At 72.1% G+C, this 113212-nt stretch carries 106 protein-coding genes, 2 pseudogenes and 1 riboswitch (1 of these 109 cut by a window edge); of the genes and pseudogenes, 53 read left to right on the top strand and 55 right to left on the bottom strand.

Features of this window, described 5'->3' with window-relative positions; all coding sequences use genetic code 11:
* The 5 genes from ACFYO9_RS31695 to ACFYO9_RS31675 all read right to left on the bottom strand — a co-directional run.
* A protein-coding gene (locus ACFYO9_RS31695) for a replication initiator (RefSeq protein WP_358777513.1) crosses the window boundary here: on the bottom strand, nucleotides 1-560 show its 5' portion. The gene continues 901 nt to the left of window position 1, outside the view; 560 of the gene's 1461 nt are visible here — the first part of the coding sequence; its start codon is at nucleotides 558-560; its stop codon lies beyond the left edge, outside the window.
* 109 nt (nucleotides 561-669) lie between these two features.
* Nucleotides 670-861: a hypothetical protein gene (locus ACFYO9_RS31690; protein WP_358777512.1), complete on the bottom strand. Its 192-nt coding sequence runs from the start codon at nucleotides 859-861 to the stop codon at nucleotides 670-672.
* Complete coding sequence (locus tag ACFYO9_RS31685; RefSeq protein WP_358777511.1) at nucleotides 858-2195, bottom strand: FtsK/SpoIIIE domain-containing protein; 1338 nt, start codon at nucleotides 2193-2195, stop codon at nucleotides 858-860. Before ACFYO9_RS31685 ends, ACFYO9_RS31690 begins: the two co-directional genes overlap by 4 nt.
* The gene (locus ACFYO9_RS31680; protein WP_358777510.1) at nucleotides 2195-2473 is read right to left on the bottom strand and encodes a hypothetical protein; all 279 of its coding nucleotides are present in this window, start codon (nucleotides 2471-2473) and stop codon (nucleotides 2195-2197) included. Before ACFYO9_RS31680 ends, ACFYO9_RS31685 begins: the two co-directional genes overlap by 1 nt.
* A gap of 155 nt (nucleotides 2474-2628) precedes the next feature.
* Complete coding sequence (locus tag ACFYO9_RS31675) at nucleotides 2629-3018, bottom strand: hypothetical protein (RefSeq protein ID WP_358777509.1); 390 nt, start codon at nucleotides 3016-3018, stop codon at nucleotides 2629-2631.
* 191 nt (nucleotides 3019-3209) lie between these two features.
* On the opposite strand from ACFYO9_RS31675, the gene ACFYO9_RS31670 reads away from it, so the two are divergent.
* From ACFYO9_RS31670 to ACFYO9_RS31660, 3 genes are all read left to right on the top strand, one after another.
* On the top strand, nucleotides 3210-4016 hold the full coding sequence (locus tag ACFYO9_RS31670) for a GntR family transcriptional regulator (protein ID WP_358777508.1): 807 nt from the start codon (nucleotides 3210-3212) through the stop codon (nucleotides 4014-4016).
* A 1217-nt stretch (nucleotides 4017-5233) separates the two neighbouring features.
* On the top strand, nucleotides 5234-5791 hold the full coding sequence (locus ACFYO9_RS31665; RefSeq protein ID WP_358777507.1) for a hypothetical protein: 558 nt from the start codon (nucleotides 5234-5236) through the stop codon (nucleotides 5789-5791).
* Nucleotides 5792-6154: 363 nt separating this feature from the next.
* Nucleotides 6155-6289: a hypothetical protein gene (locus tag ACFYO9_RS31660; protein ID WP_358777506.1), complete on the top strand. Its 135-nt coding sequence runs from the start codon at nucleotides 6155-6157 to the stop codon at nucleotides 6287-6289.
* Nucleotides 6290-7344: 1055 nt separating this feature from the next.
* Here the strand turns inward: ACFYO9_RS31660 and ACFYO9_RS31655 are convergent.
* Nucleotides 7345-7764, bottom strand: a complete 420-nt coding sequence (locus ACFYO9_RS31655; RefSeq protein WP_358777505.1) for an SH3 domain-containing protein — start codon at nucleotides 7762-7764, stop codon at nucleotides 7345-7347.
* 1051 nt (nucleotides 7765-8815) lie between these two features.
* Nucleotides 8816-9331 carry a hypothetical protein gene (locus tag ACFYO9_RS31650; protein ID WP_358777504.1) on the bottom strand — a complete coding sequence of 172 codons (516 nt, stop codon included), beginning with the start codon at nucleotides 9329-9331 and terminating at the stop codon, nucleotides 8816-8818.
* Between the two features lie 147 nt (nucleotides 9332-9478).
* On the opposite strand from ACFYO9_RS31650, the gene ACFYO9_RS31645 reads away from it, so the two are divergent.
* Together ACFYO9_RS31645 and ACFYO9_RS31640 are read left to right on the top strand one after the other, a co-directional pair.
* On the top strand, nucleotides 9479-10612 hold the full coding sequence (locus tag ACFYO9_RS31645; protein ID WP_358777503.1) for a helix-turn-helix transcriptional regulator: 1134 nt from the start codon (nucleotides 9479-9481) through the stop codon (nucleotides 10610-10612).
* 276 nt (nucleotides 10613-10888) lie between these two features.
* Nucleotides 10889-11158, top strand: a pseudogene (locus tag ACFYO9_RS31640) (metallopeptidase TldD-related protein); the annotation flags it as partial.
* 32 nt (nucleotides 11159-11190) lie between these two features.
* Here ACFYO9_RS31640 and ACFYO9_RS31635 read toward each other — a convergent pair.
* Together ACFYO9_RS31635 and ACFYO9_RS31630 are read right to left on the bottom strand one after the other, a co-directional pair.
* Nucleotides 11191-11721: a DUF1648 domain-containing protein gene (locus tag ACFYO9_RS31635; RefSeq protein WP_358777534.1), complete on the bottom strand. Its 531-nt coding sequence runs from the start codon at nucleotides 11719-11721 to the stop codon at nucleotides 11191-11193.
* Between the two features lie 259 nt (nucleotides 11722-11980).
* On the bottom strand, nucleotides 11981-12625 hold the full coding sequence (locus tag ACFYO9_RS31630; RefSeq protein WP_355818781.1) for a hypothetical protein: 645 nt from the start codon (nucleotides 12623-12625) through the stop codon (nucleotides 11981-11983).
* Nucleotides 12626-13217: 592 nt separating this feature from the next.
* On the opposite strand from ACFYO9_RS31630, the gene ACFYO9_RS31625 reads away from it, so the two are divergent.
* From ACFYO9_RS31625 to tyrS, 3 genes are all read left to right on the top strand, one after another.
* Entirely contained in the window at nucleotides 13218-14129 is a 912-nt protein-coding gene (locus ACFYO9_RS31625; RefSeq protein ID WP_358777502.1) for a DUF2637 domain-containing protein, read from the top strand.
* A gap of 329 nt (nucleotides 14130-14458) precedes the next feature.
* On the top strand, nucleotides 14459-15853 hold the full coding sequence (locus tag ACFYO9_RS31620) for a TldD/PmbA family protein (RefSeq protein WP_358777501.1): 1395 nt from the start codon (nucleotides 14459-14461) through the stop codon (nucleotides 15851-15853).
* 56 nt (nucleotides 15854-15909) lie between these two features.
* Nucleotides 15910-17178, top strand: a complete 1269-nt coding sequence (gene tyrS, locus ACFYO9_RS31615; RefSeq protein ID WP_358712774.1) for a tyrosine--tRNA ligase — start codon at nucleotides 15910-15912, stop codon at nucleotides 17176-17178.
* 67 nt (nucleotides 17179-17245) lie between these two features.
* Here tyrS and ACFYO9_RS31610 read toward each other — a convergent pair whose 3' ends face one another.
* Nucleotides 17246-17524, bottom strand: coding sequence for a GlsB/YeaQ/YmgE family stress response membrane protein (locus ACFYO9_RS31610; RefSeq protein ID WP_355818868.1), 279 nt, complete (start codon nucleotides 17522-17524; stop codon nucleotides 17246-17248).
* 223 nt (nucleotides 17525-17747) lie between these two features.
* Between ACFYO9_RS31610 and ACFYO9_RS31605 the strand changes: the two genes are divergently transcribed.
* Both ACFYO9_RS31605 and ACFYO9_RS31600 read left to right on the top strand, forming a co-directional pair.
* Nucleotides 17748-18134 carry a DUF3099 domain-containing protein gene (locus tag ACFYO9_RS31605; protein WP_358777500.1) on the top strand — a complete coding sequence of 129 codons (387 nt, stop codon included), beginning with the start codon at nucleotides 17748-17750 and terminating at the stop codon, nucleotides 18132-18134.
* A gap of 209 nt (nucleotides 18135-18343) precedes the next feature.
* Complete coding sequence (locus ACFYO9_RS31600; protein ID WP_355818769.1) at nucleotides 18344-18562, top strand: hypothetical protein; 219 nt, start codon at nucleotides 18344-18346, stop codon at nucleotides 18560-18562.
* On the opposite strand, the gene moaA is transcribed toward ACFYO9_RS31600, so the two are convergent.
* The 3 genes from moaA to ACFYO9_RS31585 all read right to left on the bottom strand — a co-directional run bounded on the left by moaA (nucleotide 18563) and on the right by ACFYO9_RS31585 (nucleotide 21773).
* Nucleotides 18563-19570, bottom strand: a complete 1008-nt coding sequence (gene moaA, locus ACFYO9_RS31595; RefSeq protein WP_358777499.1) for a GTP 3',8-cyclase MoaA — start codon at nucleotides 19568-19570, stop codon at nucleotides 18563-18565.
* Between the two features lie 158 nt (nucleotides 19571-19728).
* Nucleotides 19729-21366: a cation acetate symporter gene (locus ACFYO9_RS31590; RefSeq protein ID WP_355818764.1), complete on the bottom strand. Its 1638-nt coding sequence runs from the start codon at nucleotides 21364-21366 to the stop codon at nucleotides 19729-19731.
* A complete protein-coding gene (locus ACFYO9_RS31585) occupies nucleotides 21363-21773 on the bottom strand; it encodes a DUF485 domain-containing protein (RefSeq protein WP_358712768.1) in 411 nt (136 codons plus the stop codon). Before ACFYO9_RS31585 ends, ACFYO9_RS31590 begins: the two co-directional genes overlap by 4 nt.
* Before the next feature lie 355 nt (nucleotides 21774-22128).
* Between ACFYO9_RS31585 and ACFYO9_RS31580 the strand changes: the two genes are divergently transcribed.
* The 5 genes from ACFYO9_RS31580 (at nucleotide 22129) to ACFYO9_RS31560 (ending at nucleotide 28621) form a co-directional block, all read left to right on the top strand.
* A complete protein-coding gene (locus ACFYO9_RS31580) occupies nucleotides 22129-23676 on the top strand; it encodes a S8 family serine peptidase (RefSeq protein WP_358777498.1) in 1548 nt (515 codons plus the stop codon).
* An 86-nt stretch (nucleotides 23677-23762) separates the two neighbouring features.
* Nucleotides 23763-25271 (top strand): S8 family serine peptidase, encoded by a 1509-nt coding sequence (locus ACFYO9_RS31575; RefSeq protein WP_358777533.1) that lies wholly within the window; start codon nucleotides 23763-23765, stop codon nucleotides 25269-25271.
* A 113-nt stretch (nucleotides 25272-25384) separates the two neighbouring features.
* Nucleotides 25385-25951 (top strand): hypothetical protein, encoded by a 567-nt coding sequence (locus tag ACFYO9_RS31570; protein ID WP_358777497.1) that lies wholly within the window; start codon nucleotides 25385-25387, stop codon nucleotides 25949-25951.
* Nucleotides 25952-25995: 44 nt separating this feature from the next.
* Nucleotides 25996-27408 carry a CoA transferase gene (locus tag ACFYO9_RS31565; protein ID WP_358777532.1) on the top strand — a complete coding sequence of 471 codons (1413 nt, stop codon included), beginning with the start codon at nucleotides 25996-25998 and terminating at the stop codon, nucleotides 27406-27408.
* A gap of 196 nt (nucleotides 27409-27604) precedes the next feature.
* On the top strand, nucleotides 27605-28621 hold the full coding sequence (locus ACFYO9_RS31560; RefSeq protein ID WP_355818863.1) for a CopD family protein: 1017 nt from the start codon (nucleotides 27605-27607) through the stop codon (nucleotides 28619-28621).
* A 27-nt stretch (nucleotides 28622-28648) separates the two neighbouring features.
* Here ACFYO9_RS31560 and ACFYO9_RS31555 read toward each other — a convergent pair whose 3' ends face one another.
* The 11 genes from ACFYO9_RS31555 to ACFYO9_RS31505 all read right to left on the bottom strand — a co-directional run bounded on the left by ACFYO9_RS31555 (nucleotide 28649) and on the right by ACFYO9_RS31505 (nucleotide 43304).
* Nucleotides 28649-29692, bottom strand: coding sequence for a zinc-binding dehydrogenase (locus ACFYO9_RS31555; RefSeq protein WP_355818753.1), 1044 nt, complete (start codon nucleotides 29690-29692; stop codon nucleotides 28649-28651).
* A 58-nt stretch (nucleotides 29693-29750) separates the two neighbouring features.
* Nucleotides 29751-30476, bottom strand: a complete 726-nt coding sequence (locus ACFYO9_RS31550) for a lysoplasmalogenase (protein WP_355818751.1) — start codon at nucleotides 30474-30476, stop codon at nucleotides 29751-29753.
* A complete protein-coding gene (locus ACFYO9_RS31545) occupies nucleotides 30473-31444 on the bottom strand; it encodes a sterol desaturase family protein (protein ID WP_358777496.1) in 972 nt (323 codons plus the stop codon). Before ACFYO9_RS31545 ends, ACFYO9_RS31550 begins: the two co-directional genes overlap by 4 nt.
* 138 nt (nucleotides 31445-31582) lie before the next feature.
* The gene (locus tag ACFYO9_RS31540) at nucleotides 31583-32413 is read right to left on the bottom strand and encodes a VIT family protein (RefSeq protein ID WP_355818745.1); all 831 of its coding nucleotides are present in this window, start codon (nucleotides 32411-32413) and stop codon (nucleotides 31583-31585) included.
* 73 nt (nucleotides 32414-32486) lie between these two features.
* Nucleotides 32487-33170 carry a hypothetical protein gene (locus tag ACFYO9_RS31535; protein ID WP_358777495.1) on the bottom strand — a complete coding sequence of 228 codons (684 nt, stop codon included), beginning with the start codon at nucleotides 33168-33170 and terminating at the stop codon, nucleotides 32487-32489.
* The gene (locus ACFYO9_RS31530; RefSeq protein ID WP_355818740.1) at nucleotides 33167-33505 is read right to left on the bottom strand and encodes a hypothetical protein; all 339 of its coding nucleotides are present in this window, start codon (nucleotides 33503-33505) and stop codon (nucleotides 33167-33169) included. The genes ACFYO9_RS31535 and ACFYO9_RS31530 overlap by 4 nt, the downstream gene beginning before the upstream one ends.
* The gene (locus ACFYO9_RS31525) at nucleotides 33492-38783 is read right to left on the bottom strand and encodes a caspase family protein (protein ID WP_358777494.1); all 5292 of its coding nucleotides are present in this window, start codon (nucleotides 38781-38783) and stop codon (nucleotides 33492-33494) included. The genes ACFYO9_RS31530 and ACFYO9_RS31525 overlap by 14 nt, the downstream gene beginning before the upstream one ends.
* Nucleotides 38784-39069: 286 nt before the next feature.
* Entirely contained in the window at nucleotides 39070-40323 is a 1254-nt protein-coding gene (locus ACFYO9_RS31520) for an amidohydrolase family protein (protein ID WP_358777493.1), read from the bottom strand.
* Nucleotides 40320-41612, bottom strand: coding sequence for an amidohydrolase family protein (locus ACFYO9_RS31515; RefSeq protein WP_358777492.1), 1293 nt, complete (start codon nucleotides 41610-41612; stop codon nucleotides 40320-40322). Before ACFYO9_RS31515 ends, ACFYO9_RS31520 begins: the two co-directional genes overlap by 4 nt.
* A 10-nt stretch (nucleotides 41613-41622) precedes the next feature.
* The gene (locus ACFYO9_RS31510; RefSeq protein WP_355818731.1) at nucleotides 41623-42507 is read right to left on the bottom strand and encodes an SDR family NAD(P)-dependent oxidoreductase; all 885 of its coding nucleotides are present in this window, start codon (nucleotides 42505-42507) and stop codon (nucleotides 41623-41625) included.
* Complete coding sequence (locus tag ACFYO9_RS31505; protein ID WP_355818728.1) at nucleotides 42507-43304, bottom strand: acetoacetate decarboxylase family protein; 798 nt, start codon at nucleotides 43302-43304, stop codon at nucleotides 42507-42509. The genes ACFYO9_RS31510 and ACFYO9_RS31505 overlap by 1 nt, the downstream gene beginning before the upstream one ends.
* A gap of 82 nt (nucleotides 43305-43386) precedes the next feature.
* Between ACFYO9_RS31505 and ACFYO9_RS31500 the strand changes: the two genes are divergently transcribed.
* The 6 genes from ACFYO9_RS31500 (at nucleotide 43387) to ACFYO9_RS31475 (ending at nucleotide 48937) form a co-directional block, all read left to right on the top strand.
* Nucleotides 43387-44046, top strand: coding sequence for a TetR family transcriptional regulator (locus tag ACFYO9_RS31500; protein WP_358777491.1), 660 nt, complete (start codon nucleotides 43387-43389; stop codon nucleotides 44044-44046).
* 31 nt (nucleotides 44047-44077) lie between these two features.
* Entirely contained in the window at nucleotides 44078-45073 is a 996-nt protein-coding gene (locus ACFYO9_RS31495) for a DEDDh family exonuclease (protein ID WP_355818722.1), read from the top strand.
* A gap of 125 nt (nucleotides 45074-45198) precedes the next feature.
* Nucleotides 45199-45432: a hypothetical protein gene (locus ACFYO9_RS31490; RefSeq protein ID WP_150166323.1), complete on the top strand. Its 234-nt coding sequence runs from the start codon at nucleotides 45199-45201 to the stop codon at nucleotides 45430-45432.
* Between the two features lie 94 nt (nucleotides 45433-45526).
* Nucleotides 45527-46315 (top strand): SURF1 family protein, encoded by a 789-nt coding sequence (locus ACFYO9_RS31485; RefSeq protein WP_358777490.1) that lies wholly within the window; start codon nucleotides 45527-45529, stop codon nucleotides 46313-46315.
* 76 nt (nucleotides 46316-46391) lie between these two features.
* Nucleotides 46392-48176: a glycoside hydrolase family 15 protein gene (locus ACFYO9_RS31480; RefSeq protein WP_358777489.1), complete on the top strand. Its 1785-nt coding sequence runs from the start codon at nucleotides 46392-46394 to the stop codon at nucleotides 48174-48176.
* Between the two features lie 5 nt (nucleotides 48177-48181).
* Nucleotides 48182-48937, top strand: coding sequence for an SDR family oxidoreductase (locus ACFYO9_RS31475; RefSeq protein ID WP_358777488.1), 756 nt, complete (start codon nucleotides 48182-48184; stop codon nucleotides 48935-48937).
* A 58-nt stretch (nucleotides 48938-48995) separates the two neighbouring features.
* On the opposite strand, the gene amaP is transcribed toward ACFYO9_RS31475, so the two are convergent.
* From amaP to ACFYO9_RS31450, 5 genes and pseudogenes are all read right to left on the bottom strand, one after another.
* Complete coding sequence (amaP, locus tag ACFYO9_RS31470; RefSeq protein WP_355818708.1) at nucleotides 48996-49583, bottom strand: alkaline shock response membrane anchor protein AmaP; 588 nt, start codon at nucleotides 49581-49583, stop codon at nucleotides 48996-48998.
* Nucleotides 49580-50185, bottom strand: a pseudogene (locus ACFYO9_RS31465) (DUF6286 domain-containing protein); the annotation flags it as partial. The gene amaP and the pseudogene ACFYO9_RS31465, both read right to left, overlap by 4 nt.
* Nucleotides 50186-50574: 389 nt before the next feature.
* Entirely contained in the window at nucleotides 50575-50922 is a 348-nt protein-coding gene (locus tag ACFYO9_RS31460; protein ID WP_355818705.1) for a hypothetical protein, read from the bottom strand.
* A 3-nt stretch (nucleotides 50923-50925) separates the two neighbouring features.
* Entirely contained in the window at nucleotides 50926-51111 is a 186-nt protein-coding gene (locus ACFYO9_RS31455) for a hypothetical protein (RefSeq protein WP_355818703.1), read from the bottom strand.
* 23 nt (nucleotides 51112-51134) lie between these two features.
* The gene (locus ACFYO9_RS31450) at nucleotides 51135-51623 is read right to left on the bottom strand and encodes an Asp23/Gls24 family envelope stress response protein (RefSeq protein ID WP_355818700.1); all 489 of its coding nucleotides are present in this window, start codon (nucleotides 51621-51623) and stop codon (nucleotides 51135-51137) included.
* A gap of 112 nt (nucleotides 51624-51735) precedes the next feature.
* Here ACFYO9_RS31450 and ACFYO9_RS31445 point away from each other — a divergent pair, with 112 nt between their 5' ends.
* Nucleotides 51736-52467 (top strand): nucleopolyhedrovirus P10 family protein, encoded by a 732-nt coding sequence (locus ACFYO9_RS31445; RefSeq protein WP_355818698.1) that lies wholly within the window; start codon nucleotides 51736-51738, stop codon nucleotides 52465-52467.
* A 367-nt stretch (nucleotides 52468-52834) separates the two neighbouring features.
* Here ACFYO9_RS31445 and ACFYO9_RS31440 read toward each other — a convergent pair whose 3' ends face one another.
* The 4 genes from ACFYO9_RS31440 to ACFYO9_RS31425 all read right to left on the bottom strand — a co-directional run bounded on the left by ACFYO9_RS31440 (nucleotide 52835) and on the right by ACFYO9_RS31425 (nucleotide 56883).
* On the bottom strand, nucleotides 52835-53638 hold the full coding sequence (locus ACFYO9_RS31440) for an enoyl-CoA hydratase/isomerase family protein (protein ID WP_355818695.1): 804 nt from the start codon (nucleotides 53636-53638) through the stop codon (nucleotides 52835-52837).
* Between the two features lie 133 nt (nucleotides 53639-53771).
* Complete coding sequence (locus ACFYO9_RS31435) at nucleotides 53772-53993, bottom strand: helix-turn-helix domain-containing protein (RefSeq protein WP_055550175.1); 222 nt, start codon at nucleotides 53991-53993, stop codon at nucleotides 53772-53774.
* Nucleotides 53994-54377: 384 nt separating this feature from the next.
* Nucleotides 54378-55976 carry an ABC-F family ATP-binding cassette domain-containing protein gene (locus ACFYO9_RS31430; protein WP_355818691.1) on the bottom strand — a complete coding sequence of 533 codons (1599 nt, stop codon included), beginning with the start codon at nucleotides 55974-55976 and terminating at the stop codon, nucleotides 54378-54380.
* Nucleotides 55977-56097: 121 nt separating this feature from the next.
* Nucleotides 56098-56883: a hypothetical protein gene (locus ACFYO9_RS31425; RefSeq protein ID WP_358777487.1), complete on the bottom strand. Its 786-nt coding sequence runs from the start codon at nucleotides 56881-56883 to the stop codon at nucleotides 56098-56100.
* Nucleotides 56884-57109: 226 nt separating this feature from the next.
* On the opposite strand from ACFYO9_RS31425, the gene ACFYO9_RS31420 reads away from it, so the two are divergent.
* Both ACFYO9_RS31420 and ACFYO9_RS31415 read left to right on the top strand, forming a co-directional pair.
* Nucleotides 57110-58000 (top strand): neutral zinc metallopeptidase, encoded by an 891-nt coding sequence (locus ACFYO9_RS31420; RefSeq protein ID WP_358777486.1) that lies wholly within the window; start codon nucleotides 57110-57112, stop codon nucleotides 57998-58000.
* Nucleotides 58001-58069: 69 nt separating this feature from the next.
* A complete protein-coding gene (locus tag ACFYO9_RS31415; protein WP_355818682.1) occupies nucleotides 58070-58483 on the top strand; it encodes a VOC family protein in 414 nt (137 codons plus the stop codon).
* A 7-nt stretch (nucleotides 58484-58490) separates the two neighbouring features.
* On the opposite strand, the gene ACFYO9_RS31410 is transcribed toward ACFYO9_RS31415, so the two are convergent.
* From ACFYO9_RS31410 to ACFYO9_RS31400, 3 genes are all read right to left on the bottom strand, one after another.
* A complete protein-coding gene (locus ACFYO9_RS31410; protein WP_358777485.1) occupies nucleotides 58491-59960 on the bottom strand; it encodes a hypothetical protein in 1470 nt (489 codons plus the stop codon).
* Between the two features lie 56 nt (nucleotides 59961-60016).
* The gene (locus ACFYO9_RS31405; RefSeq protein ID WP_355818677.1) at nucleotides 60017-61153 is read right to left on the bottom strand and encodes a hypothetical protein; all 1137 of its coding nucleotides are present in this window, start codon (nucleotides 61151-61153) and stop codon (nucleotides 60017-60019) included.
* 66 nt (nucleotides 61154-61219) lie between these two features.
* Nucleotides 61220-61957, bottom strand: coding sequence for a class II aldolase/adducin family protein (locus ACFYO9_RS31400; protein ID WP_358777484.1), 738 nt, complete (start codon nucleotides 61955-61957; stop codon nucleotides 61220-61222).
* Nucleotides 61958-62259: 302 nt separating this feature from the next.
* On the opposite strand from ACFYO9_RS31400, the gene ACFYO9_RS31395 reads away from it, so the two are divergent.
* From ACFYO9_RS31395 to ACFYO9_RS31365, 7 genes are all read left to right on the top strand, one after another.
* Nucleotides 62260-63555 carry an inorganic phosphate transporter gene (locus ACFYO9_RS31395; protein ID WP_355818672.1) on the top strand — a complete coding sequence of 432 codons (1296 nt, stop codon included), beginning with the start codon at nucleotides 62260-62262 and terminating at the stop codon, nucleotides 63553-63555.
* 12 nt (nucleotides 63556-63567) lie between these two features.
* The gene (locus tag ACFYO9_RS31390; RefSeq protein ID WP_355818669.1) at nucleotides 63568-63792 is read left to right on the top strand and encodes a hypothetical protein; all 225 of its coding nucleotides are present in this window, start codon (nucleotides 63568-63570) and stop codon (nucleotides 63790-63792) included.
* Nucleotides 63793-63994: 202 nt separating this feature from the next.
* A riboswitch (cobalamin riboswitch) is annotated at nucleotides 63995-64069 on the top strand.
* A 129-nt stretch (nucleotides 64070-64198) separates the two neighbouring features.
* On the top strand, nucleotides 64199-65191 hold the full coding sequence (locus ACFYO9_RS31385; protein WP_355818666.1) for a cobalamin biosynthesis protein: 993 nt from the start codon (nucleotides 64199-64201) through the stop codon (nucleotides 65189-65191).
* Nucleotides 65188-66696: a cobyric acid synthase gene (locus ACFYO9_RS31380; RefSeq protein ID WP_358777483.1), complete on the top strand. Its 1509-nt coding sequence runs from the start codon at nucleotides 65188-65190 to the stop codon at nucleotides 66694-66696. The genes ACFYO9_RS31385 and ACFYO9_RS31380 overlap by 4 nt, the downstream gene beginning before the upstream one ends.
* A 70-nt stretch (nucleotides 66697-66766) precedes the next feature.
* Nucleotides 66767-68836, top strand: a complete 2070-nt coding sequence (locus ACFYO9_RS31375; RefSeq protein WP_355818660.1) for a putative cobaltochelatase — start codon at nucleotides 66767-66769, stop codon at nucleotides 68834-68836.
* Nucleotides 68836-69444: a cob(I)yrinic acid a,c-diamide adenosyltransferase gene (gene cobO / locus ACFYO9_RS31370; protein WP_358777482.1), complete on the top strand. Its 609-nt coding sequence runs from the start codon at nucleotides 68836-68838 to the stop codon at nucleotides 69442-69444. The genes ACFYO9_RS31375 and cobO overlap by 1 nt, the downstream gene beginning before the upstream one ends.
* Entirely contained in the window at nucleotides 69438-70838 is a 1401-nt protein-coding gene (locus tag ACFYO9_RS31365; protein WP_358777481.1) for a cobyrinate a,c-diamide synthase, read from the top strand. The genes cobO and ACFYO9_RS31365 overlap by 7 nt, the downstream gene beginning before the upstream one ends.
* Nucleotides 70839-70861: 23 nt before the next feature.
* On the opposite strand, the gene ACFYO9_RS31360 is transcribed toward ACFYO9_RS31365, so the two are convergent.
* Nucleotides 70862-71593, bottom strand: coding sequence for a ZIP family metal transporter (locus tag ACFYO9_RS31360; RefSeq protein WP_358712711.1), 732 nt, complete (start codon nucleotides 71591-71593; stop codon nucleotides 70862-70864).
* Nucleotides 71594-71703: 110 nt separating this feature from the next.
* Here ACFYO9_RS31360 and cobC point away from each other — a divergent pair, with 110 nt between their 5' ends.
* Nucleotides 71704-73155, top strand: coding sequence for an Rv2231c family pyridoxal phosphate-dependent protein CobC (gene cobC / locus ACFYO9_RS31355; protein ID WP_358777531.1), 1452 nt, complete (start codon nucleotides 71704-71706; stop codon nucleotides 73153-73155).
* A 689-nt stretch (nucleotides 73156-73844) separates the two neighbouring features.
* Here the strand turns inward: cobC and ACFYO9_RS31350 are convergent.
* Both ACFYO9_RS31350 and ACFYO9_RS31345 read right to left on the bottom strand, forming a co-directional pair.
* Complete coding sequence (locus tag ACFYO9_RS31350) at nucleotides 73845-74783, bottom strand: SCO1860 family LAETG-anchored protein (protein WP_358777530.1); 939 nt, start codon at nucleotides 74781-74783, stop codon at nucleotides 73845-73847.
* 420 nt (nucleotides 74784-75203) lie between these two features.
* The gene (locus ACFYO9_RS31345) at nucleotides 75204-76301 is read right to left on the bottom strand and encodes an amidohydrolase family protein (protein WP_355818648.1); all 1098 of its coding nucleotides are present in this window, start codon (nucleotides 76299-76301) and stop codon (nucleotides 75204-75206) included.
* 110 nt (nucleotides 76302-76411) lie between these two features.
* On the opposite strand from ACFYO9_RS31345, the gene ACFYO9_RS31340 reads away from it, so the two are divergent.
* The 6 genes from ACFYO9_RS31340 (at nucleotide 76412) to thpD (ending at nucleotide 81954) form a co-directional block, all read left to right on the top strand.
* Complete coding sequence (locus ACFYO9_RS31340; RefSeq protein ID WP_358777529.1) at nucleotides 76412-77512, top strand: aminotransferase class V-fold PLP-dependent enzyme; 1101 nt, start codon at nucleotides 76412-76414, stop codon at nucleotides 77510-77512.
* Nucleotides 77513-77715: 203 nt separating this feature from the next.
* Nucleotides 77716-78243, top strand: coding sequence for a DinB family protein (locus ACFYO9_RS31335; RefSeq protein ID WP_358777480.1), 528 nt, complete (start codon nucleotides 77716-77718; stop codon nucleotides 78241-78243).
* 394 nt (nucleotides 78244-78637) lie between these two features.
* The gene (ectA, locus tag ACFYO9_RS31330; RefSeq protein ID WP_358777479.1) at nucleotides 78638-79189 is read left to right on the top strand and encodes a diaminobutyrate acetyltransferase; all 552 of its coding nucleotides are present in this window, start codon (nucleotides 78638-78640) and stop codon (nucleotides 79187-79189) included.
* Nucleotides 79190-79272: 83 nt separating this feature from the next.
* Nucleotides 79273-80544, top strand: a complete 1272-nt coding sequence (gene ectB, locus ACFYO9_RS31325) for a diaminobutyrate--2-oxoglutarate transaminase (RefSeq protein WP_358777478.1) — start codon at nucleotides 79273-79275, stop codon at nucleotides 80542-80544.
* Nucleotides 80545-80597: 53 nt separating this feature from the next.
* Nucleotides 80598-81002, top strand: a complete 405-nt coding sequence (locus ACFYO9_RS31320; RefSeq protein WP_355818633.1) for an ectoine synthase — start codon at nucleotides 80598-80600, stop codon at nucleotides 81000-81002.
* 52 nt (nucleotides 81003-81054) lie between these two features.
* Nucleotides 81055-81954, top strand: coding sequence for an ectoine hydroxylase (gene thpD / locus ACFYO9_RS31315; RefSeq protein ID WP_355818630.1), 900 nt, complete (start codon nucleotides 81055-81057; stop codon nucleotides 81952-81954).
* 77 nt (nucleotides 81955-82031) lie between these two features.
* Here the strand turns inward: thpD and ACFYO9_RS31310 are convergent, their stop codons facing one another.
* The gene (locus tag ACFYO9_RS31310; protein WP_358777477.1) at nucleotides 82032-83093 is read right to left on the bottom strand and encodes an alkene reductase; all 1062 of its coding nucleotides are present in this window, start codon (nucleotides 83091-83093) and stop codon (nucleotides 82032-82034) included.
* A 161-nt stretch (nucleotides 83094-83254) separates the two neighbouring features.
* On the opposite strand from ACFYO9_RS31310, the gene ACFYO9_RS31305 reads away from it, so the two are divergent.
* Nucleotides 83255-83776, top strand: coding sequence for a MarR family winged helix-turn-helix transcriptional regulator (locus tag ACFYO9_RS31305; protein ID WP_355818624.1), 522 nt, complete (start codon nucleotides 83255-83257; stop codon nucleotides 83774-83776).
* Nucleotides 83777-84031: 255 nt separating this feature from the next.
* Here the strand turns inward: ACFYO9_RS31305 and ACFYO9_RS31300 are convergent, their stop codons facing one another.
* The 6 genes from ACFYO9_RS31300 to ACFYO9_RS31275 form a co-directional block, all read right to left on the bottom strand.
* Nucleotides 84032-85057, bottom strand: coding sequence for a hypothetical protein (locus tag ACFYO9_RS31300; RefSeq protein ID WP_358777476.1), 1026 nt, complete (start codon nucleotides 85055-85057; stop codon nucleotides 84032-84034).
* Nucleotides 85054-85722, bottom strand: coding sequence for an RNA polymerase sigma factor (locus tag ACFYO9_RS31295; RefSeq protein WP_388666765.1), 669 nt, complete (start codon nucleotides 85720-85722; stop codon nucleotides 85054-85056). The genes ACFYO9_RS31300 and ACFYO9_RS31295 overlap by 4 nt, the downstream gene beginning before the upstream one ends.
* A 124-nt stretch (nucleotides 85723-85846) precedes the next feature.
* Entirely contained in the window at nucleotides 85847-86920 is a 1074-nt protein-coding gene (locus tag ACFYO9_RS31290) for an aminotransferase class V-fold PLP-dependent enzyme (protein WP_358777475.1), read from the bottom strand.
* Between the two features lie 22 nt (nucleotides 86921-86942).
* Entirely contained in the window at nucleotides 86943-87668 is a 726-nt protein-coding gene (locus ACFYO9_RS31285; RefSeq protein ID WP_358777527.1) for a DsbA family oxidoreductase, read from the bottom strand.
* A 106-nt stretch (nucleotides 87669-87774) separates the two neighbouring features.
* A complete protein-coding gene (locus ACFYO9_RS31280; RefSeq protein WP_355818610.1) occupies nucleotides 87775-88383 on the bottom strand; it encodes a DUF1349 domain-containing protein in 609 nt (202 codons plus the stop codon).
* A 4-nt stretch (nucleotides 88384-88387) separates the two neighbouring features.
* The gene (locus ACFYO9_RS31275; RefSeq protein WP_358777474.1) at nucleotides 88388-89920 is read right to left on the bottom strand and encodes an aldehyde dehydrogenase (NADP(+)); all 1533 of its coding nucleotides are present in this window, start codon (nucleotides 89918-89920) and stop codon (nucleotides 88388-88390) included.
* Nucleotides 89921-90115: 195 nt separating this feature from the next.
* On the opposite strand from ACFYO9_RS31275, the gene ACFYO9_RS31270 reads away from it, so the two are divergent.
* The 6 genes from ACFYO9_RS31270 (at nucleotide 90116) to ACFYO9_RS31245 (ending at nucleotide 95127) form a co-directional block, all read left to right on the top strand.
* Nucleotides 90116-90889, top strand: coding sequence for an IclR family transcriptional regulator (locus ACFYO9_RS31270; protein WP_355818604.1), 774 nt, complete (start codon nucleotides 90116-90118; stop codon nucleotides 90887-90889).
* Nucleotides 90890-90892: 3 nt separating this feature from the next.
* Nucleotides 90893-91369, top strand: a complete 477-nt coding sequence (locus ACFYO9_RS31265; RefSeq protein WP_358777473.1) for a GNAT family N-acetyltransferase — start codon at nucleotides 90893-90895, stop codon at nucleotides 91367-91369.
* Nucleotides 91370-91444: 75 nt separating this feature from the next.
* Complete coding sequence (locus tag ACFYO9_RS31260) at nucleotides 91445-91663, top strand: hypothetical protein (protein ID WP_358777472.1); 219 nt, start codon at nucleotides 91445-91447, stop codon at nucleotides 91661-91663.
* Nucleotides 91660-92928: a sensor histidine kinase gene (locus ACFYO9_RS31255; RefSeq protein WP_388666777.1), complete on the top strand. Its 1269-nt coding sequence runs from the start codon at nucleotides 91660-91662 to the stop codon at nucleotides 92926-92928. The genes ACFYO9_RS31260 and ACFYO9_RS31255 overlap by 4 nt, the downstream gene beginning before the upstream one ends.
* A gap of 31 nt (nucleotides 92929-92959) precedes the next feature.
* Nucleotides 92960-93604 carry a response regulator gene (locus ACFYO9_RS31250; protein WP_388666774.1) on the top strand — a complete coding sequence of 215 codons (645 nt, stop codon included), beginning with the start codon at nucleotides 92960-92962 and terminating at the stop codon, nucleotides 93602-93604.
* A 74-nt stretch (nucleotides 93605-93678) separates the two neighbouring features.
* On the top strand, nucleotides 93679-95127 hold the full coding sequence (locus tag ACFYO9_RS31245; RefSeq protein ID WP_358777469.1) for a penicillin-binding transpeptidase domain-containing protein: 1449 nt from the start codon (nucleotides 93679-93681) through the stop codon (nucleotides 95125-95127).
* A gap of 51 nt (nucleotides 95128-95178) precedes the next feature.
* Here the strand turns inward: ACFYO9_RS31245 and ACFYO9_RS31240 are convergent, their stop codons facing one another.
* The 6 genes from ACFYO9_RS31240 to ACFYO9_RS31215 form a co-directional block, all read right to left on the bottom strand.
* Complete coding sequence (locus ACFYO9_RS31240; RefSeq protein ID WP_358777468.1) at nucleotides 95179-95949, bottom strand: hypothetical protein; 771 nt, start codon at nucleotides 95947-95949, stop codon at nucleotides 95179-95181.
* Between the two features lie 17 nt (nucleotides 95950-95966).
* On the bottom strand, nucleotides 95967-96308 hold the full coding sequence (locus ACFYO9_RS31235) for a PadR family transcriptional regulator (RefSeq protein ID WP_355818587.1): 342 nt from the start codon (nucleotides 96306-96308) through the stop codon (nucleotides 95967-95969).
* Between the two features lie 13 nt (nucleotides 96309-96321).
* Nucleotides 96322-97074: a CPBP family intramembrane glutamic endopeptidase gene (locus ACFYO9_RS31230; protein ID WP_358777467.1), complete on the bottom strand. Its 753-nt coding sequence runs from the start codon at nucleotides 97072-97074 to the stop codon at nucleotides 96322-96324.
* Between the two features lie 173 nt (nucleotides 97075-97247).
* Nucleotides 97248-98042 carry an HAD family acid phosphatase gene (locus ACFYO9_RS31225; protein ID WP_358777466.1) on the bottom strand — a complete coding sequence of 265 codons (795 nt, stop codon included), beginning with the start codon at nucleotides 98040-98042 and terminating at the stop codon, nucleotides 97248-97250.
* Nucleotides 98043-98206: 164 nt separating this feature from the next.
* Complete coding sequence (locus tag ACFYO9_RS31220; protein ID WP_358777465.1) at nucleotides 98207-99541, bottom strand: peptide ligase PGM1-related protein; 1335 nt, start codon at nucleotides 99539-99541, stop codon at nucleotides 98207-98209.
* 156 nt (nucleotides 99542-99697) lie between these two features.
* Nucleotides 99698-100375: a TIGR03086 family metal-binding protein gene (locus ACFYO9_RS31215; protein ID WP_358777464.1), complete on the bottom strand. Its 678-nt coding sequence runs from the start codon at nucleotides 100373-100375 to the stop codon at nucleotides 99698-99700.
* A gap of 147 nt (nucleotides 100376-100522) precedes the next feature.
* Between ACFYO9_RS31215 and ACFYO9_RS31210 the strand changes: the two genes are divergently transcribed.
* On the top strand, nucleotides 100523-101728 hold the full coding sequence (locus ACFYO9_RS31210; RefSeq protein WP_358777463.1) for an MFS transporter: 1206 nt from the start codon (nucleotides 100523-100525) through the stop codon (nucleotides 101726-101728).
* Here ACFYO9_RS31210 and ACFYO9_RS31205 read toward each other — a convergent pair.
* From ACFYO9_RS31205 to ACFYO9_RS31195, 3 genes are all read right to left on the bottom strand, one after another.
* Nucleotides 101703-103076, bottom strand: coding sequence for a S28 family serine protease (locus tag ACFYO9_RS31205; protein ID WP_358777462.1), 1374 nt, complete (start codon nucleotides 103074-103076; stop codon nucleotides 101703-101705). The genes ACFYO9_RS31210 and ACFYO9_RS31205 overlap by 26 nt on opposite strands.
* 85 nt (nucleotides 103077-103161) lie before the next feature.
* Entirely contained in the window at nucleotides 103162-104400 is a 1239-nt protein-coding gene (locus ACFYO9_RS31200; protein WP_358777461.1) for a hypothetical protein, read from the bottom strand.
* Complete coding sequence (locus tag ACFYO9_RS31195; protein WP_355818567.1) at nucleotides 104397-105371, bottom strand: 5-dehydro-4-deoxyglucarate dehydratase; 975 nt, start codon at nucleotides 105369-105371, stop codon at nucleotides 104397-104399. The genes ACFYO9_RS31200 and ACFYO9_RS31195 overlap by 4 nt, the downstream gene beginning before the upstream one ends.
* A gap of 249 nt (nucleotides 105372-105620) precedes the next feature.
* Between ACFYO9_RS31195 and ACFYO9_RS31190 the strand changes: the two genes are divergently transcribed.
* From ACFYO9_RS31190 to ACFYO9_RS31160, 7 genes are all read left to right on the top strand, one after another.
* A complete protein-coding gene (locus ACFYO9_RS31190; RefSeq protein WP_358777460.1) occupies nucleotides 105621-106430 on the top strand; it encodes an NAD(P)-dependent oxidoreductase in 810 nt (269 codons plus the stop codon).
* Nucleotides 106431-106639: 209 nt separating this feature from the next.
* Complete coding sequence (locus ACFYO9_RS31185) at nucleotides 106640-107410, top strand: DeoR/GlpR family DNA-binding transcription regulator (protein ID WP_355818561.1); 771 nt, start codon at nucleotides 106640-106642, stop codon at nucleotides 107408-107410.
* A 123-nt stretch (nucleotides 107411-107533) separates the two neighbouring features.
* Nucleotides 107534-108901, top strand: coding sequence for an ABC transporter substrate-binding protein (locus ACFYO9_RS31180; RefSeq protein ID WP_388666762.1), 1368 nt, complete (start codon nucleotides 107534-107536; stop codon nucleotides 108899-108901).
* Nucleotides 108898-109860, top strand: a complete 963-nt coding sequence (locus ACFYO9_RS31175; protein ID WP_388666759.1) for a carbohydrate ABC transporter permease — start codon at nucleotides 108898-108900, stop codon at nucleotides 109858-109860. The genes ACFYO9_RS31180 and ACFYO9_RS31175 overlap by 4 nt, the downstream gene beginning before the upstream one ends.
* On the top strand, nucleotides 109860-110750 hold the full coding sequence (locus ACFYO9_RS31170; protein WP_388666755.1) for a carbohydrate ABC transporter permease: 891 nt from the start codon (nucleotides 109860-109862) through the stop codon (nucleotides 110748-110750). The genes ACFYO9_RS31175 and ACFYO9_RS31170 overlap by 1 nt, the downstream gene beginning before the upstream one ends.
* Nucleotides 110747-111736 (top strand): zinc-dependent alcohol dehydrogenase family protein, encoded by a 990-nt coding sequence (locus tag ACFYO9_RS31165; RefSeq protein ID WP_358779405.1) that lies wholly within the window; start codon nucleotides 110747-110749, stop codon nucleotides 111734-111736. The genes ACFYO9_RS31170 and ACFYO9_RS31165 overlap by 4 nt, the downstream gene beginning before the upstream one ends.
* 112 nt (nucleotides 111737-111848) lie before the next feature.
* Nucleotides 111849-113081 (top strand): TerD family protein, encoded by a 1233-nt coding sequence (locus ACFYO9_RS31160; protein ID WP_355820545.1) that lies wholly within the window; start codon nucleotides 111849-111851, stop codon nucleotides 113079-113081.
* The last annotated feature ends 131 nt before the right edge of the window (nucleotides 113082-113212 follow it).

Below are 113212 nucleotides of genomic sequence, written 5' to 3'. Positions count from 1 at the left end.
GGATCAGCGTCCGGATGTTGTCGGCCACACCCCAGCGGCCGCCCGTGATCACATTGCCCGTCAGCGCGTTGTGGGTGGCAGTAGGGCAGAGCTTCCGTGCTCGCACGGTGCACAGCGCCAAACGATGGAGCAGTCAAGGTGAGGAAAAGCCGGGGGTGATACCGAACGCAGTCGACCACGCCCTTCCCGCCGAGCAGGCCTGAGCGGACTAGCTGAAATGTATCGCCCGCGTGCAGACGCGCGCAGGATTGGCAGCGTGACTCACGGCGGTTGCGGCATCGCACCGGCATCCGGCCGCCCGGTTCCTCTTCGGTGGAGTAGTGGCGCAGCACACTACCAGTGGATATGTCACGCACCGTTGAATGACCAGCCAGGTAGATGGGGTGGGCACAGCCGCCCGTGGCCTTGATTTGATCGAGCCAGCGTGCGAAACCCGGCTCATGCACAAGTCGGATCAGATCGCGTTCAGCGGAGGAGAGCAGACGGAGGCGCTCAGCCTGAGCTAGCACTGAGCGCCGCGCCGTTTCGGTCGCCGGGTACAAGGGGAGGCCCCCTCTCATGAGGAACAGGCGTGGCGGTCATGACCAACTCCGATGTCTCTGAGATCAAGTAAGGGCAAGGGTGCCGAAATACAGAGAGGGAAAGAGGAAATTTTCGGATCGCTCAATATCAGCCGAACAGCCCATTTCCAATGACCAGGAACAGGGCCCAAATGGGATAGCCCAGAGGGGTCATAGCCAGTAGGAATCCACCAAGGCCGATCAGAAGTACCTGATAGATCGGAACCTCTTTGGACCGGGCGACCATGAAGGAGAAGAACAACAGGAATGCATCGATGATGTAAATCGTGCTCTGCGTCATGCCACCGAATCTCCTCTTTCGCTTGCCGTCTTCTGGACGGACAGGAAGGGTTGCGGGGGCCCCGGGATCGCAGCGATTTCGGCGACGTCCGCCGTACTGATCAAATGAGAGCGGGCACGCATCCAGCGGCCTCCGGTAGCGACCACGGCGACACCTTGTTCCTCTTCCGAGATGGTCTGCGCAATGACCACCGCATCAGGGTTGAGGTCACCTAGGGTCATTTCGGCCGAGGCTTCATCGTGGGCGCGATGGGCAACCCGTCCGCCGAGTTGCGCGCGCAGCGCGGTCACTCGGGTGCCCAAGTCGGAGCCGACCCTCTGGCCTGCGGCTACCAGATGCACGCCGAGGGCAGCGCCGAGTTGAGCCAGACGAAGCAGCAGAGTTCCACAACGCTCTGCCTCTTCTCTCGACTCGCGAGATCCGTCGTTGAGGTACAGCTCTGCCAACTCGTCGACGATGACCACGATGGGAATCGGTCGCCGTTCTTCCGGCAGCCCCCAGACCGAACGGGCGCCGGCCGCACGGCAGAGAGTCATTCGGTGTTCGATCTCTTCCACCATCGAGGCCAGCACGAGCAACGCCCGCTTACGGTCAATGGCCAGCTTGGAGAAGCGCCGCCCGAATAGGCCGAGTTCCATGCCGCCCTTACAGTCGATACCGACCAGGGCGACCGGTTGCCGTGCCAGGGCTCGCACCAGGGCAGCGAGCAGGGACGACTTGCCGCTTTGGGTCGCGCCGGTCACCAGCCAGTGCGGCACCTTCCGGAAGTCGATCACCCAGCGTGGGCCGTCTTCACTCTGGCCCACATCGAGCGAGAGCAGAGGCAGCGCTTCCGGCCGCTGCACCGCCGAGTGCTTCCCCGTCAGTGGGTCGTTCGCAGTAGCAGTGATCACTACCACGCCCCGCCGCGGGGAACGCACCCGCACCCCGTGCACGTGCCACGCGTGCTCCATGGCCCGGGCAGCCTCCAAGTAGGGCGCAGGGGTCTGCCCCGGATGCATCACCACCCGCACACTCACCCCATTACGCGTTGGGGTGGGCAGTCCCAGGCGTGGCGGTTTGGGCCGCAGCGCTTGGCCCTGTACGACCATGTCGCGCCCTATCAGCCGCTGATTGGGCCGCCAACTCACGGCCAGCCCGTTGAGCATCGACACGCGCCGCCAAGTCCACCAGATGCGTAGCGTGGTCCGCGGGTAACCCAGGAGCCACCAACGCCAAGGCCAGGCGTAAATGTTGACGCCCCGCGCCTGGAGGCGAGGTTCCCACCAGCTCTGCGTCATCAGCCCCAGAAGCAGCAGCGCCGACAGGGTCCAGACCGCCAAAGAGGCGGGCATCACAGATCGCCTGCCTGAGTCCGCGCCAGGAGTTTGCGGGCCCGGATCATGGCTGTCTCGGCGTGCACGGCAGCCATCTGCAACACGTACCGCAGCGCGGGCAGGTCCTGGGTCACGGCTAACAGAGCTTCAGCACCGACCAACACCCGTAAGTCACGCAGCAGGTAGCCGAACTCTCCGTCACGCCCGAGACCGCTGTCGGGGTCGACGTGGTCGAGGCCCGCCGCCTCCCGTAGTGCGCGAACCATCTGGTCCGTCTCGGAGACGATCTCTGCCACGCACGGCGAGGCGCACGCGTAGACCTCAGCCTCCGTCGCCGGGTCACGGCCCACAGGTACCCGCTTGGGTAACCCGTCGCGGTACTCAGCCCCGCACATCACACAAGCAGCACCCCTTGCCTGTGTGGCTGACAGGTTCCAGTAATAGCGCTCCATCAGGAATCACCCGATGCCTTACCGCGCTGAGCTGCACTGTTTCCCGATGAAGTGCCGGCATTCGAGCCACCGGAAGCGGGCGCCGTAGTGATCGCCTCCGCCCGCCAGGACGTGCCCGAACGGCCGTCCACCTCCCACTCGTTCGCCCACAGGTCAGCGACCCGGACCTCGGCGCCTTCGACGATGCCTTGAGGCTGGGCGCCGGACACGACCACGTGAATCACGTCGGTGCGTCGCCCTTCAGCCTGACGGACCGACAAACCCGTGATCCACTGCGGCTGCCCCTCGCGGTCGCGCCGGACCTCCCCTTCCGGGGTCATCCGCGCTTCCGGAGCGATCACGCAGCGCATCACGCCGAGCCTGGCAGTATCGATCGGCTTATTCTGCACAACAGTTCACCTCCCAATCGCAACCCATGCACTCATCCGAATGAGTGCCAGAAACAATCGTGCGGCCTAGGCGCGGTGGGGTCAACCACTTATCCTCATGAGTGCATGACACTCCGCTGCACACAGCACTGACAACACAGCCCGTCAGAGAAGCCGCCGCAGACCGAGACGAAGCCCGGAGGGTGCGACCCATGGCAGCCCGAGAACACATCGAACGCCGCCCCACCATGGCAATGCAGGTTGCGCAGCGCGTGGCCGACGACATCCGGGAAGGCACCTACCCGACCGGCACAAAGCTCCCCTCAGAAGTCCAGATGGAGCGCATGTTCCAGATCGGGAAAGCGACCGTGCGCGCCGCCATGGCCGAGCTTCAGCGCATGGGCCTCACAGAGACCCAGCAGGGCAAGGGCACCATCGTGCTGGGTCCCGGAGGCCGCGTTCCCCCCGTTGGCATCGACCGTTCCATTCAGCGCACCACCAAGGGCAGTTGGGTACTGCCCGAAGCCGTCGAGGCCGAGCGGCCCGCCGTGTGTCGGACCACGCTCGATGGCCCCCCCGCCGCCTTTCTGGATCAACAGGATCAGGACGCGTTCAGCGTGGACCGGATGTTGCGGGACCCCGACACCGCTACCCGCATGGCGCACCGGATCTTCATCCCGCTCGCCACGGCAGCCGACGTTCCCCTTCTCGCCGAGAAGCCGGACGCCCCCCTGAGTGATCTTTACCAACAGCTCGTCGACGCCGGACGCACCTTGGAATTCGTGGAACATGTCACGGCCCGCAACGCGTTCCCCGACGAGCAGACGGCACTCGGAATGCGCGACGCAGGCCCGCTCCTTGTCTCCTACCGCGTGATCACGGACGCCAAGTCCGGTCGCCCCTTGCTGTGTGAGGAGCTGCGGGCGCCCGCCTCCACATGCAGGCTGACCTTTCCGCTACCACCGACCAAGGCCCCCGCCAAGCGAGGCGCCGCTCGCCGTCGAGCCGCATCGGAGTAATTTCTCTCTACTTACTCAAGGGCGCGCCTGCGGCGCGCCGGGGCGGCTCTTCGGCCGCCCCGGACGGGCGTGCGGCCTTCGGCCGGTCCCGTCCGGCCGGCCAAGCCGCCCGGACCCACGGCAGCCCACTGCAACGAGAAGTCTCCCGCAGCTCTTTGCGGGGGACTTCTCGTTGCAGCACCCTCACAGCCAGCGAACCAAAGCCTCCACCACAGCGTGCCGCTCTTCACACTCAGGGCATCCGCTACTCCTGTTTCCCACTCAGGACCGCTAGCCGGCCTACCTCCCGATTCGAACGTCGCTGCCGTCGTTCCTCGAACGCCAGGTGCAGTCTCAGCCTCAGGAAACACGGGCAGCGTGGCACAGGCCGGTGGGGGTGCAGCGAGCCAGGTACGGTCCGCGGTCCACGCACCCGCCGCGGGGGCTGGCTTTCTGTGGCTAGGGCCTGTCCGACAGGCCGTGTGCTGGAGTGTCTGGCGCCCAGGTTGGTGCTTCGCGGTCTCGCGGTTATGGCATGACGTGCACAGCGGACAGAGACGAGACCACGCGGCCGGATCACTCACCGCGAGCTACCAGTACACGCCGTGACTCGGGGAAGTGATCACCCACCGTCACAGTGCGCGAGCGGAGCACGCACCACGGATGCGTGTACAGGTAGCGCTTACGGATGCGCTCCCATCAGACGCCATGACCCTTCACCGTGGTCGTGCCTCGCTGTTGCTCTGCTTTCCTCGCATGTGTTGGGCGGCATCCGCCCGTGGCGAGTTCCGGGCAGCCGGGGGCAGAGCAGAGGGGCTTACGAGGCATGGGGGCACCTCTCTCCGGGGGTGTTGTGCGCGTCGTGCGCCCCCTGTGCACCGCCGATGTGTCAGGAATCTCCCCATGCAGAACGTGACCGTGGAAGACCGAGCGTGCTGCACTATCGGCATGACAAAGGTGACGCAGCACACACCACCCCCTGCACTGGAAATCCGTTGCGGTGGCCTGCACTTGACGGTTCAGCGCGTCCCGGGATGGCTGGTGGCAGCTCTCACCACGGCCACCGGAAGCGGGATCGCAGCGTGGGTCACGTCGCGGTGACACGCCCGTTGGTGCACTAGCGGGGATGGGTCGGACCGCAGACGAGCCAGATCAGGAGCGGCAGAGCCGTTCCGGGGTGGCCACACTGCCCGTGGGGACAGCTATGGTGTCGGCACTCAGTCGCCGCGGGAGGTGAGATGGAAGACCACGAGCCGTACGACATTAGGTGGTTCACGGGCAGTAGGCATTGCGAGCAGTTGGGGAATGCGTTCAAGCGGCTCGTGAGGGTACACAAGCACATCGCCCAAGATTCAAGCGCAGTGCATACGGCGATGATGTCTGACAGTGCCCAAATCGACTTGGTGATAGCGGATGAACTACACCGCTATGTGTCTACCTTCTGGAACCTTGCTGACGAAGAGGCGACGGCCCGGAAGCAGCTTCGCTCAGCTGCCGATGCCCTCAAATCAGCCGACACGACTGGCCAACGTCGCGTTGCCGTACGGAACTTCCTGTCGGCCCTTGCTGAGCTGTTCCTCTGTCTTCTGCGCTTCGTGGTCCGCGTCCTGCTTGCTCTGCTCTCGCTCCGACTCGGGCGAGTCACAACCGACGACGTCCCGGACTGGACGAGCGACCCGATAGACGCAACCCCGCAGATCACACCTCGCGGCCCGACCTTCTCCTTCCCCGCGCTTATCAACCGGGGCGGGCATCACTGCAGTCGTGCGTTGGGGAGCGCCATACTGGCTGCCTAGGTGACCGCCGACCATAGATGGTCGGAAGGTTCGAGATCATGTTTTCCTTGCCGGATACAGCCCCGTGGTGGGCCGTCATGGCTGTTGCTGCACTCGGCATCATCGTGTTCGGGGTTCATAGTGTCGTCCGCGCTGTGTGGCCGCAGTCATCCGCTCACCGCAAAGAGCTTCTGCGGGAGTGGCAACGACAGCGGGAGCTGGAGCGAGAGAGGCAGCGTCGGGAGATCGAAAGTCAGGAATGAGGCTCGCTAGGGCGGGGGCATTTAGGCCCCGCCCTAGGACTCTGTATCGGTGTCGTACAGCACTTACACGAAGTGCGGGACCTCTATCCGACCCTCGGCGGTCTTGACCAAAGTGGCAGCCGTGGCACAGGGGTTGAACGTTCTGTCCGTGCTCATCCCCGAGCGCCAGCGGCTGCATGTGGTCCACGTCAACCACGTTCGCGAGGGCAGTGACATGGTCGGCTCCAACATGGAGGACGACCCCGACCAAGGTTGATTGACCCGGCCGGATAGAAAGCGCGGTTTCCGGTGTGCCCGCACCCTGAGTCGAACCGGTAACGCTGCGGATTGTGTACGGGCCTCCCTCGCGAGGCCGGTACCGCGCACCTCTGCCATTGGGTCATGCAGGCTAGTGGTCCTACTCCGCGCGTGGCTTTGACGCTCGTAGGTCCGGGCGGATGACCAGCGGGTCGAGGGGCGGCCACCAGTGGGCGGTGTGATCTCCCCGCGCTCTGCCTCACGACCACCGCGGCTGAGCCTAGGGGGCGGCCATCAACACCCCTGATCCCCAACTACTTCGAGCAGCTAGCCGCATGCCGCCTCCCGGCGAGCTTGACGGGTCCTCCCCCGGTGATCAACTTCCGCAACCCGCACCCCTCGCACCGCACGAAGCTCGCTTTGCGCCCAGGCTCGATCCAGACCTGCGACCCCTTCCGGGTCTGCCACTGCTCAACCACGCTTGCCCCCTCGCGCATCTGACCCTCAGGAGGGCCGCTGTTCGTTCGCCAAAATCGACAGCACGCCGGCCACGAGCCGAGCACCCCCAGGCCACAGCCACACCACAGGCTCGCCCTTGGGGCCCGTGTGCGGGACAGCCCGCAGCACCTCCCCGACCCCCAGCGATTCAGCTGCCGTGTTGATCTCACGAGCCGCCGCGTCAGCCTCTCTCCACCCCGATAAGTAGTCCATGCCCGGCACGTGGATCACGTCGTCAGGATCATCGTTGCAGCCACCCTGTCGAGCATTCACCATTGCACACAACTCCCCGCTTGAGTTCCGCTATCCCCGTTCCCCCGTCGTTGCGTTGAGTTACCAACTCATCCCACCCCAACCGCAGTTAGCAACCCAACACGCCATTCGCACCCGAGATACTACGTGCAGTTACGCTCCACGTCTCTGTTAGCGCGAACCTTTCTGCAAAGTGGCCGACAGGCCACGTCGACGCGCGCATATGTCAGCCAGAAATGCCTCCTGCCGATACGGGCCCCCTCCCCGTCATCACAGGGAGGGGGCCCGCGACCCCGGCTCAGCCGTCACCGAGAGTCGGCACGCTCAGTACAGGTACTGAGCCGACACCCAACCGGAGGAACCGCGCGAAAGACCGCCCGCCGACCGCTGCTTGAGCACCACGCGATGCCACAACTGCCCGTGGCCGTCTTGGCGCGCCCCCACGAGCCGGACTCGCTCCCCTCCGTAGAGCAGGCCGAGCACAACCCGGTTGGTCCCCGGTCCACCGCGCACCCGTAACCCGTTGACCGTCACGGAGGCGGACTCCCCGTAGGTGGCCCGCCCGTCGGCATAGGCGTGCCCCGAACCGGCGCCCGCAGGCGCCACATTGCGGGGGCTGCCGCCGCCGACACCGACCGGACCAGGCAACGGCATGGCCGACGCGGCCGAGACGCCAACCATGCCGAGTCCCACCACAGTCGCGCCGGACACGACCAGAGCACGCAGACTCTTGCGACCCATCATCTGACTACCTCTCAGGTTGACTTGAACGAGCGCGACCCATAGGTCAGCCACTCATCCGAATGAGTTGTCAGCATCCAACGTCCATCCGCATGACGTCAATCACTTATCCGAATGAGTTGAGTTCTTCTTGTGCGGCGCCAAGGACCCCACCACGGGTCATCACGACAAAGGGGCAGCTAGGGCAGTGTCCGCGCCGGCCCATGACGCGCCGTACAGCCGCCCTCAGCGCGAAGCCCCGCCCTTCATAAGAAGAGGCGGGGCAAGGTGCCTCCAACGCTCACCCGACAGCGTCGGCTCCCTTGCGGGCCTGTGCCCGCGCCTCCGTCAGCGCCACGCTCTCTTCCGCAGTGGGACAGCGACACGGGCAGTCCGTTTCGGGGCCAACCAAGAGCTGATTCCCCTCCACGGCGAGCGAAGTCGTGAGGGCACAGTCATGCAGTCGACAAGAGCCCTCCGGAGCCAAGAGCGCACGAAGGCACGGCCCGCACGGCACCGGTAACCGATCCCCGCTCACTACGGCCGCCCCCTGCCCGCAGCCGTGCGACCCTTCCGGCAGGAGCACGGGCAGCCTCGACTCCCCGTGGCGATCAACTGCCCATCGCGCACTTTCAACGTCGTCGAACCGAAGCAGGCATGAGGCACGGCGAGTCTCCCAACCAAATGTTGAGCCAGACACGGAGGACAAGGCACCACCGCGTCGGGCGAATCAGTCGGGCAGGCTGGTGTGTGTACCACCCCGGGGTAGGGCCCACGAGAGGTGCTCTCCCACATCCGATCTTCGTAGGTCTCGCCCTCACGTACCGTGTGCATGCACTCCCCACACCGGGGTGGGCGCCCCTTGACCTGAGTGCTCATGCACCCACCCGCATCGCCGCAGTTACGGCAGCGTTCGCCGCACGCAATGCGCGTCGGAGGCGCAATCCCGTTTGGCAAGACTCGTACGCCTGGCAGGCAGAGCAGACACCAAGGTGCGCCAGCAGCTCGTTGTACACCGCCTGCGCCCGTTCGGTCAGTCGCCGACCGCCGTTCGCAACACGCCGTGTCTCCCGACTCACCACGGCATCCCTTCCGTTTCGCTGAGCGCGGTATGGACGAGCGCAGCGACGGAAGGCAGCGGGCACAGGTCACCGACCATGCGAGGCCGCACCGCCCAGTGCAGACCAATCGGTCCCGTCATATCCGCGGCCGGGACCGAGAGGAAGAAGCCATGACCCAGCATGGGAGCCGCATCGGGGTACAACCATCGCGCCGTCGGGACGGGCGCAACAAGCGCGTAGTACTGATGCTGCGGGCGGTTGTAGATAACCGGCCCGCACAGCAGCCCGGCCAGTGTCGATGTGACCTGGTCCCGGTCATCAGTCCCGGCAGCCGTATGCACCAGTCGCGCCGCCAGGCACACGGAGTTGAACTTGGTGCCGAGAGGCAGTAGAGCCGATCCGCGCTGCGTCCACTCCCCCTGAGCGTGGTGTGGCTTGCACTGGGAGCGCGCCAACCAGTCGAAGGCCGCCCTCAGCTCCACCGCAACGCGCTCTCCCGCACTCGGGGCTTTGCCTGAACTCTCACTCATGCCCGCTCCTCGCAGTCGGCCATGCCCCAACCAAATGGCCAGGGCCCACCCTCCATCGAAGAACGTCGCTATTGCGGGTGGAGGGGCCCACTAGGGGCCCGCTAGGGGCCAGTTGACGAGTAGCGTGGCAATGAGGAGGCCCCCTGCATGGACGACCTGAAAGCCACCCGGCGTACGTTCGGCGCACGTCTCGCTGCTCTGCGCAAACGGGCGCAGCTCTCGCAATCCCAACTCGCGGCACGTCTGTGCGCGGCTAGCGGCACAACCACCCTTACCCGCAACGAAGTCTCCAGGTGGGAGCGGGGCGAACGACTTCCCGACGCATGGCTGCCGGCCTTGGCATTGGTACTTGGTGTGCCGGCCGGCGAGTTGGAAATCGACGCAGACCGAGCACGGGGAGCAACGCCGGAGCTTCAGGACGATCACCCCAGCGCAGTCGTGCAGGAACGAGCCGGATGGCTCCTGGCCCACGACAACGCACACGGTGGTGATCACGTAGCTGACGCCGCTATCCAGATGTGGCACTCAGAGCGAGCGAAGATCACCCAGGACCACAAGGCTCACCTACGCGTAGTCGCCGAGATCGCCGAGATCGCCGGATGGCTGCTCTTCGATGCCGCCCGCCCTGAAGAAGCGCGAGCCGCTTGGATGGAATCCCTGCACCTTGCCCAGAGGGCCGGTGATCGCCCCATGCAGTGGTTCGCCATGGATCTATTGGCAATGGAAGCCGTAGAGAGTGGGCGCATAGGAGAGGCTCTCGCGCTCTGCGACGAGATCGCCATGAGCGGCGTACCGCCCCGGGTAGGCCTTTTGACCGAGCTTCGACGCGGTCGCGCTCTCGCCGCAGTTGGTGACCGCCCACGGGCTCGTCTAGCAGTCAGCAAGGCGCGCAGCAGTCTGGATGACTCTCTGCACCCTCGTGATCCTCAGTGGTCGTGGTGGGTCAACGACCTGGAGGTCACAGGGCATGAGGCGGAGGTAGCGCTGTTGCTCGATGAGCCGGCCCATGCGGTGCCGCGTTTCGAGCGGACTCACGAACTCGTCGAGGCCATCAATCCCACCGGCCGAGGGGCGTTGTATTACTCCGTTGCCCAGCTTGACGCCCTGGTCCGGGTCGGAGCGTGGCAGGAGGCCGAAGAGCCGCTCATACAATTGGGGCCATTACTGAACAACGTGGCGTCTTCCCGTAACCGCAAGCGGCTACGAAGGGTGCTGCGATCCATCTACCGCGACGGTCCCCCTTGGCTCATCGAGGGTGCGCGGGAGATCACGGCGAGTTGATCAGGCACCTTGCCTCAGTGCCGACGGAGGCCGCTCTGCGCCGGACCCGATCTACGATGGGCACCCTGCCACGGAGCACCCCGGGGGCGATCTTCCTTAGTCAGCCTCCCCTGAACACACGCCGACTGAGCAGGGGCGAGGTCGACACCAAGTCATCACCACACCCCGCACAGTCCGGTTTCAACCGGTATGAACAGGGATTGAGGGTAGCCCGTGACACACCGCTTGACCTGCATAAACACTGGTTATGAGGAGATGCCCCCTGATCCGCCGGTGAACTTCCAGTTCACGGGTCAGAGGGCATACGCCATCCGAAACGGCCGCCTGTGCGGGCAGGTTCGGGACTTCGCCTACCAGGGGACCACCCCTGAGTTCTGGGGATCGATGCAAGCTGTCGGAGGGCCCCAGACGTACGTCCTCGGGGGCGCTTTCAACTGCGGGAAGGCCCAACCGGGGCAAGTCGCCTCCGTGTCCCACGGCTGCCCATCCGCACTGTTTCGGGGCGTGAATATCCTGAACACCTCGGAGGAGTCCGGCCGTTCGTGACCGAGCGCCGGCGACGGTGCCGAAGCCAACTCTCAGCGCCTTCGGTCCTTCACGGCTGCGGTGACCGCCACCGCGCTGCCGAGAAGGAGTGGCAGAGTCATCGATACGAAAACCCACGGGAGCACGTGCGCGTCCGGCGTGGATCGCCAGAGGACTTCGCAGCCCGCGAGGAATGAGATGCCGATACAGGTGTTGAACAGCAGCAGCGCGCGGGCGATCCGGCGTGCCGAGGAACGACTGCCGGGCCTGTTGAGCATGGACGATGCCGCCTGCGCAGCGGCGAACGGTGCAGCGTTGGCGCTCGACATCTCATCGCGCGGTGTCACTCGTAATGTCAGTTCCGCGCAACCAGCCATCAGCATCGTCGCCCCCGCATACACGAAGACCAGCACGAACGCGCTGCCGATCGACCTGTCGGCCCAGGCGTCCACTCCGTCGACCCCGATGTGCTTCGGTATCCGTCCCGGTAAGTGCGGATAACGAAGGGTTCCCCATAGGGCCAACCCGACGAGCAGGACGGCATTCGGGAACAACCACAGCCGGACAGGGCGGGAGAAAAGCACCATGGGACTGATCATCCGATGAGAGCTTGAGGTTGGAAAGAGCGCAGTGTCGGAAAATCTTCGGAATGAGGCACGGTGACGCGAGGCCGCACCGCCCACTACCGGGCAGCCGGCCGTGCACGGAACCTGACTGTGCACGATCCGGCTTACCCCTGCGTGCGCCGCGGGCCAGAGCTTCCGCCCGCGTTTCCCGCTCGCGGACTCGTGGACCCGTGCCGCCCTTCAAATACCTGCTTCAGCTGTCAAGGCCAGGCCCGCCCTAGACACGGACTGCTGTGGTCTGGCGCACCTTCGATCGTCCTGAGCGTGCGAAGGGCAGGGGACGCGTGCTGTCCTCCGACTGCTCTTGTTGCGCCTCGTGAAGCACAGTGGTGGATAGGTGGCGCAAGGCGTCCGCGTGTTCCGTCAGGATGCTGTGCGTGTGGGAGTCATCGGGATCGGTGAGCAGCAGACGTGCCGCGGTATTGACGGCTCGCAATCGCGGCTTTTGGGTGTCCCGGTAATACGCGGGCAGGCAGCGCCAAGCCGTGTTGGCGATCGTGACGAGCCGCCAGGTGGGCGACGACGAGGGTTCCGCTTCGTAGAAGCGCAGGGCATAACGACTGACCAGCCAGTACGACAGCGCGAGTGAGGCGCCCGCGACGGCGTCGAACGCCAGCCAGAGGTACGGGAGTCGGCGATGTCCGGTCAATTCGTCGGTCAGCCATGCGAGGCCGGCTCCGCCCGCACCGAAGAGAGTCAGAGCGGCCAGGGTGAAGAGAAACACCGCCGGAAAGAGGCCGATGCAATTATCGCTTTCCAGGCGGGTGAGTCCTTTCCAGTGCGGAGCGAGGTACCTGGCGTACCGCACAGTTCTGGGGGCGGGTTCGATGACGGCGATACGTCTCGCCCAGCTTACGGCCATAGCGATTCCTATCCATGGGTGAGCCTGCGCGTATTGGACATTGAGGGAACGACGCCGGCACGCATGAGACTTCATCCAATGAATGGAGTAACGTTTTTGCGTAGAATTTTACACCGAACAGCGGGGCGCAATTGAGGGCGCTCGAAATACATGCAGTGCGCGCTCAGGCAACTGCTCGGCTCACCCCTGGCTGAGGCCTCCGCTCACTTCTTCGTATAAGCACGTATAAGGAATCCTGAACGGATGCACTCCTCACCCGTATGCCGCACATCCGCAGCAACTTCGTCGCGTTATCCCGGATATGACGAAGGAATGTCGAGGGTGCATCTCCTCTCCGCACACCGATCAGGCCGCCCAAGGCGCACCGAGGGAAGCCAAGGTGAACCTATCTGAAGCGGTCCCTGCTTCAGCTGCGGTGGCAGTCTCGGGTGCCGAAGTCAGAAAAAATGAGCCGTCCATCACGATCTCGACGGAGTCTCTTCTGTCGGATTTCCTGGATCGCATGAACGCTCTTGAAACAGGATTCGCTCAACGGTGGCGCGATTCGACCGCGTGGCGAACTTCCACCAAGCCGGAGTGATCTGACTCCATCATGTGGAATGAGCAGAACTACTATCACCCGGGATTTTCGGACGAGCAGGCGCCTGGACAGAGTTACGGGCACGCCGGACCGTACGGAGACCCTGCCGGTCAATACTCGGCTCTCACGGATCCCCCTGTTCAAGCCTGGGATGGTCAGGCATGGGATCCTGCCGAGGAATTGGCTTTCTTGCTGCAAGAGTCGATCGCGGATCAGTCCGTCCAAAACGCCGCAGTCAGCGAAGCGGTGTTGGTCGACGACCCTACGGTCAGTTCTCCGCTTCAGGCACTGCAAGACATCACGGCGGAACTGCCGCCGCTGAGAGCGAGCCCGCAGGGGCATCGAAAAGTGCGCGAGCGTCGCCGCCCGCACCTCGCTCGGATCACGAGTTATGCCATTGCCGCCCTTGTGGCCTTGACGGCGTCGGCCGTCAGCTTCTTCAGCACAGCGGTAACTTACGACCCGTTGAGGCTGGTTGCCGAAGACCACACGAAGAGTTCAGTCACCTGGTGGCCCGTCCTCATTTTCGGCCCCTGGCTGGTCGCCTCCCTCGCCGTCCTGAGAGCCGCGTTGCATCAACGTCGCGCGGTGCACTCCTGGTGCGTGGTGATCACCTTCTCTCTGATCACCATGCTTCTCTGCGTCGCGCAGGCCCCGAGGGACGTCATCGACATCACCGCGGCAGTCCTGCCCAGCCTTGCCTCTCTGGCCTGTTTCCAACAACTGGTCCGGCAGATCACACTTACTCGACCTCCACGACGACCCGTACCCCGCCACCGCCTTGCGCAGGCCAACGTGCGCGTGCCGTCCTCCACCGAGGAGACGGCGCACGACATGTCCGCCGACGGGAGCGTCAAGGCAGAGGTCCCCAGACCACGTGCCGCAGGACTCGGGTCACATCAGTCACGTTCGAAACCCGACTAGAACCCGACTGGAACGCCGCCCCGCTCGGCCGGCCCCGGTGACACTTCCACGACAGGGCTCCACCTGACACAGGTGGAGCCCATTACTCTGCGATGCGCCCACTTACTGCCCCGCCCTCCCTCGGCCGGCTCCGGCATATCGTCGCGAGAGAGCCGAAGGTCAGCGGGGCCGAGGTCGACACCAAGTCATCACCAGACCCCGCACAGTCCGGTTTCAACCGGTATAGACAGGGATTGAGGGTAGCCCGTGACACACCGCTTGACCTGCATAAACACTGGCCATGAGGAGAAGGCCCAGCCCGGCCGGAACACCACTCAGGAGGCCGGACGATGAGCCGCAGCGCAAGCAAGCCGCACGAGATCGTCGAGCGCGCCCTCGAACTGTCCACCGCCGACGGCTGCGTCGTGATCGCCGACGAGGAGTCGACCGCCAACCTGCGCTGGGCGGGCAACGCGCTGACCACCAACGGCGTCACCCGCGGCCGCACCCTCACCGTCATCGCGACCGTCGACGGCAAGGAGGGCACCGCCTCCGGCGTCGTCACGCGCGCGGCGGTCACCGCGGACGACCTGGAGCCGCTGGTGCGGGCCGCCGAGGAGGCGGCGCGCGGCGCGGAGCCCGCCGAGGACGCGCAGCCGCTGGTCACCGGCGCGGCCCCGGCCGCCGACTTCACCGAGGCCCCCGGCGAGACCTCCTCCGCCGTCTTCGCGGAGTTCGCCCCGGCGCTCGGCGAGGCCTTCGCCCGCGCGCAGGAGGGCGGCCGCGAGCTGTACGGCTTCGCCAACCACGAGTTCGTCTCCAGCTACCTCGGTACGTCGACGGGGCTCCGGCTCCGCCACGACCAGCCGAGCGGCACGCTGGAGATGAACGCCAAGTCGCCGGACCGCACCAAGTCGGCGTGGGCCGGGCGGGCCACCCGCGACTTCAAGGACGTCGACCCGGCGGCCCTGGACGCCGAGCTCGCGCAGCGGCTCGGCTGGGCGCGGCGGCGCGTCGACCTGCCCGCCGGGCGGTACGAGACGCTGCTGCCGCCGACGGCCGTCGCGGACCTGCTGATCTACCAGATCTGGTCGGCCTCGGCGCGGGACGCCGCCGAGGGGCGCACCGTCTTCGCCAAGCCGGGCGGCGCCACGCGCCTGGGCGAGCGGCTCGCCAACCTGCCGCTGACGCTGCGCAGCGATCCGCACGAGCCGGGCCTGGAGTCGGCGCCGTTCGTGCTCGCGCACTCCTCGGGCGGGGACGCCTCCGTCTTCGACAACGGCCTGCCGCTGACCGCCACCGACTGGATCCGCGACGGTGAGCTCGCTCACCTCACCACCAGCCGGCACAGCGCCGCCCTGACCGGGCTCCCGGTCACGCCGGCCGTCGACAACCTCGTCCTGGACGGCGGCGGCACCCGTTCCCTGGACGAGATGGTCGCGGCCACCGAGCGCGGACTGCTGCTGACCTGCCTCTGGTACATCCGCGAGGTCGACCCGGCGACGCTGCTGCTCACCGGGCTGACCAGGGACGGCGTGTACCTGGTGGAGAAGGGCGAGGTGGTGGGCGAGGTGAACAACTTCCGGTTCAACGAGTCGCCGGTCGACCTGCTCGGCCGGGCCACCGAGGCGGGCCGCACGGAGCGGACCCTGCCGCGCGAGTGGGGCGACTACTTCACCCGGGCCGCCATGCCCGCGCTGCGCGTCCCCGACTTCAACATGAGTTCGGTCAGCCAGGGCGTATAACCTCGGACCTTGCACCTTCGTGCATCGAGCAGACACACCCGAGGAGACACGAGACCGTGACGGACATCGTCGACGAGCTGAAGTGGCGGGGCCTTTTCTCCCTGTCCACCGATGAAGACGCACTGCGCAAGGCGCTCGCGGACGGTCCCGTCACGTTCTATTGCGGCTTCGACCCGACCGCGGCGAGCCTGCACGTCGGGCATCTGGTGCAGGTCCTCACCGTCCGCAGGCTCCAGCAGGCGGGTCACCGCCCGCTGGCGCTGGTCGGCGGGGCCACCGGCCAGATCGGCGACCCCCGGCCGACCGCCGAGCGCACCCTGAACGACCCGGAGACGGTCGCGAACTGGGTGGCCAGGCTGCGCTCGCAGATCGAGCCGTTCCTGTCCTTCGAGGGCGAGAACGCCGCGACGATGGTGAACAACCTCGACTGGACCGCGGGGATGTCCGCGATCGAGTTCCTGCGCGACATCGGCAAGCACTTCCGGGTGAACAAGATGCTGACCAAGGACTCCGTGGCCCGCCGCCTGGAGTCCCAGGAGGGCATCTCCTACACGGAGTTCAGCTACCAGCTGCTGCAGGGCATGGACTTCCTGGAGCTCTACCGCAGGTACGGCTGCACGCTGCAGACCGGCGGCAGCGACCAGTGGGGCAACCTCACCGCGGGCATCGACCTGATCCACCGCCTGGAGCCGGACGCCACCGTGCACGCGCTCGGCACACCGCTGATGCTCAAGTCGGACGGCACCAAGTTCGGCAAGTCCGAGGGCGGCGCCGTCTGGCTCGACCCGGCGATGACCACGCCGTACGCGTTCTACCAGTTCTGGCTGAACACGGACGACCGGGACATCTCCACGTACCTGCGGATCCTCTCCTTCAAGTCCCGCGAGGAGCTGGAGGAGATCGAGAAGCAGACCGAGGAGCGGCCGCAGGCGCGCGCCGCACAGCGCGCGCTCGCCGAGGAGCTGACCACGCTGGTGCACGGCGCGGACCAGTGCGCCGCGGTCATCGCCGCGTCCAAGGCGCTGTTCGGCCAGGGCGACCTCGCCGGACTGGACGAGGCGACGCTGGCCGCGGCGCTCTCCGAGCTGCCGCACATCAAGGTCGCCGAGCTCGGCCAGGTCGTGGACCTGCTCGCCGAGGTCGGCCTGGTGGCGAGCAAGTCCGCGGCCCGGCGCACGGTCAAGGAGGGCGGTGCCTACGTGAACAACGTGAAGGTCACCGCCGAGGACGCCGTGCCGGCCGCCGCCGATCTGCTGCACGGCCGGTGGCTGGTGCTGCGCCGCGGCAAGAAGAACCTGGCCGCGGTCGAGGTCACGGCGGGCTGAGCGCCCACGCGCACAGGCGAGGGGGCCGGTCCGCCCGGACCGGCCCCCTCGTCGTGCGTCGGTGCGGCTAGGCCGTTCGTCGTTTGTTGCCCCGGATCATCTTGTACGCGGCGTCGCCGAGGCCGACGATCACGACCGCGGCGACCAGCTGCAGTGCGTGGCGCCCCCAGTCGATGCCCTTGGTCTCGTTGATGCCGAACTGCGTCGCGAGCCAGTTGCCCAGGACGGCTCCGATGATTCCGAACACCGTGGTCAGCCAGAGCGGACTGTGCTGCTTCCCGGGCAGGATCGCCTTGGCAATCAGCCCCAGCACGAACCCCACGATGATCGCCCACAACCAGCCCATAGCTGCCTCCTCGTAGCTCTGCATGAGCGTTACGGTCAGTGTCGTCCGGTCCGCCATACGGCGCATGTCGGGCACCCCCATACGTGGCACGGCGCAGGAAGGGCACCGAGGCGGGGCCGCCCCCGGTCTCGTGGGCGGCGCAGTCGCGGCGTAACGTTGAGCTGTCCGGACCGGGGCAGGTACCAGGGAGAGTCCGGCACAGCGGACAGGGCGGTGGAACGTGATGCGGAAGCAGAGCAGCGGCCAGGTCTTCCGGATCACGGGGGCCCGGCAGGGTCTCGCGGAGGACGTCCGGGGCAGGCAGCGCCGGTATGTGATCTCCATGTCGGTCAGGACGGTCTCCGTCGTGGCCGCGGCGGTGCTGTGGAACGTCGAGCGGCACGTCGCTCTCGTCGCTCTGGTGCTCGGGATCCTCCTGCCGTACGTCTCCGTCGTGATCGCCAACGCGGGCCGGGAGAACGCCCCGTCGCTGCCGTCGACGTTCGTACCCGCCCCTTCTCGGCCAATGCTGGCTCCGCCGCCTTCGGCCGCCGCCGCGGAATCCGTCCCGGAAGATCCCGCGGGCGCCGCGCACGACCAGCGACGGGGCGCCGCGCACGAGCCGGGCTGACCCGTCGACGATGCGCCAAGCTCAAGAAAAGCTCAGATCAATCATGTAGTTCCGGTGCCAGTCACCGGGTCCCCCATGACATACTTCGTACGCGCTCCGCATCCCCCGTCGGAGCGACAGACCGACGCCGGGCAGCTCCCCCCGTGGCTGCTCGGCGTCGCCTTGTTGTGAACGGTTGGACGCGTTGTGGTGAACGGTTGGACGCGACGGTGAGTGACGAAATCCCGATCTGTTCCGCCAAGGGCTGCCGCGTCGCCGCGGTCTGGGTGCTCGCCTGGAACAACCCCAAGATCCACACGCCGGAGCGGCGCAAGACGTGGCTCGCATGCGACGAACACCGCGAGCACCTCGCCCAGTTCCTGGGCGTCCGGGGCATGTTGAAGGACGTCGTGCCGCTCGCCGAGTGGCAGGCCCGCGAGAGCGGCTAGCTAGCCGCCGATCGCCGACATCGGGCGGTCGGGCTGCAGGAACGACGGGTCGTCCAGGCCCGAGCCGGCCTTCTTGCCCCACATCGCGAGCTTCCAGATACGGGCGATGGCCTCGTCCGACCCGTCCGTGCTGTCCTCGGGGGCCGCACGCAGCGCTGCGCGCAGGTCGGTCTCCTCGGTGGCGAACAGACAGGTGCGCACCTGGCCGTCGGCGGTGAGCCGGGTCCGGTCGCAGGCCGAGCAGAACGGGCGGGTCACGGAGGCGATGACGCCGACGCGGTGCGGGCCGCCGTCCACGATCCAGCGCTCCGCGGGGGCCGAGCCGCGCTCGGTGGTGCCCTCCTCGGTGAGCTCGAAGCGGGTGCGCAGGGACTCCAGGATGTCACCGGCCGTGATCATGCCGTCGCGCTTCCAGCCGTGCTGGGCGTCGAGGGGCATCTGCTCGATGAAGCGGAGCTCGTAGTCGTTCTCTACCGCCCAGGCCAGCAGGTCCGGGGCCTCGTCGTCGTTCAGGCCCGGCATCAGGACGGTGTTGACCTTGACCGGGGTGAGGCCGGCGTCGCGGGCCGCTTCGAGGCCGGCGATGACGTCCTTGTGGCGGTCACGGCGGGTGAGCGTCTTGAAGACCTCGGGGCGCAGGGTGTCCAGGGAGACGTTGACCCGGTCCAGGCCCGCGGCCTTCAGGGCCTGCGCGGTGCGCTTGAGGCCGATGCCGTTCGTCGTCAGGGACATCTTCGGGCGGGGCTCCAGCTGGGCGCAGCGCTCGACGATGCCGACGAGGCCGGGGCGCAGCAGGGGCTCGCCGCCGGTGAAGCGGACGTCCGTGATGCCGAGCTGGGTGACGGCGATGCGCACGAGGCGGACGATCTCGTCGTCGGTGAGGAGGTCAGGCTTGGCCAGCCACTGCAGGCCTTCTTCCGGCATGCAGTACGTGCAGCGCAGATTGCAGCGGTCGGTCAGTGATACGCGCAGGTCAGTGGCTACGCGGCCATAGGTGTCGATGAGCACTGCGGCCCCTCCCCGGCGGTTGGTGCTGATGTTCCCGACTGCTTTCGACCTTACGCCAGACCTCTGACAAGACCATGGGCCATTTGCCACGAGGAACGGTACGGCCGCGTCGTAGGACTCTACGACGCGGCCGCTGCGGAGGGGCGAACAAGGGGGTGTCAGTGCGCTCCGACGCCGGTGAGGGACTTGACCTCCAGCTCCGCGTACTTGCCCTTGTCCGGTTCCTCCTTGGACAGGAGCGAGCCGAGCCAGCCGAGCAGGAAGCCCAGCGGGATGGAGATGAGGCCCGGATTCTCCAGCGGGAAGAAGTCGAAATTCGCGTCCGGGAACATCGAGCTGGGCTTGCCGGAGACGACCGGCGAGAACAGCACCAGGCCGACGGCGGCGATCAGGCCCCCGTAGATGGACCAGAGCGCGCCCTGGGTGGTGAACCTCTTCCAGAACAGGCTGTAGAGGATCGTCGGCAGGTTCGCGGACGCGGCGACGGCGAAGGCGAGGGCGACCAGGCCCGCCACGTTCAGGTCGCGGGCGAGGGCGCCGAGGGCGATGGAGACGATGCCGATGAAGACGGTCGACCAGCGGGCGGCCTTCATCTCCTCCTTCTCGGTGGCCTTGCCCTTCTTGATGACGTTCGCGTAGATGTCGTGCGCGAACGACGACGACGAGGCCAGGGTGAGGCCCGCGACGACCGCGAGGATGGTGGCGAAGGCGACCGCGGAGATCACCGCGAGCAGGAGCGCGCCGCCGGTGGAGTCACCGCCGCCGCCGATCTCCATGGCGGCGAGCGGTGCCGCCGTGTTGCCGGCCTTGTTGGAGGCGATGATCTCGCCGGGCTTGAGCAGGGCGGCGGCGCCGAAGCCGAGCACGATGGTCATCAGGTAGAAGGCGCCGATGATGCCGATCGCCCAGTTCACGGACTTACGGGCGGCCTTGGCCGTCGGCACCGTGTAGAAGCGGATCAGGATGTGCGGCAGGCCCGCGGTGCCGAGGACCAGGGCGATGCCCAGCGAGATGAAGTCCAGCTTCGAGGTGCCGGAGACACCGTACTTGAGGCCGGGCTCCAGGAACTTCGAGCCGTGGCCGCTGTTGGTGGCGGCCGTGCCGAGCAGGTCCGAGACGTTGAAGTCGAACTTCAGCAGGATCAGGAAGGTGATGAGGATGGTGCCCGTGATGAGCAGGACGGCCTTGACCATCTGCACCCACGTGGTGCCCTTCATGCCGCCGATGGTGACGTAGACGATCATCAGGACGCCGACGAGGGCGACGATGAGGATCTTGCCGGCGTCGCTGGTGATGCCGAGGAGCAGCGAGACCAGGACGCCCGCGCCGGCCATCTGCGCGAGCAGATAGAAGATCGACACGACGATGGTGGAGGTGCCCGCGGCGGTACGGACGGGGCGCTGGCGCATGCGGTACGCGAGGACGTCGCCCATCGTGTAGCGGCCGGAGTTGCGCAGCGGTTCGGCGACCAGGAGGAGCGCCACGAGCCAGGCGACCAGGAAGCCGATGGAGTAGAGGAAGCCGTCGTACCCGAAGAGGGCGATGGCGCCCGCGATGCCGAGGAAGGACGCGGCGGACATGTAGTCGCCGGAGATCGCCAGGCCGTTCTGGAATCCGGTGAACTGGCGGCCGCCCGCGTAGAAGTCGGCGGCGTTCCTGGTCTGCCGGCCCGCCCATACGGTGATGACGAGGGTCGCGACGACGAAGACCGCGAAGAGGCTGATGATCAGCGTCCGGTGCTCGGAGGCGTCGGACGCGGCCGCCAGCTCGATGACGGCGGGGTGCGCGGTGCTCATGCGTCGCCCTCCAGGCGGGTCTGCGGACGGGCCTGTCCGCCGTGTTCCATGCGGGTCCTGATCGCCTCGGCCTTCGGGTCGAGCTGCGCGGCGGCGTGCCGCGAGTAGAACCACGCGATGAGGAAGGTGGTCAGGAACTGCCCGAGGCCGAGGGCCAGGGCGACGTTGATGTTGCCGAACAGCTTGGTGCCCATGAAGTCGTGCGCATAGTTGGAGAGCAGCACGTACACGAGGTACCAGGCGATGAAGGCGACGGTGAGCGGGAAGGCGAACGAGCGTTGTGAGCGGCGGAGTTCACCGAATTCCGCGCTCTCCTGCACCTCGATGAACTCCTCCGTGGAGGGCGCGTGGGGAGCGGGTTCTTTTCCTGCGCCACCCTTCGAAGGGGGCGGTGCGTCGGTGGCCACGGAGTCTCCTCGTGGTGCGGGTGGGGTGGGGACGGACAGTTGTTCCACGGGCTCTCGGGTCTCGCTTCCGACAGTGACGCGGATCACGTGAGCCACGGATGGCGATGCTAAGGCCATGGGACGTGATCCGACAGGGGGTTGATGTTGCTTCCGTTCTCTGCTCAACGGCCCGGCGGTGCGCACGACGTGGCCGAACTCCCCCATTTCTTCGGGAAGTCATTGCTGGCCTGGGATTTTCAGGGTTAGCTTCACCCTGAACGACCCGTCATGTACCTGCCCGAGCACCAGCCGTGTTCGGGCAGTTCCGTATGCAATTCCGTGTGCGGTTCTCGTCTCCGGATGATGTGGAGATCCCATGGCTCATCTGCGTTCCAGACGTCGTACGGCGCTCACCGTGCCGCTCGGCCTCGCCCTCGCCGCCTCGGTCGGCTTCATGCCGGGCGCCGCGACCGCGGCCCCGAACGAGGCGCCCGCGCCCGTGTCGGCGCAGTCCGCGCAGGACGCCCCCGTCTTCGCGTACGTCGTCAACACCCGTACGGACCGCAAGACGATCGCGTACGTCGAGAAGGCGATCGCCCGGGCCGGCGGCGACGTCGTCGTCACGTACGGGAAGATCGGCGTCATCGTCGTGCACTCGGCGAATCCCGAGTTCGGCGAGCGGATACGCGGCGTCCGCGGCGTGCAGTCCGCGGGCGCGACCCACACGTCGCCGCTGAAGGCGGCGGGCACCACCGAGGACGGCAAGGCGAAGCCGCTCTCGAAGGCCGAGGCCAAGGCCCTGAAGCGGAGCGCCGCGCCGGGCGCCGAGCCGATGGAGGCCGACCAGTGGGACCTGCGGGCGATCGGCGCCGACAAGGCGGCGAAGATCAACCCGGGCAGCAAGAAGGTCACCGTCGCCGTGATCGACACCGGCGTCGACGACACCCACCCCGACCTCGCCGCCAACTTCTCGCCCTCGCAGTCCGCGAGCTGCGTCGGCGGCAAGGCCGACACCTCTCCCGGGGCCTGGCGCCCGTCGTCGAAGGAGAGCTACCACGGCACCCACGTGGCAGGTGAGATAGCCGCCGCGCGCAACGGCGTCGGCGTCGCGGGCGTGGCCCCCGGCGTGAAGGTCTCGGCCATCAGGGTGGCCGACCCGGTGGACGAGCTGTTCTACCCGGAGAACGTGGTCTGCGCCTTCGTGTTCGCCGCCGAGCACAGCGTCGAGGTCACCAACAACAGCTATTACGTGGACCCTTGGCTGTACAACTGCAAGGACGACCCGGACCAGAAGGCGATTCTCGACGCGGTCAACCGCGCCCAGCTCTACGCCCAGAAGAAGGGCACCCTCAACCTCGCCTCCGCCGGCAACTCCAGCCATGACCTGGACTCCGACGCGATCGTCGACGACTCCAGCCCGGACGACTCCACGCCGGTGTCCCGCACCATCGACCCGCACAAGTGCCTCGACGTGCCGACGCAGTTGCCGGGCGTCGTCACCGTCAGCGCGACCGGTGTGCAGAACCTGAAGTCGATCTACTCCAGCTACGGCAAGGGCGTCATCGACGTCGCGGCGCCGGGCGGCGACAAGTTCCAGATCCCGGCCGACACCCCGTCGAAGAACGGCCGCATCCTCTCCACCCTGCCGGGCGGCGAGTACGGCTGGCTGCAGGGCACCTCGATGGCCTCGCCGCACGCCGCCGGCGTCGCCGCGCTCCTGAAGTCCACGCACCCCAAGGCCGGCCCCGCCGAGCTGCAGCGGCTGATGAAGAAGCAGGCCGACCGGCTGGAGTGCCCGTCCGGGCCGTACGACCCCGACGGCAACGGTGTCGTCGACGCGGTCTGCGAGGACGGCGGCAAGAGCAGGAACGGCTTCTACGGCAGCGGACTCGTCGACGCGCTCGACGCCGTGAAGAAGAAGTGAAGGGGAGACAGTTCGTGACCAGGTCCCACACCACGGCCGCCCTCCTGCGCTCGCGCCGCGCGCTGGCCCTGCCGCTCGGCGTCGCGATGGTCTCGGCCGTCGCGTTCCTGCCCGGGACGGCCTCCGCGCGACCCGCCGCGATCCCGGACGCCCCGGCCTCGTCCGCCGCCTCCGCCGCCGCACCGGGTGGAACGTCGGACGCCGCGTCGATGAGTTACGTCGTGAACGTCCGCCCCGGCAAGGGGAGTTCGGAGCGCGTCAAGAAGGCCGTCGCCAAGGCCGGGGGTGACGTCGTCATCGCGTACGACAGGATCGGCGTCATCGTCGTCCACTCGGCGAACCCGGACTTCGCGAAGACGATCCGCCGGGTGAAGGGCGTCGACTCGGCGGGCGCGACCCGCACCGCGCCCCTGTCGGCGCAGGCCGACGACGCCCTGGAGGCGGACCGCCCGCTGACCGCCGCGGAGGCGAAGGCCGCCGCGGGGCAAGCGTCGGCCGGTCAGGACGAGTTGGAGCCCCTGCAGTGGGACCTGCCCGCCATGAAGGCGGACAAGGCGCACGCGATCTCGCTCGGCAGCCGCAAGGTCACCGTCGGCGTGCTCGACTCCGGCGTCGACGACACGCACCCCGACATCGCGCCGAACTTCGACCGCCGGGCGTCCGCGAGCTGCCTGGGCGGCGTGCCCGTGCAGAAGGGCGACGCGTGGCGGCCGGTGGCCGGGGAGAGCGACCACGGCATGCACGTGGCGGGCACCATCGCCGCCGCGAAGAACGGCACCGGTGTCACGGGGGTGGCGCCCGGCGTGAAGGTGGCGAGCCTGAAGGTGGCCGAGCCGGCCACCGGCATGTACTACACGGAGGCCGTCGTCTGCGGCTTCGTGTGGGCGGCCGACCACGGCGTCGACGTCACCAACAGCAGCTACTACACCGACCCGTGGCTGTTCAACTGCAAGACCGACGCCGACCAGAAGGCCCTGGTGGACGCGGTCGGCCGGGCGACGAAGTACGCGGAGCGCAAGGGCGCGGTGAACGTCGCGGCCGCGGGCAACGCGGAGACCGACCTCGCCCAGGACGAGATCCTCGACGACTCCAGCCCCGACGACACCACTCCGGTGCCGCGGACCATCAAGACCAAGGACTGCTTCGACCTGCCGTCGCAGCTGCCGGGCGTCGTGACGGTCTCGGCCACCGGTGCGAAGGGGCTCAAGTCCTCGTACTCGAACTACGGCAAGGGCGTCGTCGACATCGCGGCGCCGGGCGGCGACTCCACGAAGTACCAGACGCCGAACCCGCCGGCCGTGGACGGCAGGATCCTGTCGACGCTGCCGGGCGGCAAGTTCGGCTACAAGGCCGGCACGTCGATGGCGTCGCCGCACGCCGCGGGCGTGGCCGCGCTGCTCAAGTCGACGCATCCGCACGCCTCCGCGGCGCGCATCAAGGCGCTGCTGTACCGCCAGGCGGACGCGATGAAGTGCCCCGACCCGTACGACATCGACGGTGACGGCAAGGTCGACGCGGTCTGCGAGGGCGGCCGCAACGACAACGGCTTCTACGGCGTGGGCATGGCCGACGCGCTGGACGCCGTGCGCAAGTAGCGCCGTGTACGAGTGACACCGTGCGCAAGTAGCGTTGTTTCCTTGCGTGGTGGGCCGGGCGGTCGCGGGGCCGCCCGGCCCTTCGCGCGTGACGTGCGAGAGGATCTCGGGTCATGTACGAGTACAGGGACGCCCAATTCGTCGTGACCGGCACGGAGCACTGGGTGGCATGGCCCACCCGCCCGCGGTGGCAACTGGTCCTCGGCTTCGCCGCCACCGCGGTGTTCCTGCCGTTCTGGATCGTCTTCGGCATCGTGGTCTTCGCCGGCACCCTCGCCATCGGCCTTGCCACGGAGGTGATCGCCGCGGTGAGCTCCTCGTACGAGAAGGGCTTCGACACGTTCATGGACCGCGCGTTCGGCCGCATCACCCGGCTGCCGCGCTGGTGCGTGCGCTGGTCGGAGCTGCGGCACGAGGGCGACACCGCGTACTACCGCGCCACGATCGACAAGCGGCTCGCCGACTGGACCGCCCGGGCGTCGGCGCCGCGCGCGCCCCGCAAGATGCCGCCCACCGAGTGCGAGATCCCGTGGCGCGCCTATCGCGGTGTGGGCGGCCATTACGTGGTGCAGGCGGCGGCCGCCCATGGCTGGGAACTGCGCCCGTCCGTACCGGAGCAGTCGATCCGGCTGTGGTGGTCGGCCGCCTCCGCCCCGGAAGGGACCGTGCCCTCCGCGTGACGCACTCACCGCTGACCGGAGCCTCGTCGGCCTGGGCCACGCCCTTGTCCGCGACGGCGTCGGCCTGGACCGCGCTCGGCGGGGATCCCGCGCTCCTCTCCCGCCTCTCCGTCGTCGTACGCGAGGGTGCCCTGCCCGCGCGGCTGCCCGTCATCGATCTCGCCCGCGCGTGTGTGGGCGTCTGCGCGCTGGCCGCCGCCGAGTCGGTGGCGGCACGCGACGGGCGGGACGTGTCGGCCGTACGGGTCGACGACGGGGCGGTGGCGACCGCCTTCACCAGCGAGCGGCACCTGCGCGTCGACGGGCGCGCGCCGGTCAGCTTCGCGCCCCTGTCCCGGTTCTGGCCCGCCGCCGACGGATGGGTGCGCACGCACGCCAACTACCCGCACCACCGGGCCGCGTTGACGGCCGCGCTGGGGCTGTCCGAGCGGGCCGACGCGGACGCCCTCGCGGAGGCCGTCGCCGAACGGACCGCCACGGCCGTCGAGGGGGCGGTGTACGCGGCGGGCGGCCTCGCCGTCGCGGTGCGCGACCCCGCGCAGTGGGCGGCCCATCCGCAGGGCGCCGCCGTGGCGAGGCGCCCGCTGCTCGTACGGGAGCGGATCGGCGACGGCCCCGCGCGGCCCCTGCCCTCGCTCGCCGGCAGCCCCCTGCGGCCGGCCGCGGGGCTGCGCGTGCTCGATCTGACCCGGGTCGTCGCGGGCCCGGTCGCGACCCGCACGCTGGCGCTGCTCGGCGCGGACGTGCTGCGCGTCGACTCGCCGCGGCTGCCCGAACTCGCCGACCAGCACACGGACACCGGCTTCGGGAAACGGTCCGCCACGCTCGACCTCGACGACCGTACCGACCGCCGCACGTTCGACGAACTCCTGGACCGCGCCGACGTCGTCGTCACCGGCTACCGCCCCGGCGCCCTCGACCGCTTCGGGCTCGGCGCGCGGGAACTGGCGGCGCGCAGGCCCGGCGTCGTCCTCGCGCAGTTGTCCGCGTGGGGCGGGAGCGGGCCGTGGGCCGGGCGGCGCGGCTTCGACAGTCTCGTACAGGCCGCGACGGGGATCGCCGTCGTCGAGGGCAGCCCGGAACGCCCCGGCGCGCTCCCCGCCCAGGCGCTGGACCACGGCACCGGCTACCTCCTCGCCGCGGCGGTCCTGCGCTCGCTCACCGAGCGGGCGACGGCGGGTGGTTCGTACGGGGTGCGGCTCGCCCTGACGCAGACGGCGGCGTGGCTGACGGGCGGGGGCGGGGGTGGCGGTACAGGCGGCGGGGGCCGGGGTGACCACGAGGGCCGCGTCGAGGTGGGCAGCCCGCACGACGGGCCCGCGCGGCGGCTCGTCGAGGTGGACAGCCCGGTCGGACGGCTCCGGTACGCCCTGCCGCCGGTCTCCTTCGCGGGCGGGCCGGCCGACTGGGCCCGCCCGCCGGGCCGGTGGGGCGGCGACCGGGCGCGGTGGAGCTGAGGGAGCGTCCCGCACGGCCCCGGGGCGCTCCGCCTGAACGGGACGCCCCGCCTGAAGCCGAGGGTCCGTTCGGGACCGTCTGGCACCGGTTGTCCCTCAGGACTTGCCCGTCGGCGGACCCCCTGGTGAAGATCTTGTGGTGAGCTCCGTACGACCACGCCCGTCCGTCGAGTCCGGGGGTGACGCGCCGGCCGGCATACCGGTCACCGCACCCGCGCCCGCCCCCGTCTCGCACCGCGCCCCGCGCCGCCGCCCCTCCCCCGGGCGGGCCGTCGCCGTGCTCGTCCTCGTGGTCGTCGCCACGCTGATCCCGCTGCTCGGCCCTTCGGCGGCGCTGCGCGGCACCGGTGAGGCCGAGGCGCCCGGCACGGTCGTCGTCACGCTCCTGCGGACGGTCCTGTTCGCCGCCCTGTCCGTGCAGGTGGGCGAGGTGTTCGCCACGCGTCTTGCCCGCCGGGTCCCGGGGGCGCCGCTGGGGCGGGCGCCGCGCGGCTGGGGCTCGTACGCCGCGTGGGCGGGGTGTGCCGCGGCGCTCGGGCTCGCCGCGATCGTGGCGAACGGCAACCTCGTGCCGCGGGAACTCGCCGACCTGGACATCGGCCGCCTCTACGACACCCGCGACGGCCGGCTCGCCCTCCTTGAGGTCAACGCCTTCATCGCGGCCGCCCTCTGCGCGCGCTCCCGGCGCCCGTCGTTCGCCGCGCTCCCGCTGACCGCGGTGATCGTCGCGGAGGCGCTGCGGGCCCACCCTCCGGTGGAGGACGCCCCGCTGGTCGGCAGCGGCCTCACTCTGGTGCACCTGTCCTGCGGCGCGCTGTGGGCGGGCGGGCTGCTGTACGTGCTGCGGGTCCTGCGGCGGTGGCGGACGTCCGCTCCGGAGCAGGCCGTCGCGGTACTGGGGCTCTACGCGCGCGTGGCGGCCGTTCTGTTCGCCGCGATCACCGCGACCGGGGTGTGCAGCACGCTGCGCCGGATGCCCCCGCACACTGTGCTCGACCAGCTCACCGGGACGGCCTACGGCCGCACCCTGCTCGCCAAACTGCTCCTCGTGGCCGTCGTCGCGGTGCTCGCGGTGGTGGCCCGGCGGCGGCTGCTACGCGCGGCGGGCCGGGCGTCGGCGTACGTCCCCGCGCGCGGGGAGGTGATCGCGCTGGGCGTCGTCGTGGTGGTGTCGGCGCTGCTCACCGCGGTGCCGGTGCCGATCCGCTGGTGAGCCCGCCGTACTCCGCCGTACGGCGGGCTACAGCGCGATCTGGACCTTGAGCGCGGTGCGCCCGTCCATCGCCTTGTAGCCGGCGGGCACGTCCTCCAGGCCGACCGTCAGGTCGAAGACGGGCGAGGGGTCGATCGTGCCGTCGAGGACGTCGGGCAGCAGCTCCGGGATGTAGGAGCGGACGGGCGCGACGCCGCCGCGCAGCGCGATGTTCTTGTTGAACAGGACGCTCAGGTCGAGGCCGGTGCCGCTGCCGTGCGGGACGCCGACGAACCCGATCGCGCCGCCGTCGCGCGTGACGTCCACGGCGGTGCGCATGGACTGCTCGGTGCCGACGGCCTCGACGACGGCGTGGGCGCCGTGGCCCCGGGTGAGCTCGCGGACCGCCGCCACCGCCGCGTCGCCGCGCTCGGCGACGACGTCGGTGGCGCCGAACCGGCGCGCGATGTCCGTACGGGCGGTGTGCCGGCCGAGCGCGATGATCCGCTCGGCGCCGAGCCGCCGGGCCGCGAGGACCGCGCACAGGCCGACCGCGCCGTCCCCGACGACCACGACCGTGGATCCGGGCCGCACGCCCGCGCCGAGCACGGCGTGGTGGCCGGTGCCCATGACGTCGGAGAGGGCGAGGAGCGCGGAGAGGAGGCGGTCGTCGGACGCGGCCTCGGCGGGCAGCCGTACGAGGGTGCCGTCGGCGAAGGGCACCCGGACCGCCTCGCCCTGACCGCCGTCGTATCCGACGGAGCCCCAGAACCCGCCGTGCTCGCAGGACGTGGTGAGGCCCTCCGCGCAGTAGTCGCACGTACCGTCCGACCACATGAAGGGGGCCACGACGAGGTCGCCGCGCCGCACGCCGCTCACCTCGGACCCGGCGTCCTCGACGACGCCGAGGAACTCGTGGCCGATCCGCTGGCCGGGCTGCCGGGCGGCCTCGCCGCGGTAGGCCCACAGGTCGCTGCCGCAGACGCAGGCCCGCAGCACGCGGACGACGGCGTCGGTGGGCAGCTGCACGACGGGCTCGGGCACGTCCTCCACGCGCAGGTCGAACGGGGCGTGGATGGTCGTGGCGCGCATGGTGGTTCCTTGGTGCGGGGGGGGGTGCGGGGTGGTGGCTTGGTGCCGGCGGCGCGGGTCAGGACTCGGCGCCGACGGGCTGGCTCCCACCGTACGCCCGGGCCTGCGGCGCTCGCGCTCCGGGCGCCGCGAGCACCCCTGTGACCAGCAGGTACTGGGCCGCGATGTACGTGATCATGATGGCGAAGTCGGGCCGGGGCAGCTGGGGCCACTCGGCGACGCCGGTCGCGATCAGGGTGTCGGAGAGCAGGAAGAGCGCCCCGCCGGCGCCCGCGGTGACGCCGAGCGTGGTCGCGCCGAAGGCCATGGCGGTGAGCAGCAGGCTGTACCCCGCGACCGGGCCCCGCATGTCGGCCGGCAGGTCGCTCCAGAGCAGCGCCACGGTGACCGCGAGCGCGAGGGCGTACGCGCCGACGAGCACCGCGCCCCGCGTCCGCGGCGACCCGCCCCGGCCGCCCACCGTCGCGTACCGCTGGATGGTCCCGTACCGCCGGAACAGTACGAGGTAGCAGACGTGCCCGGCAGCGAACGACCCCATTCCGGCGAGGAAGGCGGGGTCCGCGTCGAGGAGCAGCAGCGTGTCGCCGCCCCAGCCGCAGAGCAGGGCGGCGATCAGCAGCCGGGGGCCGCCGACTGCGGCGACGTACCCGGCGAGGAGCGGCATGAGCAGCGGCTTGCACACGGCGTGGCCGGGGCCGAAGTCCGCCAGGAGCGCGAGGAGGTCGCCGAGCGCGAGCACGCCGAAGGCACCGAGGAGGAGCCTCGGCGCGGGCCTGCGCGTCACGCCGCGTGCTCCGGGACCGTGGCGTCGAGGGCGGCGGGGGCGGGAGTGGGAACGGCGGGCGCAGGCGTGGGCGCCTCCGCTGAGGCCGGGGCAGCCGTCTCCGGGGCCGGGGCAGCCGTCTCGGGGGCCGGCTTCGGTTTCGGCTGCCAGCCCGGGCCGCCGAAGACCCGCCCGGCGCGCTCGCGCCAACTGGCCGCCGCCTTCAGGTCCTTGGCGATGGCCGCGTACTCGTGGGTCGCCACGCGCAGCGGGTTGTACGTGTCGATGTTCTTGGTCAGGCCGTAGACGGGGCGGTCGGTCTCGGCGACCCAGGAGCCGAAGAGCCGGTCCCAGATGATCAGGATGCCGCCGAAGTTGCGGTCCAGGTAGCCGCCCTGGGACGCGTGGTGCACGCGGTGGTGGGAGGGCGTGTTGAAGACGAACTCGAAGGGGCGGGGCAGCTTCCCGATCCGCTCGGTGTGGATCCAGAACTGGTAGACGAGGTTGGCCGACGAGCAGAACGCGAGGGCCGCGGGGTGCACGCCGCAGGCGATGAGCGGCAGGTAGAACGGCCACACCGTGAGGCTCGTCCAGGGCTGGCGCAGCGCCGTCGTGAGGTTGAACTTGCGGCTGGAGTGGTGCACCACGTGGCAGGCCCACAGGATGCGGATGACGTGGTGGCCCCGGTGCGACCAGTAGTAGAAGAAGTCCTGGGCGAGGAGCATCAGCGGGACCGTCCACCACAGGACGGGCACGCGCAGCGGGGTCAGTTCGTAGACCAGCGTGTAGATCGCGACGATCGGGATCTTCCACAGGAAGTCGAAGACGAGGCTGCCGAGCCCCATGCCGACGCTGGTGGCGGCGTCCTTCGTCTCGTACCCGGCGGCGTCGTCGTCGGGATGGATCCGGTGGCTCACGATCTCGACGACCGTGAGCAGCACGAAGGCAGGGATGGACCACAGCACGACATCGGGCAGGTTCGGGGACATGCGTGCACCGTAGAACGGCTCTTCGCTCACGACTAGGGGTTGTTACCGACAAGTATTACCGACGGTACGGGAGCGGTTGTTGGTGATCCCCGCCAAAGGCGGCGTTGAACGGCGGGGATCCCGGCGCCCCGCCCGGGGTCACACGCCGACCGCCCCGAGCAGCGCCCCTGCCCCGTACGTCACCGCCATCGCGAGGGCGCCGCCCGCCACGTTCCGCACCACGGCGGGCCGCGCCCGCGCCGCGCCCAGGCGGGCGCTGCTCCAGCCCGTGAGGGCGAGCGCGGCGAGGACGGAACCGACCGTGACGCCGAGCCGCCAGGCGGTGGGCGGCAGCACGATCGCGAGGAGCGGCAGCAGCGCGCCCACGGTGAACGCGACGAAGCTGGCCCAGGCGGCGTGCCAGGGGTTGGTCAGTTCGTCCGGGTCGATGCCGAGCTCCACGCGCGCATGGGCGCGCAGGGCGTCCCGCTCGGTGAGCTGCTGGGCAGCCTCGCGGGCCACCTCGCGGCTGAGCCCCCGCTCCTCCAGCATCCCGGCCAGCTCGGCCAGTTCGGCCTCGGGCTGTTCGCGCAGTTCGCGTTTCTCCAGGGCGAGGGCGGCCTTCTCCGCGTCGCGCTGCGTGGAGACGGACACGTACTCGCCCGCGGCCATCGACATGGACCCGGCGAGCAGCCCGGCGAGGCCCGCCGTGAGCAGGGCGCCGCGGTCGTCCGTGGCACCCGCGACGCCGACGACGAGGCCCGCGGTGGAGACGATGCCGTCGTTGGCCCCGAGGACGGCGGCCCGCAGCCAGTTGAGGCGGGAGCCGAGGGCGCCGCCGTGCGCCTCGCCGTGCGCGCCGCCGGGCACGTCGGCGGCCGTCTCGCCGCGGGTCTCTTCCGGCGCGGGCCCGTCCGGGGTCTCTTCGTACGGCCGCTCACCGCGCGGGGGTTCGCTGTCCGGCGCCCGACCACTCATCCGCTCGCTCATCCGGGGAGGGTCTCACCACGGGCCGGGCCGCCCGGCACGGGCACGCCGTCCGGCACGCTCAGCAGCGGCTCGCTCAGCAGCGCCGCGCCGGAGCCACCGACCTGACCTCGGCCGCGGGGATCAGCCGGCGCCCCGGGCGCCCCTTCCCGCTCCCGCCGTCGACCGTCCGGTCCGCCACCCGGATCGTCACGCCCCGTGCGTCGCTCACCACCAACTCGCCGCAGTACGTGCCCTTCGTGGACGTCACCAGCACGGGCGCGGTCGCGGCGGCACGGGCCCCGCCCTTCTCGTCCTCGCCCTTCCCCGCACCACTCCCCTCCTCCGCGCCGACCGGCACGACCCAGCTGACGGCCAGGGCGGCGACGATCGCGCACAGGCCCACGACCGAGCGCCGGCGCGCCGAGGCCAGGGCGTCCTGGGTCCGTTCGACCTCGTCGAGCACGGCGGCGAAGAGCCGGTCGCCGCTGAGCCAGACCTGCTGCCCCACCTGGCCGTGCGCGGCCCGCACCGCCTGCAGCGCGCCGGAGAGGAGCAGGGCGAAGGCGCCGACGAGCAGCCCCGCCGTGGTCCACCGCCAGACGTCGGGCATCCCCGCGACGCTCTCGCGCCCCTTGAGCACGAAGACGGCGCCGACCAGGCCGGTGAGCCCGGCGAGGCCGTTGCGCCAGCCCTCCGCCTGCCGCCGCACGGCGCCGAGCTGGTCGGTCTGGAGCTGCTGGCCGAGCTGCGCGAACCGCTTCTTGGCGAGGTCGGTCACGGCGTGGTCCCGCCCGTCGCCGGTGGCGGCACCGGTACGTCCCAGAAGGCGCCGCACCCGGAGTCGGGCGACTCCGGCGGGCGCTCCGGATGCGGGTAGCCGCACCCGCAGATGACGGGGATCGGGCCGGTGAAAGGCTCGGGCCTGGTGCGGCGGCCGCGTGCCTTGGCGGAGCCCAGCATCCCGTAGGCGATCCGGAAGACCGTGCGGCCCCGGCAGACCGGGCAGTCGCCGGTCACCGTGTACCACCGGCCGTCGGCGGAGCGCTCCACGGTGAAGGGGGCGGCGGGCCGGACCTCGGACTCCTGGAAGGAGGTGGGTTCATGGGCGGGCATGGGGCGTTCGCTCTCCGTCGTTCGGGCGGTCGGATGGGAGCAGGTTGACTGCGGCACGGTCGGCCTCGGGCCGCCGCTCCCCTTCGGCCCGCCAGGGGACGGCCTCCGGCGTGGGCGCGGGTTCCGCGGGGCAGTGCGCGGGCGGGGTGAGGCCGAACAGCGGGGCGTACAGGGCGAGTCGGTCCCGAACCCACCGGGTGGGCCGGCCCACCTCGCGCGCCACGACGGCGACGTGTTCGGCGGTCACCTGCCCGGTGAGCGCGGGGGCGCGGCCGGTGTACCGCTGGGTGAGCAGGACGAGGTCCTCCCAGGTCGGTACGGTGTCCGACTCCGGCCGTGCCATGGTCAGTTCGACGCCGAAGGGACGGTAGAGGGCGAGCCGGTCCCAGGCCCGGTCCAGGGACCAGCCGAAGCGGCCCGCGACGCGGACGAGGTCGAGGGGGGTGACGGGGCGGTCGCCGACGAGGTCGGGCTCGAAGAGGGCGGTGTCGTGCGGGGTGGGCCGGTGCTCGCGCCAGGCCGGGTCGTCGTCCGTGACCTCCTGCCAGGGGGCGCCGAGGGGCGCGTAACGGCTCAGGGCGTCGAGGCTCTGGCCGAGGGTGTCGCCCTGGTCCCGCGCGTGGTGGATCAGGCGGCTCACCCGGGGCGCCGGCTGCCACACCACGCCGTCCCGCCCCGTCAGACAGCAGGCCAGCACGTCTCGCTGGGAGGGGCGCACCCCGGCGAGGGCCGGCGGGAGCGGCGCGTCCAGGGACACCTCGTGGCCGGTGAGGGGGCCGAGTTCGGCGAGCCGGGCGAAGGCCTCCCCCAGCGGCAGCCGGGCCGTGGCGGCGGCCAGCAGGGCGTACGGGGCGTCGTAGCGCCGCTGCTCGGTGTCCGTCGTGTACAGGTTCTCGTCCACGCGGTCGAGCACGGCGAACCGGGACGCCTGGTCGGGCAGCAGCTGCAGATCGGTGCGGGACAGGTTCCGCCAGCTGTCGACGAGGGCCGGGGCCGACGTGTGCACCAGGCCGTGTGCCGCCAGCCACGTCAGGGTCTCCCTGACCCGCTCCGCGTCGGCCTGGACCGCCGTCACCGCACGGGCCGTCTCCCTCAGCCGAGCGGGGGTGCGGCCGTGCCCCCGGTCGCCCCAGAGCCGCTGGTCCGGGTCCCGCAACAGCTCACACTCCAGGCGGCTGGAGACGTGCCCGGCCAGCTCCCCGAGGTCGGGCACGCACATCCGGCGGCCCTCGACGACGGGGGCGAAATGCCGGATCACCTCGGCGAAGGTGAGCCCCAGCTCGCCGGAGGCGACCGCCAGGTGCACGAGCGACAACTCCGCATCGGCGGCGGGGTAGTCGAAGAGCCGGGTGTACTCCTCCCACAGCGCGTCGCCCGGACCCGGCCCGGACAGCGGCGCCTCCGCCCTGGGCCGGTCCGGGACGGCGGGCAGGTCCGGCAGCCCCCACCACGCATGCCGCCGCAGGACGCGCCCGTACTCCTCATCGGCAGGCCGCTCCCCCACCCCCCATCCGCCCTTGGGCCCGGCCAGCAGGGGGTGCCAGGACAGCGCGTCGAGTTCGGCGGCGGTCGCGACGGCGTCGGGCGGATCGGCGTGCGGCGCCGGCGGCGCCTCGACCCGCACTCCGACCGCCGCGAACCGCCGGGCCCGCTCCAGCGCCTCGCGCACCTGCACGCCCGCCTTCAGCGCATAGCCACGGAGCCACCAGAGCAGGGAGACCTCGCCGTCCCGGTCGGGCCCCCAGTGCGTCAGCATCCCGTCGTACACGCTCTCCCCCATCAGCAGCCGACGGTCGACCGCGTCCAGCTCCATGGCGTGCGCCACGTCCAGGTCGGGCACCTCCGGTACGTCGACGCCGGTGATGGCGTGGCAGCGGACCCGGCGCAGGAGCTCGCCCATGGTGCACGGCTCGCCCTCCGGCGGCAGCGCGGCCCGCAGCAGGAAGTCGCTCATGCTCGTCCCGGGCGTGGCGACGCGGGACTCCCACGCCTGCGGGGCCGGATACCCCTCGACGGAGTCCGGTACGGGGAGGTCGAGCCCCCGCTCGGCCCGTCTGATCCAGACGTCCCGCAGGACGGCGGAGCGCCACGCCCGGTAGGAGTCGCACACCATCGAGAAGACGCCGCCGCTGCCGTACTTGTCGCGCTCCCAGGCGAGGCCCGGGTCGCCGGGGAAGTAACCGACCCGCCGGAAGGGAATGACCGCGGCCCGGTCCCAGGTCAGGCTGCTCGCGACGGTGGCGTCCGCGGCCAGCAGCCGCTCCGTCAGGGTGGTCGCGCCCTCGGGCAGCCAGGGGGCGAAGTCCCAGAGCCACTCCAGGCTGAACCACTCGGGCGGCTCGAACCGGGCGCACGCGTCCAAGATCTGGCGGGCCACCCAGGTCTGGTCGTAGGAGAACACGCGGGTCCTGCTGGTGCTGATGTCGGGCGTGTGCGCCTCCCGCAGGTCCATCACGCAGCCGAAGGGGAAGCCCCGCAGCCGGCTGCCGAACGGCTCCTCCTCGCCTCCGGCCAGCCAAGGGGGCAGCGACGACTCCCGTTCTGCGGACCCGTACCCCGGCTCGGCCGCGGACTCGGCGACCAGCACCCCGTCCGCGAGCAGCCGCCCCTTCCCCGGCACCCACCACAGATCCCGGGAAGCCCGCGTCGCCCGCGAGGCGTCACCCTCGTAATAGAGGGCGTCCGGCTCCCACTCCCGTACCGTCTCCCCGTCCCGCTCCACCCGCATCCGGAAGTCCGAGCGCCACACCAGCGCCCCGAGCTCCCGCGCCACGTCGACCGGATCGCCCTGGAGGTACAGGCGCACGCAGGTGCCGCCGCCCGGCTGGGACTCGTCGCGCTCGCCGATGCGGAACAGGCTGCCGCTGGACGCGATGTCCACCCGCAGGCCGCGCCCCGACTCCGCGCGCCCGTAGCGGTCCGTGGCCCGCGTGGAGATGCTGATCTCGTCGGCCAGCATGAAGTAGCTGAACACCCCTACGCCGAAGCGGCTGTTGGGGTAGATCCGCAGGTCCTCGTCGACCCGGCGCCAGCGGGCCTGCTCCCTGCGGTACTCGCGGGACTGCTCGAAGCGGCGCCCCGCGCGGGAGAACGTGCCGCGCAGGGTGTCGCGCCCCATCCCGACGCCGTTGTCCTCGCACTCCACGTAGGGGCGCCCTTCGTCGTCCGTCCCCTGCCGGAAGACGATCTCGCCCTGCCAGCTGTACGGGATGGACTTGCCGGCCTTGCCGTAGCGCAGCCGGGCCTGCCGGTAGCGGCAGGCGTCCAGCGCGTTCTGGTACAGCTCGCGCAGGGCGAGGTTGCGGTCGCCGTACAGCTGGGTGCCCATGAGGAGTTCGCGCATCTCGTCCTCGGCGAGACCGAAGCGCATGAGCGGCACGCCGTAGGCGTCGCCCTTGGTGCGGGGGTCGTACTGGGGGCGCAGCCGGCCGCAGGTGACCCGCTCGGGCAGATGCGCGAGGAGCCCGTCGGGTCCGGCCCCGCCCACCTGCCGCCCGATGTGCAGCACCGCGTCGTCCGTCCAGCCGGTCAGCGCCTCAAGACCGGCGTGCACCGCGGGGTGCGGGCACTGCAGGTCGAGGTCGACGGTGCGGGCGTAGCGGTCCCTGACCCAGCGCAACTCCCGTACGCTCTCGACGGCTTGGCGGGGCACGAGCCCGTCGGCCACGCCGATGTTGTCGACGAGGACGCCGGGCAGCTCCCTGAGGTCACCGCCGAGCAGTCCGGCCACCGCGATCAGCCAGGACAGCTCGCGCGGGCGCCAGCTCTCGGTCACCTCACGGCTGCCCGGGGTGCCCGCGCGCACGAGTTCGCCGAGGCGGAAGGGCGGATCGCGCTCGTCGTCGTACGACGGGGTGGGGACGACCCCGGTGTGGCGGCAGACGCGGACGAGTTCGTCGGTGAGCTCCTCCACCCGCCGGGCGGGCGCCTCGTCGCCGATGAGCGCGGTGGCGAGCGGGGCGAGGAGCTGGGCGGCGTAGGCCTCGTCCCACAGCTCCTCCCTGCCGCGCACATGCCGGTGCATGAGCCAGGCGGCGACGGCCCGCGCCTCCTCGTCCCGGCCGCGGGCGGCGAGTTCACGGCCCTTGCGCCAGATCAAGGCGTGCGCGGCGAAGGTGTGCTCCAGGCCGGCCCGCTCCGTACGGGTCTCGGTCTCCGCCCCCGTCGGATCGAGGTGGAAGGCCCCGGCCTCGACCGCGGCCTTCACCCCGAGGGCGTACAGCGCCTCGCGGACGAACGGCGCCGCCGCGAGCACGGCGAACTCGCCCGCGTCGAGCAGCGGCCCGCCCTGCGTCTGCGAGGGGGCGAGCAGGGGCCCGAGGCCTCGGGTGAGGACCCGCACGGGGTAGTCGTCGTCCGCCCACGGGTCGGACACCCCGGCCATCGAGGCGGCGTACCACCGCGCGCACTCCCGGGTGAGCCGCACGAGGGCCTCCTGGAGCCGGGTCCTGCGCGTGTCGTCGCAGCGGACGGCCGCCCACAGTTCGGGGTCGCGCACGGCGGTCGTCCACGACTCCCGCAGGGTGCGGCCCGAGCAGAGCGGCACCGGGGCGATGGCGTCGGGGCCGCTCGGCGCGTAGTGCGGGGTGGGGGTCTGTTCGTGCCGGGCGGCGCGGGCCAGTTCGGCGGTGCGCGTGGTGGTGTACGTGATGACCTCGGCCACGGTGCGCGGCGAGGTGTCGGCGTGCAGGGCCTCGGCGAGTGCCCGCGTGAAGTGGCTGCCCTCTTCGTCGTCGGAGCCGCAGGTCTGGCCGGGGCCGCAGCCGAAGAGGACGGCGACGCGGTCGCGCCAGGAGGGGAAGTTGGTCGCCGGGCCGCCGTGCGAGCCGCCGCCCGCCGGGCCCGCCGGGTCGCGGCAGGCGTCGAGGGTGAGGAGCACCGTGCCCGCCCGGCAGCCCTGGAGCAGCGAGGTCAGGTCGAGGCCGATGAGGCTGTCGACGGCCACCTCGGGCGGTTCGGCGGCCCAGCTCAACTGGGCGTCGGCGGGCACGAGATGGTCGGCGCCCGCGACGGAGAGGCCGTGTCCGGTGAAGTGGACGAGGACGGTGGCGTCCTCCGGCGCGGTGCAGCAGATGCGGCTGATCGCGCTGCGGATACGGGAGCGCTGGGCGGGCCGGTCGGGTGTGAGACCGAGGACCTCGACGCTGTAGCCGGAGGAGCGCAGGGCCTCCTGCACGAGCTCCGCGTCGCGGTGCACGGCCGGGGTCAAGTCCGGGAACTCCTCCTCGAGTTCGTACCTCGGAACGGCGACGACCAGTGCGCGTTTGCTCTCCCCCATGGCCCGTGCCTCCCCGTTGAACCGAGCTCGACGCGGGCCAGGATCCCACAGGGCCCCGGGGTGATACCGGCGCAGGCACCGCCCCGGGCCGCTAGGGCCTGTCCGGCGGATCAGGTCGCATCCGGGGGGCCCGCGCGTCTTCGTGCCGGTGAGCGGTGTCTGGCGCGTCGAGATGCAAGGCGGAGGAGGGCGACAACGCGGAGCGTTGGCAACCGACGACAACGCCGCAGGTCGGCGTGGCAGACCCCGCGCCCGCGACAAGATCCGCCGGACAGGCCCTACCCCCTCACCAGACGCGCACCGACGCCCCCGAGGCGAAGACGGGGCTCGTCGCGTCGGCGGGCGGCTCCTTGAGGGGGTCGTCCAGTTCGCCGACCGTGGGCCCCACGCGGGCGGCGATCTTGTCGAGCCGCGCCAGGTCGAACCCGTAGACGCGGGCCGCGTTGCCGCCGACCATGGCCGCGATCTCCTCCCTCGGCAGGCCCGCGTAGGCGGTGCGCAGGCCTTCGCGGGAGTAGGGGTACGTGCCCTCGTCGTGCGGGTAGTCGCTGCCCCACATGATCTTGTCGAGGCCGATCCGCTCGCGCTGGGCCGCCTCGTGGGGGCGCATGAAGCTGGCGCCCACGAAGCAGTTGTCGCGCCACACCTCGGAGGGGCCCTTGCCCATCGCGTCGGCGAGGCCCGCGCCGAACTTGGCCTCGGCCGTGTCCGGGCCGTCCGCCTTCCTGGCCGCCGCGACGAGCCGCCCGTGGTAGTAGTCCAGCATGTCGAGGACGCCGGGTATCCACCCCGAGCCCTGTTCGGTGAGGACGAGGCGGAGTCCGGGGTGGCGGCGGAAGGCGCCGCCGAAGACGAGGTGCCACAGCGCCCGGTGCGAGAACCACGTCGTCTCGACCATGAAGACGGCGCGCGCGGCCGGCTCCTCGCCCAGCGGCGGCGAGGCCGACCCGGCGTGGTGGTTGACCGGCACGCCCAGGTCGGCGCAGGCCGCCCAGATCGGGTCGTAGGCCGCCGAGTGGAGCTCGGGCAGGCCCGAACCCGGCGGGGTGCCCGGCAGCATCAGGCCACCGGTCAGGCCCGCCTCCACCGAGCGGTGGATCTCCGCAACGGCCCGGTCGACGTCGCCCAGGAGGATCTGGAAGACGCCTGCGCGGCGGCCCGGCGCGGCGGCGCAGAACTCCGCGAGCCACCGGTTGTGGGCGCGCAGGCCTGCCCACCGCTGCTCGAACTCCTCGCGGGTCGGGGCGGGCGCCATCAGGGACGCCGAGGGGAAGAACGGCGGGATGGTGTTGGGGAAGACGACCTCGGCGACGATGCCGTCCGCCTCCAGCTCGGCGACGCGCCGGTCGGAGTTCCAGTTGCGGTCGGCGGTGTCCGCGAGGAGGTCCTCGTACGGATTGACGTAGGTGGCCGCCCACGCGTCGAACGCATCGTGGTGGCGTGACTCCAGGTAGGGCCGGTAATCCAGGAGGTCGGCGCCGGCGTGACAGTCGGCGGAGATGACGGTGTAGCGGTCCTCGGTGCCGTGCCGTGCGCTCATGCGTCCGCCCCCAGTACCGGGAAGTCGTGGTCGGTCAGCCAGTGCCGGCCCACCTCGCGCGAGCGCGCCCAGGAGGCCTCGACGGCCGACTGGGCCGCGCCCCCGGTGGCCTGGCCGAGGTCGGCCGGTGTCGGGCCGATGCGGCGGGCCAGCGGCGCGAGCTTCGCCGTGTCGAAGCCGAAGACCTCGGCGGCGGCGAGCCCCAGCATGCGGCGGGTCTCCGCCACCGGGATGTCGTGGAAGGTCTTCCGCAGCCACGCGCGCGTGTCGGGCCAGGTGCCCTCGGGGTGCGGGAAGTCGCTGCCCCAGAGGATGTTGTCGACGCCGATCTCGTAGCGCTGGGCGAGCTCGCGGCGCTTGGTGTTGGTGGCGCAGACGAAGAGCTGGCGGTCCAGGTATTCGTGCGGCGGCCGCTTCAGCTCCGCGAACGGGGAGAGCTTCTTGCCGCCGTGCGCGCCCAGGTAGAGCCGGTCCATGAACCACAGGAGGTTCGGCAGCCACCAGCAACCCGACTCCGCGACACCGAACTTGAGCCCGGGATGGCGTTCGAAGACGCCGGACCAGAGCATGAACCACAGCGGCCGGGCGGGCCACCAGGTCACTTCGGAGACGTAGATCCCGAGGTGGTCGCCGTACTCGTGGCGGGGCGCCGCGCCGGAGTGGGTGACCAGCGGCATCGCGCACTCGGCGGCCGCCGCCCACACGGGGTCGTAACGCCGGTCGTGGTAGGGCGCCTTGTCGACCCACATGGAGGGGATCATCAGCGCGCCGAGCCCGGACTCCTTGGCCCGGTGGACCTCGGCGACGACCTTGTCGACCTCCCCGGTGACGGGCAACAGGGCGACCCCGCAGTGCCGTTCGGGATGTTCGGAGACGAACTCGGCGAGCCAGCGGTTGTGCGCCTGCGCGCCCGCCATGCCGAGTTCGGGGTCCTGGTCGCCACAGAGGCCGAGGCCCACGCCGAAGGGCGCGGCGGTCCGGCTGTCGACGGCGTCCGCGTCGGGGAAGACGACCTCGGCGGCCACGCCGTCGCCGTCGAGTTCCTTGAGGCGCTGCGCGGCGTCCCAGCCGCCGCGCAGTCCCTCCTCGTTGTCCTGGAACCACTTGGCGGCGAAGGCGTCGTTGCGGATGCCGAGCCGGGTGGCCTCCTCGCGGCGGGCGTCGCGCTCGCCGAGGAAGGTGTCGAAGTCCCGGTGGAAACGGCGGTCGAGGTAGGGCCGGTACTCCTCGGTGGGGAGGCCGGCGTGGCAGTCGGAGGAGATGATCAGGTAGGGGTCCTGGTCGGTCATGACGTGCCCTTCAGTCCAGAATGAAGCTCTCCAGATACGCCGGGTTCGCGCGGTCGAGCATCGAGCGCGACCTGGCCTCGATCTGCCGGTCGCTGTGCTCGCTCGGCGGCAGCAGCCAGAAGCGGCCGGCCGCGATGCCCCGCGCCGCGAAGTCCGCGACCTCCTCGACGGGCGTGAACTCCACCTCCTGGCCGGCCTCCTTCATCGCCGTCTCCCACTGGTCGAGGCTGCGGTAGGGGCTCTTGCGGGGGCGGGTCTTGGCGTACCGCTCGGGCCGGTTGCGGTGCGACTCCCACAGGCCGGTGCGGAGCATGTGGGGGCCGGGGAAGAGCACGGAGGCGCCCACGCGCGCGTGCTCCGCCTTCAGATGGGCGTACAGCGACTCGGTCATCGTGACCACGGCGGCCTTGGTGACCGCGTACACGGAGGCGGTGGGCAGCGGGGCGATGCCGCCGTCGGCGGAGGAGGTGTTGACGACGTGGCCCGGCTCGCCTCCCGCGATCATCCGGGGCACGAAGGCCTGGATGCCGTGGAAGACACCCCACACGTTGACCTCGAAGGCCCACTTCCAGTCGTTCGGCTCGTGCTGCCACATGCGGCCCTCGGCGCCCGAGCCGACGCCCGCGTTGTTGCACAGCACATGGACGGCGCCGAACGTGTCGTACGCCGCGTCGGCGAGGGCGACGACCTGCTCGCGCGAGCCGACGTCGACCACGCGCGCGTGCACGCTCGCCCCGTCCTCCCGCAGCGAGGCGGCCGCCTTCTCCAGGGCGCTCTCCTCGACGTCGGCGAGGACCACCTTCAGACCGTCGGCCGCGAACCGCCGTGCCAGGGCGAGTCCGATGCCGCTCGCCGCCCCGGTGACGACGGCGACCTGTCCCGCGCGCAGCTCCATCAGGCGCTCCCCTCGGGCGGCCCGTCGAGGATCTGCGCGGGGTCGTCGTAGCGCTGGTGGATGTAGGGCAGCAGGGCCTGCGCGCTGACCCGCTCGACGACCTTGCCCTGCTGGTCGGAGGTCTTCTCGCCGATGGTGAGCTCGACGAGCGCACGCACCGGCAGGTCGGCCACCGGGTCGTACATCGACTCGCGCAGCACGACGTCGCCGGTGACCGCCTCCAGCTTGCGCACCTTCTCGTTGCGCGTGCAGTGCACGAGCACCGGGTCCGCGTCGAAGCCCGAACCGTCCACGGCGGGCAGGAACTTGAAGTAGAAGTCGGTCTTGCGCGTCGGCTCCGGCAGCGGCAGCTCACCGCTGACCGCGCCGCGCACCTCCACGAACGCGATGCCGTGCCGGGCGAGCCTGGCCCGTACCACCAGGCCGTCCCGCTCGACCTCCACCTCGCCGAGCTTCTTCGGCTCCCCGAAGACCTCGCGCCCGCCGATCAGGGCCCGCTCGTGGGTCATCGGCATCACCAGCGGATACCAGCCCGCCACGCCGGCGTGCTCGGCGGCCACGGCGACCGAGCCCGCGCCCAGCGGATAGCCGGGCAGGTCGACCTTGCTGATGTTCGCCCGCACCAGGGGGCGCCCGGTGGGTTTCAGCGGCGGCGGCAGGACCGCGGCCACGGCGTCCGGATCGCTCTCCCAGACGGCCACCACCCCCGTCGACCAGATGTCGGGGAGCTTGGAACTCGCGGTGCGCGCGGCGGCGATCTCCGCCTCGTCGCGCGCCCCGTAGCGAACGCGTGCCATGTCGTACCACCCTTCGTCAGCGCGGAATCAGGTCCGCGGCCGGGACTTGCGGCGGTTCTGTAACACAGTTACAACAGGAGCCGTGAAGGGTAAAGAGACAGAGCGCGTCGAAGCGCGGAGCCCGCGCCCGCACCTGGACCGCGAGCAGGTGATCGAAGCCGCCGCGCGCCTGGTCAAGCGGCACGGCCCCGAGGCCCTCACGATGCGGGCGCTGGCCGCCGAGCTCGGCGCCGCCGTCACCTCGATCTACTGGCACGTCGGCAACCGCGAGTCGCTCCTGGACGCCCTCGTCGAACGCACCCTCGCCGACCTCGGCGAGATCCGCGCCACCGGCCGCACCCCGGCGCAGCGCGTCGCCGCGGTGGCCCGTGCCCTGCGCCATCAGCTCCTCGACCATCCGCACCTCGTCGCGATGGTCCACGAACGGGGCCTCACCGAAAGGATGTTCCTGCCCGCCCAGCGGACCCTCGTGTACGAGGTGCACCGGGCGGGGCTGCGCGGCGCCCGCGCCGCCGAGGCCGTGCGCGCCGTCCAGGTGCACGTCGTCGGCCACGTCCTGGTCGAGCGCTACCGCGAACGTGCCCCGGAGCAGCACCCGGGCGAGGAGGAGTTGTGGACCGCGCGGGCCGCGGAGGAGGACGGCGCGCTCGCCCGCGCGCTGGCCGGACCGGTCGATCCGGAGGCGCTGTTCGACACCTCGGTCAGGGCTCTGGTGACGGGACTGCTCGGACCGGCGACCTGACTGTCAGTCGCGGCCCGTATCCTCATGGACCATGCTCGAAGACCGCACGACCGCAGCGTCCGCAGCCCCCTGGCCGGCCGCGTACCCAACGGGGTACGCGGTCGTCGACGTGGAGACCACCGGCCTGGCCCGCGACGACCGCATAGTGTCGGCCGCCGTCTACCGGGTGGACGCCCGGGGCGAGATCGAGGACCACTGGTACACGCTGGTCAATCCGCAGCGCGACCCCGGACCGGTCTGGATCCACGGCCTCACCAGTGAGCTGCTCGCCGGCGCGCCGCTCTTCTCGGACGTCGCCGAGGAGTTCGCGAGCCGCCTCGACGGCCGCGTCCTCGTCGCGCACAACGCCGTCTTCGACTGGTCGATGATCGCCAGGGAGTACGCGCGTGCGCAGCGCACGGCCCCCGTCCGCCAGCGGCTGTGCACCATCGCGCTCTCCAAGGAGCTCGCCCTCCCGCTGCCCAACCACAAGCTGGAGTCGCTGGCCGCGCACTTCGGCGTCGAACAGCGCCAGGCGCACAACGCCCTGGACGACGCGCGGGTGCTCGCCGAGGCGTTCCGGCCCAGTCTGCTCGCGGCGGCCGGGGGCAATGTCCGGCTGCCGCTCCTGGAGTGCCGGCCGCTCACCGAGTGGTCCGACGGCGCGGCCCGCGTGGTCCGCCAGGCGACCGGGCCGACGCCCGTCTCCTCGTACCGGCCCGGGAGTTGGCGCCCCTCGCGGAAGCGGCCGCCGTGCCCGCACCCGAACCCGGGGCGTTATGAACCGGGCAAACCGCTCAAGCAGGGCATGCGGGTGGCGTTCTCCGGGGACACCTCCGTGGAGCGCGAACTGTTGGAGGACCGGGCGGTGGACGCCGGGCTGCACATCGCGACGAGTGTGTCCCGGCTCACCAGCCTGCTGGTGACGAACGACCCGGAGTCCGGCACCTCCAAGACCGTCAAGGCGCGCTCGTTCGGCACCCCGGTGATCGACGAGGCCGCCTTCGGCCAGCTGCTCCAGGACGTGGCGCCCGCCACGGAGGCGTAACCGCACAGACGTTCCTCGCCCGCGCAGGCGCCCGGGGCCGCCCCGGGCGTCAGACGGGTGATTGCCGCACGACTCGCCCGCCGACCCCTCGCCCCGCACCGCCGCAACGTTTCACCCTGTGGCGCATGGCACGTTGCGAGGTCTGCGGAAACGACTACGGCATGTCCTTCGAGGTGCACGCACAAGGTGCGGTGCACGTCTTCGACTGCTTCTCCTGCGCCATCCACCGCATGGCGCCCATCTGCGAGCACTGCCGGTGCCGCATCATCGGCCAGGGCGTCGAGGTGGAGGGCCACTGGTACTGCGGCGCCCACTGCTCGCGCGCGGAGGGACGGGTGGGCATCGTCGACAACGTCTGAGCCGGACATCGTCCGAGCCGGTCCCCCGCGCCCCCGCCCATCCCGACCCGACCCCTCCCCCGACACCCCGCGGCCCTAGAGGTACGGTCGTGGGGTGTACCGCTTCCTGTTGACCCGGCAGTGGGTGATCCTCACCCTCATCGCCCTCGTCCTCATCCCCGTGATGGTCGAGCTGGGATTCTGGCAGCTGCACCGTCACGAGCACCGCGTCGCGCAGAACCAGCGGGTCACCGAAGCGCTGGCCGCCGACCCGGTGCCGGCCGAGAAGATCACCTCGCCGGGCCACGAGGTGCCCAAGGCGGACCTGTACCGCCGGGTGCGCGCCAAGGGGACGTACGACACCCGGCACGAGGTCGTCGTGCGGCGGCGCACCAACGCCGACGACGAGGTCGGCTTCCACGTCCTCACCCCGTTCGTCCTCGACGACGGCAAGGTCCTGCTCGTCAACCGCGGCTGGATCCCGGCCGACGGCCCGCAGACGGCCTTCCCCAAGATCCCCGCCGCCCCCAGGGGCGAGGTCACCATCACCGGCCGCCTGAAGGCCGACGAGACCTCCGCGGCCAGCGGCATCAAGAACGTCCGCGGCCTGCCGGACCGTCAGATCATGCTGATCAGCAGCGGCCAGCAGGCCGACAGCCTCGGCAAGCAGGTCCTCGGCGGATACGTCGAACAGACCTCGCCGGAGCCCAAGGACGGCACCCCCGAACTCATCGCCGAGCCCGACCACAGCGGCATCGGCCCGCACATGGCGTACGCGGTCCAGTGGTGGCTGTTCGCCTCGGGCGTGCCCATCGGCTGGGTCGTCCTGGTCCGCAGGGAGAAGCGCGACCGCGCGGCCGCCGCGCAGGCCCCCGCCGAGGAGACCGTTCCGGCGCACGCCTGAGCGCCGCCCCGGCCGGCCGTCCGCGCCCGCCGGGCGCCCCGGATTGGCCGGGCCCCTTCCCGGGAAGCCGTTCCCCGTGCATCACCCCATCGAGGATTACGCGCTCATCGGCGACCACCAGACCGCCGCCCTGATCGGCAGGGACGGCTCCCTGGACTGGCTCTGCCTGCCCCGATTCGACTCGGCCGCCTGTTTCGCCGCGCTGCTCGGCGACGAGGAGAACGGCCACTGGCGCATCGCACCCAAGGGCGCCGGTGCCTGCACCCGGCGCGCCTACCGTCCCGACTCCCTCGTCCTCGACTCGGAGTGGGAGACCGACGAGGGCTCCGTGCGCGTCACCGACTTCATGCCGCAGCGCGACCGCGCCCCCGACGTCATCCGTATCGTCGAGGGCCTCAAGGGCAGCGTCACCGTGCGCAGCACCCTGCGGCTCCGCTTCGACTACGGCTCCGTCATGCCCTGGATGCGCCGGCGGGACGGACACCGCATCGCGGTGGCGGGCCCCGACTCCGTGTGGCTGCGCAGCGAACCGGCCGTGCACACCTGGGGCCATGACTTCGGCACCCACTCCGAGTTCACCGTCGAGGAGGGCGAGAAGGTCGCGTTCGTCCTGACCTGGCACCCCTCGCACGAGCCGCGCCCCGCCCTGGTCGACCCGTTCGACTCCCTGCGCGACAGCCTCGCGGACTGGCAGGCCTGGGCGGCCCGGTGCGGCTACGAAGGCCCGCACCGCGAGGCCGTCGTACGCTCCCTCATCACCCTCAAGGCCCTCACCTACGCCCCGACCGGCGGCATCGTGGCCGCCCCCACCACCTCGCTCCCCGAGGAGCCCGGCGGCGTACGCAACTGGGACTACCGCTACTGCTGGCTGCGCGACTCCACGCTCACCCTGGGCGCGCTGCTCGCGGCCGGCTACTCGGAGGAGGCCGAGGCGTGGCGCGACTGGCTGCTGCGGGCGGTCGCGGGCGACCCGGCCGACCTGCAGATCGTGTACGGCCTCTCCGGGGAGCGGCGGCTTCCCGAGTACGAGCTGCCCGGGCTGCCCGGCTACGCGGAGTCCGCCCCGGTGCGCATCGGCAACGAGGCCGTCAAACAGCTGCAGCTCGACGTGTACGGGGAGGTCGTCGACTCGCTCGCCCTCGCCGACCGCTCCGGCCTCGCCACCCCGCCGCACGCCTGGCACCTCCAGCTCTCCCTGCTCGAGTTCCTGTATGAGAAGTGGCGCGAGCCGGACCAGGGGCTGTGGGAGGTGCGCGGGCCCCGGCGCCACTTCGTGTACTCCAAGGTGATGGTGTGGGTGGCCGCCGACCGCACGGTGCGCGCCCTGGAGCAGAACCCGAAGCTGCCCGGCGACGTCGAGCGCTGGCGCCGGCTGCGGGACGAGGTGCACCGCGAGGTCTGCGAGCGCGGCTACGACGCCGACCGCAACACCTTCACGCAGTCCTACGGCTCCGTCGAACTGGACGCCTCGCTGCTGCTCATCCCGCGCGTGGGCTTCCTGCCGCCCGACGACCCGCGCGTCATCGGCACCATCGACGCGGTCCACGCCGAACTCGGCAACGACGGGTTCCTGCGCCGCTACACCGCCGACCAGACGGTCATCGACGGACTGCCCGGCCAGGAAGGCGTCTTCCTGGTCTGCTCGTTCTGGCTGGCGGACGCCCTGCACATGACGGGCCGCACGAAGGAGGCGCGCGAGCTGTTCGACCGGCTCCTCGCGCTCCGCAACGACGTGGGGCTGCTCGCCGAGGAGTTCGACCCCGCATCGGGTCTGCAGCTGGGCAACTTCCCGCAGGCGTTCAGCCACATCGGTCTCGTCAACACCGCCCTCGCCCTCTTCGGCGGGGACGCGGCAGGATAGGAGCCATGGATCTTGGACTGAAGGACCGTGTGTACGTAGTCACCGGCGCCACCCGTGGCCTCGGCAACGCCACCGCCCGCGAGCTGGTCGCGGACGGCGCGCGGGTCGTGATCACCGGCCGGGACGAGAAGACCGTCGCCGAGGCCGCCGCCGAGCTCGGCGAGCGGGCGGTGGGCGTCGCCGCCGACAACGCCGACCCGGCGTCCGCGGACGCGCTGATCGGCGCGGCCCGTGAGCACTTCGGCCGCTTCGACGGCGTACTGATCAGCGTCGGCGGCCCCGCCCCGGGCTTCGTCGCGGACAACACCGACGAGCAGTGGCAGGCCGCGTTCGAATCCGTCTTCCTCGGCGCCGTGCGGCTCGCCCGTGCCGCGGCCGCCGGGCTCGGCGAGGGCGGCGTCATCGGCTTCGTGCTCTCGGGCTCGGTGTACGAGCCGATCGCGGGCCTGACCATCTCCAACGGGCTGCGCCCGGGGCTCGCGGGGTTCGCCAAGTCCCTCGCGGACGAGCTCGGACCGCGCGGCATCCGGGTCGTGGGGGTGCTCCCCGGCCGGATCGCCACCGACCGGATGCGCCAGCTGGACGGCCTCTCGCCCGACCCGGAGGCCACCCGCGCCGCCAACGAGGCGGGCATCCCGCTGCGCCGCTACGGCACGCCGGAGGAGTTCGGCCGCACGGCGGCGTTCCTGCTCTCGCCCGCCGCGTCGTATCTGACGGGCGTCATGGTGCCGGTGGACGGCGGCTCGCGCAGCGGCTTCTGACGGCGCTTCGCACGGGCGCTTTTTAGCGGCGCCCGAAGGCGTACGGGTCCCGTCGCGGTCAACTCACCCGTTCCGCGCGGTGCTTGAGGCCGCGCAGCCGCACCGTGGCCGGCAGGGCGTCGAGGCCCGCCGAGTCGCGGGCGTGCGCGAGGGTCTCGTCGGACAGCCGGTGCAGCGTGTCGGCGGGCGCGGCGTGGGGTTCGAGGACGAGCTGCACGCGCGCCCGCGGCGTGCCGCGCCGTCCGGTCAGGGTGGCCCGGGCGCGGTCGACGCCGTCCAGCGTCTCGGCCTCCCCGGCCAGTACGTTCTCCATGGCCCGGCCGCGCAGCGACGCGCCCTCGCCGTCCCCGGTCGCCACCAGGACCTCCGCGAGGCGGCGCCTGCGCAGCTGGGCGGAGAGCCACCACAGCGCGAGCAGCAGACACACCGCGAGGGCGGCGATGACCGCGGGCCAGAACCAGCCCTCGTCCCGCCACCGCGTCCGGTCGGCGGCGCGGAGCAGCACGTCGTGCCGGCCGTCGTGGATCCACCAGGAGGGCGGCGACGCGCCGAGCCCGACGGCGAGCACGGAGCCGCCGAGGACGAGCAGCACGAGCCCGATCAGGGCGAGGACGATCCGGTTGACCGTGCGCAGCATGGCGCTCATCCCTTCCTGCCGGGCCGGGCCACGTGGACCGAGAGGCCCGGGTCCCGCGCCAGACCGAGATCGCGGATGCCGTCGGACAAGGTGGCATCCAAGTCGCCGCGTACGTCGTCGAGTTCACGGAAGTGCGACACGGCGCGCACGGCCACCTTGGAGCGCGTCATGCGGACCCGCACGGACTGCACGCCGGGCACGTCCATCGCCCGGTCGCGCAGCACCGTCGCGGCGGCGCCGCGGTACAGGCCGCCGCGCACGTCGGCATGGGTGCGCCGCATCGGCAGGATGGACCGCATCCCGGGCGTCACCGCGAGGAGCAGGAGCCAGAGCCCGAGGACGGCGGCGACGGCCGCGCCGACGAGCACGGCCGTGTCGTCGAGCGGCCGCTCACCGAGCTGGCGGGCCAGTTCACGCCGCCAGCGCATCGCCGGATGGTCGGCCCGTACGGCGACGATGTCGTACAGGAGCAGTCCGGAGCCGCCGAGGACGAGCAGGGCGGCGATCGCCGCGGGCACCCGGCGGGCGGACCAGAACCGGCCCGCCTTGCCGTCGTCGCCGGAGAGCGTCGGCAGTGGCTGGTAGGCGGACGCGGAGGCGGATCGGTCGACGTCGTCCGAACGGTCGGGGTCGGCCGGTCGGTCGGGGGCGCCCGAACGGTATGCGCCGCCCCGCCCGGCGAGGTCGTCCGAACGGTCTGCGTCGTCCCGCCCGCCGAGGTCGTCCGACTGGCCGGAGGAGTCCGGCCGGTCGGAGGCGCCCGTCCGGTCGGAGACGCCCGAACGGTCGGGGGCGCCCGAACGGTCTGTGTCGTCCGGCCCGTCGAGATCGTCCGACTGGCCGGAGGCGCCCGTCCGGTCGGGGACGCCCGGCCGGTCGGGGACGGGGGTGCTTCCGGACTCGATGACCGGGAGGCGCTGGGTCGCGCCCTCGGTGTCGTCCGCGCCATCCGAGCCATCCGCGTCGTACGCCTCGTACGCGTCGCTCGCCCGGGGGTCACTCATCGTGTCCTCCCGCCGTGTGCCGCGGCGCGGACCCGCGCCGAGTGCAGCCGCTCCACCTGGACGGCCACCTCGGGCACGTCCATCCCCGCCAACTCCTTGACCTGCTGGGCGACATGGCGACGCACCGCGCCGCACTGGCCGCCGATGTCACAGGGGTAGTCCAGTTCGAGGCTGACGCGGACGCGGGCCTCGTCGTGGCGGACGGAGACCGTGGCACGCGGCGGTGGGCCGTCGGGCGGGACCGCGTCCACCGCCTCGCGGGCGGCCTGCGCGGCGATCTTCGCGACGACCCGGTCGGCGATGGTGGTCGCGCCGCGCTCACCCGGCGCGACCTGTGCCGCCACCGCTCACCGCCGCCGGTCGCCGCGGCCGCGGAAGAAGTCGCCGGGTTCCAGGTCCCCCTCGAGGAACCGCCCGGCCACGAAACCGATGGCGCCCAGGGCGGCCACCAGCAGGAACGCCCCGAAGCCACCGAAGTATCCGGCGAACCCGAGAGCCATTCCGGCCACCATGCCGATCACGGCCATGCTCATCGTGCGCTCCTTAACGAGACGTCCTACTGGAGGCGTCCCTGGGGCTCGTCGTCATCGTCCTCGTCGGGCAGTTTCACGTCGCTCACCGCGATGTTGACCTCGACGACCTCGAGCCCGGTCATGCGCTCGACGGCCGCGATCACGTTCTCGCGCACGTCCTGTGCGACGTCCGAGATCGCCACGCCGTACTCGACGACGATCTCCAGGTCGAGCGCGGTCTGCACCTCGCCGACCTCGGCCTTCACTCCGCGCGTCACGGATTTCGAGCCGCCGGGGACCCGGTCGCGCACGGCCCCGAAGGTCCGTGCGAGGCCGCCGCCCATGGCGTGCACGCCCTCGACGTCGCGGGCCGCGAGGCCGGCGATCTTCTCGACCACGCCGTCCGCGATGGTGGTGCGGCCCCGGCTGCCCGGGGCACCGCCGCCCGTTCCGCCCGCGGACTTCGCCGCGCCCGGGTTCGGGGAGTCCTTCTCCAGCGTCTGCGACGCCTTGCGCTGTCCGGTCTCGGTCATCGCCGTCCCGTTCCTTTCGACAGGGGATGTGCTCCGTCGAATGAGGCTGCTTCTGCGCCCACAGTAAGCGCGGCCCCGCGCTCGCGCGCCCGGGATGCGGCAGGGTGGAGCCATGACGGGCGAGGGTTGGACGCAGGCGGTACGCCGACAGCTGGGGCTCGGCCGGGTCCTGCCACTGGGCGGCGCGCAGGACGGCGCGTGGGTGACGGAATCGGCCGCGGACACCGCGTTGCGCCGGATGGCTGACAAGGTCGCCGGTGTGCGGCTCGGTACGGTGCGCATCGCTCAGGCCGACCCGGGGCGCGCCGTCGAGCCCGCGGTGCCGGCGCCGCCGAGCGCGCTGTCGCCGGGGCCGCTGCGGATCACCGCGGAGTTCACGGCCGTGGCCACGGAACCGCTGCCCGCGGCGGCGGACCGGCTGCGGGCCGCGCTGACGACGGCGGCGCACCGGCTCGGCCTGGCGGCCGAGGAGGTCGACCTGACGGTGACGGGCCTGCTCGACGAGGGCGCCGACGCGGGCGCCGCTCCGCGGACCGGTCCCGCGCACATGGCGCCGACGGAGTCCGCGCCCCCGGAGCGGTCGGACGACGCCGACGAGGCGCGCGTCGCGCGGGCCGCCCTCGCGGTGCCCGGAGTGGTCCGGCTGACCGGGGTGATCGGCGGCGCCGTTCATCTGGAGGAGCACCCGGCGACGGACACGCTGCCGCGCCGCCACGCACGCCTGGAGCTGGCCACGGGCAGCGGCCACCGCGCCCTGGACGTGGCCCTCGCGGTCCGAGCGGCAGTAGGCGCGGCCCTCCCCGACCACCCGACGGTGGCGGTACTGGTCACCGAGGTGGGCTAGCGGTCCCCCGGAGGACCAGCCGACCACGCCCCAACGCGAGCCCGCCGGCCACAGCCCGACACCGGCTAGCGGAGCGCACCAGGCCCACGGACCGGCACCACCAAGCGGAGCGCCCCGAGACCCGCCGGGCAGGCTTGAGCCCCAGCCCGGAACAGGGCAACGCCAGACGCACAAGGCCGACGCCCCCCTCCGGCACGCCGAGCGGGGCGCGCCAGGCCCACGGACCGGCACCGCCAAGCGGAGCGCCCCGAGACCTGCCCGACAGGCTCCGGGCCCGGCCCGGAACTAGGGCACCGCCAGACGCCCAAGTCCGGCGGCCACCGTCCGGCGCGGGGCGCGCGGTCCGCGTAAGGCCCAGGGGCCAGGGTCAGTCGTCGAGCCCCGCCAGGTCCCGCAGGCGGCGGCCCTGGGCCGCGCGCTCGGCGACGCGCTGCTCCTCGTACGAGCGGGCCGCGGCGCCCTGCAGCAGTGCCTTGGTCTCGATGACGGCGTCGCGGGGCGCGGCCACGAGTGCGGCGGCCAGATCCTTGGCGGCGGCGTCGAGCTGGTCCGCGGGCACGACGAGGTTGGCGAGGCCCACCCGCTCGGCCTCGTCGGCGTGCACGAAGCGGCCGGTGGCGCAGATCTCCAGCGCGCGGGCATAGCCGACGAGCCCCACCAGCGGGTGGGTGCCGGTGAGGTCGGGGACGAGGCCCAGGCTGGTCTCGCGCATGGCGAACTGCACGTCGTCCGCCGCGATCCGCAGATCGCAGGCGAGCGCGAGCTGGAAGCCGGCACCGATGGCGTGGCCCTGGACGGCCGCGATGGAGACGATGTCGCTCCGCCGCCACCAGGTGAACGCCGCCTGGTACTCGGAGATCGTGGCGTCGAGGAGGCCGTCCTCACCGCGCGCCAGATCGATGAAGGACGGCTCGCCGTCGAAGCCCTCGGGCGTGAACGCCTGCCGGTCGAGGCCCGCGGAGAAGGACTTGCCCTCACCGCGCAGCACCACGACACGGACGCTGCCCGGCAGCAGCTGACCTGCCTCCGTCAACGCCCTCCACAGCGCGGGAGATTGGGCGTTGCGCTTGGCCGGATTGGTCAGCGTCACCGTGGCGACGGCCTCGTCGATGGTGAGGCGTACGCCGTCCTTGTCGAGAACCGGTGCGAGCTCGCTGTCGGGCGAAGCCATGGGTGCCTCCGATGGGTGCGGTCGGACCGGGCGCGCGGGAGCGCCCGTAAGTGACTGCACAGTAACCACCCGGCCGAAGTACCGGCCGACCGGGTGGTCACCATCGGAGCATGGGACAGCCTGCCGCCCGCCGTCAGCCGGCGGCGGCCTTCTTGCCTCGCGTCGCCCCGCCGCGTCCCCGCAGCGTGACGCCGGACTCACTGAGCATGCGGTGCACAAAACCGTACGAACGGCCGGTCTCCTCGGCCAACGCCCGGATGCTCGCACCGCCGTCGTACTTCTTCTTCAGGTCTGCCGCGAGCTTGTCGCGCGCGGCGCCGGTTACCCGGCTGCCCTTCTTCAGAGTCTCGGCCACCCGTGCCTCCTCATGGGAAGTGCGCTCTGGACTTCTCATGATCACCCCTCGCGGGCTTCCTGGCCACCCATTCGACAAGGTCCATACGCCGAGGTTTGTCGCTCCATAAGCGGCGAACACGAGCGGAATTAACGATTCCGCGCGCCGAATTTCGTTCGCTCGACGAAGCGACACAGAGAACCCGCAGGTCAGAGAGGCGCCAAGCGGAGGGGGAGACTTCTGCGCAGGTCACCGCCGAAATCCGTGTATGACACACCTCGGTACGAGGAGAGCTCACACAGATGAGGGATCACGGATCGGCCGAATGATCCATACCCAGTGGATCAGCCATTCGATCAAGCGCGGTGGACGCCCCGGGCCGGGGCGTCCGGGAACGCCGCCGCGTCAGGCGAGGGCGACCAGGTCCGCGTAGTCCTGGCCCCACAGGTCCTCGACGCCGTCCGGCAGCAGGATGATCCGCTCCGGCTGCAGCGCCTCCACCGCGCCCTCGTCGTGGGTGACGAGGACGACCGCTCCCTTGTAGGTGCGCAGCGCGCCGAGGATCTCCTCGCGGCTGGCCGGGTCGAGGTTGTTCGTGGGCTCGTCGAGGAGGAGGACGTTGGCCGAGGAGACGACCAGGGTCGCCAGCGCGAGCCGGGTCTTCTCGCCGCCGGAGAGCACGCCGGCCGGCTTGTCGACGTCGTCCCCGGAGAAGAGGAACGAGCCGAGCGTCTTGCGCACCTCGACCAGGTCGAGGTCGGGGGCGGCCGAGCGCATGTTCTCCAGGACCGTGCGCTCGGGGTCGAGGGTCTCGTGCTCCTGCGCGTAGTACCCGAGCTTGAGGCCATGGCCCTCGATGACCTGGCCGGTATCGGGCTTCTCGGCGCCGCCGAGGAGCCGCAGCAGGGTGGTCTTGCCCGCGCCGTTGAGGCCGAGGATGACCACGCGCGAGCCCTTGTCGATGGCGAGGTCGACGTCGGTGAAGATCTCCAGCGAGCCGTACGACTTCGACAGGCCCTCGGCCATCAGCGGCGTCTTGCCGCACGGCGAGGGCTCGGGGAAGCGCAGCTTGGCGACCTTGTCGTTCTGGCGCACCGCCTCCAGGCCCGCGAGGAGCTTGTCGGCCCGCTTGGCCATGTTCTGGGCGGCGACGGTCTTGGTGGCCTTGGCGCGCATCTTGTCGGCCTGCGAGTGCAGCGTCGCGGCCTTCTTCTCGGCGTTCTGGCGCTCGCGCTTGCGGCGCTTCTCGTCGGACTCGCGCTGCTGCTGGTAGAGCTTCCAGCCCATGTTGTAGACGTCGATCTGGGCGCGGTTGGCGTCCAGATAGAAGACCTTGTTGACCACCGTCTCGACCAGGTCCACGTCGTGGGAGATCACGATGAAGCCGCCGCGGTACGTCTTCAGGTAGTCGCGCAGCCAGACGATCGAGTCCGCGTCGAGGTGGTTGGTCGGCTCGTCCAGGAGGAGCGTGTCGGCGTCCGAGAAGAGGATGCGGGCCAGCTCGATGCGGCGGCGCTGACCACCGGAGAGCGTGTGCAGGGGCTGGCCGAGCACGCGGTCGGGGAGGTTCAGCGCGGCGGCGATGGTGGCGGCCTCGGCCTCGGCGGCGTACCCGCCCTTGGTGAGGAACTCCGTCTCCTGGCGCTCGTACTGCTTCAGGGCCTTCTCGCGGGTGGCGCCCGCGCCGTTCGCGATGCGCTGTTCGTTCTCGCGCATCTTGCGGATCAGTACGTCGAGGCCGCGGGCGGAGAGGATGCGGTTGCGCGCGAGCACGTCGAGGTCGCCGGTGCGGGGGTCCTGCGGGAGATAGCCGACCTCTCCGGAGCGGGAGATCGTGCCGCCCGCCGGGATGCCCTCACCGGCCAGGCACTTGGTGAGGGTGGTCTTGCCCGCGCCGTTGCGGCCGACGAGGCCGATGCGGTCGCCCTTCGCGATGCGGAAGGTGGCGTTCTCGATGAGGATGCGGGCGCCGGCGCGCAGCTCGATGCCGGAAGCGGTGATCACGGGGGTACTCCTGAACAGAGTGGACGGCGAGTGGGACGACTGAGGTGCTCGGGACCGGTGGCTATGCCGTCCAACTGAGGAGAGGAGCTGCCATGGCAGCCAGTCTAACGGGCCGTCGCAACTACTTTTCTGGGCGAGGGCCGCGCCCGGCGCCCCGCCGGACGTCCCCGTTGCCGAGCGGTGTGCGCCCCGGAACGATTCTGCCGTAGTCGTCCACCGCGATGACCTGCGCGGTCCATGCCGCGGTGGCGCTCGTACAGGGCTGGGCGAGCAGCAGGGCCGCACCGTGACGCACGGAACGCGCCGGTTCGAAGGCGCAGCCCCGGCGGGCGGGCAGCACCCAGCGCAGATCGCCGTCGGCGGTGCGGTAGGCGGCGATGCGGTGCGGGGTGACGACGGCCAGCATGCGGGCGCCCGGGGTGAGCGGCTGCAGGACCCCGGCGCCGCCGCGCGCGGCCGGGCCGCGCAGCCAGGGCGCGCTCTCGGGGATGGCGCGGTGCCAGCGCACCGAGCTGCCGTCGGCACGCGCGGTGTCGGTGACCATGCCGTCGTCCCAGAGCGTGAGGGCGTGGCCCGGCGCGGGCAGCACGGTCACCGGACGGCGTCCCGCGCGCGTGTACGTCCAGCGCGGGCCGCCGCCCACGGTGTCGTACGCCTCGACCGCCCGGCCCCGGGTGCGCAGGCCCGGTTCCGTGCCGGTCCCCGCCGCGCGCGTGTGGACGGTGAGGCGGTCCCCGTAGGGGGCGGGCCGGGCGTGGTGGGCGGCGGTGACGAGCGGCAGCGCGAGGAGCGCGAGCGCCACGGGGAGCGCGACGCGGACGCCGCGGCGGACCGGCGCGGGCAGGCAGGAGCGCGCGCCGGACGCCTCGTGCGGCAGGCCGGCCGCGTCGAGCGGCAGAGCGGACATGACGCCCCCCTTCGGTACCACTGCCCACGGATCAGGCGCAGAGCGTAGCGGCGGGGGTCGGGGCGGGCCGTCCGGCGGCGGGGCGACACGGTGCGGGGTGGTCCGCGTCCCCCGTTCGGACCTCCGTCCGGCGCCCGCCGACCGGGGACGTATCAGGATGAAGTGGCCGGGAGCCCGGTGCGGGGCGGCGCGTGCCGTCCCGGATGCGCGGCAGAGGGGTGCGCCCATGCAGTTCGACGACGACGCCGATCTGGACACCTCGGAGGTCCAGGATGCGCGCGGCGGTCGGATCCCCGGTGGCCGGGCGACGGTGGGCGGCGGCGTGGCCGGTCTGATCGCGCTGCTCCTCGGGCTGTTCTTCGGAGTGGGCCCCGACCAGCTCGGGCTCTCCTCCGGCAACGACGAGCCCGCGGTCTCGTCCTCGTCGCTCGACCAGGTGCAGCAGAGCTGCCACACGGGGCGGGACGCCAACAGCAAGGAGGACTGCCGGATCGTGGCGGTGGTCAACAGCCTCCAGGACTACTGGCGTCCGGAGTTCCAGCGGCGCAGCGGCACGTACTCCCCCGCGCGGACCTATCTCTTCACCGGCCGCGTGAACACCGCCTGCGGCACCGCCACGTCGGCGGTCGGGCCGTTCTACTGCCCCGGCGACCGGAAGGTCTATCTGGACCTGGGCTTCTTCGACGACCTGCGGACCAAGTTCGGCTCCAGCGGCGGTCCGTTCGCGCAGGCGTACGTGGTGGCCCACGAGTACGGGCACCACGTGCAGAACCTGATGGGCACCCTGGGGCGCTCCCAGGACGGGCGCACCGGGCGCGACAGCAACGCCGTGAAGGTCGAGCTGCAGGCCGACTGCTACGCGGGGGTCTGGGCCCGGCACGCGACCCGCAGCCCGGACGAGCGCACCGGCAAGCCGCTGATCACCAGCCTCGACGACGCCGACATCCGGGACGGCCTCGACGCGGCGGCCGCGGTGGGCGACGACCGGATCCAGGAGAAGTTCCAGGGCCGGGTCACCCCGGAGTCCTGGACCCACGGCTCCGCCGAGCAGCGCCAGCAGTGGTTCTACCAGGGCTACCGCAGCGGCGACATGGCACAGTGCGACACCTTCCGCTGACACCGCCGAGACATCCGGCACAGGACATCCAGCACATCCGGCATGAGACATCTGGACGGAGTGATCGGCATGGCAGGCGACACCGCGGGACGGCCGAGCGTCTTCCCCACCCTGCTGTACGCGGACGCCAAGGCCGCGATCAAGCAGCTGACGGAGGCATTCGGCTTCACCGAGCTGAGTGTGTACGAGGGCGAGGACGGCAGCGTCATGCACGCCGAACTGGCGCAGGGCAACGGCGCGGTGATGCTCGGCTCCAAGGGCAGGGGCGGAGTCTTCGACCGGGCGATGGGCGACGCGGGGCCGTGCGGCGTCTACATCGTGGTGGACGACGTCGACGCCCACCACCGGCGGGCGAAGGAACACGGCGCGGAGATCCTGATGCCCCCGACGGACCAGGACTACGGCGCGCGGGACTACCTGGCCCGGGACGCCGAGGGCAACGTGTGGAGCTTCGGCACGTACGCCCCGGACACCCGGGGCTGACGCCCGCTCACTCCCCGCCGGTGTGCACCTGGAAGGCCGCGCGGCGCACCGCCTTGGCGAGCGCCGGGTCCGGGTGGGCCGCGGCCAGGGCGACCAGGACCTGCACGGTCCTGGGGTGGCCGACCCGGCGCACCTCGTCGAGGAGGGCGGGCACGGTGGGCTGGACCGCCGACTCCAGGTGCCGTACGAGGAGTTGGGTCTCGCCGTGGTCCGCGACGGCCGCCGCGGTGTCGACCCACAGCCAGGTGGTCTCCTCGCGGGTCAGCACGAGGTGGACGTCCTCGGGGTCGGCGCCCTCCTGCTCGGCGAGCCAGAGCAGTGCGTAGGGACGCAGGGAGGGCTCATCGACGACCGCCCTGACCTCTGCCTCGGCGGGGGCGCCGACCACCCGCAGCGCCTCGAAGGCCAGGCCGCGCAGCAGGGCGTCCTCGCCGCGTGCCGCGGTGAGCAGTTCGGTGACCGCGCCGCCCACCGTGCGGGCGGCGAGCCAGGCGCGGTACTCGGCGCGGGCCGCGTTGGGACGCAGCCGGGCGCAGCCGCGCAGCATGTCCTCGGCGGCCTGCTCGATGTGCCCGGCGGGGCTCTGCGCGGCGACGCAGATCTGCTCCAGCTTGACCCAGACCGCCCAGCTGCCCAGCGGGGTGAGCGTGGCCTGGCCGTCGGCCCAGGTCAGCGCGCCGACGGCGGCGAGGCCGTGCAGGGCCCAGTCGAGCAGCGCGGGGAGCGGGGCGTCCTGCGGGGTGTCCTGCGGGGTGTCGGCCGCTGCGGCGGGGTCGGGCTGCGGGCCGTAGGGGATCTCGCAGCGTTCGGTGCGCAGCTCGGTGACGCGCTGGTCCAGGAGGTCGAGCAGTTGCGGTACGGGCACGGGGCCGGCCGAGAGCTGGAGCAGTGAGAGGACCTGCGGCATGGCCTCGACGACCTCGGCGACGGCCGCGGGGGCCAGGTCGTCCGGCGCCGGGTGGGCCAGCGACCAGGCGTCGAAGAGGGCGACCCAGCCGCGCAGTACGGCGGTGTCGTCGCGGTCCCAGGCGCGCAGCCGCCAGCCGGGGCGGGCGACGTCGCCGTGCACCTCGACGAGGCCGGCGAGGCGTGCGGTGTCCCAGTCGGCGCGGATCTGAGCGGCGGTCAGGCCCAGCTCGGCGGCGGCCCGTTCGGCCGTGGCGTCGGAGAGCGTGCCCTTGCCGTCGGGCGTGCCCGGGGTGCCGTCCGGGCCGGGGCGCAGCGCGGCGTCCGCCCAGCGGGCGACCCGCGCGGCGTCGGCGAGCCGGACGCGCGCCGCCCCGGCCAGCTCCGCGGGGGCGGGTGTGCCCTCGGGTGGCCGGGGCGCGGGGCGGCGCGTGCGGCGGTTGCTCATCGCGCCGGGGGCGGCCGAGAGGGGGCGCGTTGCGTCGCGCCGGGCCTCTCCTCGCTCTTCGGCCCTCGGGTAGGGCGCGCGGACAAGTCGGAGCCTGGAGTCGCGCGGGGTACGGGACGTCACGGGAACAGTCTTCCTGTTGACGGTCCGAAAACCCAAACGGAATGCGGGTGCAGGGCTCAGACCAGGGGCGTGAGGAAGCGCCGCAGCACCTCTTCGTACCCTTTCGGGTCGGCGTTCCACATGGCGCCGTGCGGGGCGTCCGGCACGGAGTGCAGGGTGACCAGGTCCGGGCGCCGGGCGGCCAGTTGGCGGGAGAGCGCCCAGGGGGCGACCACGTCGTCGGGGCCGTGCACCAGGAGGGTCGGGACCTTCGGCATCCCGGCGCCGGCCGCCGCGAGGATGCGGTCGCCGCGCAGCCCGGTCCGCCCCTGGGCCGCGCGGACCGCAAGCGGAAGGAGCGGTCCGGGGGTGCGGCGGGCGCCGGCGAGGGCGCGCAGGGTGGATTCCCAGTTCAGTACCGGGGAGTCGAGGACGAGTCCGCTGACGCGGTCGCGCAGCGCCGAGTGCGCGGCGGCGTGCAGACACATGGCGGCGCCGGTGGACCAGCCGTGCAGGACGATCCGCCCGGCGCCGTTGCGCACGGCGTGCCGCATGGCGGCGTCCAGGTCGCGCCACTCGGTCTCGCCGAGGTGGCCGAGACCGTCCGGGGAGCGGGGCGCGCCCGGGTCGCCGCGGTAGCCGATGTCGAGGACGGGGACCCGCAGCCGGCGCAGGAAGTCCATCACGACCATGGGGTGTTCCCGGGTGGTGCCGAGGCCGTGCACCGTGATGACCCAGGTGTCGCGGGCGGCGGGCACGAACCAGGCGGGCAGGGCGCCGAGTTCGCCGGGCACGACGACGTCCTCGTAATCGATGCCGAGCGCGGAGCGCGGGTCGCCGACGTACACCTGTGGGGTGAGCCAGACGCGCGCGCCGGGGTCCAGGGAGCCGTGGGTGACGGCTTCGAGGCGGCGTACGACCGTGTCGGCCTCGTGCGGGGCGGCGTCCAGGACGGGGCCGACGATCGCGTGGGTGCCGGGGCCGCTCAGGCCGTATCTGCCGGGGCGGCGGCTCGCGAGGGCGCGGGTCAAGGTGACCTGGCCCGCGGCCGTGGCGTGCACGGTCAGACGGGGCTCGGTCGGCAGGGGACGCCCGACGGGCGCCTTGAGGGCGGCGTCGCTGGCGAACCGGCCCGCCGCGATGGCGGCTGCGGCCGTCCCGAGGGCGGCTGTGACTGCGGTGACGGCCGCTGCCGTCGCTTTGGCTGGGCGCACCGTCCCAGTGTCCGGGGGCGAGGCCCGCGAAGCCAGTGGGCGGTGCCCGCGGGGTGAGCGAACAGCTCAGTTGGCGGACTGTCCGTACCCCTTCAGTTTTCCTTCCGCTTCGCGCAGCTGGTCCGGGGAGAGGAGGGCCGGGGTGCGGCCGGGGAGCGCGGCGGCGGTGAGCCAGAGGCGGCACATCCACTCCAGCTGGGCCGTGCGGTCGTACGCCTGGGCGAGGCCGGCTCCGTAAGTGACCGTTCCGTGGTTCCGGAGCAGGCATCCGGTGCGCTCGCGCAGGGCGCCGAGCATGGCGCTCGCCAGTTCCTCGGTGCCGTAGAGCGCGTAGGGCGCGACGCGCACCGGGCCGCCGAGGGCGGCGGTCATGTAGTGGACCGCGGGGACCTCGGTGACCAGCAGCGACACGGCCGTGGCGTGCACGGCGTGGGTGTGCACCACCGCCCGCGCGTCCGTGGCGCGGTAGAGGGCGAGGTGCATGGGGAGTTCGCTGGTGGGTGTGAGGGCGCCGAGCACCTGGCGTCCTTCGAGGTCGACGCCGACGGCGTCATCGGGGCGCAGCCGGTCGTACGGGACGCCGGTCGGGGTGACCAGGACGGTGTCGCCGACCCGTACGGAGACGTTCCCGGAGGTGCCGACGACCAGGCCGTCCGTCACGGTCCTGCGGGCCGTAGCGACCAGCTCGTCCCAGGCGCGGCCGAGCGCGTCGCGCGTCACCGCATCGTCGGTGGCGCCGGTGTCGTCGGTGCCCTTGGTGGCGCCGGTGTCCTCGGTGGCGTCGGTGTGCCGCTGCTCAGTCATGCGGGGATCCTGCCGGGTGATCAGGATCTCTTCAACGGTGCGGCGGCGGGCCGGGGGCGGCCCGGGGCGGGCGGTCCGTGCGGGGTGCGCCGCCGGATGGCGGAGCCCGACACTCCGGTCGGTTTGCGGGTCCCCCGACACCGCTCCGTACGATCGATGTCGGACACCTGTCCTACCGCTGTACTACCCGGGGCATGGGCACTCCGCTTTGGGTCACCGCACCGCCCGGCCCAGTTCACTTTCCGTTCACCCGGATTGCCTACGTTCCTTGTGCCACTGACGTCCAACAGAAGCCTGGGTAAATGGAACACATCACGCTTCTCCTCGGGATCGTGATCGTCACCGCTCTCGTGTTCGATTTCACGAACGGTTTCCACGACACTGCCAACGCGATGGCGACGACCATCTCGACCGGCGCTCTCAAGCCCAAGACGGCGGTGGCCATGTCCGCCGTGCTCAACCTCGTCGGCGCCTTCCTCTCCGTGGAGGTCGCCAAGACGATCTCCGGCGGCATCGTCAACGAGGACGGCCTCAAGACAGAGGTGATCTTCGCCGCGCTCGTCGGCGCGATTCTCTGGAACCTGCTGACCTGGCTGGTGGGCCTGCCCTCCAGCTCCTCCCACGCGCTCTTCGGCGGCCTCATCGGCGCCGCGGTCATGTCGATGGGCTGGTCGTCGATCAACGGCGGCACCGTCGTCACCAAGATCCTCATCCCGGCCGTCGCGGCCCCGCTGGTGGCCGGCATCGCCGCGACGCTGGCCACCCGCCTGACGTACCGGATCGGCCGCAACACCGACCAGAAGGCCACCGCCAAGGGCTACCGCGCGGGCCAGATCGCCTCGGCGGGACTCGTCTCGCTGGCCCACGGCACCAACGACGCGCAGAAGACCATGGGCATCATCACGCTCGCCCTGATCACCGGCGGCGTCCTGAACCCCGGCGCCAACCCCCCGATGTGGGTGATCGTCTCGGCCGGTGTCGCCATCGCGCTCGGCACCTACCTCGGCGGCTGGCGCATCATCCGCACGATGGGCAAGGGCCTGACCGACCTCGCGCCCCAGCAGGGCTTCGCCGCCCAGACCAGCGCCGCGACGGCGATCCTCGCCTCCTCGCACATCGGCTTCTCGCTCTCCACCACCCAGGTCTGCTCGGGCGCCGTGATGGGCGCGGGCCTCGGCCGCAAGGGCGGCGTGGTCCGCTGGTCGACCGCCACCCGGATGTTCGTCGCGTGGGGCCTGACCCTGCCGGCCGCCGGTCTGGTCGGCGCGGGCGCCGAGTTCCTCACCAAGCAGGGCCCCTGGGGCGTCGCGGCCACCGCGGCCCTCCTGATCGCCGGGGCGAGCGTGATCTGGGCCCTGTCCCGCCGCGACTCCGTCGACCACACCAACGTCACGGACGACGAGATCCGCTCCGGCGACACCCCGGCCGCCGAGCCCGCGGGCGTCGTGACCACCGCGATCGCCGCCGTCACCCCGCCCCCGGTGGGCGCGATGGCCGCCTCCGTCCTGCCGGGCGCCCCCGTCAAGGCCACCGTCTCGGCCCCGACCACCACCACGACCGGTGCCATGGCGGACCCCGCCCGGCCCGCGACCGTGTAAGGACAGACCAGCATGAGCATCGACTGGGCAGCTCTCGGCTCCGTGTTCGGAGTCAGCCTCGCGGTGACCGTGGCCCTGGTGGGCCTGTTCACCCTCGGCATCGTCGGCCTCTCCAAGCAGGAGTCGGCGGCCGCCTCCACCGGTGGCTCCGCGGCCGTGGCGCGCACCGGCGCGTACGCCTGTTTCGCGCTCTGCGCGGCGGCGGTGGCGTACGGCATCTTCCTGATCGTCGCCTGAACCGTCTCCCGACGGCAGCCTTTCCTCGTGGGGCGCGGAGCGTACGGACGCTCCGCGCCCCACGTGCGTGCCCGGACCCGGTGGGGACCTCGCGCGCGGACCCCGCATGTGGGCCCCAACACACTCTCCCGCCGCAGGTCAACGGCGAGTTGACGGGCCTTCGCGGGCCGTGGTGGACTGCCGGGGCCAACCACGGCGGCAGAAGAGGAAGCCGGTGCGAATCCGGCGCGGTCCCGCCACTGTCACCGGGGAGTCCCTCCCCGCGAGCCAGGAACTCTCGCCGCCGATCACGTCGAACCAGGGCGCGGACACCCTGAGTGAGGACATATCGCCATGCTCGGCCGCCCGGTGCCGCCCCTCCCCCTGAGTACGAGCTCGCTCCTCAGCGCGGCGACGGGCTGACCCCGTGAGTGCCGATCGCGACTTCGCGTACGGCGCCGCCGCCGGCCTCCTCGGTGACCTGCTGCTCGGCGATCCCCGCCGGGGCCATCCGGTCGCCGCGTTCGGCCGTGCCGCCGCCGCCGTCGAACGCACGCTCTGGCGCGACCACCGCGGCTGGGGCGCGCTGCACACCGTGGTGTGCGCCGGGGGCGCGGCGGGTGCCGCTGCGCTGGCCACCACGCTCGTACGCCGTTCACGTGCCGGATCCGTCGCGCTGACCGCCGCCGCCACCTGGGCCGTCGTCGGCGGCACCTCGCTCGGCCGGGAGGCGCGGGCCGTCGGCGGGGCGCTGGCGGCCGGGGACGTCGAGGTCGCGCGGGAGCGGCTGCCGCATCTGTGCGGGCGGGACCCGCAGGCGCTGGACGCGGACGGCATCGCGCGGGCCGTGGTGGAGTCCGTCGCGGAGAACACCTCCGACGCGGTGGTGGGGGCGCTCGTGTGGGGCGCGCTCGCCGGGGTGCCCGGCCTCGTCGCCTTCCGGGCCGTCAACACGCTGGACGCGATGGTGGGGCACAGATCGGCCCGCTACCGGCGGTACGGCTGGGCCTCCGCCCGGCTCGACGACGTCTTCGGGTGGCCGGGGGCGCGGCTGACCGCGGGGCTCGCGGCGCTCGCCGGGGACGCGCCGCGAGGGGCCCTGCGCGCCTGGCGCGACGACGCGGGCAAGCACCCGAGCCCCAACGCAGGACCCGTCGAGGCGGCCTTCGCCGGGGCATTGGGCGTCCGGCTCGGGGGGACCCTCTCGTACGGGGGGCGGGTCGAGCACCGGCCGGTGCTGAACGGGGCGGGGCGCGAGGTGCGGGTGGCCGACATCGACCGGGCCGCCGAACTGTCCCGGCGCGTCGGGCTGCTCGCCCTGGGAACGGTGGTGGGCGCCCGCTGGGCGCTGCGGTCGGTGATGTCGCTGCGCTCGGCCAGGTCGGTGCGGTCGGCGAGGTCAGGGAGAGGGAAAGCATGAGCGGTGGACTGCTGGTCGCCGGGACCACGTCGGATGCCGGGAAGAGCGTCGTCACCGCCGGCATCTGCCGGTGGCTGGCCCGCAAGGGCGTGTCCGTCGCGCCGTTCAAGGCGCAGAACATGTCCCTCAACTCCTTCGTCACCCGCGAGGGCGCGGAGATCGGCCGGGCGCAGGCCATGCAGGCGCAGGCCGCCCGCGTCGAGCCGACCGCGCTGATGAACCCCGTACTCCTCAAGCCGGGCGGCGACCGCTCCAGCCAGGTCGTCCTGATGGGCAAGCCGGTGGGCGAGATGAGTGCGCGCGGCTACCACGGCGGGCGGCAGGCGCAGCTGCTGGACACCGTCGTAGGCTGCCTGGAGGAACTGCGCAGCACGTACGACGCCGTCATCTGCGAGGGAGCGGGCAGCCCCGCCGAGATCAATCTGCGGCGCACCGACATCGTGAACATGGGCATCGCGCGCGCCGCCCGCTTCCCCGTCCTGGTGGTCGGGGACATCGACCGGGGCGGGGTGTTCGCGTCGTTCTTCGGCACGACCGCGCTGCTGAGCCCGGCCGACCAGGAGCTCGTCGCGGGTTATCTGGTGAACAAGTTCCGCGGCGACGTCTCCCTCCTCGAACCCGGCCTCGACATGCTGCTCGGGCTCACCGGGCGGCGCACCTTCGGGGTGCTGCCGTTCCAGCACGGGCTCGGCATCGACGAGGAGGACGGGCTGCGGGTCTCCCTGCGCGGTGCCGTACGGGAGTCCGTGGTCGCCCCGCCGGTCGGCGAGGACGTGCTGCGGGTCGCCGTGTGCGCGGTGCCGCTGATGTCCAACTTCACGGACGTGGACGCGCTGGCCGCCGAGCCGGGTGTCGTCGTGCGGTTCGTGGATCGGGCCGAGGAGCTCGTCGACGCCGACCTCGTCGTCGTACCGGGCACCCGCGGGACCGTGCGGGCGCTGGCCTGGCTGCGGGAGCGCGGCCTCGCGGACGCCCTCGCGCGCCGCGCCGCCGAGGGCAGGCCGGTGCTCGGGATCTGCGGCGGCTTCCAGGTACTCGGCGAGCACATCGAGGACGACGTCGAGTCGCGGGCCGGCTCCGTGGACGGCCTCGGGCTGCTGCCGGTACGGGTGCGGTTCGCGCGCGAGAAGACCCTCGCCCGGCCGGTGGGCGAGGCCCTCGGCGAGCCCGTCGAGGGGTACGAGATCCACCACGGGGTCGCCGATGTCCTGGGCGGCGAGCCGTTCCTGGACGGCTGCCGGGTCGGCGAGGTGTGGGGCACGCACTGGCACGGGTCGCTGGAGAGCGACGCGTTCCGGCGCCGGTTCCTCACCGAGGTCGCCCGGGCCGCGGGGCGCCGTTTCGTGCCCGCGCCGGACACCAGCTTCGGGTCACTGCGCGAGGAACAGCTCGACCTTCTCGGCGACCTGATCGAAGAACACGCGGACACGGACGGCCTGTTGGACCTGATCGAGCACGGCGCGCCGGCCGGGCTGCCGTTCATCGCGCCCGGAGCCCCTTCGTGAGCGCCGTCACGCGAGCCGTCATGAGCGCCGTCGTGAGCGCCGCCCCGCACCACCGCATCAAGGAGGCCCTGTGACCACCCCCTATCCGTTCACCGCCCTCGTCGGCCAGGACGACCTGCGGCTCGCGCTGTTGCTGAACGCGGTGTCGCCCGCCGTGGGCGGTGTGCTCGTGCGGGGGGAGAAGGGCACCGCCAAGTCCACCGCCGTGCGCGCGCTCTCGGCGCTGCTCCCCGAGGTGCCGGTCGTCGCCGGGTGCCGCTTCTCGTGCGATCCGGCGGCCCCGGACCCCAACTGCCCGGACGGCCCGCACGAGTCGGGCGGTGCCACCGCGCGTCCGGCGCGGATGGTCGAGCTGCCGGTCGGCGCGTCCGAGGACCGCCTCGTCGGCGCCCTGGACATCGAACGGGCCCTCGCCGAGGGCGTGAAGGCCTTCGAGCCCGGCCTGCTCGCCGACGCGCACCGCGGCATCCTCTACGTCGACGAGGTCAATCTCCTCCACGACCACCTGGTCGACCTCCTCCTGGACGCCGCCGCGATGGGCGCCTCGTACGTGGAGCGCGAGGGCGTCTCCGTGCGGCACGCCGCCCGCTTCCTGCTCGTCGGCACGATGAACCCCGAAGAGGGCGAGCTGCGGCCGCAGTTGCTGGACCGGTTCGGGCTCACCGTCGAGGTGGCCGCCTCCCGCGAGACCAACCAGCGCGTCGAAGTGGTGCGTCGGCGTCTGGCGTACGACGACGATCCCGAGGGCTTCGCCGGCCGCTGGCGCGAGGACGAGTCCGCGCTGCGGGACCGGGTCGTGGCGGCTCGCGCGCTGCTCCCCCAAGTGACCCTGGGCGACGGGGCGTTGCGGCAGATCGCGGCGACCTGCGCGGCGTTCGAGGTCGACGGGATGCGCGCGGACATCGTGATGGCGCGCACGGCGACGGCGCTGGCCGCCTGGGCGGGCCGCACCGACGTGCTGAGCGAGGACGTGCGCCAAGCCGCGCTCCTCGCGCTGCCGCACCGCAGGCGCCGCAACCCCTTCGACGCGCCGGGCCTCGACGAGGACAAGCTCGACGAGACGCTGGAGGAGGCGCGCGAGGACGAGGCCGCCGAGGAGCCGGAGCCTCCGGAGGGGGACGACGACCCCGATGGCGACGGCCCTGACGGGGGCGGCCCCGGTGGCGGGCAGCCCCCGGCCGACGGCCCCGAATCCCCCGAACTGCCGTCCCAGAGCCAAGGCCCCGACACGGATCAAGCCTCACCCCCGCAGGAGCCCGCACCCGCGCCGGGCGCGCCGTCCGGGGCGGGCGAGCAGCAGCCCGTGCGCGCGGCCGAGCCGTTCCGCACGAAGATGCTGAGCGTGCCCGGCATCGGCGAGGGCGCGGCCGGGCGGCGCTCGCGGGCCCGCACCGAGCACGGCCGCACGACGGGCTCGCGCCGCCCCCAAGGCGCCCTGACCAAGCTGCACTTGGCGGCGACGGTGCAGGCCGCGGCCCCGCACCAGAAGGCCCGCGGCCGCTCCGGGACCGGTCTCGTCGTACGCCGTGACGATCTGCGCCAGGCGACGCGCGAGGGCCGCGAGGGCAATCTCGTGCTGTTCGTCGTGGACGCCTCCGGGTCGATGGCGGCGCGGCAGCGGATGAGCGCCGTCAAGGGCGCCGTGCTCTCGCTCCTCCTCGACGCCTACCAGCGGCGCGACAAGGTGGGGCTCGTGACGTTCCGGGGCCAGGACGCCGAGGTGGCGCTGCCGCCGACGTCGTCGGTGGACGCGGCCGCGGCCCGCCTGGAGACCCTGCCGACGGGCGGCCGGACGCCGCTGGCGGCGGGCCTGCTGAAGGCGCACGACGTGCTGCGGATCGAGCGGCTGCGGGACGCCGCGCGCCGCCCGCTGGTGGTCGTGGTGACGGACGGGCGCGCCACCGGAGGGGTCGAGCCGGTGGCCCGCGCGGGCCGCGCGGCGCGGCTGTTCGCGGCCGACTCGGTCGCCTCGGTGGTCGTCGACTGCGAGTCGGGTTACGTACGGCTGGGCCTCGCGGGCCAGTTGGCGGGCGAGCTCGGCGGGACGGCCGTGACCCTCGACGAGCTGCGGGCGGACTCCATCGCCGGCCTCGTCAAGGACGTACAGACCATGAACTCGCCTTCGAGGAGGGCCGCTTAATGCCGCAGGGACAGCCGAGCGTCGTACCGGACGACGGGCTCACGACGCGCCAGCGCCGCAACCGTCCGCTGGTGTTCGTGCACACGGGCATCGGCAAGGGCAAGTCGACGGCCGCGTTCGGGCTCGCGCTGCGGGCCTGGAATCAGGGGTGGCCGGTCGGTGTCTTCCAGTTCGTGAAGTCGGCGAAGTGGAAGGTCGGCGAGGAGAACGCGCTGAAGGTCCTCGGCGCGTCCGGCGAGGGCGGCACGGTCGCCTGGCACAAGATGGGCGAGGGCTGGTCCTGGATCCAGCGCGCCCCCGCCGAGGGCGAGTTGACCAACGAGGACAAGGCCCGCGAGGGCTGGGAGCAGGTCAAGCGGGACCTCGCCGCCGAGACGTACAAGCTGTACGTCCTCGACGAGTTCGCCTACCCGATGCACTGGGGCTGGATCGACGTCGAGGAGGTCGTGGAGGTGCTGCGCGACCGCCCCGGCACCCAGCACGTGGTCATCACCGGCCGCAACGCGCCGCAGCAGCTGATCGACTTCGCCGACCTGGTCACCGACATGTCGAAGGTCAAGCATCCGATGGACGCGGGCCAGAAGGGCCAGAGGGGCATCGAGTGGTAGCTCGCCTCGTCGTCGCGGCGCCGTCGTCGGGCAGCGGCAAGACGACCGTCGCGACGGGCCTGATGGCCGCGTTCGCGGCGGCCGGGCTCGCCGTCTCCCCGCACAAGGTGGGCCCGGACTACATCGACCCGGGCTACCACGCCCTGGCGACCGGCCGTCCGGGCCGCAACCTCGACGCGTACCTGTGCGGGCCCGACCTGATCGCGCCGCTGTTCGCGCACGGCTCCGCCGGCTGCGATCTCGCCGTGGTCGAGGGCGTGATGGGGATGTACGACGGGGCTGCGGGGCAGGGCGAGTTGGCCTCCACGGCCCAGGTGGCGAAGTTGTTGCGGGCGCCGGTCGTGCTGGTCGTCGACGCGTCCTCGCAGTCGCGGTCGGTGGCGGCGCTGGTGCACGGCTTCGCGTCCTTCGACCCCGAGGTGCGGATCGCCGGGGTGATCCTCAACAAGGTCGGCTCGGACCGGCACGAGATGCTGGTGCGGGACGCCCTGGACGAGTCGGGCGTGCCGGTGCTCGGCGTGCTGCGCCGCGCCCCCCAAGTGGGCACGCCGTCCCGGCACTTGGGCCTGGTACCGGTCGCCGAGCGGCAGCCGGAGGCGGTGGAGTCGATCGCCGCGCTGGCCGCGCAGGTACGGGGCGGGTGCGACCTGGACGCGCTTCTCGCGCTGGCCCGTTCGGCACCGGACCTGCGGGGCGAGCCCTGGGACCCCGCGACGGGGCTCGGGGAGTCACCGGCTTCGCCTGGTTCGTCCTCAAGCGCCGGACGGGCTGGATACCCCCCGGCCGGGCCGGGGAGGCCCGTCGTCGCCGTCGCCGGTGGGGCCGCCTTCACCTTCTCGTACGCCGAACACGCGGAGTTGCTGCGGGCCGCCGGAGCCGAGGTCGTCGCCTTCGACCCGCTCCGCGACGAACAACTCCCCGACGGGACCGCCGGACTGGTCATCGGGGGCGGGTTCCCCGAGGTGTACGCGCCGGAGCTGTCCGCCAACGAGCGGCTCAGGAAGGCCGTGGCCGAACTCGCGCTCTCCGGGGCGCCGGTGGCCGCCGAGTGCGCGGGGCTGCTCTACCTCTCCCGCGAGCTCGACGGGAAGCCGATGTGCGGGGTGCTCGACGCCGACGCTCGGATGTCGGAGCGGCTGACGCTCGGGTACCGGGAGGCGGTGGCCGTCTCCGACAGCGTGCTCGCCGTCGCCGGCACGCGCATGCGGGGGCACGAGTTCCACCGCACCACCGTCGAGCCCGGCGCGGGGCCGACGCCCGCCTGGGGGCTGCACGCGCCCGAGCGGCGCGTCGAGGGCTTCGTCCGGCGGAACGTGCACGCCAGCTATCTGCACACGCACTGGGCCGCGGAGCCGGGCATCGCGCGCCGGTTCGTCGAGAGCTGCGCGCCGTGAGCGTACGCACCGCTCCCGGTGGCTCAGCCCGCGAGGCCCACCACCAGCCAGATGAACGCCGCACCCGCCACCGTGCACAGCAGCGTCGAGCGGGCCGGGTGGTCGTGGTGCGCCTCGGGCAGGATCTCGGCAGCCGCGAGGTAGAGCAGCGCGCCGCCGAAGAAGCCGAGATAGCCGCCGAGCAGTTGCTCCGGAATGGTGAAGAGCAGCGTCGACGCGGCGCCCACCACCGGGGCCGCCGCGTCCGCGAACAGCATGGCGAGCGCCTTGCGGCGGGCGTTCCCGTACAGGCTGGTGATCGTGTACGTGTTGAAGCCGTCCGCGAAGTCGTGGGCGACGACGGCCAGCGCCACGGCGACGCCCATGCCGCCGCCCACCTGGAAGGCGGCGCCGATCGCGACGCCGTCCATGACGCTGTGTCCGACCATCGCGGCGGCGGCCGTGAGCCCGACCTCGGGGGCCCGCTCGTGCCCGTGCCCGTCGGCGCCGTGCGCGGCCTGCCGGCCGGCGAGGAGGCGTTCCACCAGATGGGCGACGAGGAAGCCGGCGACGAACAGGAGCAGGGCGGCCGGTACGCCGAAGACGAGGCCGCCCGCCGCGTCCAGCGCCTCCGGCAGCAGGTCGAGGCCGACGACGCCGAGCATCAGGCCCCCCGCGAGACCCAGCACGAGATGGCGCCGGTCGGTGACCCGCTGGGCCGTCCAGCCGCCCACCAGGGTCATGAGAAAGGCGCCGAGCGCCACGAACACCGCCATGGGCCCTTGCTATCCGATGGACCCCGCGCCCCGCACATCCGCCACTCCCCCACCTCTGTACGAAAGGACCTCCCCTCATGGCCAGGGCCGCCGGTACCGGTGCCGGACAGATGACACACCCGGACCCCGACGCCGTCCTCGTCGTCGGCGTCGGCGCCTGTGCGGACGCCCCGGTGGAGGAGGTGCTCGGCCTGGTCAGGGCCGCGGTCCGGGAGACGGGCCGGGGCGAGGACGCGGTCGCCGAGCTGGCGACGGTCGAGGTGAAGGGCGAGGAGCCGGCGATCGTCCGCGCCGCCGCGGCGCTCGGGGTGCCGCTCGTGACGTACTCGGCGCGCGAGCTGGCCGACGTGACGGTGCCGAACCCGTCCGCGCGGTCGCGCGCCGCGGTGGGCACGCCGTCGGTGGCCGAGGCGGCGGCGCTGCGCGGTGGCGGCGAACTGGTGGTCCCCAAGCGGAAGTCGACGCCTGCGGGACGCCCGTCCATGGCGACGTGCGCGGTGGCGGCCCGCCCGCGCCCGGCCGCCCCTGACCTGCGCCACCACGGTGACGCGGAGGTACGGGACGACGGCGCGGCCCTCACCGACCTGGCGGTCAACGTACGTGCCGACACGCCCCCGGCGTGGCTGAAGGAGGTGATCGCCGCCTCCCTGGACGACCTCGCGGCCTACCCGGACGGCCGTGCGGCGCGCGAGGCGGTGGCGGCCCACCACGGCGTGCCCGCCGACCGCGTGCTGCTGACGTCCGGGGCGGCGGAGGCCTTCGTGCTGCTCGCCCGCGCCCTGAAGGCCAGTCACCCCTATGTGGTGCACCCGCAGTTCACGGAGCCGGAGGCGGCGCTGCGGGACGCGGGGCACGAGGTGGGGCGGGTGCTGCTGCGGGAGGAGGACGGCTTCCGGCTCGATCCGGCCGCGGTGCCGGAGGAGGCCGACCTGGTGGTCGTCGGCAACCCCACGAACCCGACATCGGTCCTGCACCCGGCGGGCTCCCTCACCCAACTGGCGCGCCCCGGGCGGGCCTTGGTGGTGGACGAGGCGTTCATGGACGCGGTGCCGGGTGAGCGGGAGGCGCTGGCGGGCCGCACCGACGTGCCGGGCCTGATCGTGCTGCGCAGCCTCACGAAGACGTGGGGCCTGGCGGGTCTGCGGATCGGTTACGTCCTCGCCGCGCCGGACACGATCCGCGCCCTCGCGCAGGCGCAGCCGCTGTGGCCGGTGTCGTCGCCCGCGCTGGCGGCGGCGCGGGCGTGCGTGAGCCCGCGGGCCCTTGCGGAGGCGGGCCACGCGGCACACCGCGTGGCGTCGGACCGCACCCATCTCCTCGCGGGCCTGGCGGAGTTGTCCTCCGCGGGGGTGAGCGCGGTGGGCCCCGCGGAGGCTCCTTTCGTCCTGGTACGGGTCCCGGGCGCGGCCGCGGTGCGGGAGCGGCTGCGGGGGCGGGGGTTCGCGGTGCGGCGCGGCGACACGTTTCCTGGCCTGGGGCCTGACTGGGTTCGGGTTGCCGTTCGGGGGCGGGCTACGTCAGATGCGTTTCTCGCTGCGCTGCGGGAGGTGGTGGGCCCCTGACGGGGCCGGGTCGGGGGTGGGGGGTCTCCCCCTTCTCCCATCCACCCCTCCAAACAACCCCGCCGCTCCGCGGCGGATGTATCCCACCCACCCACCCGTTTGCCCCGCACCGCGCTGCTGGGGTAGGGGCGGGTGGGTGGGTGGGCGCTCACCCTGCAGCGCTCGGTGGGAGTTGGGGCGGACGGGCGTTCAGTCCGCGCGCTCGGTGGGAGTAGGGGCGGGCGGGCCGGCGTTCACCCCGCGACGCGCAGTCGAGCCAGGGGTGGGCGGTCGCACTCCGCGACGGGTGGCTGGCAGCGGAGTCCCGGGGCGTTCAGTCTGCGACGTACCGTCCAGGCGTGGGTGGGCCGTGAGGCTCCCTCCGCGACGGGCGGCCCGCCGCGGGGCCCAGGGCGTACCCCCACGTACCGCCATGAGCAGGCGGGCAGCGGCGGGCAGTTGAAGGGCAGGCCCCACGCCCCCGCACCCGCGTACGAGACGGAAGGGGACGTGGGGGTATGTGCGCACGGAGCACCGAGCACGCTGTAGCCCCGCCCTTCACGAGGCGTGGCGAACAGTGGATGGCGAGTACGCACATACCCCCGCGGCCCCGCACCCACAGACGAAGCGAAGGCGCAGACGCCCGCCCTAACCGCCCCGCACCCCACCACGACCCCACACCCCCATGCCCCCGCCACCCCAGCCTCCCCTCAGGACCTACGCCTCCGTGCCGTCATCACCGCCCCACCCCCCGCCACCAACAGCACCACAGCCCCGCCCGCCACATACGGCGTCAGCGAACTGCCGCCCGTCTCCGCCAAGTTGGCCTCCCGCTCCGGCGCGGGCGCCTCCGGCTTCCCCGGTTCCCCCTGCGGCTTCGGCGCCGTCCGTACCCCCGCCGGCACCTCACACCCCGCCCCGGCCAACGTCACCGTCCCCGTCACCTCCGCCACGTTCAGCTTCAGCGGGTTCACGTTCACCTTCAGCTCCAGCGCCGACGCCGCCGCCGTCCGCGACGTCGTCCGCGTCCTCGACAGCTCCAGCCGCACCTCCCCGACCCCCGGCACCTTCACCTCGGTCGTGCCGTGGGCGGTCAGCGTGACCTTCTTGCCGAGCACCGTCACCCCACCCAGCAGATTCGATTCGGCGACCGGCCGCTTTCCCGCCGTGCACACCGCCTTGGAGGTCACCTGCTCGACCTCGACGAGGGAGAGCAACGGCAGCCCGGGCACATGGACCCGGGCCCGCGCGATGTTGCTGTACCCCTTCGCCGTGTCCCCCCGCACCGTCGCCTTCGCCGTGGCCACATCCGCCCGCAGGACGCTGAACGGGCGCCCGCCGTTCACGCCGTCGAGCCGGGCGGTCAGCGCCGTCTTGTTCGCGTCGGCGGGGGCCTGCACCTCGTTCAGGGCGACCTTGAGCGGGACGTTCACGGTCTTGTTGAGCAGGGAGACGTTCAGGCCGGTGCGCAGGACGACGGCGTCGGCCCGCCCGCCCCGGTGCCCGGTGTCGCCGCCCGTGGCGCCCGCGGGCCCCGCCCCGGCGAGCGCCATCGGCCCGGCGACGAGCGCGGTGGCGGCGGCGACCACGGAGAGGCGGCGCACGGACGTACGGAAGGCGCTGCCGTTCGGGAAGGTGCGCGCGGGCATGCCGAAGGTGTTGCTGTTCAAGGTGGTGGAACCCCCACAGGAGATACGGGCCACCGGCGGCGCACGCCACAGGGGACAGCACGTGCGCGACGGCCGATGGCGTCGCCCCCCATCGACGGGGGACGACGCGGGAATCTTTACGCACCGAGAGTGAACGGTCAGCAACCTGGCGTGAGTTCACTCCAAAGGGAGGTTTCCGCCCGCGCTTTCGAATCCCCCGGCACACGCGTTCCCTCGCGCCACCCGAGCAACCGACCTCCCGCGCACGGCGGTTGACGCGCGCTCCCCGCGAACCGGTTCCAACGAGCCGCGAAGCGATCACGTCACGCCCCGGTCAACACCCCGCCAGCATCCCGCCGGCACCCCGTCGACGTGCAGGTCGACGCCCACCACGACGGGCCGGCCGATGACCGGCGAACCTCAGCCCACCACCCGCCCGTTCAGCACGACCCGCCGCGGCGCCGCAAGGACCCGCACGTCCTCCCGGGGATCCGCCCCGTACACCACGAGGTCCGCCGGCGCGCCCTCGGCGAGACCCGGGCGCCCCAGCCACTCCCGCGCGCCCCACGTGGTCGCCGAGAGCGCGTCCACCGCGGGGATCCCCGCGCGGGTCAGCTCGACGATCTCCGCGGCCACCAGACCGTGCGCGAGGGAGCCGCCCGCGTCGGTGCCGGCGAAGACGGGGACGCCCGCGTCGTAGGCGGAGCGCACGGTGTCGTAGCGGCGCGCGTGCAGCCGGCGCATGTGGTCCGACCAGCGGGGGAACTTCTTCTCGCCGCCCGCGGCCAGATCCGGGAACGTCGCGATGTTCACCAGCGTCGGCACGATCGCCACACCGCGCTCGGCGAAGAGCGGGATCGTGTCGTCCGTCAGCCCCGTGGCGTGCTCGACGCAGTCGATGCCCGCCTCGACCAGATCGCGCAGCGAGTCCTCGGCGAAGCAGTGGGCCGTGACGCGGGCGCCCAGGCGATGGGCCTCGGCGATGGCCTCCCGTACCGCGTCCCGGGGCCAGCACGCCGTCAGGTCGCCGGCCTCACGGTCGATCCAGTCGCCGACGAGCTTGACCCAGCCGTCGCCCCGCCGCGCCTCCTGGGCGACGTACGCCACCAGGTCCTCGGGCTCGATCTCGTGGGCGTAGTTGCGGATGTAGCGGCGCGTGCGCGCGATGTGGCGGCCCGCCCGAATGATCTTGGGCAGGTCCTCGCGGTCGTCGATCCAGCGGGTGTCGGAGGGCGAGCCCGCGTCGCGCAGCAGCAGCGCGCCGATCTCTCGGTCGGTCAGCGCCTGCTTCTCGGCGGTGGCGGCGTCGACCGGGCCGTGCGCGTCCAGGCCGACGTGGCAGTGCGCGTCGACCAGGCCCGGCAGCGCCCAGCCCTGGACGGTGCGGATGTCGCCGGCCGCGGTTCCGGCCGGGCGGTCGTACGTCACCCGCCCGCCGACCACCCACAGTTCGTCCCGTACGTCCTCGGGCCCGACGAGCACCCGCCCCTTCACGTGCAGCACCGCGTGATCGCTCATGGCAGCAGCTTAGGAGGCACCCGAAACCCCCGGCACCGGCCGGTCGGTACGCTCGGTACCGCAGCCCGAACGAACTCGTGAGCGAAGTGAGCAGTGACGTGAGCAGTACTGTGACGCACCCCTTTCTGGACCTGGCGCCGCTGAGCGCCGAGCACTTCGCCGCCATCGAGGCGCGGGTGGCCCGGCTGCTCGACACCGAGCAGGACGTCGTGATCATGCAGGGTGAGGCCCTGCTGCCCCTGGAGGGATGCATCCGGGGCGCGGCGCGGCCGGGCACCACCGCGCTGAACGTGATCACCGGACCGTACGGCCAGACCTTCGGCAACTGGCTGCGGGACTGCGGCGCGACCGTCGTCGACCTCGCCGTGCCCTTCCACACCGCCGTCACCGCCGAGCAGGTGCGCGAGGCCCTCGCCGCGCACCCGGAGATCGACTTCGTCTCCCTGGTGCACGCCGAGGCGGCCACCGGCAACACCAACCCCGTCGCGGAGATCGGTGAGGTCGTACGGGCGCACGGGGCGCTGTTCATGCTGGACGCCGTCGCCTCGGTGGCCGCCGAGCCGCTGCTGCCGGACGCGTGGGGCGTGGACCTGTGCGTGATCGGCGCGCAGAAGGCGATGGGCGGGCCCGCGGGCGTCTCCGCGGTCTCGGTCAGCGAGCGGGCCTGGGAGCGCATCGCCGCCAACCCCCAGGCGCCGCGCCGCTCCTACCTCTCCCTCCTGGACTGGAAGGAGCGCTGGATCGACGGCGGCCGTAAGGCGCTGCTTCACGCGCCCGCCCAGCTGGAGATGCTGGCGCTGGAGGCGTGTGTGGAGCGGATCGAGTCGGAGGGCCTCGACGCCCTGATGGCGCGGCACGCGACAGCCGCCGTCGCCACCCGCGCGGGCGCGCAGGCGCTGGGCGGGGGCCTGGAGCCGTACGTGCACGAGGCCGTGGACGCGGCGCCGGTCGCCACCACGCTGCGGACGCCCCCGGGTGTCGACGCCTCGGAGCTCGTGGCCAGGGCGCTCGCCGCGGACCCGGTGCTTCCGCTGGTCGCCGGGGGCGGGGCGCTGGCCACCGAGATGATCCGGGTCAACCACTACGGCCCGGACGCGGCCGTTGGCGTGGTGCACGCCTGCGTCGCGGCCCTGGGCGCCGCGATGGGCGAGGCCGGCCTCGCGGTCGACCTGGAGGGGGCCCGGCGCGCGGTGACGGACGCGTGGGACTGAGGGCCTGTCCCTGAGCGGAACGGAACGCTGACGCCCCGGGCCTGACGGGTCCGGGGCCCTCGCCCCGCGCCGGTGCACGGGACTACGTACGCCGACCCGCACGGACCCCCGCACGGCACCCTCGACCTGCCCGACCCGCTCGACCTGCCCGACCTCGACGAAATCGCTGCGCCCGTCCGCCCCCGCATGGCACCGTGCCTGTCATGACCACGCTTCCGGACGGCCGCCGTGTCCCGCCTCTGACCGCCGACGAGTCGACGATGCTGGCGAGCTGGCTCGATCTGCACCGGGCCACTCTGGCGGTGAAGTGCGCCGGGCTGGACGACGAGCAGGCGCTGCGCACGCCGGTCGAGCCGTCCACGCTCTCGCTGTTCGGTCTCGTGCAGCACCTCGCCGAGGTGGAGCGGAACTGGATCCAGCGGATCTTCGACGGACGGGACGTGCCGGCGATCTACGCGGGCCCGCCCGGCGGCTTCGCCGTGGACCGGTCGAGGACGTTCGCCCAGGTGCTCGCCGTGTGGGAGGACGAGGTCGCCGTGAACCGGGAGATCTGCGCGGGACGCACGCCGGACGAGACGGGGCGGCTCACCGCCGCCGAGGCCGCCGTCACGGGCGGCGAGTCCGAGGTCAGTCTGCGCTGGATCCTGATCCATCTGATCGAGGAGTACGCCAGGCACAACGGTCACGCGGACCTTCTGCGGGAACGCGTCGACGGGATGACGGGCACGTGAACCGGGGTCGCCGCAACACGTTTCGGGTACGCCGGAACACGTTTCGGGCGCACCGGAAAGGCACCCTCCGCGCATCCTCGGCCAATTCATCCGCGCATTCTCACGAATTCTTTATCAACATAGCTTTCCGTCTTCTTCTGCCCGATTTCCACGGACCTAAACACTAAGATTTCGACAGCACCAATCGACGTAATTCGGGCACCCCCCTCGGGGGTTACGGCCATGTGACGTACTCCACATCAGGTCCGTTTCGCGAAGATTTTCCCGGTCAAATTCGGGCATAGCACCAATTCCTCATGCAGGCGCGCATGCTCGCGCGATAACACATGGGACGCCTTCACGTAACCCCTCCCCCCGATGCAATTCCAGAAATTGCTCGGTAAATTCAATCCGCATGACCGCTGCACAAGCCGATCTACCGACCGACCTGCAGGCGAAATTCCTGGAAATGCCTGAGGGGCTGCGCCTTGACAGCCCCGCTGTCGCCGACGGCGCCGCCATCTGGCGTATCGCCCGCGACTCCAAGGTGCTGGACCTCAACTCTTCGTACAGCTACCTGCTGTGGTGCCGTGACTTCGCGGCGACCTCGGTGGTGGCCCGTGGCGCCGACGGCGAGCCGGCCGGTTTCATCACCGGCTACATCCGCCCCGAGCGCCCGGACACCCTGCTGGTCTGGCAGGTGGCCGTCGACCACGAACAGCGCGGACGCGGGCTGGCCGGCGCACTGCTCGACGGACTGACCGCGAAGGTCACCGCCGGGCGTGCCCTGACCACGGTCGAGACGACCATCACGCCCGGGAACACCGCTTCCGAGCGGCTGTTCCTCTCCTACGCGCGCCGTCACGGCGCGTCGGTCGAGCGGAAGACCCTCTTCGACGCGGGTCTTTTCCCTGATGACGGGCATGAGCCAGAGGTGCTCTACCGCATCGGACCGATCGGGAACTGAGCCGATCACCCCCTGAACTTCGCTCCCCCCGCACGTCCGCAACCCCCCACTTCCACGCCTTTCCATCTCCCAGGAGATTCGCTGTGACCATCACCCAGCCCGACCTGAGCGTCTTCGAGACCCTGGAGTCGGAGGTGCGCAGCTACTGCCGCGGTTGGCCTACGGTCTTCGACCGCGCGCAGGGCAGCCGCATGTTCGACGAGGACGGCCACGAGTACCTCGACTTCTTCGCCGGTGCCGGTTCGCTCAACTACGGCCACAACAACCCGGTCCTGAAACGTGCGCTGATCGACTACCTGGAGCGCGACGGCGTCGTGCACGGCCTGGACATGTCGACGTCCGCGAAGCGCGCCTTCCTGGAGTCGTTCCAGAACATCATCCTGCGCCCGCGTGACCTCCCGTACAAGGTCATGTTCCCGGGCCCGACGGGCACCAACGCGGTCGAGGCCGCGCTGAAGCTCGCCCGCAAGGTCAAGGGCCGTGAGTCGATCGTGTCGTTCACGAACGCCTTCCACGGCATGTCGCTCGGCTCCCTCGCGGTGACCGGCAACGCCTTCAAGCGGGCGGGCGCCGGCATCCCGCTGGTGCACGGCACCCCGATGCCGTTCGACAACTACCTGGACGGGCGGACCCCCGACTTCATCTGGTTCGAGCGCCTCCTGGAGGACCAGGGCTCCGGCCTCAACCAGCCCGCCGCCGTGATCGTCGAGACGGTGCAGGGCGAGGGCGGCATCAACGTCGCCCGCGCCGAGTGGCTGCGCAAGCTCGCCGACGTCTGCGAGCGCTGGGACATGCTCCTGATCGTCGACGACATCCAGATGGGCTGCGGCCGCACCGGCGCGTTCTTCTCCTTCGAGGAGGCGGGCATCACGCCGGACATCGTCACCGTGTCGAAGTCCATCAGCGGCTACGGCATGCCGATGTCGCTGTGCATGTTCAAGCCGGAGCTCGACGTCTGGGAGCCGGGCGAGCACAACGGCACGTTCCGCGGCAACAACCCGGCGTTCGTGACGGCCGCCGCCGCGCTCGAGGCCTACTGGTCCGACGGTTCGGCGATGGAGAAGCAGACCCGCGCCCGCGGCGAGCAGGTCGAGCAGGTGCTCGCCGCGATCGTCGAGGAGAACCGCGCCGACATCAAGGAGTTCCGCGGCCGCGGCCTGGTCTGGGGCATGGAGTTCCTGGACAAGGACCGGGCAGGAGCCGTGGCGAAGCGGGCTTTCGAACTGGGCCTGCTGATCGAGACCTCCGGCCCCGAGGGTGAGGTCGTCAAGCTCCTTCCGGCGCTGACCATCACCCCCGACGAGCTGGACGAGGGGCTCCGCACGCTGGCCCGCGCGGTCCGCGAGACCGCCTGAGCGGCGCAGGACCCGAGCCCCCGGCACCGTAAGAGAAAAGGAACCAACTCACCGTGATCGTCCGTTCGTTCAAGGACATTGAAGGCACCGACCGCCATGTGAAGGCCGCGTCCGGCACGTGGGAGAGCAAGCGCATCGTCCTCGCCAAGGAGCGTGTCGGCTTCTCGCTGCACGAGACGATCCTGTACGCGGGTACGGAGACGTCGATGTGGTACGCGAACCACATCGAGGCCGTCGTCTGCACCAAGGGCGAGGCCGAGCTGACCGACGACACGACCGGCGAGAAGTACACCATCACGCCGGGCACCATGTACCTGCTCGACGGGCACGAGAAGCACACCATGCGGATCAAGGAAGACTTCCACTGCCTGTGTGTCTTCAACCCGCCCGTCACGGGCCGCGAGGACCACGACGAGAACGGCGTGTACCCGCTGCTCACGGAGCCGGACGCGGGCTGACCCGCGACTACATCCCGAACAGGGCCGTACGAGAGGAGAGGCGGGCAACACCATGACCACCGCACCCGAACGCACCAGTGATCTGTACCCGACCCGAGGCGCCGAAGAGGTGCTCATCGAGCGCAAGGACCCCGTCGTGTGGTCCGAGCCGGGTGCTGCCGGGCCGATCACGGCCGGGGATCTGGCCGGGTTCGAGCGGGACGGTTTCCTGGCGATCGACCAGTTGATCACCCCGGACGAAGTGAGCGTGTACCACGCCGAGTTGGAGCGTCTGATCAACGACCCGACGATGCGCGCGGACGACCGCTCCATCGTCGAGCCGCGCTCCCAGGAGATCCGGTCGATCTTCGAGGTGCACAAGATCAGTGAGCTCTTCGGCAGGCTCGCCGCCGACCCGCGGGTCGTCGGCAGGGCGCGGCAGATCCTGGGCTCGGACGTCTACGTCCACCAGTCCCGGATCAACGTGAAGCCGGGCTTTGGTGCCTCCGGGTTCTACTGGCACTCGGACTTCGAGACCTGGCACGCGGAGGACGGCCTGCCCAACATGCGGACCGTGTCGGTGTCGATCGCTCTGACGAAGAACCACGACACCAACGGCGGTCTCATGATCATGCCGGGGTCGCACAAGACGTTCCTCGGCTGTGCGGGCGCCACGCCGAAGGACAACTACAAGCGGTCGCTGCAGATGCAGGACGCGGGCATCCCGTCCGACGAGACGCTGACGCACCTCGCCTCCGACCACGGCATCCGCCTGTTCACGGGCGAGGCAGGATCGGCGACCTGGTTCGACTGCAACGCCATGCACGGCTCGGGGGACAACATCACCCCCTACCCGCGCAGCAACGTCTTCATCGTGTTCAACAGCGTGGAGAACACGGCGGTGGAGCCGTTCTCGGCGCCGGTGCGCCGGCCCGAGTACATCGGGGCGCGGGACTTCACCCCGGTCAGGTGAGGTAACGCGGACACGGGCCGGCCCGGCACCCTTTCGGGGTGCCGGGCCGGTTCGCTGCTGCGCGGGGTCCGTCCCGGTCACAGCGGCAGGTAGTCGGTGTAGCCCTTCTCGGTGCCGCCGTAGTAGGTCGCCCGGTCCGGTGTGTTGTACGGTCCCCTGCCGCGCAGGCGGGCCGGCAGGTCCGGGTTGGCGAGGAACAGCGCGCCGAACGTGATGATGTCCGCGGTGCCGTCCTCCACGAGGGCGAGCGCGTCGTGGCCGGTGGGCCCGTCCGTGTGCGGGTTGAGGACCAGAGTGCCGCCGAACTCCCCGCGCAGCCGCAGGGTCAGCTCGCGGACCTCGCCCACCTCCATGACGTGCAGATACGCGAGGCCGAGCGCGCCCAGCTCCTTGGCGAGGGCGGTGTACGCCGGCTCCGGGTCGGGCTCGGAGATGTCGTTGGCGGTGTTGCCGGGCGAGACGCGGAAGCCGGTGCGGTCCGCGCCGATCTCGGCGGCGACGGCCGCGGCGACCTCGACGGCGAAGCGGATGCGGTTCTCGGCCGGGCCGCCCCACGCGTCGGTGCGGTGGTTGGAGCCGGGCGCGAGGAACTGGTGGATGAGGTAGCCGTTGGCGCCGTGCAACTCGACGCCGTCGAAGCCCGCGTCGACGGCGCTTCGCGCGGCGGCGGCGAAGTCGGCGACGGTGGCGCGGATCTCCGCGTCGGTCAGTTCGCGCGGGGTGACGAAGTCCTTGGGGCCCTCGGCCGTGTAGACCTGCCCCTGTGCGGCGACGGCCGAGGGGGCGACGTTGACCAGTCCTTCGGGCAGCAGCACGGGGTGGCCGACCCGGCCCGCGTGCATGAGCTGGGCGAAGATCGTGCCGCCCGCCGCGTGCACGGCGTCGGTGACCTTGCGCCAGCCGGCTATCTGCTCGGCGCTGTGCAGGCCCGGGGTGTCGGGGTAACCCTGGCCGACCACAGAAGGCTGGATGCCCTCGGTGACGATCAGGCCGGCCGAGGCGCGCTGCGCGTAGTACTCGGCCGTCAGCTCCGTGGGGACACCGCCCGCACCGGCGCGGCTGCGGGTCATGGGGGCCATGGCGATGCGGTTGCGGAGGCGGTGGCCGGACAGGTCGATCGGATCGAACGCGGTGCTCATCAGGATCTCCCGGACTGGATTATGTGGTCGGCCAACGAATCGGCGCAGGGCCACTGTAACGCATTCCTTGGCCGACCAAGGTAATCTTCCCGGAGACGGTGGTTCCGCGCGGGAGCCGGACAGGCCACCGGGGCAGCGACGACGGACGACAGGAGCCCGCAATGAAGGCCGACACCGCGAAGGCGCCCGCGGGCGACCCCGTCTGTACCCCCGGGGCGGCGGGTGTCGCCGCGGCGGGCCCCGTCAGCCTCGCCGTGAGCCGGGTGGCCCGGCTGCACCGCATCGCCGCGGGCAAGGCGCTGAAGGGGCTCGGCCTCTACCCGGGCCAGGAGTTCGTGATGATGCACCTGTGGGAGGCCGGCGCGGTGCGCCAGTCCGAACTGATCAGGGCGGTCGGCCTCGACGCGTCGACGGTCACGAAGATGCTGCAGCGCCTGGAGCAGGCGGGACATGTGCGGCGGCGCCCCGACCCGGCGGACCGGCGGGCGGTACTCGTCGAGGCCAGCGCGGCGAGTTGCGGGTTGCTGGCCCAGGTGGAGCGCGCGTGGGCGGAACTGGAGGGCCACACCCTGTCCGGCCTGGACGAGAGCGAACGCGAGGACCTCACGAGGCTCCTCGCCAAGGTGGAGACAAGCCTCCGCACGGAGACGGCGGACTGCCCGGAGCGGCGCGCCGAGCCCTGACCTCGGGACTCCCCCGCCCCGGCGGTCCGGGCCCGGCGACGACGCCACCGGTACGCACCCGCCGAGCGCCCCGGCCGCCGCCCGGCTCGTACCCCCCAGCGCTGCCGGCCCGTCGGCGACGCCACGCACCACCCGACCGCCGCCACAGGCTTCCGGAGCACACGGACCGCAACGAACCGGAACGGACCGCCCAGCCTCCCGGCGGTGCGGGCCCGCCGGGGACGCCACCCGGCACCACACCTGCTGATCCCCCGGTCACACCAGTGACGCCGCCCGGGACAGCAGGCGGCGGGCGGACGCCGTGTCGCCGGATGTGCCGCGTGGGATGCGGTCCGGGGTGCGGCGGCCGGTCAGGAGGAGGCAGAAGTCGGCGGGGTCCAGGACGAGTTCGGCCCGTACCGGGTCCTCTGCGCTGCCCAGCACCCACACCGTCTCGCCGCCCTCCCCGGCGACGGTGAGGGCGACCGGCGGTGCCTGCGGGCCGAGTGCGGGGCCGAGCAGGCGGATGCCGAGGCGGACGAGCTGCCACAGGTGCGGGGCGGGCGGCGAGGGTACGGGCAGGCCGAGCGCGGCGCCGATGCCGTCGGCGTGCGCCCAGGTGTCGAGGGCCCGCGCCAGGAAGTGGTCGGCGACGGGCAGCCGTACGCCGCCGAGCACCGTGGCGCGGGCGGCGCGCTCGGTGTCGTGGGCGGCCCGGGTGGAGAGCAGCCCGGCGGCCTGGACGCGCCACGTGGACACGGTCTGCGCGGGCGTACGGGCCCGCTCCCGCCGGACCACCTCACGGGCGCGCGCCTCGCGCACCGCACGCCAGGGCGCCGCGTCCGGCGCCCGGGAGACGGCGGTACGGGAGCGCGGGGCGGGCCCGAGATGGTGGGCGAGGGGTTCGTCGGCGGCGATCAGCCGGGCGAGCGTGTCGTGCACGTTCCGGCCGTGCCCGACCGGCGCGTCCCAGGCGCCGCGCCCGTCCGACTCCGCGAGCAGCACCTGGAGTCCGGCGACGGCGGCCGCGTAGGGCGCTGCGTGCGGAGCGGTGCGCAGGGCGGGGGCGCGGGTGCGCAGGGCCAGCGAGAGGCCGTGCGCCGCGGGGGTCGCGCCGGGCGCGGGGTCCGGTACGGCGGGCCCGTCCAGATGCCGCACCGCGGCCCGCAGCCGCTCGGCCTCCGCGGCGCAGGGCGCGCAGCCGCCGAGGTGCGAGGCGATCCCGGCCGCGTCGCCCGGCGTGAGGGCGTCCACGGCCCGGGCGCCGAGCAGTACGCGTACCGCTTCGTGGCCGTTCGTCACGGCTGCTCACCTCGCGGGGCGGGGTCGGCGAGCGTCTCGGCCAGCGCGCGCAGGGCCGCACCCAGGCGGGCCTGCGCGGTGGCCTCGGGGATGCCGAGTTCGACGGCGGCCTGCCGGCAGGTGCGGCCCGCGAAGTGGGCGAGGTGCACCATCTGCTGCTGGGGCAGCGGGAGTCGGGCGAGGGCGGAGTGCAGGAGCAGGGAGCGTTCCTGTCCCGGGCCGGCCGCATCCGCGCTCTGCCCTTGCGCCTGCGGCTGCCCCTTCGCGGGGGTCGCGCGCGGGACCGTCTCGTCGGTGGCGTTCTTGTGGTGCCGTTCCTCGCCGCGCACCCAGTCCACGGCGCGGTGGTGGGCGCGGAGCGAGAGCTGGACGCGCAGGCTGCCCCCGCGGGTGTCGAAGACGTAGGGCCTGCTCCAGAGGAGCGCGAAGACCTCCCGCGCCACCTCGTCGGCGGCGGCCCGGTCCCGGGTGACGCGCAGCGCCACGGCGCGGACGAGCAGGCCGTACGCGGTGTGGGCCGCGGCGAGCGCCGCCTCCTCGCCGTGGACGAGGCGCCGGTGCAGGTCCGCGTCGGCGGGTGCGGCGGCGGGCGGCGCGGCGGCTCGGTCCCCCGGCCCGGACGGGCGCGGCTCCTCGAAGGACGCCCCCTCGAAGGACGGCTCCACCGGCACCACCCCCTCGCGCGGACGACCGTGTGAGGCCCCCCGTACGGGCCACCTCGTACGGGCCACTCCGTGCGGACCACCCCGTGCTGCAAGCGTGGCGTTTCGCGGCCCGCCGCGCCAGGGTTCAGCCGGAGAGGACATCCAGGAGCCGGTCCACATCCGCCTCCGTGTTGTACAGGTGGAACGCCGCCCTCAGATGTCCCGCGCGCCCCGAGACGAGGACGCCGGCCCGGGCCAGCTCGGGGGCGCGGTCGGCGAGCCCGGGCACCGAGACGATGGGAGCGTCCCCCGGCACCGGCGCGTGGCCGAGCCCGGCGAGCCCGGCGCGGTAGCGGGCGGCGAGCGCCGTGTCGTGCGCGTGGACCGCGTCCACCCCGCACTCCTCGACGAGCGAGAGCGCCGCGGCGGCGCCGTGGTAGGCGAGGAAGGCGGTGGGTTCGTCGAACCGGCGGGCGTCCGGGGCGAGTTCGGTGAGCGGACCGTACGTGGAGTGCCAGGTGTCGGCCGCCGCGAGCCAGCCGCCGTGCAGCGGCCGCAGCTCCTCCTGCGCCGCTTCGCGCACGGTGAGGAACGACGTGCCGCGCGGGCACAGCAGCCATTTGAAGGCGCCGGTCACGGTGTAGTCGTAGGCGCCCGCGTCGAGCGGCAGCCAGCCCACCGCCTGGGTCGCGTCGAGCAGGGTGCGCGCGCCGTGGGCGGCCGCCGCCGCGCGGACGGCGGCGAGGTCGGCGGTCCGGCCGTCGGCCGACTGGACGGCCGAGAACGAGACGAGCGCGGTGGTCGGGGTGACGGCCTCGGCCAGCTCCTCCAGCGGCGCGTACCGCATCTTGAGGTCGCCGCGCAGCACGAAGGGGTTCACGATGGAGGCGAACTCCCCCTCGGCCGCGAGGACTTCGGCGCCCGCGGGCAGCGAGGCGGCGATCAGCCCCGCGTGCACGGCGACGGAGGTGCCGACGGCGACGCGCCCCGGCGCCACGCCGACGAGCCGGGCGAACGCGGTCCGGGCCGCGTCGACCACCTCGAAGTCGCCCGCGCCGCCCGGCCGTCCGTCACCGTTCTCGGCCACGAGCGCGCGCACCGCCTCGATGGCGCGCCGGGGCAGCAGCCCGCAGACGGCGGTGTTGAGGTAGGTCGAGGTGGGGGCGAATTCGCTGCCGAGGTCGCCGGTGCCGCGGTGGTTGATCCCCATGGACTCCATGGGGATCAACCTAAACGGCCGCTCAGCCCCGCGGAACCTCGCATCCGTCGGGACCGCAGGCGTCGCCGCCGCCGTCACCGTCGGCGGTGGCGAGGGTGGTGAGCGGCGCGCGCTCGCCCCACGCCTGCTCCAGCGCCTGGGTGAAGACCTCGGCGGGCTGGGCGCCGGAGATCCCGTACTTGCGGTCGAGGACGAAGAACGGCACGCCATTGGCGCCCAGCTCGGCGGCCTCACGCTCGTCCGCGCGGACGTCGTCGGCGTACCGCTCGGGCTCGGCGAGGACGGCCCGCACCTCGTCCGCGTCGAGCCCCGCCTCGACGGCGAGCTCCACGACGCGCGTGTCGTCGGCGAAGACGGACCGCTCCTCGGCGAAGTTGGCGCGGTAGAGCAGCCCGATCAGCTCGTCCTGCCTGCCCCGCGCCTTGGCGAGGTGCAGGAGGCGGTGCATGTCGAAGGTGTTGCCGTGGTCGCGGCCCTCGGTGCGGTAGTCGAGCCCTTCGGCGGCGGCGTTCTCACCGAGCCTGCGCTCGCCCTCGCGGGCCTGCTCCTCGCTCATCCCGTACTTCCCCATGAGCATCGGCAGCACCAGCCCGGTGTCGCCCTTGGCCCGGCCGGGGTCCAGCTCGAAGGAGCGGTGCACGACCTCGACGCCGTCACGGTGCGGGAAAGCGGCGAGCGCCTTCTCGAAGCGGGCCTTGCCCACGTAGCACCAGGGGCAGGCGATGTCGCTCCAGATCTCGACGCGCATGTGTGTGGCTCTCTTCAGGTCGTACGTCAGGGGGACACGGAGGCGGCCTCCGCTCACGCTGTCAACGTACGGGCAAAGCACCGCATTCCCGGTGCCGTAATGAGGCCTACGAACCGTCGCGCAGCCCCTTGGGCCAGTTCGGGCGGAATTCGATGTGGTCGTACGTCACCACGCAGCCCTCCCCCACCGGCGACTGGGCCATGAAGCCGACGAGGGCCGCGCCCGCCGTCTCCTCGTCGCCGAGGGCGAAGATCCGTACGAAGGTCCACCGCTCGCCGTCCGTCGACGCGTGGAACGCGAACGCCGAGCCCGTACGGCTGATGCGCAGCCACGCGGTGCTGCCGTCCACCACGAAGGCGTTGGCGTCGTCGGAGTGGCCGCGGGTGACGACCGTGCAGATCGTCGGCTCGTCCGGCGAGCGCTCCAGGCAGAGCTTGGCCCACTCGCGCTCGCCCACGTGCAGATACAGCACGCCCGCGTCGAAGGCGGCCGCGAAGCCGACCGTGACGCGGGCGATCAGCTGGAAGTCACCCTCCGGGGCGCCGAGCAGGCGGGGCGCGTCGGAGGCCGGCTCCGGGACCCCGGACGTCGGGGGCACGAAGCGGTCCTGGCGCGGGCCCGCCCAGCAGGTGAGCACGCCGTCCTCGTGGGACCAGTGGCCGTCGGGGCCGTACGTGCGCAGCGGGAAGGGCAGTTCGGGAAGGGTGAGGTCCATGGCCTCAGTGTTCCAGGCGGCCGTCGAGGCGACGCGGCAGGCCCAGCGGGTTGGCGTCGCGCAGCTCCGGCGGGAGCAGCGCCTCGGGGGTGTTCTGGTACGCGACGGGCCGCAGCCAGCGCTCGACGGCCGTGCCGCCCACGGACGTCGAGGTCGACGTGGTCGCGGGGTAGGGCCCTCCGTGGTGCTGGGCCGGTGCGACGGCGACGCCGGTGGGCCAGCCGTCGACGAGGACGCGCCCGGCGAGCGGGGTGAGCTCGGCGAGCAGCTCGGCGCCCCGACCGCTCTCCCCCGCCGCCTCCTGCGAGGAGAGCTGCACGGTGGCGGTGAGGTTGCCGGGGAGGCGGGAGAGGACGGCGGTGATCTCCGCGTCGTCGGCGTACCGCGCGACGACGGTGACCGGGCCGAAGCACTCCTCCAGAAGCAGGTCGTGCGCGCCCTCGGCGGTGAGGCGGGCGGCCGGGACGGTCAGGAAGCCCGCGCTGACGGTGTGCTCGCCGCCCGCGCCGGGGGTCACCGGGGCGTCCACGTCGGGCAGTTCGGCGCGCGCGCGCACTCCGGCGACGAAGGTGTCCCGCATGCGGTGGTCGAGGAGCACCCCGGACCCGGTGTTGCTGACCGCGTCGGTCAGGGACTTCACGAGCCGGTCGCCGCCCGCGCCCTCGGGGGCGAGGACCAGGCCGGGCTTCACGCAGAACTGGCCGACGCCGAGCGTCATCGAGCCGGCGAGTCCGGTGCCGATCTCCTCGCCGCGTTCGGCGGCCGCGGCCTCGGTGACGACGACGGGGTTGAGGGAGCCGAGCTCGCCGTGGAAGGGGATCGGCACGGGCCGGGCGGCGGCCGCGTCGAACAGGGCGCGCCCGCCGCGGATGGAACCGGTGAAGCCGGCGCCGGCGACCAGCGGATGCCTGACGAGTTCGACGCCCGCGTCGAAACCGTGCACCAGGCCGACGACGCCCTCGGGGACGCCGTGCCGCTGGGCCGCCCTGCGCAGCACCGAGGCGACCAGCTCGGAGGTGCCCGGGTGGTCGGGGTGGGCCTTGACGACGACGGGGCAGCCCGCGGCGAGGGCGCTCGCGGTGTCGCCGCCGGGCACGGAGAAGGCGAAGGGGAAGTTGGAGGCGGAATAGACCGCGACGACACCGAGCGGGATCTTGTAGCGGCGCAGGTCGGGGACGGGCGGGGTGGCCGAGGCGTCGGGGTGGTCGATGACCACGCCGAGGAAGGCGCCCTCGTCGACGATGTCCGCGAAGGAGCGCAACTGGTAGCAGGTGCGGGCGAGTTCGCCGGTGAGCCGGACGGGCCCGAGCGCGGTCTCCGCGTCGGCGGCCTCCACGAGGTGGTCCTCGGCCTCTTCGAGGAGGTCCGCCGCGGTGCGCAGGAAGGCGGCGCGGACCGTGCGGTCGGCGAGGGCGGGCGCGGCGGCGCGGGCGGCGCGGACCGCCTCGTCGACCTCTTCGGCCGTGGCTTCCACCGCAACCTGCTCGCGCTGCTTCCCGGTTCGGGGGTCGACACTCCAGACTGGTGCTGCTGCCACCGCGGATTCCCTTTCCAGAGGTACTGCCTGAGACGTATGACCTGAATCGTATGAGGGGTCTTGCCGGGGTCTTCGAGGGGTCTTGCCGGAGGTATGCCACTCACCAGGGCCGTTCGATATGCTGAACGCCGTCTCCGTCGGTGAATGTGCGGGGACTCGGAGAGTATTTCTCGGCGTTCAAAGGGGTCAAGGGCGATGTCGGCTGGCGAGACCGGAGGCGGTGCGCAGGTCAAGTCCGCGGTGCGCACGGTGGAATTGCTCGAGTACTTCGCGGGCCGCCCCGGGATGCACTCGCTGGCCTCGGTCCAGGAGGCCGTCGGCTACCCCAAGTCGAGCCTCTACATGCTGCTTCGTACCCTGGTCGAGCTCGGCTGGGTGGAGACGGACGCGACCGGCACGCGGTACGGCATCGGCGTGCGCGCCCTGCTCGTCGGCACGTCGTACATCGACGGCGACGAGGTCGTGGCCGCCGCCCGGCCGACCCTGGACCGGCTCTCCGACGACACCACGGAGACCATCCACCTCGCGCGCCTCGACGGCACCAACGTCGTCTACCTCGCCACCCGCCAGTCGCAGCACTACCTGCGGCCGTTCACCCGGGTCGGCCGCCGGCTGCCCGCGCACTCCACCTCGCTCGGCAAGGCGCTGCTCGCCACCCACACCGACGAGCAGGTCCGCAAGCTGCTCCCGGAGACGCTGCCCTCGCTCACCGAGCACACCATCACCGACCGCGAGAAGCTCATCGAGGAGCTGCACGCGGTGCGCGAGCAGGGCTTCGCGGTGGACCGCGAGGAGAACACGCTCGGGCTGCGCTGCTTCGGCGTCGCCATCCCCTACCGCACCCCCGCGCGCGACGCGATCAGCTGCTCGGTGCCGGTGGCGCGGCTCACCCCCGGCCACGAACAGCTGGTGAAGGACGCCCTGTTCGACGCCCGCGACCGGCTGACACTGGCAACTCGTAGGATCTGACGCATGGATGTGAGCCTGCGCGCGGTGCACGACAGCGATCTGCCGGTGTTCTTCCGGCAGATGAGCGATCCCGAGTCCCGGCACATGGCCGCCTTCACCCCCGAGGACCGGGCCGACCGCGACCGCTTCGACGCGCACTGGGCGAAGATCCGCTCGGACCCGGACACCGCCATCCGCACCGTCCTCGCCGACGGCGACGTGGTGGGCAGCGCCGGGGTGTACGGGGAGCCGGGCGAGCGCGAGGTGACGTACTGGATCGACCGTGCGTACTGGGGCCGCGGGCTCGCCACGGCGGCGCTGCGCGGACTCCTCGACCTGATCCCCGAGCGTCCGCTGTACGGCCGCGCGGCGGCGGACAACGCGGGCTCGATCCGGGTCCTGGAGAAGTGCGGGTTCCGGCACTTCGGCGCGGACCGGGGGTATGCGGCGGCGCGCGGGGCGGAGATCGACGAGGTGGTCCTCGTCCTGGACGGCGGCTGAGCCTCCCCCGCGCGGCGGAGGCGGATCGACACGACGCAGGAGGTGCGGGGGCCGTCCCGGCGGGAGCGTGAAGCCATGAAGCATCCACGGCCCCCTCTCCGCCGCCTCACGGCCCGGCCACCGGCCCCCGCTCTGCCGGCCCTGCTCCTCGGCTCGCCCACGACCCTCGAGGACGCCGCCGGGCGCCCGACGGGCCCGATGTACCTGACCTACGCTGTGCGCATGATCACCGGGACGGTCGTGGCGGCTCTCGGCGTGCGGTTCCTCAAGGAGTGGGCGGGGCACAGGAGTTGAGGCCGCTGACCACTGCCCTGTTCGGGCGCCGGGCCCGTCGCCGGTGGATCCACCTCATCCTCGGCGGCGCCCTCGCCATGCCGTACGTCTTCGTCGGCTCGGTGATCGTCGGACCGTTCTTCGGCGACAGCGGTCTCTTCGGGTCGTTCGGCGCCCAGCTCAGCTCGTTCGCCGTGGGGCTGCCGCTCGCCGCGGTCACCGCGCTGTTCCCGCTGACCCGGCCGATGTCGGTGGCCGCCGTGCGGGCGCTGTGCGCGGTGCCGGACGACTCCCTCGCCGAGGGACCCGCGCGGTCCCGGGCCGCCCGGGGCCGCACCGCCGCCTGGTTCACCCTGCACCTCGGTCTCGGCGGGGTGATCAGCGGCATGTCGCTGGCGCTGCCCCCGTTCGCGGGCTTCCTGATCGCGCTGCCGTTCTTCGCCCTGCTCGGGGAGAGCCGCATCGGCATGCCGGGGGTCTTCGGCGAGCCCTGGATGGTGGCGCTCGCCCCGGTCATCGGCGTGGCCTCGCTGGTCGCGCTCGCGGCGTGCGCGGCCACGGCGAGCGGGCTGCTCGCGCGCTGGGCGCCCGGCCTGCTCGGGCCGACGCCCGCCGACCGGCTCGCCGCCGCCGAGCGCCGCGCCGCCGACCTCGCCGTGCGCAACCGCCTCGCGCGCGAGCTGCACGACTCGGTCGGGCACGCGCTGAGCGCCGTCACGCTCCAGGCGAGCGCGGCCCGCCGGGTCCTCGACCACGACCCGGAGTTCGTCCGGGAGGCGCTGGCCGCCATCGAGGAGACCACGCGCCGCACGGTCGGCGAACTCGACGCCGTGCTCGGCGTGTTGCGGGAGACCGACGGCAGCGGCCCGACCGCGCCGGCCCCCACCCTCGCCACCGACCTGGACGGCCTCCTGCACCGGACCAGGGCGGCCGGCCTGCCGGTGTCCGCCACCGTCGACGCGGACCCCGCCGCCCTGCCCCCGCTGGTCTCCCGCGAGGCCTACCGCATCGTCCAGGAGGCCCTGAGCAACGCGCTGCGGCACGGCGGCGCCGGCGCCTCGCTCACCCTGCGCGTCGTCCTGGACGGGCCGGACCTGACCGTCACCGCCGAGAACCCGCTGCCGTCCGGCTCCACCGACCGCCACCCCGACCGCCGCCCCGGCGGCGGCCACGGTCTGCGCGGTGTCGCGGACCGGGCCCGGCTGCTCGGCGGCGCCTGCGAGGCGGGCCCGGCGTCGGGCGCCTGGCGACTGCACGTACGACTTCCGCTGAAGGGACAGCCATGACGGCCATGCCGGTGAACGACAGGTGAACGACATCAGAGTGGTGCTCGCCGACGACGAGCGCATGGTGCGCACCGCCCTGCGCGCCATCCTCTCCGCCGAGCCGGGCATCGCGGTGGTGGGCGAGGCGGCGACGGGCGCCGAGGCGGTCTCCGTCGTACGGGAGCTGCGGCCCGACGTGGTCCTGATGGACGTGCGCATGCCGGATGTGGACGGCATCCGGGCCACCGAGCGGATCCTGCGGACGGTGCCGGGGCCGCCGCGTGTCGTCGTCGTGACGACCTTCGAGAACGACGCGTACGTGTACGAGGCGCTGCGCGTCGGGGCCGCCGGCTTCCTGCTCAAGCGGGCGGAGGCCGACGAGCTCGTCCAGGCGGTCCGGCTGGTCGCGCGCAGCGACTCGCTCCTCTTCCCCGCGGCGGTCCGGGCGCTGGCCACCCGGCACGGCTCCGCCGCGGGGAAGCCGCCGGCCTGGGTGGCGCGGCTGACCGGCCGGGAGAGCGAGGTCCTGCGGCTGATGGCGGCGGGGCTGACCAACGCGGAGATCGCCGGCCGGATGGACGTCGGCCCCGCGACGGTGAAGACGCATGTGGCGGCCGTCCTCGCCAAGACGGGCGCACGGGACCGCACCCAGGCGGTGATCGCGGCCTACGAGGCCGATTTCCTGCGGACTTCCTGAGGACTTCCTGAGAAAACGCCCACAACCGGCTCAGATGGGAACGAAACCCGCCCGCCCGCTCGTCCTTCCACGGGATGAACAAGACGATCAGGCACGCCTCGGTCTTCACGCTGCTGCTCGTGCTCGCTCTGCTGATACGGGCGACATGGGTGCAGTTCCACGACTCGACGGCGCTCGCGGACGACAAGCACAACCGGCGCAACGCGATCGAGCAGTACGCGCACCCGCTGGGCGACATCATCGTGGGCGGTGAGGCCATCACCGGCTCCGAGCGGACGAAGGGCGGAGACCTCGCGTACAAACGCACCTACAAGGACGGCGACCTCTACTCGCCCGTCACGGGCTACAGCTCCCAGGTCTTCGGCGCCACCCAGCTCGAAGGCATCTACAAGGACCTGCTCGACGGCACCGACAACCGGCTGAAGAACCCCCTGGACACGCTCACCGACAAGCGTGCCGACCCCGGTGACGTCGTGACGACGATCGACCCGGCGGTGCAGAAGGCCGGGTACAAGGCGCTGGGCGACACCAAGGGCGCGGCGGTCGCGATCGACCCGAAGACCGGCAAGATCCTCGGCATGGTGTCGACCCCGTCGTACGACCCGTCGAAGATCAGCGGCTCCACGGACTCCAAGATGTGGAAGGAGTTGACCACCGACAAGGAGAAGCCGATGGTCAACCGCGCCATGCGCCAGCCGCTGCCGCCCGGCTCGACCTTCAAGCTGGTCGTCGCGGCGGCGGCCCTGGAGGACGGTCTGTACGGCTCGGTGGACACGAGGACGGACAGCCCGAACCCGTACACGCTCCCCGGCACCCGCCAGGTCCTCCACAACGAGAACCGGGCGGCGCCCTGTGAGAACGCCGACATCCGCACGGCGCTCCAGTACTCCTGCAACAACGTCTTCGCGAAGATGGCCGTCGACCTGGGCCAGGACAAGGTCAAGTCGATGGCGGAGAAGCTGGGCTTCAACGCCGACAAGCTGGACGTGCCGGTGCGCGCGGGCAAGAGCGTCTACCCCTCCGGCATGGACAAGGCGCAGACGGGGCTCAGCGGCATCGGCCAGTTCGACGTGACGGCGACGCCGCTGCAGATGTCCATGGTGTCGGCGGCCATCGCCAACGGCGGCGAGCTCGTCAAGCCGCACATGGTCTCGCAGATCAGCGACGCCGACGGGAACGTCCTGGAGAAGTACGACGACGCCGAGGCGCAGCGCGTGATGGACGAGTCCACCGCCGAGGGGCTGCAGTCCGCGATGCGCACGGTCGTCGACAAGGGCACCGGTTCCAACGCGAAGATCCCCGGCGCCACGGTCGGCGGCAAGACGGGCACGGCGCAGCACGGCGAGAAGAACAGCAAGACGCCGTACGCCTGGTTCACGTCGTACGCCAAGGGCGGCGACGGCAAGGAGGTGGCGGTCGCGGTGATGATCGAGTCCTCCAGCGCGGCGCGCGACGAGGTGAGCGGCAACGGCCTGGCGGCGCCGATCGCCAAGGCGATGATGCAGGCGGCACTGAAGGGCTGAGCCCCCACCGCCGTGTCCGCAGGGCCGCCGCCCCGCCCCCGCGTGCGCGGGTCAGGTGGGGCGGCGCCTCCGCCGTGTCCGCAGGGCCGCCGCCACGGCCACCATCGCCCCGGCCCCCGCCGCCGCTCCGGCGAGCGCCCCCGCCACGAAGCCGAGGCCCGAGCTCGCCTCGCCGTCGTCCACGGCCACCGCGACGGCGAGCGCGACCAGCAGGACGGCGAGCGCGGCCAGCAGACCGTAGAACTTCCGGCTGAGGAAACGGGACCGCTCCGGCACCGGCGGCGGTGACTCCACCCGGGCCGCGGGCCCGAGGCTGGCCGCCCTCGGCCGCTTGAACCACGCGTAGACCACCCAGGTCCCGCACGGCTCCCAGCCGTCGGGCGCGAGCCGCTCGTCGATGCCCTCGCGGCCGCGCGTGACCAGCTCCCTGCGGTACTCCCAGCGCTGCGCCCGCGCCGCGTCCCGGTGGCTGACGAAGCGGCCGAGGGCGTCGACGCGCTCGACCTCCCAGCCCTCGTCGCCGAAGCGGTTCAGGAGCTCCTCGTCGACGTAGGTGTCGGCGGTCCAGCGCCAGACCTCCACCTGCTCGGGCGGGGCCTCGGGGGCGCCGGCCGCGCCGGGGGCGAGCTGCCGGGCGAACTCGTCGACGGGGCCGAACTCGCCCTCGGCGTCCTCGGTTGCGCACTCGTCCAGATGCGCGGCGAGGTCGGCGACCGTCGCCTCGATGCGGTCGGCGGCCAGGCCGTGCTCGCGCAGCCGCTCGGCGAGGCGGACGAGGTAACCGTCGCGCTCGTACCGCGCGTCGGGGTCCGTCGTGTTCATCGTGGGATCACTCCCCTTCATCGTGGGGTCACTCCCGCCTTCGCGAGGACGTCGCGTACGGATCCGTCGAAGGCGAGCCACAGGCCGCCCTGTTCGCCGAGGGTCTCGCGGCCGGCGTCGGTGAGCCGGTAGTAGCGGCGGCCGGGCCCCTTCTCGGTCGCGCGGAACTCCGCGGAGACCAGGCCCGCCTCCTCCAGGCGGTTGAGCACGGGGTAGAGCGTGCCGCCCTTGATCTGGCCGAAGCCCGCGGCGTTCAGCACCTTGGCGATCTCGTATCCGTAGCTCTCGCCGTCGGTGAGGCCGGCGAGCACGAGCAGGTCGAGGACGCCCTTGAACCAACTGGCGCGGCGGTCGGTCACGTCGGTCTGCCTTTCAGACGGCGGGGGCGGCGCGCGGCCCGTCGGGCGCGGTGGACAGCTTCTCGGGCGCGGGCAGCGTCAGATCGCGTACGGAGAGGGCGATGTGCGCGGCGGCGGGGAGCAGCAGACTGCCGGTGGCGAGGTAGAGGCCGGCGAAGACCGCGCCGAACAGGGCGAAGGCGAGGACGCCTTGGCGGCCCTGGTAGAACCCGGCGACCGCGTACACGAGGACCGAGAGGACCGCCGCCGCGGAGACGCCGAGGCCGAGCACGCCGACGCCGAAGGCGATGAGGAGGCCGCGGTAGAGCAGTTCGGCGCAGAGGCCGTCGGTCACGGCGACGGCGATCGCGAGCCGGCGCTCCTCGGCGGTGCGCGGCAGCATCGCCTCGATGGCGGCGAGCCCCGGCACGTTCCGGCCGCGCCGGGCGAGGGCGCGGAAGTTCCGTCCGGAGGCCACGGCGATCGCGGTGGCGACGAGGATCCCCACGCCGGCGTAGACGGGCCGGTCGGGCGCGGTGAGGCCGAGGTCGGCGGCGTCCGTGCCGGGCGAGAGCAGCAGGGCCGCCACGGCGAGTGCGGCCAGCGTCCACCAGAGGGTGAGGACGAGGCCGAAGTAGCGGACGAGCGCGCGGGGTTCGGTGTCCCTGCGGCGGGCCAGCGAACCGTACGTACGGCGGCCGGCCCACGGCTCGCCGAGCAGCAGATAGGCGGCGAGCACGGAGGTGACGGCGGTCGATGCCGCCGAGAAGTCCGGCGAGATGGTCATGGGATCCCCCTTCCCGAGGGGGCCGCGCGGCACGTCGTGGGACGGCGGTGTCCCGCCGTCGACGCGTCGCCGCGCGGCCCCTGAGCGTCTGAGCTACCTAGACCGTAAGACGACCTAGTCAGGAATGCAACCTATCTCGCGCCGCTGAGTCGATCGCTCCGCGTCGGCCCGTGTCAGCCCACGTAGTACGTGGGGTTGGGGAGCTTGTACGTCTTGTCGGCGTAGCCGCCCGCGAGGTCGGAGGTCTGGTCGCCGAAGCTGCCGACGATGTCGTACCCGGTCGACTCGATGTACTTGCGGGTGCCCTCCTTGAACTGGACGGTGGTGCAGTTCCACGCCGTGGGCGTCGCGCAGTTCTTCAGGTAGGCGGGCGGGTTCGCCTTGTCCTTGGTGAAGACGTGCGTGCGGTCGAGCGCGGTGGCGTAGCCCGCGCGGGCGAGGTTGGTGACGGCGCCCTGGCGCAGCGGTTCGGCGAGGCCGGTGAGGAAGAAGACCTCGACGCCCTTGCGCTTGGCGTACTTGACGAGGTCGGGCATGCCGAAGACCGCGGGGCGCTTGGCCTCGTTGACGTAGGCGTTCCAACTGTCGTTGTTGTACGTGTAGTTGGTCGACTTCTCGTAGTCGAAGCTGAGCAGCGCGGTGTCGTCGACGTCGAGGACGATCGCCGGCTTCTTGCCGTGCCGGGGGTGGTGCGCGGCCGCCTTCTTGATGTCCTTCTTCGCCTTGGCCTGGATGCGGGCCAGGTCCTTGGCGTACGGGCTGTGCGGCGAGGACTTCCACACGCCGTCGGCGCCCTTGGTGGCACCGTAATAGGCGTCGATCTCGCCGACGAGGAGGCCGATGTTGTGCGGCTCCTTGGTGGGGCGGGCCTCGGCCTGGTCCGCGCTCGCGGCACCGGTGGCGTAGAGGGCGGCGCCGGCGACGGTACAGGCGGTGGCCAGGCCGGCCACGCGTAGGGACTTGCGCATGTGTTGCGTCTCCGCATCAGGATTCGGGCAGGTCAAGGTCTGTCTACGCGCATCGACCCAGGGGCGGCGAGTGCGCGGGGAGACCCTTTACCTGATCCATACCTGGGCGGTGCCGCTTCTGCGGAGGAGTGAGCGGAGTTGCCCGGTTGTGGGAGCTCGCGGCGTCACACGCGAGGCGGGCGAGACCTGCCTGCCTGCAGGGTGCGCAGGCGGTCTTCGAGGTGGGCGGCGCGCTCGGGGGTGGGGGCGAGGACGGCGTACTCGACGCTTCGGTGGAGCGCCGTCCGGTCGGTGGTGATGACGACGCCCTCGCCGGCGTGCGGGTTCCAGGCCAGTTGGTGCGTGTGCAGGTCGTCGAGGAGGCGGGGCAGGGTGGTGGCGGGCAGGTCGTTGCGGGCGCGCAGGGTGTGGGTGCGCATCCAGTGCGGGCCCAGCAGGTGGGTGGCGAGGCGGTGCAGGTGGGTGCAGCCGCCCAGGCGGGCGTTGACTTCGTTGAAGAAGACCTCGCCTGCCGGGGTGACGATGGCGTCGATGTTGACCAGACCGCGGTATCCGAAGTCACGCATCGCCGCGGCCAGCCGCAACGCTCCCTCCAGGATGGTCTGTTGGGGGGCGGGGGCCAGAGGGGCGGGCATGAGGAAGCCGTTCCATACGGGTTCCATGAGCATCTCCCCCACGTTCAGCACGGCCGGCTGCGTACTCCCGGCCGGGTCGCAGTCGATCTCCACGCAGAGGGACCGGCAGTGCGGGTGGTAGACCTCCGCGACGAACTGGCCGTGCGGGGCGTGCATTTCCTCCAGCCCGGTCGCCGCGACGAGGGCGTCGAGACGGTCGGGCCCGGTGAGGTCCAGGGTCTGCAGTGCGCCGGCGGCCGGCATGTCCGCATCGGTGCGGCACAGCCAGTTCCCCGCCCCGCCCGCATGGCGGTCGGCCTTGACGATGACCGCTCCGGTGGCCTTCAGCAGCCGGGGCACCGCGCGCAGCAGGTCCCCGCGGGTGGCGCACAGCGCCCCGTCGGGAACCCGCACGCCGGCGCCGGCGGCCAGGGCGCCGAAGACCGCCTTGCTGTTGAACAGTTCGGCCCCGCCCGCCTCTTCGAACGGGGCGTACCCGGTGATGCCCAGGGCGCGGGCGAGGCTGCCCAGCCCCCGGTCGTGGAGGTAGCCGCGCACCTGCCACTCCTCGGGGCGCTGCACGAGCGCCCGCAGGCGGGCCAAGAGGCCGGGCCCGTGCAGTTGCCGCTGGTCCAGGCAGCGGACCGCGGCGTCCTCGGGCGTGAGGATGTGCACGCGGGCCGGATCGAAGCCCATCAGGGACCCGATGGCCTTGAGGTGGACGGGATCGACGGGCTGCGGGAGCACGAGTGCGTCACCGTCGCGCAGCAGCCACACCATCCGGGCGCCCACGGCCGGTGTCCCCTCGTGTTCCGCCGTATCCAGGAGGCCGCGACGGTGGACCATGTACTCGCTGTCACAGTTGCCCACCCACAGCCTGCGCACCACACGGCTCCCTCACCCCGACAGACACTCGCCCAAAGAGCGCTACCCCACGCGTCCGGCCGCAGACTCGCCGTCATCTTTTGCGCGCGCGAGGTGGACGTCGGTTTCTGCGCGCGCGAGGTGGACGTCGGTCGCCGATCCGGAGGCCCGGCGTCCTCAGCCCCGCGGCCGCCAGGCCGGGTCGCGGCCGCTCAGGCCGATCACCCGGTCGAGCGGGGGCGCGTCGTCCGGCACCTTCACCGGCGTACCGAAGAGGCCGCCCTCGGCCGGGCCGTCACCCGACGGATCCGGCTGTGCCGCGGGGGCCAGCAGCGCCCGCGCGCCCTCCAGGCTCGCCTCGTCCGGCGCGTACTCCTGGCCCGTGGCCCGCGCCAAATCCCAGCCGTGCACCACCAGTTCGTCGAGCGCGACGAGGCCCGCGACCTCGCCGGGCAGGTCGATGCCGCCCGCGCGGGTCATGCCCTGCCAGGCCGCCGGGTCGCGCCACGCCTCCGCCATCGCGTCCAGCGCCGCGGGCAGTTCGGCGCGCCAGCCGGGGCCGACGTCGGGCAGCACGCTGCCGGGCGCCTGGTCGAGGGTCGGCCCGAACTCCTTGCCCGCGGCCTCCCGGAAGGCCCCGGCGAGGCCGAGCACATGGCCGAGGAGGTGCCGGACCGCGTAGTCGGGGCAGGGTGTGGGCGCCGCGAGCTGCTCGTCCGTGATGTGCCCGGCCACCCGGGCCACGAGGCGGGCCTGCGGGCGGAGGTCGAAGGGGACCCGGCCAAGACCGCCGCCCCCGTCCCCGCCGGCGGTGGCGTCGGTGTCGGTGTCGGTGTCCCTGCCGGTGTCGGTCATCGAAAGCTCCTGGGTCGTACGAGCCATAAGGGGGCCGTGTCGGTATCCCTCCCCTGTAGACCGGCCGCGCGCCGCGAACTCATCGCCGCACCTTAGGGAAGACGCCCGATATCGGTACCGGGGCCTTAGGAACCAGCATCACCAGGCATGACATCAACCATCGGGCGCGTCCTGCGGGACCGCAACGCCGGGCTGTACCTGGGGGCGACGGTGGTCTCGGGGTTCGGGTCCTCCGCGCTGTGGCTGGCCTCCGGGATCTGGGTGAAGGAGCTGACCGGCTCCGACGGGCTCGCCGCGCTCTGCCAGTTCGCCCTGTGGGCGCCCACCCTCGTCGGCCCGCTGCTCGGCACCCTCGCCGACCGCACCCGGCGCAGGCCGCTCCTCGTCGCCGCGAACCTCGCGCTCGGCGCGCTGCTGCTGTCCCTGTTCACCGTCGACACCGCGGGACGGCTGTGGATCCTCTTCGCCGTCCTGGTGGTGTACGGGGCGTGTGGGGTGGTCACGGACGCGGCGGAGGCCGCCCTGGTCGCGGTCGCCGTCGACAAGCGGGTGCTCGGCGACTTCAACGGCCTGCGGATGTCCGCGAACGAGGGCATGAAGCTGGTGGCGCCGCTCGCCGGCGCGGGGCTCTTCGCCGCGTACGGCGGCGCCCGGGTGGCCCTCCTGGACGCGGTGACATTCGTGCTCGCCGCGGGGATGTACGGGCTGCTGCGGGTCCGCGAGAGCGTACCGGCGCCGGACCGCACACCGCTGTGGGCGCGGACCGCGCAGGGCGCGCGGCATCTGTGGGGGCACGAGCGGCTGCGCCCCCTGGTCCTGGCGGGGGGCCTGACGATGCTGGGCTCGGGGATGAGCGGCGCGACGGTCTTCGCGATCGTCGAGGGGCTGGGCCATGCCCCCTCGTACACGGGGGTGATGTACGTCGCGCAGGGCGCCGGATCCGTGGCGGTGGGCGTCGCGTCGGGCGCCCTGATGCGACGCCTGGGGGCGCGCCGCTTCGGTGGCACGGGCATCGCGCTGACGGCCGTGGCCCTGGTCCTGAACACGCTGCCGTACGACGCCCTGGTCCTGCTGGGCAGCTTCGTGAACGGCGTGGGGCTGCCATGTGTCCTCATCGCGGGGCTGACGGCGGTGCAGCGGGAGACGCCGGACGCCCTCGTCGGCCGGGTGGCGGCGACCGCCAACACCGTGATGTTCGCGCCCACCGCGGTCGGCATCGCGGCGGGCGCCGTCCTGGTGGAGCACGTCGACCACCGGCTGCTCCTGCCGCTCCTCGCGGGGGCACGGCTGCTGACCGCCGTGCCCCTGCTGAGGCCCCGCACCCCGGCTACTTCACGCCTGCCCAGCGCTTGATGGTGGCGACCGCCTTCGCCTGGTCGGCCGCCGGGAGCTTGGCGATCGAGGCGCCGTGGTTGGCGCCAGGGACCACGTAGCGGTACGAGTCGTGGCGGCTCGGGGTGAACTTCTCCGCGCTCCACGGGTCGTTCTCGCCGTAGACGAACATCATCCGCGTGCCGCGGGTCTTCACCCAGCGGTCGACGTCGGCGACCGTCCGGTTGTCGTACGGGCCGCGCATCGCGGCGGGCAGCACCGAGTTGGGCTGGTAGATGTCCGGGTGGTGGCGGACGTCGGCGAGGTGCTCGAACTTCAGGTCGGCCCAGCCGAGTTGGGTGGCCGCCTGCCGGTAGTAGGGGCCCGTGCCGTTGGTGCCGAGTTCCTGGTCGCGGTAGACGCTGAAGCCGTGCTTCTTCGACCAGGAGTACAGCTCCTCGTCCGTCGCCTTCTTCGCGTCGGGCACCGTGGCGCAGTCGGCCGCGGTGCCGCTCTGCCAGAAGTTCCACACCTGGTCGAGGACGGCGAACTCGTAGGCGCGGTCGGTGGTGCCGAGGGTCGCGTCGAAGGTGTGGCCCGCGGCCTTCGCCTCCGCCTCGAAGGTGGGGAGCAGGGCGTCGCGCCGTACGAGCATCTCGCGCTGCACGGCGTTCAGCCCGTCCCGGCACTCCTTGGTGCCGACCGTCCTGAAGAAGCGCTCGTAGCCGCTGTCGTCCCGGTTGTCCGCGTCGTTCGGTGCGACGAACGCGACGACGGCGTCGAGGTCGCCGGGGTGGAAGCGCTCGTGGTACGTCGCCGTCATGCCGCCCTTGCTGGCGCCGGTGCCGAGCCACTTGCCCCGCTCGACGGCGCGCAGGGCGCGGGTGAGGCGGTGCTCGTCGGCGGCCTCCTGCTGGACCGTCATCTTGGACCAGTCGTCGCCCGCCGCGCCCGAGGGGCGGGACTCGGCGAAGTAGCGGTGCTCGACGCTCACTTGGTTGGCGTCGATCAGCTTGGTGAGGGAGGTGGTGCCGCCGGCCAGGGTGTATCCGCCGGTGTAGAAGACGGTCGGCTTGTCCGTGGCCTTGTGCCAGAGCGTGGCGCGCTGCGTGAAGGTGGCGCCGTGCGGTCTGCGGTGGTCGACGGGCTGCCGGTAGGTGAGCGTGTAGAAGGGGTGGCCCTCTTTGTCGGCGACGGAGACGACCGTCATGCCGGGGATGCGCTCCAGCCGTTCACGGATGTCCGGTGCGGCGCCGCCGTCCTGCCGGGCCGGGGTGGGCTGCGCTGCGGCCGGTGCGGGCTGTGCGGCGGCCGGTGCCGCGCCGCCGAGTGCCGCCGCGCCCGCCATCAGTCCGGCGCAGACCAGCGCGGGTATTCCCTTGTTGCGCACCCTGTTCCCCCTCTGTCCCCTTGTTGCGGGGAGTGATCCTTCGTCGCAGGAGTGATCCTTGTGGTCACGCGGATCGTATCGGCGGTCATGCCGTACGCGACAGGGCGTCCTTGACCAGGGCGAGGTCGTGGTCCGACGCCAATCCCGCGTGGTAGAGCCGTAGTTCCGTGGCGCCGAGCTCCGCGGCGCGCGCCGCGTCGGCCGCGAGCGTGCCGGGGCTGCCGCCCATGCCGCTCACCACCGTGAGGTTGGCGGCCAGGACCGCCCCGTCCCCGCCCTGCCCGGCGAACGGCGTCAGCAGCCGCGGATCGCCCGTGCAGGGCACGACCACCCCGTCGGCCACGGCGAGGACGTGCGCCGGATCGACGCCCGCGTTGGCGCCGCAGTGGTACGACACCGGGTCGGCGTGCAGCAGCACTTGGAAGGGCCGACCTTCGGCGGTGGCCCCCGCACTGCCCTCGACCGCAACCCCCGCACCGCCCTCAGCGGCAACCCCCGCGGCGGCCGCGCGGACCGCGGTGACGGCGGCCTCCTGAAGAGTACGGGCGCTCTCCTCGCGCCACGCGCGCGTGGCCGCCGCCCGCCGCGACCCCAGCAACTCCTCGACGGACGCCCACCCTTGGCCCTCGCCCTCGCCCGCCCCGCGCCACAGCGGCTCCAGGGCGCCGCGGACCGCGACGGCCAGCTCGTCGGGGTCGAGGCCCTGTCCCGCGTACCCCTGCCGGCAGGCGGCGCAGAAGCAGAGCGACATCAGGTGCTGCCCGGCCTCGCCGAGAGAGACGCCGCCGATCTTGTCGTGGGCGTGCAGGTGCGCGAGCCCGTACCAGCCGCAGGACTCCAGTTCGGTGCCGTGCGTGCCGGGGCGCACAGCGGCCTCCGCGGCGAGGTCGACGAGGTACGCGCGCGTGGCGGGCCCGGCGATGCAGGGGGCCCAGGGGTAGCGGTCGCCGTAGGCATTCACCACGGAGGTTTCCGGATGCTCCTCGCCCATACGGGAGTTGTGGGCGAGGACGACCCAGCTGTGCACCTCGATCCCGGCGTCGGCGAGCGCCCGCGCCGCCTCTCCGTAGGCGTCGCCCGGCGCCCACTCCCCGGCGGCGTACGGCCGCAGCTCGCGCCCCCGCCAGCGGTCGCCGGGCGGATAGAGGACGGCGGCGTGCGCGGCGGTGACGACGCGGTGGCGCGGATGGCGCGGGGTGAGCGCGCGCGTGGAGTGGTAGGCGGAGGCGAGGGTGACCTGGCGGATGCCGAGGCCGGCGAGGCGGGCCGGGGCGTCGGGGTCGCCGACGACGTCCCAGGGGTAGAGAAAAGCGGCGGCCTTCACGCGCCCTCCCCGAAGCCGTCCGGCAGCCCGGCCCGCAGCAACTCCCGCCCCCGCTCGACGAGTTCCGCGAGCCGCTTGACGTGTTCGTCTGCGGGTTCGTGCAGCGGCGGGCGTACGGGACCGACGTCCAGGCCGCCGAGCCGCACCCCCGCCTTGACCAGGGAGACCGCGTAGCCGCGGCCGAGGGCGCGCAGCTCCACGAAGGGCCGGTAGAAGCCGTCGACGAGGCGGTTCACGGTGGCGTCACCCTCCGGCGTACCGGCGTTGAGCGCGCGGTGGAAGGCGAGCGCGATGTCGGGCGCGAAGCAGAAGACGGCCGAGGAGTAGAGGGTCACGCCGATGCCCCGGTAGGCGAGGCCGGTCAGTTCGGCGGTCGGCAGGCCGTTGAAGTACAGGAAGTCGCCCGGCACTTCGGTGCGCACGGCGCTCACCGTGCGCTGCATCAGGTCCATGTCGCCGAGGCCGTCCTTGAAGCCGATGATGCCGTCCGCGCGGGCGAGTTCAACGACGGTCTCCGGGGTGAGGACGGCGTTGTCGCGCTGGTAGACGATGACGTCCAGGGAGGTGGCGGCGGCCAGTTCGGTGTAGTGCCGGATCAGCCCCTCCTGTCCGGCGACGACGAGGTAGGGCGGCATGGCGAGCAGCCCGTCGGCGCCGGCCTCCTCGGCCAGGCGCGCGTACCGCACGGCGAGCGCGGTGCCGTACCCGGCGCCGGCGACCACCGGCACCCGGCCCGCCGTCTCCGCGACGGCCGCGGCGACGCACTCCTGGAACTCCTCGGGCGTCAGCGCGTGGAACTCGCCCGTGCCGCAGCAGGCGAAGACGGCCGCCGCCCCCGCGTCGATGCCGGCGCGCACGTGGGCGCGGAAGGTGTCCAGGTCGAGAGCGCCGTCCGGCCCGTACGCGGTGACCGGGAAGAACAACGGCCCGCTGGGGAGCCGGAGTCGGGAAGCGAGGGGGGCTGAGGTCACGGGCTCTCCCTAGGGCGTGCATGGTTCTGATTTGCATCCATATCTCTGAACGCGACCACGCTAAGGCGCCCCCACATGCGGGGTCAAGCGGATGAACTCCCCACCGGCGAACGGATTCACCCCCTCCGCACCCCCGCGCGCACCCTTGACGCACGGCGACGGAGATCCCTAACTTGTCCATGGATATGAACCCCGTACGTGCATGCGTACGCCCTTCCACACCCGGCCGCCCGCCCGAGGAGACCCCTCATGCCCGCTCCCCGCACCGTCCTGCTCACCGGCGCCGCCGGCGGCCTCGGCACCCTGATGCGCGGGCTCCTGCCGGCGCACGGCCACGACCTGCGCCTGTTCGACGTGCGCCCCGTGCCGGACGAGCCCGCGGCGATCACGGCCGACCTCGCCGACCGGGCGGCGCTGCGCGAGGCCGTGCGCGGGGTCGACGCGGTCCTGCATCTGGCGGGCATCTCCCTGGAGTCCACCTTCGACAAGATCCTCAAGGCCAACATCGAGGGCACATACCACCTCTACGAGGCGGCCCGCGAGGAGGGCGTGCGGCGGATCGTCTTCGCCTCCTCCAACCACGCGGTGGGCTTCACCCCGCGCCCGCGGGGCGACGACCCGCTGATCCCGGTCGACACCCCGCGCCGCCCCGACACCTTCTACGGCCTCTCGAAGTCCTTCGGCGAGGACCTCGCCCAGTTCTACTGGGACAAGCACGGCATCGAGACCGTCTCGGTGCGCATCGGATCGTGCTTCCCCGAGCCCTCGAACGTACGGATGCTGTCGCTCTGGATGAGCCCCGAGGACGGCGCGCGGCTCTTCCACGCGGCGCTGACCGCCCCGGACGTGGGGCACACGGTCGTCTACGGCTCGTCCGCCAACACCCGCCTGTGGTGGGACCTTTCCCCCGCGCGGGCGCTCGGCTACGCACCGCGGGACGACTCCGAGCGGTTCGCGGAGAAGCTCGTCGCCGAGCAGGGCGAACTGGACCCGGCCAACGCGGACCACGCACATCTGGGCGGCCACTTCTGCACGAACCCGCCGATCTGGCCGTACTGAACCCATGCGGGCGTCGAACGGGCGGCCCGCGCCTCTGAAACGGGCACGCCCGAGGCCCGCCGCACAGGCCGTCGCCCCGCCAAGCGGGCACAAACGGGCAGCATCATGCCCGCGACGAGCCTGGTCCTCCCCGCGCCGCACGCTGTAGAACTTCCCCACAGGGCCCGAACGGGCACCGCACGCAACACCAAGGGAAGAGGGTGGCGCCGATGACCGCGGAAGAACGTCAGCGGCGGATCGTCAACGCGGCCCGCCACTCCGGCTCCGTCGACGTGACGGCGCTCGCCGGGGAGCTCGGGGTCGCGAAGGAGACCGTCCGCCGCGATCTGCGGGCCCTGGAGGACCACGGCCTGGTCCGCCGCACCCACGGCGGCGCCTACCCCGTGGAGAGCGCGGGCTTCGAGACCACCCTCGCCTTCCGCACCACCATGCACGTCCCCGAGAAGCGGCGCATCGCGGCCGCCGCCGCGGATCTGCTCGGCGACGCCGAGACGGTCTTCGTCGACGAGGGGTTCACCCCGCAGCTGATCGCCGAGGCCCTGCCCGCGGCCGCGGCCGGCCGCCCGCTGACCGTGGTCACCGCCTCCCTGGCCACCGCCGGCATCCTCGCCGAGGCGGAGAACGTCACCGTGCTGCTGCTCGGCGGCCGGGTGCGGCCCGGCACGCTCGCCACCGTCGACCACTGGACGACCCGCATGCTGGCCGGGTTCGTCATCGACCTGGCGTACATCGGCGCCAACGGCATCTCCCGCGAATACGGCCTGACCACCCCCGACCCGGCGGTCAGCGAGGTGAAGGCGCAGGCCATCAGGGCGTCACGGCGGACGGTGTTCCTCGGCGTGCACACCAAGTTCGGGGCGACGAGCTTCTGCCGGTTCGCCGGGATCGGCGACCTGGACGCCATCGTCACGAGCAGCCGCCTGCCCGCGTCCGAGGCACACCGCTACTCGCTCCTGGGACCCCAGGTCATCCGCACCTGACCGCCCCATACCTCCCGCCACCTCCCCGACACCCCCGTCCCCTCCTGCGGTCCTTCCGGGCTCCCGCACGCCCTGAGGCACCCCCTTCGCCCCGCTTCACCCCTCTATGTTCAGGAGCGATTCATGCGAACCCCGAGCCGACGGAGGCCGCGCACGCTCGCCGCGGCCGCCGCAGGGGCGCTGCTCACGCCGCTGCTCGCCGGCTGCTGGACCGGCGCCGGCGGCGCCGGTTCGGGCGGCGACTCCCTCAACGTCCTCATGGTGAACAACCCGCAGATGGTCGAGTTGCAGAAGCTCACCGCCGCCCACTTCACCAAGGAGACGGGCATCAAGGTGAACTTCACCGTCCTGCCGGAGAACGACGTCCGCGACAAGATCAGCCAGGACTTCGCCAACCAGGCGGGCCAGTACGACATCGCGACGCTCAGCAACTACGAGATACCGATCTACGCACGCAACGGCTGGCTCCACGAGCTCGGTCCGTACGCCCGCAAGGACCGCGCGTACGACGAGAAGGACGTCCTCGCGCCCATGCGCCAGTCCCTCACCGGCAGCGACGGCAAGCTCTACGGACAGCCCTTCTACGGGGAGTCGTCCTTCCTGATGTACCGCAAGGACGTCTTCGAGAAGGCCGGCCTGACCATGCCGAAGCACCCCACCTGGCAGCAGGTGGCGGACCTCGCCGCCCGCGTGGACGGCGAGAAGCCGGGCATGAAGGGCATCTGTCTGCGCGGCCTGCCCGGCTGGGGCGAGGTGATGGCGCCGCTGACGACCGTCGTGAACACCTTCGGGGGCACCTGGTTCGACAAGGACTGGAAGGCCCGCCTGGACTCCCCCGAGTTCGAGAAGGCGACCCGCTTCTACGTGGACCTCGTCCGCGAGCACGGCGAGTCCGGCGCCGCCCAGTCCGGCTACGCCGAGTGCCTCAACAACCTCACCCAGGGCAAGACGGCCATGTGGTACGACGCGACGGCCGCCGCGGGCTCCCTGGAGTCCGCCAAGTCCCCGGTCAAGGGCAAGATCGGCTACGTCGCCGCCCCCGTGGCGCGGACGAAGAGCTCCGGCTGGCTCTACACCTGGGCCTGGGGCATGCAGAAGGCGTCGCACAACCCGGACAAGGCCTGGAAGTTCATCTCCTGGGCGTCGGGCAAGAAGTACGAGAACCTGGTCGGCGAGAAGACCGGCTGGTCCAACGTCCCCGCCGGCAAACGCGCCTCGACCTACGCGAACCCCGCGTACCGCAAGGAGGCCGCGGCCTTCCAGGACGTCACCCGCGCCGCCATCGAAGGGGCGAGGCCCCGCGACCCGGGCGTACAGCCCCGGCCCGCGCCCGGCATCCAGTTCGTCGGCATCCCCGAGTTCACCGACCTCGGCACCAAGGTCTCCCAGGAGATCAGCGCGGCCATCGCCGGACGGCAGTCCGTCGGCTCGGCCCTGAAGAAGTCGCAGGAGCTCGCCGAGAAGATCTCCGAGGAGTACGAGGGACGATGAGCGCCACCGCGAGCACCACCACCGTCGGGCACGCGCGCGTGCCCGACGCCAAGACCGCCAAGACACCGGGGCCACCGCGGCGGCTGCGCGCCTGGGCCACCAGGGCGCCGCTGCTGCCCGCCCTCATCTTCATGATCGCCGTGACCCAACTGCCGTTCGTGGCCACCCTGGTGATCTCCTTCTTCGACTGGAACGCCCTCTATCCGGACGCCCGCAGCTTCACCGGGTTCGCCAACTACACCGAGGTCCTCACCGACCCCGACCTGCGCAAGTCCGTGCTGACCACGATCATCCTGACGGCCACCGTGGTGCTCGCCAGCCTGGTCGCGGGGCTCGGCCTCGCCCTGCTCCTGAACCGGCGGTTCCGCGGCCGGGGCCTGGTGCGCACCCTGCTCATCGCGCCCTTCCTGCTGGTCCCGGTGGCCGCGGCGCTGCTGTGGAAGCACGTGCTCTACAACCCCGAGTACGGGCTCTTCAACGGGCTGCTGCACTGGGTGGGCGGCGACTCCGCGGCCCAGCCGGACTGGATCTCCCACACCCCGCTGGTCGCCGTCGAGGCCTCCCTGGTGTGGCAGTGGACGCCCTTCATGATGCTGATCCTGCTCGCCGGGCTGCAGAGCCGCGACCCCGAACTGATCGAGGCGGCCCGCATGGACGGCGCGAGCAACTGGCAGGTCTTCCGCCATCTGACCCTGCCGCACCTGCGCCGCTACCTCGAACTCGGCGCGCTCCTCGGCTCGATCTACATCGTGCAGAACTTCGACGCCGTCTTCACCCTCACCTCGGGCGGCCTCGGCACCGCCAACCTGCCCTACACCGTCTACCAGAGCTTCTACCAGGCCCACGAGAACGGCCTGGCCTCCGCGGCGGGCGTCCTCGTCGTCATCGGCTCGCTCGTCATCGCGACCTTCGCACTGCGGGTCGTCTCGTCCCTGTTCCGTGAGGAGGCGTCCCGCTGATGGCCGTATCCGTGAAGCACCCTCCCGTGAAGAGCGCCCCCGTGAAGAACCCTTCCGTGAAGGGCCGTCCCCGCGCGCGCGGGTCGGCGCTCGGCCTGGTCGCGTGGCTCGCCGGGATCCTGTTCTTCCTGCCCATCGCCTGGATGGCGCTGACGTCCCTGCACTCCGAGGAGGACGCCGCGACCAACCCGCCCTCGCTCGCCGCGTCCCTCACCCTGGACGGCTACCGCGACTTCTTCGGGGCGGGCGGCGGCGCGAGCCCCTGGCCCTCGCTCGTCAACTCGGCGGTGGCCTCCGTCGTCTCGACGCTGTTCGTGCTGGTCCTGGCGCTCCCGGCCGCGTACGCGCTGTCCATCAAGCCGGTGAAGAAGTGGACGGACGTGCTCTTCTTCTTCCTCTCCACGAAGATGCTGCCGGTCGTGGCGGGCCTCCTGCCGATCTATCTGTTCGCGAAGAACACCGGCATGCTGGACAACATCTGGCTGCTCGTCATGCTCTACACCTCGATGAACCTGCCGATCGCGGTGTGGATGATGCAGTCTTTCCTCGCCGAGGTGCCGCGGCCCGTCATCGAGGCCGCGCAGATCGACGGGGCGCGGCTGCCGACCATCCTCACGCGCGTGGTGGCGCCCATCGCGCTGCCCGGGATCGCCGCGACCTCGCTGATCTGCTTCATCTTCAGCTGGAACGAACTGCTCTTCGCGCGGGTGCTCACGGGCGTCGTCGCCCAGACCGCGCCCGTCTTCCTGACCGGCTTCATCACCAGCCAGGGCCTGTTCCTGGCGAAGGTGTGCGCCGCGTCGCTCGTGATCTCCCTGCCGGTGCTCGCCGCGGGGTTCGCCGCCCAGGACAAGCTGGTCCAGGGCCTGTCGTTGGGAGCCGTCAAGTGAAGGCCGCCATCATCGAGTCCGTCGGCAAGGCCGTCGTCGGGGAGCTGCCCGACCCCGAGCCGGGCCCCCGCGAGGTCGTCGTCGAGGTCGCCGCGTGCGGGCTGTGCGGGACCGATCTGCACATCCTCCAGGGCGAGTTCGCGCCCACCCTGCCGGTCGTGCCCGGGCACGAGTTCGCCGGCGAGGTCGTCGCGCTCGGCCGCGAGGTGCGGGAGCTCGCGCTGGGCGACCGGGTGGCCGTGGACCCCTCCCTACACTGCCACGAGTGCCGTTACTGCCGGGACGGGCGGGGCAACCTCTGCGAGCGGTGGGCCGCGATCGGCGTGACCACCGCGGGCGGCGCCGCCCAGTACGCGGTGGCGCCGGCCGCCAACTGCGTACGCCTCCCCGACCACGTACGCACCCAGGACGCCGCCCTGATCGAGCCGCTGTCGTGCGCGGTGCGCGGCTACGACGTGCTGCGCACCCGGCTCGGCGCGCATGTGCTGATCTACGGCTCGGGAACGATGGGCCTGATGATGCTGGAGCTCGCCAAGCGCACCGGGGCGGCGAGCGTGGACGTGGTGGACCTGAACGCGGACCGGCTCGCCACGGCGCGGCGGCTCGGCGTCTCCGGTTCGGCGGCGAACCCGGACGAACTGGACCGTCCGCAGGGCTGGGACGTCGTCGTCGACGCGACCGGGAACGCGGCCGCGATCCAGGACGGCCTCGAACGGGTCGCGAAGGCGGGCACGTTCCTGCAGTTCGGCGTCGCCGACTACGCCACGCGCGTGAGCATCGACCCGTACCGGATCTACAACCAGGAGATCACCATCACGGGCTCGATGGCGGTCCTGCACAGTTACGAGCGGGCGGCGGAGCTGTTCGCGGGCGGGGTGCTCGACCCGGACGTGTTCATCAGCGACCGGCTGCCGCTGGACGAATACCCGACGGCGCTGGACCGGTTCGCCGCCGGAGTGGGGCGGAAGATCGTGGTCGTACCGTGATCGTTCCTGATGTCCCGTGATCGGTCCTGGCCCCTCGGGACGGCCGGGAAAAACCTTGTGCGGGTAAGGGAACGGCAAAGCGGGATCGTTCGTTACCCCAGGCATGACAGCTATGACCCCTGGCTCGAACATCCCGCTGACCGCCGCCCGCGTGGCGGTGGACGTCGCCGCTCCGGTGCGGCTCGACGTATCGGGCCTGCTGCTCACCGCCGACGGCAAGGTGCGCTCCGACGACGACTTCATCTTCTTCAACCAACCCGCCGGGCCGGGCGTGACCTACCAGTCGGGCGGTGGTACGACGCCCGACAAGGTCACCGTCGACACGGCCGCCGTGCCGGCCGGCATCGAGAAGATCGTCGTCACCGCGAGCCCGGACGCGGCGGGCCAGACCTTCCAGGGCATCGAGCCCACCGCCACCATCCGCAACGCCGACGACGGCTCGGTCCTCGCCACCTTCACCCCGCCGCAGCTCGGTGCCGAGACGGCCCTCGTGATCGTCGAGATCTATCTGCGCAACGGCGCGTGGAAGGCCCGCGCGGTCGGCCAGGGGTACGCGAACGGCCTCGCGGGCATCGCGACGGACTTCGGCGTCTCCGTGGAGGAGCCCGCCCCGGCGCCCGCCGCGCCCGCCCCGCCCGCCGCCGCCCCCATGGCGCCGCCCACCGGGCCGCCCGTGCAGGGCCCGCCCCCGCCGGTCGCCGACCCGCGCCTCGCCGCCCCCGCCCCGGCCGCCCCGCCGGCCCCCGCCGCGCCCGCGCCCGGCGCCGGGAAGATCAACCTGGACAAGGGCCGCGTCAGCCTCCAGAAGAACCAGACGGTGTCCCTGGTCAAGGGCGGCCGTCCGCTGCTCTCGCAGGTCAAGATGGGCCTCGGCTGGGAGCCCGCGTTCCGCGGCAAGGACATCGACCTGGACGCCTCCGTCATCGCGTACGGCCCGCAGCGCAACCACGTCGACAGCTGCTACTTCGGCAAGCTGTCGATCGTGAACGGCGCGATCAAGCACTCCGGCGACAACCTCACGGGTGAGGGCGGCGGTGACGACGAGGTGATCGTCGTCGACCTCGGCCGGCTCCCGCAGGACGTCACGGGCCTGGTCTTCACGGTGAACTCGTTCTCCGGCCAGAAGTTCACGGAGGTCGCGAAGGCCTACTGCCGCCTGATCGACGCGGCCTCCGGCGAGGAGCTGGTCCGCTTCGACCTGACCAACGCCGAGGCGCAGACGGGCGTCATGATGGCGAAGCTCATCAAGCAGTTCTCCGGCGAGTGGGAGATGACCGCGATCGGTGACTTCGTGAAGTCCCGCACGGTGCGCGGCATGGTGAAGCCGGCGGCGCAGGCCCTGTAGGGGGCCCGTGGACGTGACTGAGGGGCGGGGGGGCCCGCGGGGGGGGGGCCCCCCCCCCGGCGGGGTGGGGGGGGGGGGCCCACACAAAGAGAGTTGGTCCCCAACAGGGACCGCTCACGGAACCGACCACA

The organism is Streptomyces sp. NPDC005863, from assembly GCF_042871345.1.
Classification (GTDB): Bacteria; Actinomycetota; Actinomycetes; order Streptomycetales; family Streptomycetaceae; genus Streptomyces.
Note: the sequence above shows the minus strand (reverse complement) of the source record. Positions and strands in the feature narration are given on the sequence as shown.

Coding starts and splice junctions, on each gene's coding strand:
- ACFYO9_RS31650 (WP_358777504.1), bottom strand. CDS start 9,331: ATGAGTGAGAGTTCAGGCAAAGCCCCGAGTGCGGGAGAGCGCGTTGCG.
- ACFYO9_RS31450 (WP_355818700.1), bottom strand. CDS start 51,623: ATGACCGAGACCGGACAGCGCAAGGCGTCGCAGACGCTGGAGAAGGAC.
- ACFYO9_RS31530 (WP_355818740.1), bottom strand. CDS start 33,505: ATGCCCGCCCATGAACCCACCTCCTTCCAGGAGTCCGAGGTCCGGCCC.
- ACFYO9_RS31270 (WP_355818604.1), top strand. CDS start 90,116: ATGTCGGCTGGCGAGACCGGAGGCGGTGCGCAGGTCAAGTCCGCGGTG.
- ACFYO9_RS31420 (WP_358777486.1), top strand. CDS start 57,110: ATGCAGTTCGACGACGACGCCGATCTGGACACCTCGGAGGTCCAGGAT.
- ACFYO9_RS31415 (WP_355818682.1), top strand. CDS start 58,070: ATGGCAGGCGACACCGCGGGACGGCCGAGCGTCTTCCCCACCCTGCTG.
- ACFYO9_RS31245 (WP_358777469.1), top strand. CDS start 93,679: ATGAACAAGACGATCAGGCACGCCTCGGTCTTCACGCTGCTGCTCGTG.
- thpD (WP_355818630.1), top strand. CDS start 81,055: ATGACCACCGCACCCGAACGCACCAGTGATCTGTACCCGACCCGAGGC.
- ACFYO9_RS31360 (WP_358712711.1), bottom strand. CDS start 71,593: ATGGCGGTGTTCGTGGCGCTCGGCGCCTTTCTCATGACCCTGGTGGGC.
- ACFYO9_RS31215 (WP_358777464.1), bottom strand. CDS start 100,375: ATGACCGACACCGGCAGGGACACCGACACCGACACCGACGCCACCGCC.
- ACFYO9_RS31170 (WP_388666755.1), top strand. CDS start 109,860: ATGGCCGTATCCGTGAAGCACCCTCCCGTGAAGAGCGCCCCCGTGAAG.
- ACFYO9_RS31175 (WP_388666759.1), top strand. CDS start 108,898: ATGAGCGCCACCGCGAGCACCACCACCGTCGGGCACGCGCGCGTGCCC.
- ACFYO9_RS31210 (WP_358777463.1), top strand. CDS start 100,523: ATGACATCAACCATCGGGCGCGTCCTGCGGGACCGCAACGCCGGGCTG.
- ACFYO9_RS31625 (WP_358777502.1), top strand. CDS start 13,218: ATGTGGAATGAGCAGAACTACTATCACCCGGGATTTTCGGACGAGCAG.
- amaP (WP_355818708.1), bottom strand. CDS start 49,583: ATGAGCGCCATGCTGCGCACGGTCAACCGGATCGTCCTCGCCCTGATC.
- ACFYO9_RS31620 (WP_358777501.1), top strand. CDS start 14,459: ATGAGCCGCAGCGCAAGCAAGCCGCACGAGATCGTCGAGCGCGCCCTC.
- ACFYO9_RS31345 (WP_355818648.1), bottom strand. CDS start 76,301: ATGAGCGATCACGCGGTGCTGCACGTGAAGGGGCGGGTGCTCGTCGGG.
- ACFYO9_RS31555 (WP_355818753.1), bottom strand. CDS start 29,692: ATGCGCGCCACGACCATCCACGCCCCGTTCGACCTGCGCGTGGAGGAC.
- ACFYO9_RS31690 (WP_358777512.1), bottom strand. CDS start 861: ATGACGCAGAGCACGATTTACATCATCGATGCATTCCTGTTGTTCTTC.
- ACFYO9_RS31520 (WP_358777493.1), bottom strand. CDS start 40,323: ATGAGCGCACGGCACGGCACCGAGGACCGCTACACCGTCATCTCCGCC.
- ACFYO9_RS31475 (WP_358777488.1), top strand. CDS start 48,182: ATGGATCTTGGACTGAAGGACCGTGTGTACGTAGTCACCGGCGCCACC.
- ACFYO9_RS31380 (WP_358777483.1), top strand. CDS start 65,188: ATGAGCGGTGGACTGCTGGTCGCCGGGACCACGTCGGATGCCGGGAAG.
- ACFYO9_RS31580 (WP_358777498.1), top strand. CDS start 22,129: ATGGCTCATCTGCGTTCCAGACGTCGTACGGCGCTCACCGTGCCGCTC.
- ACFYO9_RS31655 (WP_358777505.1), bottom strand. CDS start 7,764: ATGATGGGTCGCAAGAGTCTGCGTGCTCTGGTCGTGTCCGGCGCGACT.
- ACFYO9_RS31545 (WP_358777496.1), bottom strand. CDS start 31,444: ATGTCCCCGAACCTGCCCGATGTCGTGCTGTGGTCCATCCCTGCCTTC.
- ACFYO9_RS31390 (WP_355818669.1), top strand. CDS start 63,568: ATGAGCATCGACTGGGCAGCTCTCGGCTCCGTGTTCGGAGTCAGCCTC.
- ACFYO9_RS31290 (WP_358777475.1), bottom strand. CDS start 86,920: ATGGAGTCCATGGGGATCAACCACCGCGGCACCGGCGACCTCGGCAGC.
- ACFYO9_RS31505 (WP_355818728.1), bottom strand. CDS start 43,304: ATGGCACGCGTTCGCTACGGGGCGCGCGACGAGGCGGAGATCGCCGCC.
- ACFYO9_RS31455 (WP_355818703.1), bottom strand. CDS start 51,111: ATGAGCATGGCCGTGATCGGCATGGTGGCCGGAATGGCTCTCGGGTTC.
- ACFYO9_RS31260 (WP_358777472.1), top strand. CDS start 91,445: ATGAAGCATCCACGGCCCCCTCTCCGCCGCCTCACGGCCCGGCCACCG.
- ACFYO9_RS31610 (WP_355818868.1), bottom strand. CDS start 17,524: ATGGGCTGGTTGTGGGCGATCATCGTGGGGTTCGTGCTGGGGCTGATT.
- ACFYO9_RS31495 (WP_355818722.1), top strand. CDS start 44,078: ATGCTCGAAGACCGCACGACCGCAGCGTCCGCAGCCCCCTGGCCGGCC.
- ACFYO9_RS31490 (WP_150166323.1), top strand. CDS start 45,199: ATGGCACGTTGCGAGGTCTGCGGAAACGACTACGGCATGTCCTTCGAG.
- ACFYO9_RS31605 (WP_358777500.1), top strand. CDS start 17,748: ATGCGGAAGCAGAGCAGCGGCCAGGTCTTCCGGATCACGGGGGCCCGG.
- ACFYO9_RS31310 (WP_358777477.1), bottom strand. CDS start 83,093: ATGAGCACCGCGTTCGATCCGATCGACCTGTCCGGCCACCGCCTCCGC.
- ACFYO9_RS31185 (WP_355818561.1), top strand. CDS start 106,640: ATGACCGCGGAAGAACGTCAGCGGCGGATCGTCAACGCGGCCCGCCAC.
- ACFYO9_RS31665 (WP_358777507.1), top strand. CDS start 5,234: ATGGAAGACCACGAGCCGTACGACATTAGGTGGTTCACGGGCAGTAGG.
- ACFYO9_RS31685 (WP_358777511.1), bottom strand. CDS start 2,195: ATGCCCGCCTCTTTGGCGGTCTGGACCCTGTCGGCGCTGCTGCTTCTG.
- cobO (WP_358777482.1), top strand. CDS start 68,836: ATGCCGCAGGGACAGCCGAGCGTCGTACCGGACGACGGGCTCACGACG.
- ACFYO9_RS31570 (WP_358777497.1), top strand. CDS start 25,385: ATGTACGAGTACAGGGACGCCCAATTCGTCGTGACCGGCACGGAGCAC.
- ACFYO9_RS31525 (WP_358777494.1), bottom strand. CDS start 38,783: ATGGGGGAGAGCAAACGCGCACTGGTCGTCGCCGTTCCGAGGTACGAA.
- ACFYO9_RS31285 (WP_358777527.1), bottom strand. CDS start 87,668: ATGCGCGTCGAGATCTGGAGCGACATCGCCTGCCCCTGGTGCTACGTG.
- ACFYO9_RS31515 (WP_358777492.1), bottom strand. CDS start 41,612: ATGACCGACCAGGACCCCTACCTGATCATCTCCTCCGACTGCCACGCC.
- ACFYO9_RS31590 (WP_355818764.1), bottom strand. CDS start 21,366: ATGAGCACCGCGCACCCCGCCGTCATCGAGCTGGCGGCCGCGTCCGAC.
- ACFYO9_RS31425 (WP_358777487.1), bottom strand. CDS start 56,883: ATGTCCGCTCTGCCGCTCGACGCGGCCGGCCTGCCGCACGAGGCGTCC.
- ACFYO9_RS31395 (WP_355818672.1), top strand. CDS start 62,260: ATGGAACACATCACGCTTCTCCTCGGGATCGTGATCGTCACCGCTCTC.
- ACFYO9_RS31240 (WP_358777468.1), bottom strand. CDS start 95,949: ATGAACACGACGGACCCCGACGCGCGGTACGAGCGCGACGGTTACCTC.
- ACFYO9_RS31540 (WP_355818745.1), bottom strand. CDS start 32,413: ATGAGCGAGCGGATGAGTGGTCGGGCGCCGGACAGCGAACCCCCGCGC.
- ACFYO9_RS31440 (WP_355818695.1), bottom strand. CDS start 53,638: ATGGCTTCGCCCGACAGCGAGCTCGCACCGGTTCTCGACAAGGACGGC.
- cobC (WP_358777531.1), top strand. CDS start 71,704: ATGACACACCCGGACCCCGACGCCGTCCTCGTCGTCGGCGTCGGCGCC.
- ACFYO9_RS31575 (WP_358777533.1), top strand. CDS start 23,763: ATGGTCTCGGCCGTCGCGTTCCTGCCCGGGACGGCCTCCGCGCGACCC.
- ACFYO9_RS31445 (WP_355818698.1), top strand. CDS start 51,736: ATGACGGGCGAGGGTTGGACGCAGGCGGTACGCCGACAGCTGGGGCTC.
- ACFYO9_RS31265 (WP_358777473.1), top strand. CDS start 90,893: ATGGATGTGAGCCTGCGCGCGGTGCACGACAGCGATCTGCCGGTGTTC.
- ACFYO9_RS31305 (WP_355818624.1), top strand. CDS start 83,255: ATGAAGGCCGACACCGCGAAGGCGCCCGCGGGCGACCCCGTCTGTACC.
- ACFYO9_RS31645 (WP_358777503.1), top strand. CDS start 9,479: ATGGACGACCTGAAAGCCACCCGGCGTACGTTCGGCGCACGTCTCGCT.
- ACFYO9_RS31400 (WP_358777484.1), bottom strand. CDS start 61,957: ATGACTGAGCAGCGGCACACCGACGCCACCGAGGACACCGGCGCCACC.
- ACFYO9_RS31280 (WP_355818610.1), bottom strand. CDS start 88,383: ATGGACCTCACCCTTCCCGAACTGCCCTTCCCGCTGCGCACGTACGGC.
- ACFYO9_RS31350 (WP_358777530.1), bottom strand. CDS start 74,783: ATGCCCGCGCGCACCTTCCCGAACGGCAGCGCCTTCCGTACGTCCGTG.
- ACFYO9_RS31225 (WP_358777466.1), bottom strand. CDS start 98,042: ATGCGCAAGTCCCTACGCGTGGCCGGCCTGGCCACCGCCTGTACCGTC.
- ACFYO9_RS31160 (WP_355820545.1), top strand. CDS start 111,849: ATGACCCCTGGCTCGAACATCCCGCTGACCGCCGCCCGCGTGGCGGTG.
- ACFYO9_RS31180 (WP_388666762.1), top strand. CDS start 107,534: ATGCGAACCCCGAGCCGACGGAGGCCGCGCACGCTCGCCGCGGCCGCC.
- ACFYO9_RS31670 (WP_358777508.1), top strand. CDS start 3,210: ATGGCAGCCCGAGAACACATCGAACGCCGCCCCACCATGGCAATGCAG.
- ACFYO9_RS31630 (WP_355818781.1), bottom strand. CDS start 12,625: ATGGCCGTAAGCTGGGCGAGACGTATCGCCGTCATCGAACCCGCCCCC.
- ACFYO9_RS31190 (WP_358777460.1), top strand. CDS start 105,621: ATGCCCGCTCCCCGCACCGTCCTGCTCACCGGCGCCGCCGGCGGCCTC.
- ACFYO9_RS31510 (WP_355818731.1), bottom strand. CDS start 42,507: ATGGAGCTGCGCGCGGGACAGGTCGCCGTCGTCACCGGGGCGGCGAGC.
- ectA (WP_358777479.1), top strand. CDS start 78,638: ATGACCGCTGCACAAGCCGATCTACCGACCGACCTGCAGGCGAAATTC.
- ACFYO9_RS31230 (WP_358777467.1), bottom strand. CDS start 97,074: ATGACCATCTCGCCGGACTTCTCGGCGGCATCGACCGCCGTCACCTCC.
- ACFYO9_RS31335 (WP_358777480.1), top strand. CDS start 77,716: ATGACCACGCTTCCGGACGGCCGCCGTGTCCCGCCTCTGACCGCCGAC.